The following is a 115,343-nucleotide window of genomic DNA, read 5'->3' as shown; positions in this document are numbered from 1 at the left end:
AAGTGGTTGGGGTTTAGGATTTAAAGTTAAGGAAATTAAATGTATTTTCTTGCCGTTCTGGTGTGGTTATTTTTGGGTATTGTTTACCCGAACAAGACCCGAAGGAGACTCGAACAAAACACCTCAAAAATGCGAAGAACCGGTCAAAACCGGTCAATATACATCAAACCCCCTCAAATCCAGTCAATACCTGTCAAGAATTGCCGGGGTGGGCAGATTTGTGTAGCGGTCTGTTATATTGGTGGGAACGGATTTCTATTTCGGTATGTTTTTTAAACTTGGATTTTCTTTTGTGTAATATTCGCCAACTACGAGATTGCTATTATTAAGTTCATCAGTGATATATGATGTCGTGTAAATCATTTGATAACTAGATGTATCATATTTACTAACTCTATCAATCAATAACTTTTGAAGATTTTGCGCTCGCTTAATTTCTATTCCCTTATCTTCCATATTATCGGCGAAAACAAATCTAGGGTATCTCATTTTATCCACTGCTAACGATGCTAAAAATATTGCAAAACGACCTGCTACTTTTAAATAGAAATTGGAACTTGCTGAAAATTTCTGATAAACTTTTTGTATGTCCGAATTTTTGCTTTTTAAATAAACTAAGTTGTTTGAAAAATCAATTATAAAATCATTTGCATTTTTAAATTCATCTTGTCGGTCAAGATCATTATTCAACAGATATAATCCTTCCTGCTTTATTGTTTCATTTATTTGTTCTTTCAATCTCGCCTGTTCTTTTTCAGTCTTATCAATGAACCAATACAGATATTTAATTTCTTTTTGTAGTAAATCTCTCTTTTGTATCAACTTTTCATGACGCTCAGCATTTTCCAGCATTGTTCTATACTGGAGAATTTCCCCTTCGATAAACCCTTTTTGGCTATTGAGTTGGTCAACTACTTCTTCATTAAAAGATTTTACATCAACTAATGCAGCATTTACTTGTTTCTGTAAATCATGAAGTTTGCCTAATTCACCAACATATTTTGACTCTAAATCTAATAAATCTCGCCTATTTAGTTCGAGTAGTTTTTGAGATTCATTAATTTGAAAACCAATTTCTAATTCCATTCTCCTAGCTTGAACAACGCCGAATGATTCATCGATTGGTTCTTTACATAATTTGCATGTTGAACTATTGTCATTTGCTTTCATTCGTGTAAGACATTCAGGGCAATAATCTAACGGCAAGTTTCCTAGAAATTCTCTCGTTTGAATAGAATTTTGCAAGGCTTTAATTTTTTTGTTTAAAGCTTCTACAAAATAAGATGAATCCTCAATTTCGTTATTTAGAAAATTAATTTTTTTGTCTAAGTCTAACACATTTTTTCTTTGAGATATTGTCTCGTCTGTGAGTTTCTGAAATGAGAGTTTGGAGGCTTCTCCATAGTTTATTTCTTTTTCTTTATTTCTTATAGAGACTATCTCCTCCTGTAATAGAGAAATTTCTTTTTCTTTATTTTCAATAAATGTCAGGATATGATTAGGACTCAAAGAGAGAGGGTCTGAAAAAAAATGATTGGTGGCTTTAATTTCACTTTTTACACCTTCGATTTCTTTTTCGGCTGACACTAGTCGCTTTTTATTCTCATACAACTCCTCATTGTAGACTCCTAATAACAAATCCGAAACAGTTTCTCTTGTTAGTTGGCTGTCGAAATGCTCGTAGTAAAACAAGGAGCTAGTTGGTGAATCTTGGTCGATGTATAGTAGTCTTAGAATTTGATGAAATGTGATATTATTGTCACCTTTTACGATTGGCAAACCAAGGTTGTCGAATAGTACATTGGAGAAGCTTTTTCTATTGTCTGTAGTATTATAGCCGAATTTTTGCCACCCTTTATCAATAGGAGGGTTAAAACTTTCTGCCATATTACCCCAAAAAAAATAAATCGGTGATTGCGTGCTTATATGATCATTCGTGTTTTTTTCGATTTCGCGTCTAATTGTAAAGGTTGCATTATTCATTTCTACTTCTGCAATAACTTGGGAGCACAATCTGGCTTCTGGTACAAAGTCATTGAATGATCCGCCTAAAACATAAAATATAAAATGAGTAATTGTCGATTTACCGCTACTATTATCACCTCGGATTATATTTACTCCCTTATGAAATTTCTCATCGTAAGCAATTTCGCCATTTTCTGTAACTATTCTTAGTCTATTAATAAATAGATTATTACGCATCATATTTGCTCTCTATTAGATTTGTTCTGTTTTTCAATCCTTCTGTTCCGAATAATGAAACTTGATTGAAATGTGAAGTCATTAGCGTTATAACATTCCTTTCCTTTGGCGACAATTCTTCAAAATTTCCCACAAACTCGGTAAGAATCTTTTTGTTAATGATTGAAATCCTTTGTTGATTTAACAATGACTTATCAATTATTCCATATGAGGCAATACAGTTCAATGCCGCAAGTTGATAAGGCTTGATTTTTTCAAAAACTTTTCGGCTATCTGTTATGCGTTCATACGGATTGTTCGAATCCTTAATAAATTCTTTTCTGATCTTTCTTACAACTGATTCGTTTTGTTTTAATCTTATCTCATGGATTTTGCTTGGAAAAAGTAGATAGAAATCCCAAATCCTTATCCTTTCTATTTCTAAAATAGTTTCATTTTCAAATTTATTAAGAAAATGAAGTAATCTAAAGATTGTATGATAAAGATCAAAGGCATGATTATAAACGATCATAATTTTTCCAATTTAAGTGACATTGTCCGGTCAAGTAATAAACCATACCAAAAATATCATCGGCATCATAGTTTAAAACTTCGTCGTTTTCCCCCTCAATATTTATTAAGTCAAGCACAGGTTGAATCACTTTCAATACAACCTCTTTTAAGATTTCATCTTTAGTAGCGGCACGGTTTACTAATGGCAGTACAAATGCTTCAAAATCCATTTTAATTTTTGCAAATAGTTGACAGTCTATCCATTGAGCTGACTCATAGAATCTATTTAATTCTAGCCTTTTTGCAAACTTGTCTTTTTTTCTCATGGCTTCAATGATTTCATGCACCTTAAAGCCCCCATCCTCTAGCTTGGTTGGAGCATCAATACCATCTCTACTAGTGATATAATATTTTAGCGATTCCATTATCCCCTCATATCTTTCGTCGCATGCGACTTCATTATTTAGCTTTTTCAAGCGTTTGGCAAATCTAGTCCGTTTTGTTAAATAGATAGGAGCTTGATTGGAAGCAATGTTAAATTGATTCTGAATTTCATTTTCGTTATTATCGATTGTTTGATCCATTTACATTTGAATATTACCATTATTGTTTTGGATATTAATCTGCTTTTCAATCTCTCCATTATTGTTTATGTTTTGCTGATAGTAAGCATTCAAATCATTTTGACCTTTCTTTACAGCGATTTCGAGATTTTTTTTAAATAGGTCGTCTTTATTTATTTCTTCTAACAATAATAGAGTTAGCTTTTCCTTTTCGTCAATATTTTTAATATCTAATTCTGATATTTCTTCTTTGGCAAAAGGCTTCTTTATTAAATTCCAAATTTCTTCTCCAATGCTCTCGGCAATACTTTCTCCTGTTTTGATTAAATAGGGTGTTGCTAATGTCAAGGCAGTTGTTATTAAAGTAATAGGTTCCATATTAATAGTTTTGTATCTGGTGAGATTGCAAAGTGATAGTTATTTAGCGCTTGAAAATGATATGAGTTTTGTCTGCCAATATAATAGTTTTCTGCAAATGAATAACGGCTAGTGACTAAAAACACAAAATTTTTCGCGGTAGTTTTATATTGTTACTTGCCATATTCGTCAAAATCTTTACCAGTTTACTTGTTCTAGAAAAAAATAAGCTTTCAAGTACACAAACAAAAAGCCCCCATTTGGAGGCCGTAATAATTTTGTAATTGATATTTACTTCTCTAACAATCGTTCCAAATAACCATTCTTCTCTTTTTCGACTTGTACGAGTCTTTCATATAATTCAATTACTTTCTCTAGCGGATTGAATGTACATGTATAATTTAATGAAGAGGATTGGTCATGATAAGTATTTCCAATAATTTGAAAAACTACATCTTCTGAAAAATTCCTGATAGCTTCTACTGATACACCCAACACCTTTGCAATTTCTATAAGTTTTTCATCATCAACATTTTCACTATTCTCAATATTCGAAATTGTTTGTTGGCTTACGCCAATAGCGGTGGCAAGTGCCTCTTGTTTCATGTCACGCATTTCTCTGATACGGCTTATATTCCTTCCAATGTGTTTTGGTTTTTGTGTTTCCATAATTGAAATTTTTATGTGCTTATAACGGGTTTGAACTTATTAAGGTTGATTTATTGGATAAAAATAGTGAAATTTTCAAATAGGAGGCTTACCAATTCGGGGATTTTTGAATTGGATGTAGTTGAGTAATCGGTTACAATTAAATCAAGGCTATTTACTGATAAAATTTTGCTCCAGGAAAACCTTATACAGATCAAATCCCAAATCCTTTAATTCCCTGTCGTTCGTCTTGATGGCTTCATTGAGCACCCCCTGTATGTACTTCCGGTCTTCATTGCGGTCGAGCAATTGGGCAACGATCTTGTCTCTTTCCTGTTGGAATTTAAGTAATATTTCGTTGCGCATGATTGCGATTTTTTCTGCCTCAAGCGCGAGTTGCTGTTTGTCGCTTTCGATTTTGGAATATTCGACTTGCATTTGGGTGATTTTTTCACACACATTGGCCAGCTTTTGCATTACGGCCACGGCGTTGTCTGTGGTCTCAAGGACCTTCTTTTCGTTCCAGTGATTGTGGTGGGTCATGTGGTTTGTTTTAGGCAATTGATATTTTTATAAGTGAATGTATCCGCTCGCAACTGTATTCGAGTTCCTTTTTGCGTTCCTTTAGCGCTGCAAGTTTCTTGTTCGGTAAATCGAAAAACAGGCAGATTTTCATGATAAGGCGATGAAAGATATTGGAACCGTTGAGTGTCTGTTTCGTCACTTCCGAAAACAACGCATATTCTTGCTTGATGCACGAGCTGAAGTAGGTCAGGTCACCCAATTTCTCTTCTGAACTGACCTGTATCTTTTTGCATTCAGTAATTTTTATCTCGGTTTCCCTGATAATGTTGTTGAGTTGGTTTTCATGGAAATTGATGCTTTCGATTTCTTCATTCGCCTTCCTGTGGCTAAAAAATGCCATGCTCAGAAAAACAAAGGGGAGCGCTATAGGCACTATCGCCCCAATGGCACCCTTACTGGCCAGCCCGATCCCACCAAGTTTGACAGAACCTGCCGCGCCGACTGCCGCCATTTTCGATGTCGTTAATGTTGACATCAATGCAGTCTTTGTCGTAGCAATTGCCGTGGTTTTGGCGGATAGGATGGTGGTGACCAACGATGCTGCTACGGCAATGTCTATCCCAATCATTGCCCCGTGGGTCAGCCCAAGTATGGTATTGTTGGCGATGTCCGTGGCGGTAAAACCGGTTTCCAGTTTGCGGTGTCCTTTTAGATAGCCGGAACCAAAAGAATTAAGTACGGGATAACGATCCTTGAGTGTGCTGTATTCTTCGTCAAGGCTGGTCAAAAGTTCCGCAGCGGTTATTCTTTGTTGTGCCAAACTGGACAGGTTCTCCAGTGCCGTGTTCCGTTCCTGATTAAATGTATCATTCTTGTTTTCGGCGAGGCGATAAGTGGCCTGGTATTGTTCGTAACGTTTCTCAATCCTGCCGGACGCACCAAACGTAATGATGTTGGTGAATACTTTTTTAAAATTCATAAAAAGTGATTTCAGGGTTTGTAATGTTTATTCGGGCTGCCAACAAAATGGCCATGAAGGGATTTGGGGTGCCCCAGCCAGGTTTGCTTACCGCAATATAAAACTTTCTTGGCGGAAAAGCGTGCCAATAGGTTAAAAATCAAGTGCCCATTTGTTTTTTCTTGAAAGAAAATACTTTTCCCTCTCCAATGGTCAGCAATCCCAGATTGACCACAATGCCGAGCCCGGCACCCATAAGGACTATCGAAGGGATATGATGCGGCTGCATGTGGTCGGTTAGGGCAAGATATAGTTTGCTTTGTTCCCCGTTGATAAATTCCCCGGGATTTTTCGCGGCAAAATTCCTGATTTCCTCATGTAATGCGTCATGGATTATCATCGAATCTACCAGCGATGACACGAACAGCGTCAGGAAGATCGAAAACACAATTACCAATACGATTCGAACATTGGCGTCAATCTTTTTCGCCGATCCTATATATCCCAATAAACCGAGTATAACCGAAAAAATCAGGATGATATAGGAGAGTCCTTCCGCAGCCTCCTGTTTATGGTACGAGATCAAGGTGCCTATATCCATATTGTTTACATCTTGTATATTGACAACGGCTAAGATAAAATTCTTTGCCAGAATGGCCAACTAAATAAGAATCAATTGCTTTGTCCCAGAAGCCTATTGCAGTTTCTTTACGTTTTGGTACTTTACATTCACTGGAAGTAGCTTACCACAATGTTTGGTTGGTTACACCGAAAACGAATTGCAACTTTGAGGCCTATAAGCCGAAGTTTAAATTAAAAGCCAAAAATCATGTCAACGCCACTACAACCCATCACCGATGAAAGACAAATCAAATTACTCCAGGAACTCCAACACTTCCCAAACATCTTTTCCCAACTGCAAGTCGAAGGCAAGAACAACGAACGGACAACGGTAAAAGTCCATGTAGCCGGATATTGCGGTCTGGTTTATCTCGTCATGGATATTTTAAAGGCTGCGTTGCTCGCCCTCGAATCAGACCAACTCCCGTCGTCGGTAGAAATCCGCGATCCAAATTCGAACATCGCAAGCCTAATCGACCTCGCTATTCAACTGATGCCGTTGGAGGAGATCGAACTGCTAGACATCCTATACCAACACCATTTGCAAAGAAAAAAGACACTAAAAAACGGTCTTGAAAATAGTTGAATTGAGAAGTACCCTCATCCGTAGATACTTCATAGATACTCCCTAGATAGTCCGAGTTAAAGCCGACCTTAATTATGTAAAATAGAAATTTCGTCCAGTGTATCATGTCTAATCTTGAAGTCGTAGGCGGAGTAAAGATTTTAAACTTCCAAACCCAAAACTTCGTTCCAAAAAACCGCATTCGCAAAATCCTAAACTTGTGTTCAGCAGTGATGTGATAGGTTTGTCCAAACAAAACTTAAAATCAACATCATGAGCACAACAACATCCAAATGGGCGATACTGGCCCTGGCCGTAAGCCTCTTTTTCCCATCCTGTAGCAGCGACGATAAAGACCCGATCTATTATCCCGTCGCGCAATTCGACGGCTCGCATGAAAGCGTCCAAAACTACCTCAATCCCGAACTGCTGGAAACGATGGAGGGCTTGGGGCTCCACGTCAATCTGGGCAACACGCCGCCCAATGTTACAGGTCAGTTTTTGGATTCGCCCAACGTCCTGGAGGCAAGCAATATCGAAAACAGTACGCCAGGGACCATATTTGCCGACACCTATTTTACGATTCGCAATTTCAACCCCTTGACCAATTCAATCGACATTTCCTATACCACGCCGGGCAATACAGAAACGTCCGCCGCTGTAGGTGCGGTCGTGAGCGGGCATGGCAATCAGTTTACAATTTTCGCCAAACACAAAGTCACCCATGAAGCAGGGACCGCCGATTCGGTCATGGTCGTCTCCGGACAACTCACCAGCGAAGGCATTGTCGATTTCCAGTTCGCGACCTTCATGCTCGACAACCATGGCCTGCCGACTTTTATTGCCAACAACAAAGGACGGTTGTTTCACGACGGCGACAATTTGGCCGAAAAACAATAGCCAAGGCCTTCCATCCGGAAGGTTTTTTTAATTCACGTCATACTTCATCTTGCGCAAGATCCGCATCGCCTCCTTGAAACTTGTATAGACTTTCGGGAATGGTTTGAGCAGCGGTTTGGCATCGATGAGTTTGTGCTTGGCCTCGTCAAAACCGTTGAGGTGGCAAATCATAAACGTAGACGGTAAATTGTGCAAATCGCGGTTTTCTCGTTCCGTGAGCGTAAAACCTTTCTGCAATTTGTCGATCAGTGCGAGGTTCGCATTGTAGATGTGGAACAGCATCTTGCGGTTGAACTCGGGCGGTTCGAACAACATCTCGCGGTCGATCTTGTAATAACCGTTGTCGTAAAACCGGATCGTCTGTTTTTCCAAAGGATAATAACTCGTTTTGTCGTTGAGCCCGAGCGGCACATATTCCAGGATCGTAAACGTATCGTCGTCGTATTCGATCGTCACATCATCCTGGGCCGAATAAAACAGCTTGATCTGTTCGTTGATCAGCGCAATATCGACACGCGAAAAGAACGTCTGTTCGCGCACCTTGCGCTTGTTGCCCGCCCAGCAAATCACAAACAATTCCTTGAACACCTTGTATTTGGGCGAAATGTCCTTGTGTTTGACGTTCATAAAATCGATTACACCATCCAAAGTATAGGCGATGCTGTTGCGCGAATTGTTCTCGATCCCAATCACCGTTTCGGTGTTCTGGTAATTCTTCTCGAACGGCCCCTCAAGCGGCATCGAATTGCTGCCACGGCGCACGAAAATCGTATTGGGTACAATATTGTAAATCCCTTTTTTGAAAAACGACACCTTGTTTTTGGGCCGAATCGTCACGAGTCCCACCACCTTGTCCTTGGGCAAATTCGGGAAAGGCACGTTTTCATATTGGATTTTGGGCGGATTCTCTAGAAACGCATTGACCAGGTTCTGGATGCGGCTGTCGTCAAAAAAGTCATCGCCCACAATCTCATTGTCCTGGTCCTCGACGCCCACGACGATGTACGAATTGTTCGTCGGGTTCGAGTTCGACAACGCGCAGATGTGTTTGAGAAACTTCGCCTTGCCCTCGCGCGTATGCAAATTGAGCTGCCGCTTCTTGTCATAAAAACTGCTCTCGTCGTTGTGCGCGAGCAGGTTTTTGATTAAGAGGCGTTTGTTGATCATCGGTTTATTTGTTGGGGCGTTACCTGCGGCCCGGGCTATCCGCTGCAATCTTTTTTGCTTCCGGTCTCTTGCTAAATAAAACGCCAAGTTAGCAAAAAAGGATTTCCGCTGCTATCCCTAACGCACACGAGCGAAGCGAACTGACGAAGTAAACTCTCGCATGTGCTGCGCACGGCACGATTACATTCCAGAAAGCACACGTTCCAACCGGTCGAAATTCTCCTCGTTCTTGGGCTGGGCGAATCGCCTGATTTTATCGCATTCTTCAACCGTTTCGAAAATCATCCGAAACGAAATCTCCGTTTGGGCATCACCCAACTTCTTGAAACCGATTTCCATAGCAAACAACGGCTGTGAAACCCTGGTCCAGGCAATCAATTGCAGCGGCTCGACGATTTTAAAAACAGAGTAATTCTCGTAATTGCCATTCTCCGGTCCATGCATGGTAAGGATCCATTTTCCGCCGGGCCGCAAATCAAATTCATGGATGGTATTGGTAAAACCTTCCGGTCCCCACCAATTTTTTAAATGCAGCGGATCGGCGAAGGCTCCATACACGGATTCCAAAGGATAATTTAAAATGCGTGAGCTAAAAATTTCACGATCGGGATTTGAAGTCATGGGTTCAATGTTAAGCAAGAATATTTGTCATGAAATTGGGCGCGATTTATTTCGCAAAATATTTTAGAAAATCTTCGGTGTTCAAACGATGGTCGAAATATTTGACCTGATCGAATGATGCATTTTTGAATTCACAATCTTTGAATGTGGCTCCGGTCAAATCCGCAGAAGAAAAATTGGCATCAGAGAAATCCACATGCTCGAATTGACAGTTTCTAAAAACACAGGATTTTAAACTGGCGCCAACAAAAGTGCTATGTGTAAAATCGGCCGCATTAAATGTCGAACCATCCAAGACACAGTAATCGAAAGTCATGAATTGCAAATTATCGTGGCAGTCAAAATGGCAATCGGCAAAATCTCGTTCCCCATCATGGTAGCGATCTAACAAATCTCCTATGGTTGTTGGTTTCATATTGTTGCGGGCGACTTCATTAAACTTCTCTTTTCACAATCGTCGCACTGGCCTGCGCCGTCGGCAAAATCATCAAATCGGCGATGTTCACATGGTATGGTCGCGTGACTACAAATACGATCACGTCGGCGATGTCTTCGGGTTTTAAAGGCTCCAATCCTTTGTACACATTGGCCGCGCGCTCGGTATCGCCCTTGAAGCGCACCTGCGAGAACTCGGTTTCCACCATCCCGGGATTGATCGCCCCAACGCGAATCCCGAAAGGGTTTAAATCCATGCGCATGCTCTGGTTGAGCGCATCCACGGCGAATTTAGAAGCACAGTACACATTTCCGTTCGGATACACTTCCTTGCCCGCAATCGACCCGATGTTGATGATGTGGCCGCTTTTGCGCTCGACCATTCCGGGAATGACGGCTTTGGAGACATACAACAATCCCTTGAGGTTGATGTCGATCATCGCCTCCCAATCGTCCACATCGCCACTTTGGATCGGACCGAGCCCGTGCGCATTTCCGGCGTTGTTCACAAGAATATCAATGTCCTTAAAATTTTGTGGCAACGATTCAATCGTGGCAAAAACGGCTGCTTTGTCGCGTACATCAAAAGCCAAAGTATGTACCTGGGTTTGTTGCGACAATTCGTTTTGCAACTCGGCCAAACGGTCCTCACGTCGTCCGCACAGGATCAGTTTAAATTGTTTTTGCGCCAATGCGCGCGCCGTTGCCCTTCCAATGCCGCTGGTCGCCCCGGTGATTAATGCTGTTTTCAAAATATTAAATGTATAATTATACTCCTCCTTTTCTAGGGCCTGGCACCCGCCATTCCCCTAGGCGTACTTCGCGTTTGAAATGAAGCACGGTTTGTTTCGATTCGAGCTCGATCAAGACCTTGTAGGTTCGGGAACCCAAATGGATCGTGTCTATCTTCATCGTGAAATCACCGTTTAATGACTTTTCTTTTGACGATAGCTGCACTGTGTAGTCGCCCTTGATGGCATCGGCGATCTTGTAATGGGCAATGATGTCTTGTCCGCCCGTCGGAATGGCCATCGAATTTCCCCAACCGCTGATCTCAATTTTTGGTCGCATGTCCAAACGCGATCCGATTTCTTCCGGATACAGGGACTTTCCGTCCAAAACAATTTGCTTGATGGTCCATTGGCCTTCCAGGTTAATCGGCTCCGAACGGTAAAAAGCAAAGAAAAGAATGAAACCGACGATAATCCCGATCGAAATCCTTTTGAACCATTTCATCGGTTATGGCACTTTTGTCCCCATGCTTTCGGTCCAGATGGCGAACCAATCGGTTAAATCGAGCTTCAAATCGGTGACGGTCTTCAAATACTGGATGCGCGCCACATTGACCGTTCCGGCCACGGGTACAATTCCCGCCGGATGCTGGAGGATCCACGCCAATAAAATCAAATCGGAACCGACATGGTATTTGGCCACGAGTTCGGCGAGCAATTTCTTGAGTCGGCGCGTCTGGTCGGTGTCCTCGCGGAAAATCGTACCAAGCGGATTCCAGGCCATCGGCTTGATGTCGTGCAATTGCATGTAATCGAGGCTGCCGTCGAGCATCGGTTCGAAATGCGTGGCCGAAAATTGGATCTGGTTGCAATCGACCTTGGTGAATTTCTGGATCAGCGCCGTTTGCGAAGCCGTAAAATTCGACAACCCGAAATCGACAATCTTGCCTTCGGTTTTCAGTTTGGTCACGGCGACAGCGATTTCCTCGGTCTGCATGAGCGGGCTCGGACGGTGCAGCAACAAAATGTCGAGGTAATCGGTTTGCAAATTCTTGAGCGATTGCTCGACCGAATTCACGATGTAGTCTTTCGAATAATCGTAATGCTTGACTTTGTTGTTGCGGCCCTCGGTGTGTTGGATGCCGCATTTAGAGATGAATTGCAGCTTGTCGCGGCTCACCCCGCTTTCGGCAAAACCTTTACCGAACTGGGCCTCGGTGGTGTAGCCGCCGTAAATGTCGGCATGATCGAAAGTAGTGATTTTGTTTTCGGCGCACATGTGGATAAGGTGCGCCATGTCTGAAGTGCTGAGGTTTTTGTCCCAGACGCCCCAGTTCATCGTTCCTGAAATGACAGGTGAAAGTTTGGTTTTCATGTTTGGAAGTGGCTAAAAATGAAACCGATATTTTCGGTTTTTGCTGTGAACTTCATCTGAAATTAATCTTTGTTTTTTAGGCAAATTTGGCCTTCCAGATGCGGTCTTAAAATTATAAAAACAAAATCACAAATCATCCTTAAAACCAAAGGTTTCAAAGATATTTTAACCATTTTTTAACATCTTCTTCCTGAAAAAAAATTCAATTTGCACCATCAAATTTAACCAGCAAACTTAAAGCTTTTAAATACCAATGGAAGAAAATACGGCGACTCTGGATATCAGGGCCATTAACGAAAAAATCGAAAGAGAGAGCGCGTTCATCGAACTGCTCAATATGGAAATGAACAAAGTCATCGTTGGGCAGAAACACATGGTCGAGCGATTGCTGATCGGGCTGCTGGGACAAGGGCACATTTTGCTTGAAGGGGTTCCGGGATTGGCCAAAACATTGGCAATCAACACGCTTTCGCAAGCCGTTCACGGTTCTTTCAGCAGAATTCAATTTACACCAGATTTATTACCGGCAGACGTGGTCGGAACGATGATCTACAACATCAAAGCCAACGAATTCTCAATCAAGAAAGGTCCTATTTTTGCCAACTTCGTCCTTGCCGACGAGATCAACCGTGCCCCGGCCAAAGTACAATCGGCTTTGCTTGAGGCGATGCAGGAAAAGCAGGTGACCATTGGCGACACTACCTTTAAATTGGAGAAACCGTTTCTGGTATTGGCCACGCAAAACCCGATCGAGCAGGAAGGAACCTATCCGTTGCCTGAAGCGCAGGTCGACCGTTTCATGCTCAAGACCGTCATCGATTATCCGAAATTGGATGAGGAAAGACTCGTCATCCGCCAAAACCTCAAAGGCGCATTCGATAAAGTAAACGCGGTGATTTCGGTCGAGCAGATCATCGCTGCCCAGGCCGCCGTCCGTGAAGTCTACATGGATGAGAAAATCGAAAAATACATCCTCGACATCATATTCGCCACGCGTTTCCCTGAAAAATACAAACTCGAACACCTCAAGCCGCTCATCGGATTTGGTGCCTCGCCACGTGGATCGATCAACCTGGCGACCGCCGCCAAATGTTATGCGTTCATCAAGCGCCGCGGTTATGTCATCCCAGAAGACGTTCGCGCCGTCGTGCATGATGTATTGCGCCACAGGATCGGGGTGACCTATGAAGCCGAAGCCGAGAACATCACTTCGGTGGACATCATCAATAAAATCGTCAACGAAGTCGAAGTACCGTAAAATTTTAGATTTGTGATTTTAGATTTCAGGATGGACTTCCAACCCGCTAAAATCTAAAATCTGAAATTTAAAATCTGAAATTCCAAGACATGGATACCAAAGAGCTTCTCAAAAAAGTACGGAAAATCGAAATCAAGACCCGAAGATTGAGCGATCACATCTTTTCGGGCGAATACCATACGTCTTTCAAAGGCCGAGGCATGACATTTTCGGAAGTGCGCCAATACCAATACGGCGACGACATCCGTGCCATCGACTGGAACGTGACCGCGCGCTACAACGAGCCGTACATCAAGGTTTTTGAAGAAGAACGCGAACTCACGATGTTGCTCATGGTCGACGTGTCGGGTTCGGAAAGTTTCGGGACCAAAAACCAATTCAAGAAAGACATCGTGACCGAGATTGCCGCGACGATGGCGTTTTCGGCGACCCAAAATAATGATAAAATCGGGCTCATCTTATTTTCGGATGAAATCGAATTGTACATCCCGCCCAAGAAAGGCCGCTCGCATGTGTTGCGCATCATCCGTGAACTGATCGAGTTTGAACCCAAAAGCCGCAAGACCAATATCGAACAGGCGCTCAAGTTTTTGTCGGGCACGCAAAAGAAAAAGGCGATCGTATTCGTGATTTCCGATTTCATGGCCGAAGGTTACGAGCAAACGCTCAAGATCGCGTCCAAAAAACATGACATCACGGGCATCCGTGTCTACGACATCCGAGAGGAGAAAATGCCCAATCTCGGCATGGTCCCGATGCTCGATGCCGAAACCGGACACACGCAATTGATCAACACCGGTTCGAAATCGGTGCGGATGAACTACGAAAAATACTACCAGGATAAAGTCAAATATTTCAAGGAAACGTTTAGCAAATCGGGCTCGGGCGTAGTGCATACGCGCGTTGACGAAAGCTATGTGACCAAATTGCTCGGTTATTTCAAATCCCGATAACCGCCAACCCAAAATGAAAAACAGAATTTTTCTTTTCGCATTGATGCTGTCCGCAGCCACCGTTTTTGCCCAGCAGAAAAAGGTGGCAACGAGCATTGATACGACCAAAAATAAAATCGGCGCCGAGTTCAAGCTCACGATCAAGACCACCGTTGATACGTTGTCGCGTGTGATTTTCCCGGGCCATAAAAACTTCGGCCCGCTCGAAGTGATCCAGTCCTATCCGGTCGATACGATCAAGAAAAATGACCGTTATGAACTCGTCAAGAAATACGGATTGACCCAATTCGACAGCGGCAAATACACGATTCCGCCGATGCCGGTGCTCATCAACAGCCAGTCGTTCATGACCGACAGTTTCCGCGTGGAAGTAGCCGATGTCAAGGTCGATACGCTCAAACAGAAAATGTACGACATCAAAGCCATTGTCCCAGTAAAAGATGAAATAGGAGATTGGTGGCAATATCTACTAGCGGTAGTTATAATAGTAGCTTCGGGCTATTTTGTCTACAAATACATCAAGAAAAAACAAGCCATCAAGGCAGATGAATTTGCGTACAAAACGCCGATTGAAAAAGCGACTTTGTTGTTGCAAACGCTCGAAAAGAAAGAACTTTGGCAAAAAGGCGAAGTCAAGAACTATTACAGCGAACTCACCGACATTGCCCGTAATTATATTGAGGAAGCAATCCACATCCCGGCGATGGAAAGCACTACTTCGGAGTTGATCGCTGCCTTGAGAAATGCCACGGTCAAAAAGAAAATGTCGCTCACGCCTGAAACGGTCGAAAACCTCGAACGCGTGTTGCGCCAGGCCGATTTGGTCAAATTCGCCAAATCCAAACCGATGGATTTCGAGATCACCGAGGACCGCAACAAAATCGAAAAAGTCATCGTCACACTCGACAAATCGATCCCGCAGGAAATCGAAATCGAAGATAACGTCGAACTGCAAAAGCAATTGCACGAAAAGATGTTGCGCAAACAAAAACGCAACCGCATCCTGATTACGGCTGGTGTTGTTTTGTTATTGATCCTGGCGACTGGCGGCTATTTCGTTGCCACCAAAGGGTTCACCTATGTAAAAGACACGGTTTTGCTCGACGAAAGCAAATCATTGCTTGAAGGCCAATGGGTGTTCAGCGAATACGGCGATCCGGGCGTACGCTTGGAAACACCAAAAGTGCTCGTACGCAAAAAAGCTTCCGACGTCGTGCCCAAAGACGCCATGGCATTCCTCAAGGACATGACAATTTTCTCCGAGGGCAGCCTTACGAGCCATTTCTATGTGGCGGTCTCCACGATGAAATTCAACAAAGACACCGAACTCGATCTCAACAAATCCTACGAAGGGGTATTGCAGACGCTCGAAATGCGTGGTGCCCGCAATATCTTCATGAAACCCGAGGAGTTCAGTACACAGCAAGGCATCAACGGCATCCGCGGCTATGGAACGATGGCATTTCTCGACCCAATCCAACAGAAAAGCATGAAAGTATATTGCGAAATCCTGTTGTTCAAGCAGGACGGCGGTTTACAGGAAGTCATGGTCGCCTATGAAGAAGGCGATCTCTACGGCCAAAAAATGTTGGCACGCATCATCCATTCGGTCGAACTTAAAAAAGCTAACCCATGATGAAAGGCGTCACCTTCATGAACCCCGAGTTTTTCTGGTTGTTTTTATTGCTACCGGTGGCCATGGTATGGCTGCTTTGGAAACGCAAGCAACAATCGGCGACGCTCAAAATGAGTTCGCTCAAAGGATTCCAAGGCCCAGGTTCGATTTTGCCCAAACTCAAGCCGTTTTTGTTCGTGTTCCGTTTGTTGGCCCTGGCCTCGCTGATCGTGGCGATGGCACGTCCGAGAACGGTCGACATCAGCAACGAAACCAAAACGACGAAAGGCATCGACATCGTCATGGCGGTCGACGTGTCGGGCAGTATGCTCGCCAAGGATTTGAAACCGAACCGCATGGAAGCGCTCAAAAAAGTGGCGGCCAAATTTGTCGAGGAACGACCGAATGACCGTATCGGCTTGGTGTTGTATGCTTCCGAAGCCTATACGAAAACGCCAGTCACGAGCGATAAACCGTTGGTGCTCGAAGCGATCAATAGCATTAAATACGACAACGTGTTGCAGGACGGAACCGGAATCGGGATGGGGTTGGCCACGGCCGTCAACCGTCTCAAGGACAGCAAGGCCAAGAGCAAGGTCATCATTTTGCTCACCGATGGGGTCAACAATGCCGGATTCATCGAGCCCGAAACGGCTTCAGATATTGCGCGCCAATACGGAATCAAGGTATACACGATCGGTATCGGAACCAATGGCATGGCCGAATTCCCGTATGCGATCGCACCCAACGGACAATTCCTGTTCCGCATGATGCAGGTGGAAATCGACCAGGAATTGATGAAAAGCATCGCGAGAAAAACCGGCGGGAAATATTTCCGTGCGACCAGCAACAGCAAACTCAGCGAGATCTACGAATCGATCAACAAGCTCGAGACGACCGAGATTGAAGAATTGAAATATTATGATTACGACGAGAAATTCCGCCCACTGGTTTGGCTGGCCGCGGGATTGGTGCTCGTGGAAATAGGATTGCGGCATACCGTGTTCAGAAGTTTTATCTAGGTTATGGATTTATACGAATTAGACGAAAAGAAATATTTGTACCTGTTGCTGGTGATTCCGGTACTGGTGCTGGTTTACCTGTATATCCAGTTCTGGAAAAGGAAAAAACAGCGCGAATTCGGGGACTTGGACTTGGTCAAGAAACTGAGTCCCGAAAAATCGAATTTCAAGCCGGCGCTTAAATTCACAATTATGTTATTGGCTTTGGCTTCGCTGATTCTTGGGTTGGTCAATCCGAAAATCGGAACCAAGACCGAAACCGTCAAGCGCGAAGGCATTGATATCGTATTCGCCGTCGACGTGTCCAAAAGTATGCTCGCCGAAGACGTGGCGCCGAGCCGTCTCGAGAAAAGCAAGCAGATCGTTTCGCAGATTGTCAACAACCTCGGCAGCGACCGTATCGGGATTGTGGCCTATGCGGGCAGCGCGTTCCCGGTCCTGCCGATCACGAGCGATTACGGCGTGGCCAAGATGTTCCTGCAGAGCATGAATACCGATATGGTGTCGTCGCTCGGAACCTCCTTGGATGAAGCCATCAAATTATCGGAAACCTATTTCGACAAAAAAGGCAAGACCAATAAATTGCTGATCATGATCTCGGACGGCGAAGACCATGGCGAAGGCGCCGAAGAAGCGGCCGAGGAAGCCAATAAATTCGGGCTCAAGATCATCACCATCGGTGTAGGAACCGAAAAGGGCGGCCCGATTCCGCTCAAGAAAAATGGCATCGTCGAAAGTTTCAAAAGGGACCAAGAGGGCGAAGTCGTGATCACGAAGCTGAACCAGCAAAGCCTCAAGGACATCGCCAAGGCGACCAAAGGCGGCTATGTGTACGGCAGCAGCACCAAGGAAGTGGTCGAATACGTCAAAAAAGCGCTCGACAATATCGAAAAAACCGAATTCGAATCGACACAGATGGCCGATTACCAATCGCAGTTCCAATGGTTCCTCGGATTTGGATTTGTGCTGCTTTTTATCGATATTTTCCTGCTTGAAAGGAAAACCAAATGGATCAGTAAGTTGAACCTTTTTAACGAAAAAGAATCATGAAGCGACTTTTGACATATGGCTTTTTGTGGATTGCTTTCGTTACTTTCGCACAGGAAAAAGACAAGGCGCTGCCACAAGGCAATGAGGCTTTCGCCGAAAAGAAATACACCGAAGCCGAAGCCGATTACCGTGTCTCGCAATCGAAACAGCCCAAGTATGCGGTTCCGGCGTACAATCTTGGCAATTCGATGTACAAGCAGGACAAAGCCGCGGAGGCCAAATATCCGTATTTGAAAGCGATCGAGAACGCCCAAACGCGTCCGCAGAAACACAAGGCATTCCACAATTTGGGGAATGTGTACATGAAGGAAAAAAATTACCAGGCCGCCGTGGAAGCCTACAAGAATGCGTTGCGCAACAATCCCGATGACGAGGAAACGCGATACAATTTTGCACTCGCCAAGAAAATGCTCAAGGACAATCCGCCGCCCAAAGAAAAAGACAAAAAACAAGACAAGAAAGAAGATAAAAAGGACGACAAGGACAAGAAGGACGACAAAAAAGACCAGGATAAAAAGGACGGCGACCAAGACAAGGACAAAAAAGACGACAAGAAGGACGGCGACAAGGACAAGAATGACGAAGGCAAACCCAAGGACGACAAAACCCAAGGGCAGCCGAAACCGCAACCCGGCGACATTCCAAAGGAGCGTCTCGAAAACCTGCTCGATGCCGTAAACAACGAAGAAAAGAAAGTACAGGATAAAGTCAATGCCAAAAAAGTGAAAGGACGTCCAGTCAAGGCCCAAAAAGACTGGTAACGCCAACGACAAATGAAATGAAGAAGTATTTATTGCTCATATTATTCGGTTTCCAAGGCTTGCTGGCCCAAGTGCAGTTCGAGGCCAAAGTCAGCAAGGCTACGCTCGGGCTCAACGAAAGGCTGCGCATTGATTTTGTGATGAACGGCGACGGCGACAATTTTACGCCGCCATCGTTTGAAGGGTTCCGCGTGGTGGGTGGTCCGAGCCAGCAAATCAGCCAATCTTGGATCAACGGGCGCAGTTCGTTCAACAAATCCTATTCTTATTTTCTGTTGCCGCAGCAAAAGGGAACGATCGTCATCAAGCAGGCTTCGGTCGAAATCAACGGCCAGGTCTACAAGACCAATCCGGTCAAGATTACCGTGACCAATGCGGTCGAATTGCCAAAGAATCCATACAATACGCCACAAATTTCCGCCGGCGAGGCATTGCATCTCGTAGCCGAAGTTTCCAAGGCGAATCCTTACCTGAACGAACCGATTACCGTGGTTTACAAATTGTATTTCAATTACAACGTGGGCATCACGGGTGCGCGCGAACTCAACAAGCCCAAGTACAACGATTTCTGGAGCCAGAACATCGAAATCAAGCAACTCAAGGCCGAGGAAAGTACCTATAACGGCGAACGTTGCGGCATGGTCGTGCTCAAAAAAGCGGTGTTGTATCCGCAAAAGGCGGGCAAACTCGAAATCGAGCCGCTCACCATGGATGTCGATGTACAATTGCCGACGAACCGGCGCGATTTCTTCGGACGCGTACAAATCGTGGAGGACAACAAACGGGTTTCCGCGGGCGCCAAAGTCATCAATGTCAAACCGCTGCCCGAAAGAGGCAAACCAGTTGATTTCACGGGAGCCGTTGGCCGATTCAATTTCAAGGTCACGCCATCAAGAACCACAGTCAAAAATGGCGAATCGCTCGATTTGAAAGTGGCCGTTTCCGGAACCGGAAATCTCAAGCTTTTTGACATCCCGAAACCGGTTGTCCCTAACTCGCTCGAGATGTACGATCCGGTGCACAAGGAAAATGTCAGTACACCATTGTCGGGCATGAATGGCGAGATTTCGGACAGTTATACTATTATTACACAGTTTAAAGGAAAATATCCGATCAAGCCGATGTCGTTTACCTATTTCGATTTGGGCAGCGGAACGTACAAAACCATTACCTCTCCCGAGATCATGATCAATGTGCTCGACGGACCGGGTGGCGCGCAGGCGGCTGCACCAACCGAAGAAACCGGCGTTTCCAAGGTAAAGGTTTCGAGCAACGAACAGTTCAGCTTCATTGCGTTGAAAACCAAACTGGTCCCGACCAAACGAAAGGATTTTCTCGGATCGGGGTTGTTTTACAGTTTGTTGTTCCTGCCGTTGCTGATTATTCCAATCATTGTGATGGCGCGCAAGAAAAAAGAAGCACTCGATGGCGATGTGGCCGGAAACCGGATCCGCCAATCGAACAAATTGGCGCGCAAATATTTATCGGAGGCCAAAAAGCAACTCGGCAACAAGGAATTGTTTTACATCGCGCTCGAGAAATCGTTGCACAATTTCCTCAAGGCCAAGCTGCACATCGAAACTTCCGAGATGAGCAAAGACCGCATCCGCGAGATTTTGCTGTCGAAAAACGCTCGTCCGGAAACCGTTGACGATTTTATTCGATTGGTTGAAAATTGCGAATTCGCAAGGTATGCTCCGTCTTCGGCCGTGGCCATCCAACAGGATTTCGACAAGGCGGTCGTTCTTATTTCCGAATTAGAAAAACAAATCAGCTAACGATGAAAAAAATCACCTTTATATTGCTTTTCATCACCCAGATTTTCTGGGCACAGAACGGTTTTGAAACGGGAAATAAACTGTACGAGAAGGAAAAATACGCCGAGGCCGTGATCAATTACGAAGCGGTTTTGCGCAGTGGCAACCAATCGGCTGAATTGTATTTCAATCTCGGGAACGCCTATTACAAACAGAACAAGGTGGCGCCGGCCATTTACAATTACGAAAAGGCGCTCGTGCTCAAGCCGGGCGACAAGGAAATCCTGGGCAACCTGCATTTCGCCCAGAAAATGACCATCGACGAGATCAAGGAAGTCCCAAAAGTAGGTTTTGAAAAACTGCTGCGCGATTTCACCGGGGCTTACCATTACGATTGCTGGGCTTGGATGGCCGTTTCCTTGTCGTTTGCGTTCCTGTTGTTTTTCGTGGGTTATTATTTCTCACAGACCACGCTGCTCAAACGCATTTTCTTCATCGGGATGTTTGTATTGGTATTCGCCATTTTGCTCAGCATCCTATCGGCTTTGTTCGAAAAATCGCATTACGAAAACGAACGTCCGGCCATCGTTTTTGCCGAAGTTGCCGAAGTCAAAAGCGAACCGCGCAGCAATGCCTCGAATGCTTTTGTGCTGCACGAAGGCACCAAGGTCATGGTACTCGAAAAAACGGCTGGCTGGAGCAAGGTCGAATTGCTCGACGATTCAACAGGATGGATTGAGAACAATGCGATTCGGGAAGTGAAATAAATGGTTACTTTTCCATCCGCTTGATTCCAAATATGTTATTTTTGCCCAAAAGCAAAAAAATGAGATTACAATTACGGACGGCATTTTTATTACTGATTGTGACAATTTTGGGCGCTTGCTCCAACGATAATGATTCGGATGCAAAGACTACAGTTCCGATAATTACGAATCCGCCCACGGATATGCCCACTGTCGTAAAAAGAATTACGACTGTTTTTTTTAACAGCGATGGATCAACCACCAACTATCTTGTAAGATTCCATTATGAGAATAACCGCTTGAAAGATTTTGAAAGTGCCAATTACCGTTGTGAATTTGCCTATCAAGGGGAAAAAATAACAAGTATGACCTATTTCGTGAACAATGTACAGGAAAATGTCTATACGTTGGCATACGAAGGCGATTTGCTAATATCGAAGACCTCGCAGGTCGACAGTTACAATGCGCGTGAAGAATTCGAATATGAAAACGGATACTTAAAGTTCAGAAAGAAGTTCTATTTTGACGAGGGGAACTATATACCATATATCACTACGCAATATACATTCGAAGGCGGAAATATATCAGAAGCATTAGAAAGCTTTACCTATGCCAACAAATCACCATACAGTCTGCATCAAGCGTATACGCATGACCAAAAGAATAACCCGTTCAAGAATATGAACAAATATTTCAACCTGATCTATTTTGACCAGGCAATTGACGGGCTGAACACCAATAACCTGATTGGGAACGAATACTACACTGTGGGAGAACTGGGAGCACCAATTAACATTGTCTGCGAAATCAATTACAATAGCGAAGATTTTCCAACCATGATCAAAAGGAGGTACGCCCATAGCGAAACCCCAATTACAATTACTACCATAGAATACCAATAATGTCAAGAGATATACAACTCAAGGAACGCTGGGAAACGCTCGTCGATAGGCTTTCCAACCAATTTTCACAAGGCGAGGACCTCGACCTCGATGCGATCATTTACCTGATCGGCGTACAGGAACTCGGTCAAATCCATAAAAAATACAAGAAAGACGAAAAGCTCAACCTCATGCACATTGCGATCTGCCGATTGCTCGAGCCCTACGGCTATTACGAATTCGACTATGTCGACAAGGAAGGCTGGCCGCATTACAATGTCAAGGAACAATTGCCCGCGCTCAAGGCAGGCGAACAATCGGTTTTGATGAAAGAGGCGATTGTCAATTATTTCCTCGAGAAGCAATACATCGACTAGAATCCGAAGCAAATGTGTCGCAATAATTCGCGCAAATTCGTGTAATTCGTGGCAAAAAAAACTAAATTTGCGCTCTTAATTTACCACAAATGATCGATCAGATTAAAGCATACATCGCCGAAGCCAAAGCGTTCGAGACATCCAACAAGGAAACGCTCGAAACATTCCGCATCAAATTCCTCGGAAGCAAAGGACTTTTGAAGGATTTGTTCGCCGAGTTCAAGAATGTACCGAACGACCAGAAAAAGGAATTCGGCCAAATCATCAACGAACTCAAGCAAACCGCCGAGGACAAAGTAAAGACCATTTCCGAAATGCTCGAAAGCAAAGAGGAAATCAAAGGGATTTATGGCGATTTGACGCGTCCGGCCGAGCCGTTCACGATCGGTTCGCGTCACCCGATCTCGATCGTCAAGAACCAGATCATCGACATTTTCGCCAACATCGGCTTCAACGTTTCCGAAGGACCCGAAATCGAGGACGACTGGCACAATTTTACCGCATTGAACCTGCCCGAATACCATCCGGCGCGCGACATGCAGGATACGTTTTTCATCCAGACCAATCCCGATGTACTTCTGCGCACGCACACATCGTCGGTACAGGTACGCTACATGGAAAACCACAAACCGCCGATCCGTACGATCTCGCCGGGACGCGTGTTCCGCAACGAGGCCGTTTCTTCGCGTTCGCACTGTATTTTCCATCAGGTCGAGGGTTTGTACATCGACAAGGAGGTTTCGTTTGCCGATTTGAAACAGACTTTGCTGTATTTCACCAAGGAAATGTTCGGCAAATCGAAAATCCGTTTGCGTCCGTCCTATTTCCCGTTCACCGAACCGAGTGCCGAAGTCGATATTTACTGGGGCCTCAAAACCGAAACCGATTACCGCATCACCAAAGGAACCGGCTGGTTAGAGATCATGGGTTGCGGTATGGTCGACCCGAACGTACTCAAGAACTGTGGCATCAACCCCGATGAATACAACGGATTCGCTTTCGGGATGGGCATCGAAAGGATAGCGATGTTGCTGTACCAAATCGGTGACATCCGCATGTTTTATGAAAACGATGTGCGTTTCTTGGAGCAATTTAAGGCGAGCATTTAGCGTTTTATTAGGAGCTTTTTCCGGCTTTCCGCTGTATCTTTTGCTTCGTAAACTCCGCAAAAGGATGCCGCTGCAATCCGGGCTAAGGCATTCCGTTATAAATCACGATTCAAAATGAGAAAAGATATTTCAATTCCCGAAGTCAAAAACGTTTTCATGGCCGCGGTCAAGGAATGGAACGACGATTTTGGCATCGACGTGTGGAACGTTTACCTCGTCAATGATTCCGACGAGGATTTGCACGACATTATGGTGGTTTCAAAGGCATTCGGAACGCTCAATGGTGAGATGCGCAAGACATCGCTGATGCGCCACGCTTTGGTTGAGATGCCTTCGGTGTCTGCTGTCAAAATCGAGATGATCGAAGACAGCGTTTTGGCACTCAACAACGAATTCATGCTCACGTTTTTTATCGGCAATACTTTATACGACCGCAAATACTTTTTTACAGCCAATTCCATCCATGACGGCAATACCGAAGAAGTCCCGCATTTGTGGAAACCGGGCGTGATTACAGGAAGGGATTGAGAAAATAAAAAAGGGATAAGTCAAAATGATTTATCCCTTTTCTTTTTTATACATCGTTTTAATCGAGTTTCTCGGTCAGTTTCTTGAATACTTTCTTCGCTTCTTTTCCTTCATATAAAATGGCGTGTACCGCATCGATGATCGGCGTCTTGGCCCCGTATTTCTGGTTGAGTTCCCAGGCGCTTTTGGCGGCATAATAGCCTTCGGCCACCATACTCATCTCGAGCATGGCCGATTTGACCGTATAGCCTTTCCCAATCATGTTCCCGAACATGCGGTTGCGTGAAAACACCGAATAACCGGTCACCAATAAATCGCCCAGATAAGCCGAATTGTTGATGTTGCGTTTCATCTTGTGCACCTTACGGATGAACTTTTTCATCTCTCGTATGCCGTTGCTCATCAAAACCGACTGGAAGTTGTCGCCATAGCCCAAACCGTGAGCGATTCCGGCGGCGATGGCATAAATGTTCTTGAGCATCGCGGCGTATTCGGTCCCGATGATGTCATCCGAAATCTTGGCCTTGATGAAATTGCCCGAGAGGTGTTGGGCCATGACCTTTGCTTTTTCCTGGTCGCCGCACGCAATGGTGAGGTAAGACAAACGTTCGAGCGCGACTTCCTCGGCGTGGCAAGGTCCGGTAATGACCCCGATGTTGTCATAATCGATGTCGTACGTATCGTGGAAATGTTCGCCCACAATGAGGCTCGTCTCGGGAACGATTCCTTTGATGGCCGAAAAAATAACCTTGTCCTTGAGGCTCACGGTCATTTTCTCGAGTTCCTTGCTCAGGAAGGCCGAAGGGATCGCGAAAATCACATAATCGGCATAGGCCACTGCTTCGTTGATGTCGCTCGTGAGTTTTAATTTCTGGATATTGAACTCAACCGAACTCAAGTAGTTCGGGTTGTGATGGTACGTTTTGAGGTGCTGGATCGCATCGTCGTTGCGCATGTACCACGCAATTTCGGGAAGGTTGACGCACAACATTTTGGCAATAGCCGTGGCCCAGCTTCCGCCGCCGATGACCGCAAATTTTGGATGTTCTTTCATGGGTTGGTGTTTAGCCCCGATAGCAGCGGTTATCCTTTTGCGGCTGCAGCGCAGCGGAAGCCGTAAAAGATAATAGCGTATAGCGGGAAAAGCTCCTAAAAAATCAACCCAAAAATACTCAAAATAGGCAAAGGAAAAAACGAAAAGACCGATTAATCCACGACCGTTAAAAGTAACTTTAACGCAATATTATGATTTGGCGGGCAATGACGCGGACATTCGTGCGTTATCCTACATATAATCGGGAGACCGGTTATGTTAGTTAAGTTTTGTTTTGGGGTTATTTGATAAAGGCGTTCAGAGTTTGCTCTTGAACGCCTTTTGATTTTTAGACGCAATATTTGGCCCGCAACGCCTTGGCTTCGTCGTCGGAATCGTAGCCGATGAGCAGCAATCCTGCGGTACAGTCGATTTTTCTTTCGGCGATGAGTTTGCCGATGTAATCCCGGTAAAATCCGTAGCCGCCGAACCCGTGCGGAATTTGGGAAAGGTGTTTTTTGTCGTACGGCAATTTGTCCTGATGTAATAGTTTGATCAGCGCTTCGAAAAATTCGTCGATGTGCGGATCCGAATAAAATTGGAAATGAAATTTATAAGGTGTTTCCGATTCGGTAAACGAAATCCAATTGCCCACGCCTTGGCTGTAAGGTCCGCCATAATCGCTACTCCTGCCTGATTCTCCGTAATAATCGACAATCTTGAATTTGAAATCGCTGATGTTTTCATAGGCATAGGCTTGCCCTTGGATTTCGAAATGGTCTTCGTTGATTTTGAAATCGCCATCCAATGTGCCGTTGAGCGGTTTGTATTCGAAGTAATTGGTAATCTGCGCGATGAAAAAAGTGAGTACGGCCACAACCATTAGCCAATAAAACCGATTTTCAAACAGACTGTCGAGCAGCAGCCCAACCCCAAGCGAAATGGCTGCGGCCAAGTACAATTTCGAGGATTTCGACCAAGCGTTTCCACGGCGTCGGTAGCGGAAAAACAATGGCGCGCAAAACGGCCGTCTCATTTGCGGTACAGATTGTTGTGGTCGATGTATTCCCACACTTTCTCGGGCAATAAGGGCCGAACGTTTTTCTTTTGCTTGATGCTGTCGCGGATGAAAGTCGATGAAATTTCTACGACCGGTGCATCGATCAGGTGGATTTTAGGATGGTTTTGAAATTCGATATTTTCCGCTTGGGAATCGAGTCTCGGGTACACATAAATGGCGTGGTTTTCCAGAATCACCTCATAATTTTTCCACTTGTGCAGCGATTTGAGGTTGTCTTCGCCCATGATCAATGCAAACTCGTGCTGCGGGAATTTGTCCTGCAGGTGTGCGAGCGTATGCACCGTATAATTGGGCTGTGGCAAACGGAATTCGATGTCGGAAGGCTTGATCTTTGGGAAATTTTCGGTGGCCAGGTACACCAATTCGAGGCGGATGTTGTCGCCGAGTAAAGTGTCTTTTTGCTTGTGCGGATTGTGCGGCGTGACGACCATCCAGATTTGTTCCAAACCGGAAAACTCGGCCATGTGGTTGGCGATGATCAGGTGGCCCACATGGATGGGGTTGAAGGTGCCGAAATAGAGTCCGATTTTCATTTTAAGTACCTGAGTGCCTGAGTGCCTGAGTAGCTGAGCTATTGGCGAGGCTTAATTTTTTAAAAAATCTTTGACCAGTTCGTAGGCTTCCTTTTTGGCCACATCGAGGTCATAATTCTTGATGATCTTGTCGAATTGCGGTGCCGTAGCGAGTTCGACAGAAGCCTTGGCGATACGCATGTTGATCTTATCGTCGCTTTCGGTCGAACGTTTCTTGAGACGGATCTTGAGTTCGTCGATGCTCGGCGGTTTGACAAAAACAGCCAATGTTTCATCGGGGAATTTGCGTTTGATGCGCAGTCCGCCCGCGACGTCGATGTCGAAAATGACATTTTTGCCCTGCGCCCAGATGCGTTCGATTTCACTTTTGAGCGTACCGTAGAAATTGTCGCGGTATACTTCCTCCCATTCGAGGAAATCCTCGGCCTTGATGTGTTTCTTGAATTCGTCGAGCGAGATGAAATAATAATCCTTTCCGTTGATTTCCTGGCCACGCGGCTCGCGTGAGGTGGCCGAAATTGAAAATTCGAGATCCAAATCATCGAGTCCGAGTAAATGCCTGACGATGGTCGTTTTTCCCGATCCCGAAGGCGCCGAAAAGACGATGAGTTTTCCTTTGTTCATGTTGTGTTGGGATGCGTGTTTTGCCACGAATTCACGAATTTAAAAACAAATAATTCGCGAATTCGTGGCCAATTTTATAATACGTTGAGCACTTGCTCTTTTATTTTTTCGAGTTCGTCCTTCATTTGCACGACGAGTTTCTGCATCTGCGAATGGTTCGATTTGGAACCCATCGTGTTGATCTCGCGACCCATTTCCTGCGTGATGAAACCCAGTTTTCGGCCGTTGGCTTCGGTGCCGGCGAGTGTTTCGATGAAATAGTTCAAATGGTTTTCGAGCCGCACTTTTTCTTCGGTGATGTCGTACTTTTCGAGGTAGAAAATGAGTTCCTGTTCGAAACGGTTCTCGTCCAAAGTCACCTTGAGTTCCTCGATCGCCGCCTGCAAACGCGTCTTGACGGTTTCGATGCGCTCGCCGTCCATCGCGACGGTCTGGTTCATCAGCGTCATGATGTTGGCGATGCGGTGCAGGAATTCCTTCTCGAGCGCCGTCCCTTCGGCAATGCGGAATTGCTGGATGTTTTTGATCGATTCTTCAATCACGCCCTGGATGTCGTTCCAATCCTCGTCGTCGATTTCGTCGCGTTCGGTTTTGAGTGCGTCGGGCATGCGGACGGCCATTTTCATGAGTTCGGTCTCGTCGGCATGGTCGCCCAATACTTCGCGCATCTGGGCAATGTAAGCCTTGACGATCGGTACGTTGATCTTGGTCGAGGTCTGTTCGCCCGTCATTTCCACAAAAATCGAAAAATCGATCTTGCCGCGTTCGAGTTTGAGCGCGAGTTCATTGCGCAGACCCAATTCCATTTCGCGGTAAGCCGATGGCATCCGAACGTTGAGGTCAAGCCCTTTGCTGTTGAGCGATTTGATTTCGACGGTAATTTTTTTGGTGGGCAATTGCACGCTGGCTTTGCCGAATCCAGTCATTGATTGTATCATAGGTATTCCAAAAAGAGAAACAAATATAGTTAAAGTTCGGCCACGAAGGCATGAATTTTATTCGAATTCAAGTCGTTTTTGCCTGCTTTTGTGTGACCAGGTAAACGCCGATGAATATGAGCGCTGCCGAAATGATTTTGACCCAAGACAATTCATCTTTACCCAATCCGATGGCGAAAATGGTGGCGAACAAAGGTTGCAGGTAAATGAAAACCGCAACGGTCGATGGACTCAGTTCTTTCATCGAAATCAAGTTGAGCAGATAGGTCAGGAAAGTAGAAATCACCACTACAAAAGCCGCTTTGAGGTAAATGTCGGTCGGCATCAAGGCCCAATCAATCGCGTGGAATTCGTTCCATCCGAAAGGCAGCACCATCAAAAAACCAAAGGTGTAAATCCACTTGACAAAAGTAAATGCATTGTATTTTTCCATCAATTTCTTGACCAGGATCAGGTAAAATCCGTACGAAACCGCATTGACGAACACGAGCAAATTCCCGAGACCGGCGTTGGTCGCGCTGCCCACCGATTTGCCGTACAAAATCAAAAAGGCCGTCCCGACCAATCCGAGTACGATGCCAAAAACCTTGCGTTTGCGCATTTTTTCCTTGATGATGATGGCCGACAGTACCAAAACGATGATCGGCGTGGTCACCATAATCACGGCCGCCGAAATGGGCGATGTCAAACTCAGGCCCTTGAAAAAGGTCAACATGTTGAGCGCCACGCCAAACAAGGCCGCGGCAATGATCCTCGGAAAATCTGCGCGGTCTATTTTCTCTTTGGGCACCACCAACCATGACAGCCAAAACAGTAAGGCCGAACCGCCCACGCGCATCAGGATGAACCCGAAGGCACCGACGTATTCGGGCATGACGTCCTTGGCCACCGTAAAGGTGACGCCGTAAATGATCGAGACGCAGGTCGCGGCCAGTAAGGCAAGATTGCGTTTGCCCATCAGCTCAAGGCGGCAATGACGTTGGCGACATTGGTTTTGCTGTTGCCGATGTAGATCTTGCCGTCAATCAGGAAAACCGGTCGGCTCAAAAAAGTATAATGTTCGAGAAGGTATTTCTTGTAATCGGCCTCGGTCAGGTTTTGGTCCTTCAAACCCAACGATTTGTACAGCATCGCTTTGCGGCTGAACAGCGCCTCGTAGCTTCCGGCGAGTTTTTTCATTTCGTCGAGTTGCTTTTCGGTGATCGGTTCGGTCTTGATGTCCTGTAGCACAAAGCCGTCGGTCGAAGGCAACGATTGGATGATTTTGCGGCAAGTGTCGCAAGTGCCGAGATGGTAAATTTTGTTCATAAAAACAGTATTTCTGGGTGCAAAGAAAATGCATCTGACAATCAAAATGCTTATTTTTATCGAAAAATTTAAAAAATGGGTGACACTTTTGCCATCACGAGGACCAGCCGAAAAATCCTCGCCAAATTCCTCGACGATTACACGCTCGAGCAACTCAACAAAGTCCCGCACGGATTCAACAACAACCTGATTTGGAATATCGCACACATTGTCGTTGTGCAGCAAATGCTCGTCTACAATTTGTCGGGTTTGCCGATGATGGTTTCCAAGGAAATGGTCGATGCCTACAAACGCGGCACCAAACCCGAACGCGACCTGAACCAACAGGAAGTCGATGAAATCAGGACATTGCTTACCACAACAATCGATCAGACCGAAAAGGATTTTGCCGCCGGAATCTTCAAGGATTACAACGAATTCACGACGATGACGGGTTTCAACCTCAAGACCGCCGAAGACGCGATGGCATTCAACTATTACCACGAAGGCGTGCACACGGGCATTATGATGGGCATTCGGAAGTTTGTTTGAATTTTTTTAGGAGCTTTTCCCGCTTTCCGCTGCAATCTTTTTTAGAAGTAAGATTTCCCTTCCGCGTTGCTTCAGGGCAATCCTTCTAAAAAAGGATTTCCGCTACAATCGGGGCTAAAAAATCGTTAAACCCGAATATTTCTCCAACCAATAAAATACCTTTGCATCACAAACCAAGTCATCGATTAAACGATTCAACAAATAAACGATTCAACAGTAATGAAATTTAACACCAAAACCATACACGGTGGGCAACACCACGATCCGAGCACCGGAGCCGTGATGCCGCCGGTTTACCAAACCTCGACTTTTGTACAACACAGCCCGGGACAACCGATCAACCCGGATTATGAATACAGCCGCGCCGCCAACCCAACGCGAACCGCTTTGGAAAATGCACTGGCGAGCATCGAAAACGGAACCCGCGGACTGGCTTTCTCATCGGGACTCGCCGCAACCGACTGCTTGTTGCGTTCGTTCAAGGCCGGAGACGAAGTCATCGCGATGGACGATCTCTATGGCGGAACCTACCGCATGTTTACCAGAATTTACAAAGATTCGGGCATCAAGTTCCATTTCGTGGACATGAACGACCTCGACAAATTCCAGTCGTTGATCAATGAAAACACCAAACTCGTTTGGGTCGAAACACCGACCAACCCACTCATGAAGCTCGCCGATATTGCGGCAATCGCCAAAATCACCAAGGAAAAGAACATCCTGTTCGCGGTCGACAATACGTTTGCGACCCCTTATTTGCAAAAACCTTTGGATCTGGGGGCAGACATCGTGATGCACTCGGCAACCAAATATTTGGGCGGGCATTCCGATGTGATTGCAGGCGCCTTGATCATCAAAGACGCGGCGCTCGGCGAGCAGTTGCATTTCCAGCAATTCGCCACCGGTGCCACGCTCGGCCCGATGGATTCGTTCCTGGTATTGCGTGGCATCAAAACCTTGCACTTGCGCGTACAACGCCATTGCGAGAACGGGGAGAAAGTGGTGGAGTTCTTGAGCAACCACCCAAAAATCAAGACGGTTTATTATCCGGGATTGCCAAGCCATCCGTACCATGAAATTGCTAAAAAACAAATGGGCGGTTTCGGCGGAATGGTGTCGTTTACTTTTGTTTCGGGTGCCAAGGCAGATGCGATCAGCTTCCTCGAAAAACTCAAAGTATTCACATTGGCGGAGTCACTCGGTGGCGTAGAATCATTGGCCAACCATCCGGCTTTGATGACACACGCCTCGATTCCGGAAGACAAACGCAAAGAAATCGGGATCACCGACGACCTGGTTCGTTTGAGCGTAGGCATCGAAGACGCCGAAGATTTGATTGAAGACTTGAAACAAGCGTTGGCTTAATAGATCATCAGATTTTCAGAAAGTCAGATTTTCAGAATTTACTATGGGACGATTGTCTGATAATCTGAAGATCTGATAATCCAAATAAGAAAAGCCCGATCAAACGATCGGGCTTTTCTTTTATATTTTATGAATCCTATTGCAAGTAATAAATGTAACCTACGTTGAACCAAACGAGCCAGTCGTTGGCTTTGTTTTCGGTGTAGATGTCCGGGTTCGGGTTGAGTCCGTCCACCCAGTTCGAGAAGTAGTATTGCCATCTCAAATCGACCATCAAATCAGACAAAGGCGCCAATTTGTAACGGGTTCCGATACTTCCGACCACAGACCATACCGTTCCGCCGTCGTTTTGTGTGGCGTTGTAATATTTGATCGGGGTAGTCGAAGGTTGGTTCAAACGGCCATCGCCAATGGTTGAGGTCGCCTCCGGATCGTAAAAACTGAATTGTCCGCCCAAGCTCACAAATGGAGCCCAAGCGCCGATGGTGGCCGTAAAGTCACGGATACTCAAAGGGAAATATTCGAGTTGCATTCCGATGTTGGTCACCGCAGTGCTGCCGCGCATCGCACGCAATTGTTTGTTGAAGAGTTTTTGTTTGCTGTCATCGACCCATTCCCCGAAGTGCTTGAGTTTGGTCTTGTTGTAAGACAACTCGCTTCTGAGTTTGAAGTGGTCGTTGAAATATGTTTCTGGCGTATAACAGTTACATTCTGCCTTGTACGAGAAGTTGAGGTAATGGATCAATCCGATTCCGTATCCTGTGTTACCAGCATTTGTAGAAAAGTCGTGTCTTTCACCATAATCTGACTGAAAAGCGACCGGACCTACAATGGCTCCTATTTCATGCGAAAATCCAAATTGGGCTTTCGCTTCATATGTATAACCAAACAGCAATAATAAGGTTATGATAAGGTACTTGGGCATTTGCATAAGATTAATCATTTCCCGACAAATATATAAAAACATCATTCACTTCTAAAATAAAATAAAAAAATACTTGGCTATCAACGAAAAAAAGCATAAAAAGGTTTAAAAGCCTATCAGAAAAACAGAATTGGTAATCCTTTATTAACGATAAGCAAAATCAATTCAGAAAAACCAAAAATAGATAACGTATATTTTTTATAAAATGTATATTTGCCGCGTACAAACGAAAACGTTTTCTTAAACGTATAATAATCTAATAATCATGTCACAAAGCATTAACAATTTTATTGATGCAGTAGCCAAAAGAAACCCGAACGAGCCAGAATTCATGCAGGCTGTAAAGGAAGTTGCCGAAACTGTCATCCCGTTTATCGAACAAAATAAAAAATACGAAGGCAAAATGTTGCTCGAAAGAATGGTCGAGCCGGAGCGCGTGATCATGTTCCGCGTCGTTTGGCTGGATGATGCCGGAAACACGCAAGTGAACCGCGGTTACAGAATCCAGATGAACTCTGCCATCGGTCCATATAAAGGAGGGATCCGTTTCCATCCATCGGTTAACTTGAGCATCTTGAAATTCTTGGCGTTCGAGCAAACCTTCAAAAACTCTTTGACCACTTTGCCAATGGGCGGTGGAAAAGGCGGTTCTGATTTCGACCCGAAAGGAAAATCAGACAACGAAATCATGAAATTCTGCCAGGCGTTTATGACCGAATTGTCGAAACACATCGGTGCCGATACAGACGTGCCTGCGGGTGACATCGGTGTGGGCGGACGTGAAGTAGGTTACATGTTCGGACAGTACAAGCGTCTCAGAAACGAATTCACCGGTGTTTTGACCGGAAAAGGAATTTCTTTCGGCGGATCGTTGATCCGTCCTGAAGCAACCGGTTACGGCGACGTTTATTTTGCACAGGCGATGTTAGAAACCAAAGGCGACAGCTTCCAAGGCAAGACCGTTGTCATTTCTGGTTCTGGAAACGTGGCACAATACGCGGCACAAAAAGCAACCCAGTTGGGTGGTAAAGTCGTGACTTTGTCGGATTCTGCCGGTTACATCTACGATGCAGACGGAATCGATGCCGAGAAATTGGCACACGTGATGCAAATCAAAAACGTAGACTACGCACGTATCAGCGAGTACACTAAAAAATACCCGAACGCGAAATACGTGGCCGGAAAACGTCCATGGGAAGTGAAATGCGATGTGGCTTTGCCATGTGCAACCCAAAACGAACTCAACGAAGAAGAAGCCAAAATGCTCGTGAACAACGGTTGTATCTGTGTGGCGGAAGGCGCAAACATGCCATCGACTCCGGAGGCGGTGGAAGTATTCACCAAGGCCAAAATCCTTTTCGCACCAGGAAAAGCGTCTAACGCAGGTGGTGTGGCAACTTCAGGTCTCGAAATGTCACAGAACTCTTTGCGCTTGAGCTGGACTTCAGAAGAAGTAGACGAAAGACTGCACAACATCATGCTCAACATCCACGCGGCTTGCGTGAAGTACGGAGCTGACGGAAACGGTTACGTAGATTACGTCAAAGGCGCGAACATCGCCGGATTCGTAAAAGTAGCCGATGCCATGCTCGGTCAAGGCGTCGTATAATATTTGCGGTTCCCCCGCAACCCGAAACCCCTTTTTTCATCCGAGAAAAGGGGTTTTTATTTTACATTTACTTCTAAATAGTGCAGCGGATGATCCTTTCCAAGAAAATAATTGTGGTGCTTCCGGCCTACAAAGCCGAAAAAACCTTGCGGCAAACCTACAGCGAAATTCCGTTCGACATCGTCGATGAAGTCATTTTGGTCGATGACCACAGTCCGGACCAAACGCTGAAGGTGGCACGCGAAATTGGCATCCGGCACATCATCACGCACGACCACAACCTCGGTTACGGCGGCAACCAGAAAACCTGCTACAACAAAGCGCTCGAACTCGGTGCGGACATCATTATCATGTTGCACCCCGATTACCAATACACCCCAAAATTGATCCATTCGATGAGTTATTTGATCGCCAATGAAGTCTATCCGGTGGTCATCGGTTCGCGCATTTTGGGCAAAGGCGCCATCACGGGCGGCATGCCGCTGTATAAATATGTCGCCAACCGTTTCCTGACCCTGTTCCAGAACATCCTGATGGACCAGAAATTGTCCGAATACCACACGGGTTACCGCGCCTACGACCGCAAAGTGCTCGAAAAGATTGCGTACAATGACAATTCGGATGATTTTGTGTTCGACAACCAATTTCTCGCCCAGGTTTTCTACCACGGATTCGAGATTGCCGAAATCACCTGCCCGACCAAATATTTCGAGGAAGCCTCGTCGATCAATTTCAGCCGCAGCGTCCGATATGGATTCGGCGTTCTGAAGACTTCCGTACAGTATTTCCTGAGCCGCCACAAAATTTACCGTTCTGCGCTTTTCAAATAACCGGTTTTGGCATAAAATAAAAATTTATGCATATGAAAACCCGTTTAATTTCGTTTCCTAATATATTTGTACTTCAATTGCTGTATGATGAAAAAATATGCGCTGATTTTACTGTCCCTTTTGGCCATGACAAGTGGCTTTTCCCAAAGCAGATTGTGGAAGGGCTATTTTTCTTACCGCTCGGTCAAGGACCTTTCGCAATCGACGACCAAGGTGGTGGCAGCAACAGAAAATGCCTTGTTTTCGAAGGAAGTTTTTACCGGACAGATCAAAACCACCAATACCATCGACGGACTTTCGGGGCAAACCATCTCGGCCGTCTACCACAGCCCGACCTTCAAGAAAACATTGGTGGGTTATGAAAACGGGCTCATGATCGTGATCAACGACCTCGACGGCAGCATGCTCAACGTGGTCGACATCATCAACAAGCAATTGCCGCCCAACATCAAGAAAGTCAACCATTTCATGGAACACGACGGGATTGTGTATGTTTCTTGCGATTTTGGAATCGTACAGTACAACCTGCGGACATTGGTCTTCGGCGATACTTATTTCATCGGCAACGTCGGCGCGCAGATCGTCATCAAGCAGACGACGGTGTTCAACAATAAGATTTACGCGGCGACCGCGGGATACGGAATCCGTGTGGCCGACATCAACAACCCGAACCTCAATGACTACAACCAATGGACGACGCTTGACGGCAACGGTTGGAATGGCGTGGAGGCTTTCGGTACCGAGCTCATGGCAGTCACCAATACGGGCGGTTTGCAAAGGTTCCAGGGCGCCAATTTTGCGCCTTTCCTTGCTTTGCCCGAAACCGCGGTCGACATCAGGAGCAGCGCGAATCATTTGATTGTTACCACGGCCAACCACATCTATGTATACGACAGCGGACTGGTCCAAGTCAGACACTTGACGAGCAGCGAACTCGCAATTCCGGGATTGACTTTCAGTTGCGCGACTTTGGTCAGCAATTCGATTTACATCGGAACTGTCAAAAACGGACTTTTCAGTACCGGATTGATGCCTTCTGCCTTCGAAGACCTGACGCCCAGCGGCCCGGTACGCAACAATATTTTTTCTATAGAAGCCACGCCAAACGCGCTCTGGGCGGTCTACGGCGGTTACGACGAAAACTACAACCCGTATACTTATGAAGGCGGGATGCCGCTCGAGCTACCGGTCAGCAAGTTCAGCAACAGCATTTGGCTTGATATTCCGTACGCTAGTTTGTTTGGCGCCAAGGCGCTGGTACGCGTGACGGCCAACCCCAACAATGAAAACCAGGTCTTTGTGAGTTCGTTCCATTCGGGATTGCTCAAGATCGAGAACAATACCCCAATGGTATTGTATACCGAAGCCAACAGTACGCTCGATGAAATCGGGCCGGCAACCTTGCGTATCGACGGCACGGCATTCGATAAAAATGGGAACCTTTGGGTCACCAACAGTATGGTCGACAAGGGGCTCAAGGTATTGCGCGCCGACGGCCAATGGGGCAACGGCTTCAGCATGTCGGGACTGTATGCCAATGTGGGGGAATTCAACCTGGGCCGATTGACCGTAGATAAAAACGGCACCAAATGGATGGTCACGCGCGATGAAGGCGTTATCGGTTACAACGAAGCCTACAATCCGCCCGCTAGAACAATCAAGGACGGTTCCGAAAGCGGGAACCTGCCGCATATCGAAGCCAAGGTGGCGGCCATCGACAACCGCAACCAATTGTGGATCGGCACGCGCAGCGGATTGCGCGTATTGTCCAGCGTCGATAATTTTATGTCGGGAGGGCAACTCAACACCGACGCCATCATCATCATCGAGGACAACCTTGCGCAGGAATTGCTGTACGAGCAAAGCATCCGTGATATCGTGGTGGATGGATCGAACAACAAATGGATCGGGACCGTCGATTCGGGCGTGTTCCTGGTTTCGCCGAACGGCCAGCGGACCATCTATCATTTCACCAAGGACAATTCGCCCTTGCCCAGCAACATCATCAACGACATCGCGATCAATGGCAAAACGGGCGAGGTGTTTTTCGCCACCGAAAAAGGGATGGTCTCATTCAAGGGAACCGCGACCGATGCCGCCGACAACCTGAGCAATGTATACGTTTACCCGAATCCGGTGCGTCCGGAATTCAACGGCACGGTGAAGGTGAGTGGACTCATCGACAAAGCCAATGTCAAAATTGCCGACATCGAAGGCAACCTTGTTTTTGAAACGATTTCCGAAGGCGGAACCATCGAATGGGACACGACCGCATTCGGCAAATACAAAGTCGCTTCGGGCGTCTATATGATTTTCATTTCGGCCGAAGACGGCGGGGAAACCAAGGTCAAGAAAGTAATGATCGTGAGATAGTCTAAGTCGTAAAGTTTAAGGTCTTAAAGGCTTTGACGTATGTTAGTAAAAACCAAAGCCATTGTCATTTCGGCACTCAAATTCCAGGACAAGAACCTGATTGTCAAATGTTTTACGCAATCCGACGGACTCAAATCTTATTTTGTGCGCGGGGCTTTTTCGGCTTCCAAATCGACGCAGAAAATCGCTTACTTCCAGCTGCTGACTATTCTTGAAATCGAGGCTGTCCATAAAAACAAAGGCACACTCGAAAACTTCAAGGAAATTAGGATTGCTACGCCTTTTCATTCGATTCATTCGGATGTAATCAAGAGCACAATTGTAATGTTCATTTCCGAAATCCTGCACCATTCCATCCACGAAGAAGAAAGAAACGAACAATTGTTCCTGTTTCTCGAAAACCGCGATGCATTGGCTCGACAACCACGAGGAAACGGCTAATTTTCATTTGGTTTTGCTTTTGGAAGCCACCAAATACCTCGGTTTTTATCCCGATGTATCCGAAATCGATTCGCCTTTTTTTGAAATGACCGAAGGCGTTTTCTCCGATTTTCATGCCATTAGTTCGCTTTCGGAAAACGAAACAATCTTACTCAAGAAGTTGCTCGCGCTCAAATTCGACCACAGCCAAAAGACGTTCCATGTCGGCGAAAGACAGCAACTGCTCAAAATCCTGATCGATTACTACAGTTTCCATCTCGACGGATTCAAGAAACCCAAGTCGCTCGAGGTGTTGAAGGAAGTTTTTTCTTGATCAGCGCAGCCATTCCAAAGCTTTTTTGACGGAGGCATCATCGGCGGGATGGTCGAACGATTCGTTGCCGTTTACTAAAACATCGGGCGTGAATTGCTCGGGTTGCGGTTTTCTTTTTTGGTCGCCCAGGGCAGAAGTCGTGAGCAGAAAATAACTTTGCTTTTCATTGAACAAAAAGCCTTCGGTAGAATTGGCAAGCCCAGCCGTAGGTTGCCCGAATGACTTGGTGTTTTTGCGCGATTTGAAGTTGTACGCGACGCCTTCGCCCGAACTCGCCGTTCCGGGGCCGACTAGGATCGCCACTTTTTGACGCTGAAAATTTTCGGGCAATCGCTTCAGATTGGCATGAACCGTATCGTTGTAAAATATCCCTTTTCGGATTTCACAGATTTCGGTGGCTTTGTTGCTTCGGTCGAGGTAACACGAAAGAAATCCGTCGTTGAAAAATCCCGCCAATGGTGCCATCATCGGTGTGATGTTGCCCCCGCTGTTGAGCCGCAGATCGATGATCCAGGATTTGGGTTTTTTTGAGGCCAGGCTGCCCAACGAATCGATCAGCCAATTCGCGCAATAATCGATCTGTTTTTGGTTGTAGACATTCATGCCCGGAATCCGTACGTAGGCTACATTGCCAATCATCGCGGTGGCCACTTTCGGGCCTTTGCTCCAAGCGGCATATAATTCGGGCGTATAGCGTTTGATGGCCGAGCTGTCGGTCAATTTGATCTTGTCCTCGTATTGTTGGAACCAACCATGGTGGTCGCCGAGTTGCCGGTAGACATTGGCGATCGGGCTGAAAAGTTGCGCCTTGTTTTTGGCATTTTGTGCCTCTTGGTAGGCTTGCTGCGTGGCTTTTTCCCAATTGATGCTGCGGGCATAAAGCGAATGGTTTTTCATGATGCCCAAAGCCTCGTCGAGATGCATTTGGAGTGAATCGGCAATCTGCGCGTTTGCAAATGGGGCAAGGGTCAAGCACAGCAACAACAGGATTTTTTTCATGTCAATTCTGATTTATCAAACGCATTGGTCAACAAAGGTAGGAAATTGTTACTCTTGGCGGATTGGGGCTGTTCTTCCGATGGCAATAAAAACAACGGAAACCGCCACAAACAACAACGTCATGCCTGCACAATTGAGCAGTACCGATGGATAACCCAATTGCGTCACGTCGGTAAATGGATACGGATAAAACCCGGAGAAATGGCCACGCACCAAGATGAATCCCAAATAAACCAACGGATACCGCAGCCAAGGCAAAAAGGCGGTCCATTGGAATCGACTGCGAACAAAAATCCACCAATACAACACATACAAAACCGGGATGGCCGAGTGCAACAATTCATCCACGAGACGCTGCCACCCGGTAGGCTCCCAGAGGAAACGCAAAATCGTGTTGTAGACCAGTGAAACGACGGTGATGTAAACCGCAATTGCAGTTTGGTTATGGGCGCTTGAAAAATACCGACCCCAACTCGAACCGGGAAACCAGCCAAGGCTTGTGCAACTAATGGCCACCAATGCGTTGGTCAAGATTGTAAAATAGCTCAAAAAACGAAGGGCCAATTCGATGACCGGTGCAGTTCCGGCTTGCAGCATCAGGTAAAATTGAACGGCAACAGCAAACCATCCGACAACCGCCAGCAACCGCAAAAATCCAGGTTTTGACTTCGATTGATCCATCAGGCGAAGATTAACTGTTGACCATCAAAAAGTTAAAGCTAAAGATAAAAAACACAACGTGCAAAAAAATACCAAAAGACGTGCTGGTGTGGCGCAAAAGAATTGATGCCGCCATCACCGAAAAGTATGGTGTTTTGTCGCACAAAAACGAAAATTCATTATCTTCGCCGATTGATTTTACAAAACGGCCAAATGAACACTAAGTTTACTGAATACAAAGGGCTTGACCTGCCTACGGTAGCTTCCGAAGTCCTTGAATTTTGGAAAAAAGAAAATATATTCGAGAAAAGCGTTGAAACCCGCGAAGGCGCTACGCCTTATGTGTTTTTCGAAGGCCCGCCGTCGGCCAACGGATTGCCCGGCATCCACCACGTGATGGCGCGCGCGATCAAGGATATTTTCTGCCGTTACAAAACCCAGAAAGGATTCCAGGTGAAACGAAAAGCGGGCTGGGACACGCACGGTTTGCCCGTAGAATTGGGAACCGAAAAAGAACTCGGCATCACCAAGGAAGACATCGGCAAGACCATTTCGATTGAAGAATACAACGAAGCCTGTAAAAAAACGGTTATGCGCTACACCGATGTGTGGAACGACCTGACCGAAAAAATGGGCTACTGGGTCGACATGGACGATCCGTACGTGACCTACAAATCCAAATACATGGAAACGGTCTGGTGGCTTTTGAAACAGATTTACGACAAAGGGCTGATGTACAAAGGCTACACGATCCAACCGTATTCGCCAAAAGCCGGAACCGGATTGAGTTCGCACGAAGTCAACCAACCGGGCAGTTACCGCGATGTGACCGATACGACGATTGTGGCGCAGTTCCAGGTATTGGAAGACAACTTGATTCCGCTCGCTAAAATCTTTAACGTCGGCAATTTATCTGAAAGCACCTATTTCCTGGCCTGGACGACCACGCCTTGGACGTTGCCCTCGAATACCGCACTCACCGTCGGGCCGAAAATCGATTACGTTTTGGTGTCGACGTTCAACCAATACACGTTCGAACCGATGAATGTCATTTTGGCCAAACCGTTGCTAGGCAAACAGTTCGGTGGAAAGTATGCGGAAGTTTCGGAGGTTTCCGAACTCGAAAACTATAAACCAGAAGACAAGAAAATACCGTTTTTCATCGTGGCCGAAGCCAAGGGACAAGATTTGGTCGGAATCAAATACCACCAATTGTTGCCTTATGCATTGCCGTACCAAAACCCGGAAAACGCATTCCGTGTCATTTCAGGCGATTTCGTGACAACCGAAGACGGAACCGGAATCGTACACACTGCGCCGACTTTCGGGGCGGACGATGCCAAGGTGGCCAAAGAAGCCACGCCAGAAGTGCCGCCAATGTTAGTGCTCGACGAAAATGGCGTTCCTGTTCCGCTTGTGGATCTGCAAGGAAAATTCACACCGCACATGGGCGATTTGGCTGGTAAATACGTCAAGAACGAGTATTACGATGCCGGCACCGCACCCGAAAAATCGGTCGATGTGGAAATTGCCATCCGACTCAAGGAAGAAAACAAAGCCTTCAAAGTAGAGAAATACGTCCACAGTTATCCGCATTCGTGGCGCACCGACGAGCCATTGTTGTACTATCCGCTCGATTCGTGGTTCATCAAGATTTCGGACGTCAAGGACCGAATGTTCGACCTCAATGAAGAAATCAACTGGAAACCCAAAGCCACGGGCGAAGGCCGTTTCGGGAACTGGCTCAAAAACGCCAACGACTGGAACCTGTCGCGCTCGCGTTATTGGGGCATTCCTTTGCCGATCTGGCGTACCGACGACAAAACCGAGGAAATCATCATCGGTTCGGTCGAGCAATTGTACAATGAAATCGAGAAATCGATCGCGGCCGGTTTCCAGAAAGAAAATCCTTTTAAAGGATTCGAGGCCGGAAATATGAGCGAAGCAAACTATGATTTGGTGGATCTGCACAAAAACGTAGTCGATGCGATCACGCTGGTTTCCGCTTCGGGCAAACCGATGAAACGCGAAACCGACCTGATCGACGTATGGTTTGATTCGGGCGCGATGCCGTATGCCCAATGGCATTATCCGTTCGAAAACCAAGATAAAATCGACGCGAACAAAGATTTTCCGGCCGATTTCATCGCAGAAGGCGTCGACCAGACGCGCGGTTGGTTTTATACGTTGCACGCCATCGGGACATTGGTCTTCGACAAGATCGCCTATAAAAATGTAGTCTCGAATGGTTTGGTGCTCGACAAAAACGGACAAAAAATGTCGAAACGCCTAGGCAATGCCGTCGATCCGTTCACGACCTTGGCCGAGTACGGACCCGATGCGACGCGCTGGTACATGATCGCCAATGCCAACCCTTGGGACAATTTGAAATTCGACATCGAAGGGGTGGCCGAAGTGCGTCGCAAATTCTTCGGTACTTTATATAATACGTACTCGTTCTTTGCGTTATACGCGAACATCGACGGATTCCAATATACCGAGGCCGAAATTCCGGTCAATGAGAGACCCGAAATCGACCAGTGGATCATTTCGGAATTGAACACTTTGGTTGCAGCGGTAGACAGTTATTATGCCGATTACGAACCGACCAAAGCCGCGCGCGCGATTTCCGATTTCGTACAGGAAAACCTCTCGAACTGGTACGTGCGTTTGTGCAGAAGACGTTTCTGGAAAGGCGATTACGCGCAGGACAAAATCGCAGCCTACCAAACGCTCTACACTTGCCTTTTGACGGTTGCCAAACTGGGTGCGCCGATTGCGCCGTTCTTTATGGACAGCCTGTACAGAGACCTTGTAAAGGCCACAAACACCGAGAAATTCAGCAGTGTACACCTGGCCGAATTCCCGCAATCTGTTGACAATTATGTTAATAAAACGTTAGAGAGCAAAATGGAGAAAGCGCAGACGATTTCATCGCTTGTTTTGTCACTGCGCAAGAAGGAAATGATCAAGGTACGTCAACCTTTGCAAAAGGTAATGATTCCGGTGCTTGACGCCAAACAAAAGGCTGAAATCGAGGCGGTTTCCGACCTTATAAAAGCCGAAGTAAATGTCAAGGAAGTCGAACTTTTGGATGATGCTTCGGGTATTTTGGTCAAGCAAATCAAGCCGAATTTCAAGACTTTGGGGCCGCGTTTTGGCAAAGATATGGGATTGATTTCCAAGCAAATACTGGAGTTTACGCCGCAGCAAATCGGAGAATTGGAGCGCTTGGGCGTCATTAATATTGATTTATCAGGAAAAAGTATAACTTTAGCACTTTCGGATGTGGAAATAAGCTCGCAGGATATCGAAGGTTGGCTCGTGGCCAATTCGGGAAATATCACGGTGGCCTTGGACATCACGCTGACCGAAGAACTCAAGAATGAAGGCATCGCACGCGAGCTCGTCAACCGGATCCAAAACATCCGAAAAGATTCGGGTTTTGAAGTGACCGACAAGATCAATGTGCAGATCGAGGCGGCAGATGGCCCGCTCAAGGAGGCCATTACAGCCAATGCAGATTACATCCAATCGGAAACGTTAACGGAATCGATCGCATTTGCCGAAAACCTGCCTTCGGGAACCGAAATAGAATTCGACGATCTTAAAACAAAAATATTAATTTCAAAATAAACAAACATGGTAGATGAAGTTGCACGATACTCAGACGCCGACCTGGCGGAGTTCAAAGAAATTATCCTCAAAAAGATTGAGAAAGCAAAAGCCGATTTGGATTTGATCAAGAGCGCTTATATGAATGACCTTAACAACGGAACCGACGATACTTCGCCCACCTTCAAAGCGTTCGAGGAAGGCAGCGAAACCATGTCGAAGGAAGCGAACTCACAGCTCGCGATCCGTCAGGAAAAATTCATCCGTGACTTGAAAAACGCGCTGTTCAGGGTAGAAAACAAAACCTACGGCATCTGCAAAGTCACCGGAAAACTGATCGGGAAAGAAAGGCTCAAAATCGTTCCACACGCAACGATGAGCATCGAGGCCAAAAACCTCCAACGATAAGTGAAATAACAATACTTTAAAACCCAACTTTTGTAAGTCTTTGAGATTTATAGAAGTTGGGTTTCTTTTTTGGAATATTTGGGAGTTTCTTTTTAGGAAATTCCTATTTTTGCGCCACAAATTATTACAGAATGTCATTACGTAAAGCCTATTTGCTCATTTTCATCATTTTGCTCGTCGACCAGTTGGTTAAGATTTACATCAAAACCAATTTCGAGCTCGAGCACGAAATCCGCGTGACACGTTGGTTCAGGATCTTGTTCATCGAAAATGAAGGCATGGCTTGGGGCACCAAAATCCCGGGCACTTATGGCAAATTGTTCCTGACCGTTTTCCGGTTGCTCGCCGTGACGGCCATCGGTTACTGGCTTTGGGATTCGGTACAGAAAAATTACTCGAAATATTTGATCGTTTCCATTTCGCTCATTTTGGCGGGCGCTTTCGGAAACATCATCGATTCAGTGTTCTATGGTGTGATTTTCGACCACAGCAACCACCAACTCGCGACTTTGTTCTCCGACCGACCTTACGGCACCTGGTTCCACGGAAAAGTAGTCGACATGCTCTATTTCCCTTTTATCGAAAACGCGACGCTGCCACAATGGATTCCATTCTGGGGCGGCAAGACCTTCACCTTCTTCAACGCGATTTTCAACATTGCCGACATGGCAATCTCGACCGGTGTCGGGATTTTGATCGTGTTCAACAAGAAAGCCTTCGCGAAACCGTATGACCGCGAAGACACCGTTTTTAAAAATACTTTGGATTAATTTTTTAGGAGCTGTTCCCGCTATTCGCTTTATCTTTTACAACCTCCGCTACGCTGCGGCCGCAAAAGGATACCGCTTCTATCGGGGCTAAAACATATAGATTTCCTTCGGCGTCACGCAATAATCAAGCTTGACATCGCTCTCAAAAACGTCCTGCACCGCATCGACCGCCTCAAAAAACGACAACCCAATTTTGACGGTTTCCGGTTTGCAATTCGCCAAAAATTTATCGTAAAAACCTTTGCCGTATCCCACGCGATTTCCCCAAACATCAAACGCCAATAACGGTACAAAAACCACATCGATGGTTTTTGCCGGAACTTCCAATCCATTGACCGGTTCGGGAATGCCGTAATTGTTTTTCTTGAGTTTGGTGTTTTCGGTCAGCAGGAAATGCGTCATGTCGCGTGTCTCGAAATCACTTTTCGAAACCACGATTTCCTTGTCTTTACCCGAAAGTAAGTGTAAAATAAATTCGGTGTTGACTTCCTTGTGGTGTTCGATCGGCAGAAAAATATGGAAATAGGTTCGGTCCCAAATCGGCAGCGACAACAGTTGGTTGGCAATGGCGAGGCTTTGCTTCTCGATTTGCTCCTCGGAAAGTTCCGCGCGTTTGGCTTTGTATTGTTGGCGTAAATCTTTTTTGTCCATGGCTTGTTGTTAAACTTCGACTTTTGGCCAGGCCAATACTTCCACACCATCCGAATAATGGATCAGGTCGGGTTGCTTTTTGGCAAATTCGAGCCCGGGCAAGCGGTAATCCAAATGCAATTTCTGAATGTCGACCGTTTTGATTTCCCATTCCTTGTGGTGGATATCGTACCGGAACAATTTGCCCTTAATGTCCACATAAGCCGCGTAGCGTTCGGTCAGGAATTTTTCGATTTCGGTTTTGTCATTGCATTTTTCCTTGATCGCAAATTCGATGTCGAGAAAAAAATGGCGAAACGCATTCGACGATACATATTTGCCCTGGCTGCGCTCGATTTTGGCTTTCTCGTACGGCATGCCCGAAAGCTGGCGCGAAATAAAAGCAGAAAGACTTTTCCCGGCTTCGAGGTTAAAGAAATAAACCCCCGGTTTACCGTCCTTGATCACATAAGTGCGGATGTTGACCTCGTGAAAATCAGAAACAGGCTGGAAAGCAGGCAGGAATTTTGGACGGATCTGCTGCATCGAAAACGGCACGAGCGACACATAGGCTTTGCCGTCGAACAGGTCCAAGTCGAGGTTTTTGGGGAGCATCGGTTGCAACAATTCGGGATCGACCGACCAATGGAAAAACAGCACATGGTTCCACTGCTGGTAAAAAGCCCAGCTTCGGTGGGGCAATTCGTAAGGCCGATGCGCATTTTGCTTTAAAATATCGTCGATTTTACCCATCAAAAACTTTGTCGCTTGGTGACTTTGCCTCTTTGCAACTCCACTAACCCAAAAGTAACCAAAATCTTTCGGTCTTAACACAGTTATAACTAAATTTCAAAAGGCAATTTATTTAAATTTGTTTCATGCAAAATCCGACCTTAGAACTCCAACTGCAAACGCTTCCCGACAGCCCGGGTGTGTACCAGTATTACGACAAGGACGACAAATTGCTGTATGTGGGCAAGGCCAAGAACCTCAAAAAACGCGTGTTGTCCTATTTCAACAAAGTGCACGAGGTAGGCCGGACGCGTGTGATGGTCAAGAAAATCGTAACGATCAAACACATCGTCGTCAAAAGCGAATCGGATGCGCTGCTGCTCGAGAACAACATGATCAAGCAGCACCAGCCGCGCTACAATGTGCTGCTGCGCGACGACAAGACCTATCCGTGGATTTGCATCAAGAACGAACCTTTTTCGCGCATATTTTCAACGCGAAGAATGATCAAGGACGGCTCGGAATATTTCGGACCCTATACCAATTTCAAGACGATCCATACGATTCTGGACCTGATCAAGGAATTGTATCCGCTGCGCACCTGCAATTACGATTTGACCGAGACCAACATCCGGAACGGCAAGTTCAAGGTGTGTCTCGAATACCACATCGGCAACTGCAAAGGACCCTGCGAAGGCCATGAATCTCTGGAGAATTACCAAAATCACGTCGACCAGATCCGCGAAATTTTAAAAGGAAATTTCAAGGACAGTTTGCGTGAATTCAAAAAACAGATGCAGCATTTTGCGGCCGAAATGGAGTTTGAAAAGGCCCAAATCGTCAAGACCAAAATCGAGGTTTTGGAAAATTACCAGTCGCGTTCGATGGTGGCCAATCCCAAAATCACCAATGTCGATGTCTTTTCGATTGTATCCGATGAAGCCGCGGCTTATGTCAATTTCCTGCAGATTTCGCACGGTTCGGTGATCCGTTCGCATACGCTCGAACTCAAAAAGAAACTCGAGGAAACCGACGAGGAATTGCTCCAGCTCGGTGCGGTGGAAATCATCGAACGATTCAAACTTAAACCCAAGGAAGTCATTTTGCCTTTTGAGATCGATCTCGGCGAAAACATCAGGGTAACGGTGCCGCAACTCGGCGACAAGAAACAAATTTTGGAATTGTCGGTGCGCAACGCCAAGTATTTCCGCATGGACCAAATGAAGCAGATGCAGATCGTCGACCCAGACCGGCACACGACGCGCATCATGGCGCAGATGAAAAAAGACTTGCGATTGCCACAGGAACCGCGCCACATTGAGTGTTTCGACAACTCGAACATCCAGGGCACCAATCCGGTCGCGGCCTGCGTCGTGTTCAAGGACGGCAAGCCGAGCAAGAAAGATTACCGCCATTTCAACATCAAGACCGTCGAAGGCCCGAATGATTTCGCCTCGATGGAAGAAATCGTTTTCCGACGTTACAAACGATTGCTCGACGAGAACGAACCGTTGCCGCAACTCGTCATCATCGACGGCGGTAAAGGCCAATTGTCGGCGGCGCTCAAAAGCTTCGACGCGCTCGGCATCCGGGGCAAGATTGCGATTGTCGGGATTGCCAAGCGATTGGAAGAATTGTTCTATCCGAACGATCCGGTGCCGTTGTACCTCGACAAGAAATCGGAAACCTTGAAAGTGATCCAGCATTTGCGCAACGAGGCGCACCGTTTTGGGATTACGTTCCACCGCGACAAGCGCAGTAAATCGGCGCTCAATTCTTCGATCGAATCGATTCCCGGAATCGGCGAAAAAACGATGCAAACCCTGATCAAGCATTTCAAATCGGTGAAACGTTTGAAAATGGCGACACAAAGCGAGATTTCTGAAGTCGTCGGGCTTTCAAAAGCCAAAAAAATTACCGACTTTTACCACCAGACAAAACCACAGCAATAGATGATACGCAGCCAGAAACAAACAGCTAGCGGTTTTTTTAAAAACCCGTTGACGGCTTTATGGCTGTTGGTGATTGGCCTGCTTCTTTTTCCGCAGTACGACTATGCGCAGGATTCAATCCTGCAGCCCAGGAAACCCAAAGTGGGCCTGGTGCTCAGCGGTGGCGGCGCCAAAGGTTTCGCACACATCGGCGTTTTGAAGGTGCTCGAGGAAGCCGGCGTCGAAATCAGTTACATCGGCGGGACGAGCATGGGCGCAATCGTGGGCGGATTGTATGCCTCGGGCTACAATGCCAAGCAGATCGACTCGATTTTCAACGATACCGATTTTGACGAATTGCTCAGCGATTTCATCCCGAGGTCTTCGAAGAATTTTTATGAAAAGCGCAACGACGAGATGTATGCGATCACTTTGCCGTTCAACAAATTGCGTATCGGCATCCCGACCGCTTTGTCGCGCGGGATGTACAACTACAATTTGCTCAACAAACTCACGTGCAAGGTACGCCATGTGCGCGATTTCAACCAACTGCCGATTCCGTTTTTGTGTGTGGCGACCGACATCGAAACCGGTGAGGAAGTGCTGCTCAACAAAGGATATTTGCCCCAGGCGTTGCTTGCCAGCGGCGCGTTCCCGACTTTGTTTTCCCCAGTCGAAATCGACGGCAAATGGCTCATCGATGGCGGGGTGACCAATAATTTTCCGGTCGAGGAAATCAAAAAACTCGGGGCCGATTTTATCATCGGTGTCGATGTGCAGGATGACATGAAGGACCGGAAATCGCTGCAGGACGCCACCAAGATTTTAGGGCAGATCTCGAATTTGCAGATGATCGAGAAAATGAAGGAAAAGGTCAAGATGACCGACATTTACCTCAAACCCGACATCAGCAATTACAGCGTGATTTCGTTCGATATGGGCCCTGAAATCGTCAAGAAAGGCGAGGAGGCGGCCTATGCGGTTTTTGAAAAAATCAAGGCGGTCTCGAGCAAACCCAGACCGTTTTACCACGGCATCCAAAAGGCGACCGATACACTCTCGATCAAGGATATTGTGATCAATCCGCTCGACAATTACACGCGTTCGTATGTGATCGGGAAACTGCGTTTCAAGCAGGAAAGCAAGATCAGCTACAACGATTTGAAGATTGGGATCGACAACATTACGGCAACGCAGAACTTTAGCACCATCGGGTATTCGATTGATAAAAATGCCGAAGGGACGGATGATCTGCACCTGGAATTGACCGAAAATCCAAACACCACTTTCCTCAAGTTTGCACTGCATTACGACGGACTGTACAAAAGCGGAATTTTGGTTAACGTCACCCAAAAGAAAACATTGTTCAAGAACGACATTCTTTCGGCGGATGTCATCCTGGGCGACAATTTCCGATACAACTTCGACTATTACATCGACAACGGTTTCTATTGGAGCTTTGGGATTAAATCGAAATACAACCGTTTCAACCGAAACGTCGAGACCGATTTCAACGAAGGGCGCGTACTCACGGCGCTAGGACTCAAGACAATCAACATCGATTTCTCCGATTTTTCGAATGCGGCTTATGTGCAGACGGTATTCGTGCAGAAATTCGTTTTGGGCGGCGGATTTGAATTGCGCCACCTCAAGGTCAAATCGAAAACACTGCAGGCTGCGACGCCTGTTTTTGAAAACAGCGATTACGCGAGTCTTTTTGGTTACCTCAAATACGATTCGTTCGACAACAAATATTTCCCGAAGAAAGGCTGGTATTTCAACGGCGACTTCCAAACGTACCTGTATTCTTCGGATTACACCAACACGTTCGAGCGGTTTTCGATTGCCAAGGGCGATGCGGGTTTTGCGCGCAAACTGTTCCGCAAGGCGACCGCTAAAATACAAGCCGAGGCCGGATTTGCCATCGGTGGGACGAGCAGCCAGTTCTTTGATTTCGTTTTGGGCGGTTACGGCTACAACATGACGCACAATTTCAGGCATTTCCTCGGGTATGATTTTCTGAGCATGTCGGGCGACAGTTACATCAAGTCGGCCTTGACGCTCGATTACGAGATTTTCAAGAAACACCATTTGAACTTTACGGCCAACATTGCCAATATTGAGGACAACCTGTTTGAAACCGCGCACTGGATTTCAAAAATCCAGAAGACGGGCTATGCTTTTGGCTATGGACTCGAAACGATTTTGGGGCCGGTCGAAGTCAAATATTCCTGGTCGCCCGAAGTCACCAAAGGCTATGTGATGATCAATGTCGGGTTTTGGTTTTAATGCCGCTTGACGAAAAAAGAATGAAGCGTTTCTAAAAAAACAATATATTTGGGACGCTAAAACCAATTTAAAATAGGAATTATGTCTATTTGGAGAAGAAAACCCCTGGATTTGTTGCTCGCAGAAGCTTCAGAATCCGAAAAAGGATTAAAGAAAACCCTTTCGGCAACTGGTCTCGTCGCACTTGGCGTGGGCGCTATTATCGGCGCAGGGCTGTTTTCCATTACAGGGCTTGCGGCTGCCACTAATGCGGGACCGGCCATCACTATTTCGTTTCTTGTAGCCGCCGTAGGCTGTATTTTTGCCGGATTATGCTATGCAGAATTTTCGTCTATGATTCCAGTTGCCGGAAGCGCCTATACCTATTCGTTTGCAACGATGGGTGAGTTTGTGGCTTGGATCATCGGATGGGATTTGGTTTTGGAATATGCTGTTGGTGCGGCTACGGTTTCGATCAGTTGGTCGCGCTACCTTGGGAAATTTCTTGGCAATTACGGCATCCATATCCCGGATGAATTCATGTTGTCTCCATTTGAAGGCGGAATTATTAATATTCCTGCAGTTTTTATTGTCATGCTGATGTCGCTCATTTTGATGCGCGGCACCAAGGAGTCGGCTTTTGTCAATGGTCTTATTGTATTGCTCAAAGTATCGGTAGTTTTGATTTTTATAGCCGTGGGATGGCAATACATCCGACCTGAAAATTATTCGCCATATATTCCTGAGAACACCGGAAACTTTGGTGAATTTGGATTCTCGGGCATCATCAGGGCAGCGGCCATTGTGTTCTTTGCTTATATCGGTTTCGATGCGGTTTCGACTGCGGCGCAGGAAGCCAAAAACCCCAAACGTGACATGCCGATTGGTATTTTGTTGTCACTTGGAATTTGTACTTTGTTGTATATTTTGTTTGCTCATGTGATGACCGGAGTTGTAAATTATCAGGCATTTGCCGGTAAAGATGGTATTGCTCCGGTGGCTGTAGCTGTTGAATCGATGGGTCATCCGAATGCTGCTGGTTTAATCGTCCCGGAATATCCTTGGCTCAATAACGCTATTTTACTCGCGATTTTGGGAGGATATGCTTCGGTTATTTTGGTCATGTTGATGGGACAAAGCCGTGTATTTTTCTCGATGAGTAAAGATGGATTGATGCCGAAAGTATTCTCGGAAGTTCATCCAAAATTCCGCACGCCGGCTAAGAATAATATGTTGTTTATGGTTTTGGTCAGCTTGTTTGCTGCGTTTATCCCGGCACGTGTCGTGGGTGAAATGACCAGTATAGGGACCTTGTTTGCGTTCATTTTGGTGTGTATCGGCGTAATGATTATGCGCTCCAAAATGCCTGATGCGCCACGTGCTTTCCGCACGCCATTGGTGCCGTTGGTGCCAATTTTAGGCATTGGCGTTTGCTTATTTATGATGGTATTCCTGCCACTCGACACTTGGATCCGTTTGATTGTCTGGATGATGATTGGGTTCGATTTATATCTGTTCTATGGCATGAAACACAGTGTGCAAAATAGCGGGACTTTTAGTTTGTCGAATTATAAAACCGTGGCAACATATGGTTTCGGGATGGTGGTTGCGCTGATTGTTGTAGCTGTAATCCATCACATGGATGAAACCATTGACGACCACTTCCTGTATTATTTCTCGTTGGCGTTCGCCGCAATCCACGCCATGATTTATGCTTACAGTTATAAAAAAATCAGATAATTAGAAAACAACAAAATTTTAAAATCCCAAATTCCAAAATAGGCGATGGAATTTGGGATTTTTTTATTGTGATTTCACATCAGAGGTTTTAATTTTTTCCGATATTTGTAAGTATGAAACCTTTCTGGACCGATTTATTATCACATCTTAAATTCCTCATCAAGAGAAACCCAGAGTGATGCTTTGTAATTACCAATTTATTCCGCGGCGCACCACGCAGTAAGGCTGTGCTTCGGGTTTCAATTGTTTAATTATCAATTATTAAGTCATGCCTATCTATCACAAACTTGGAAATTTCCCGCAAAAGCGCCACACCATCTTCGAAAAACCCGATGGCGGTTATTACTACGAGCAGCTTTTCGGGACCGAAGGATTTCACGGACATTCTTCACTTTCCTACCATGTACACCGACCGACGCAAGTCAAGGAGATTGTAAAATCCTATTCGGTCGAACCCAAAATTGCCATCGGCAAAAACATCAAGGCGCTGCTGTTGAAAGGCTTCGAACTCAAACCAGCCGCAGATTTCCTCGACAGCCGCAAACCCATGCTCGTCAACTCAGATTGCGTCATCGGGCTGGCCGCACCGCAGGAATCCTTGCGTTCCTATTTCTACAAAAACGCCGATTCCGATGAAATGCTGTTCATCCACAAAGGCAAAGGAAAATTGCGTACGATGCTCGGTAACATTCCTTTTGAATATGGCGATTACCTGATTATTCCGCGTGGAATGATTTACCAGATTGATTTCGAAACTTCGGACAACCGATTGTTTTACGTCGAGTCGCACGCGCCGTTCTATACGCCGAAACGCTACAAAAACGCCTCGGGCCAATTGCTCGAACATTCGCCGTTCTGCGAGCGCGATTTCAAATTGCCAAGCGAACTCGAAACGCACGACGAAAAAGGTGAATTCCTGATCAAGATCAAAAAGGAAAACATGATCCACGAGGTCGTTTACGCGACGCATCCGTTTGATGTGATTGGCTGGGACGGCTACAATTTCCCGTATGGATTTTCGATCCACAACTTCGAACCGATTACGGGCCGTGTGCACCAACCGCCTCCGGTACACCAAACTTTTGAGACCTCGACTTTTGTCGTGTGTTCGTTCTGCCCGCGTTTGTACGATTACCACCCGAAAGCGATTCCGGCGCCTTACAACCACAGTAACATCGACAGCGATGAGGTATTGTATTATGTAGACGGTGATTTCATGAGCCGCAACAACATCGAGGTCGGCCATATCACCTTGCACCCGAAAGGCATTCCGCACGGACCGGCTCCAGGCGCGATGGAACGCAGCATCGGCAAAACCGAAACCGAAGAACTCGCCGTCATGGTCGATACGTTCAGACCTTTGATGGTGACCGAAGAAGCGATGGGTCTTGACGATGGTCAGTATTACAAGTCTTGGGCGGAGTAATGAGCCAATTTGCAAAAATGAGTCAATTAGAAAATTAACATACCAGCCAAAATTAATTTATACGCCTTATTAAAATGACTCATAATGAAAAATACAAAGACAATGTATTGCTTCTAAAATCATTTGATTTCTCTTTGAAAATTATTGATTACACAGAAGTTTTGCAAGACAGGCATAAATATGTTCTGGCGAATCAACTGTTGAAATCGGGAACTTCGATAGGGGCAAATTCTAAGGAAGCACAGAATGCAGAGAGCAAAGCCGATTTTATTCATAAACTAAAGATTGCCATCAAAGAAGCGGACGAGACAGAGTATTGGTTGAATTTGTGTAATGCACATCAATCCTATCCTGATTGTAAACATTTATTGGCTGATGTCTCTGAATTATTAAGAATACTAAACAAAATTATAGCAACAACTAAATTGAAAAATTCGGGGAACATCTTCTAATTTTCTAATTTCCAAATTTTCTAATTATGTCAAACGAAATTAAATCCGTAGAATACGGACTCGAAAAAATATTCGAAGGCGCACAGGACTTCCTGCCGCTTCTCGGAACCGATTATGTAGAATTTTATGTCGGAAACGCCAAACAGGCGGCCCATTTCTACAAAACAGCCTTTGGCTTTCAATCTTACGCCTATTCTGGATTGGAAACCGGTAATAAAGAAAGCGCTTCTTATGTGTTGAAGCAAGATAAAATCCGTTTGGTTCTGACTACTGCGTTGAACAGCAATTCGGCAATCGGGGAACACGTGAAAAAACACGGCGATGGCGTTAAGGTCATTGCACTTTGGGTGGAAGACGCAAAATCTGCGTATCAAGAAACCACCAAACGCGGTGCAAAATCTTATTTTGAACCTGTTGTTGAAAAGGATGAAAATGGCGAAGTGGTTCGTGCCGGAATCTATGGTGCCTACGGGGAAACCGTATTTATTTTCGTTGAACGAAAAAATTACAACGGAATCTTTTTACCGGGTTACAGAGAATGGAAATCAGATTACAATCCGCAGCCGGTCGGACTCAAATACATTGACCACATGGTCGGGAATACGGGTTGGAATCGGATGAATGAAGCCGTCAAATGGTTTGAAGATGTGATGGGATTCGTCAATTTCCTTTCGTTTGACGACAAACAGATTACCACGGAATATTCGGCTTTGATGTCTAAAGTAATGTCCAACGGAAACGGGAGAATCAAGTTTCCGATTAATGAACCGGCAAATGGTAAAAAACGCTCACAGATTGAAGAGTATTTGGATTTTTATGAAGATGAGGGCGTGCAACATATCGCGGTTGCTACCGACGACATCATCAAAACCGTAGCCGATATGCGTTCGCGTGGCGTCGAATTTTTGTCTACGCCGCCACAAGCCTATTACGATGCGATTCCCGACCGTCTCAAGGACCACATGAGCAAATTCAAGGAAGACATCAACGAATTGCAAAAACTCGGCATCATGATCGATGCCGACGAGGAAGGTTATCTGTTACAGATCTTTACGAAACCGGTAGAGGATCGCCCGACGCTGTTTTTCGAAATTATTCAGCGAATGGGAGCCAAAGGTTTCGGTGCCGGAAACTTCAAGGCGTTGTTTGAATCAATTGAGCGCGAACAGGAATTGCGCGGTACATTATAAAATCACCGAAAAATTACATTATTAAAAATTTTCGACCTTGTTTTTATGATAAATTCACATAAGTAGTGTTAAAGTCGATTTTTCATTAAAAAATCGCAAATTCTCGACCTATCTTTGCAGTGCAAAAAGAGAAGGAGTGGTTTCCTTTAATTTTTATGTAAATTTTTCATAATTTATAGTTTTTTGGTTGGTTAATAGCATAAAAACCCGGTCATTAATTTGATTGGGTTTTTTTGTTTTGGTACCTTTGGAATAGAAATTGTTATGCGCGCCAAAAAAACTTTGAAAAAGGATGAAAAAAATCTTTGTATTTGCACTCATTATTACCACTTTCGGTTTTAGTACCACCCAAAAAGAAAGGGCATTTGATGTGGGCGAATGGTTTAAATTTCGCATTCACTACGGATTGGTCAACGCGGGATACGCCACCCTCGAAGTCCAGGAAGCCGTCCGAAACAATAAAAAAGTCTACCACGCAATCGGCAAAGGATACACCACGGGAATGTCGCGGTTTTTCTTTAAGGTCGATGACAATTACGAGAGTTATTTCGACAAGGAAACCGGCAAGCCCTACCAATTCGTCAGGAGAATCGACGAAGGCGGTTACACCAAAAACCAGGAAGGTTTTTTCAACCAGGATGCCAACAAAGTCCTCGTCAAGGATTACAAGCACAAAACCGAATCGACCTTCAACGTCACCGAAAATGTCCAGGACATTGTATCGACTTTCTACTATTTGAGAAATTATCCCGAAATCGACCGAATGAAAATAGGCGAGTCGGTCAACGTAGACATGTTTTTCGACAATGAAATCACCAAGTTTAAGTTAAAATTCATCGGGCTCGAAGATATTAAAACTAAATTTGGCACCGTCCCGTGCATGGTCTTCAGGCCGTTGGTGCAATCGGGAAGGGTTTTCAAGGAGGAGGAAAGTTTAACCGTCTGGATTTCAGACGATGACAACAAGGTGCCCGTCAGCATCAAGGCCAGTTTGGCAGTGGGCTCGCTCAAAGCCGATCTCGATGGGGTGAAAGGATTGAAATATCCGCTCAAAATAAAAGCAAAACCATAATGAACATTACCGACAACACAGCTAACATTTTAGACCAACTCAACGAAAAATTTGCCGCCATCGGACAAAAAACCGATACGCATCTCGAAGGGCTTATTTGGGCCAAACCCATCACGTATTGGGATTACATCCAGACCGACGCGCTGCTCAACCTCCAAATCCAACGAACGACCTTGCCCGACGAAATGGTTTTCATCATGTACCATCAGGTCAACGAATTGTTGTTCAAGATGATCCTGTGGGAAATCAACCAGATTTGCCATGCCGAGAAACCCGAGACGACTTTCTTTACCGAAAGACTCGCGCGCATCAGCCGTTATTTCAACATGCTCACGACTTCGTTCGACATCATGGGCGACGGCATGGAAGTCGCGCAATACATGAAATTCCGAAACACCTTAACGCCGGCAAGCGGTTTCCAAAGCGCACAATACCGCATCATCGAATTCGCCTCTACCGATTTGATTAATCTGATCGATTACCGTTTCCGTGCGACCATCGACCGCAATACGCCTTACGAACACGCACTGGAGCATTTGTATTGGCAAGCCGCCGGCAAAGATCATAAAACAGGCGAAAAATCATTCTTGCTAGCCGAATTCGAGCGTAAATACAAAGCACTTTTCCTACGTGAAATGGAAGCTTACAATACGATCAACCTTTGGCGAAAATTCAAGCAATTGCCCGAAACCGACCAGCAAAACCCAGATTTGGTAGCCGCGATGCGCCATTATGATTACACCGTAAACGTAACCTGGGTCATGGGCCATCTCAATGCCGCGCGCAAATACATTGACAGTGGACAGGGAATCGCCGAAGCCACCGGCGGCAGCGACTGGAAGAAATACATGCATCCCAAATACCAACGCCGCATCTTTTTCCCTGAATTGTGGAGCGAAGAGGAACTCAAAAACTGGGGGGAAGAAAAATAATGAATGCCAAACGCAGCGTCTTGAAGAAAATACTACCGATACTGATTGTCTTATTGAGCTTGTTTTCCTGTAAGGATCCCGAGGAAGAAGTTACCGCCGATGTGGTCCAGCCGCGACCGGTCGTCGAAAATTTCGGCTTCAACCTCAATGATTTCAGTGTGGTGCACGATACGATCCGAAGCGGCGACACTTTCGGCAGTATTCTCGAGGGCCAAAACCTCGATACGTTGCGCGTTTACGACATTGTCGAACAAATCAAGGACGATGGGTTTGATGTACGTAGCATCCGGACCGGAAAACCGTTTACGTTGTTGCGCGACAAAGGACGCTTTGCCAAACTCAAGGCATTTATCTACCAGCCAGACCGCCAAAGTTACTATGTGGTCGATTTGCGCGACACGATTTCGGCCTACAAAAAAATACGTCCGATGCTGATCAAGGAACGAACCATTGCCGGAAGCCTCGACGGTTCGCTTTCCGAAGCGTTGCAAAAAGAAAAAGTCGACATTGCGCTGGTGTCGCAAATCACCAAGGTTTATGCCTGGTCGATTGACTTCTTCAAACTCAAGAAGGGTGACAAATTTGCGATTACGTTTACCGAAAGATACATCGACGATACGATCTACGACGGAGTCGATAGCCTGAAAGCGGCCTTTTTTGAATACAAGGACAAAAAAATCTATGCCTTCCCGTTTGAGAAAAACAAAGGTTCGGGCAAACTGGCTTATTTCGACGAACAAGGAAAAGCGCTCAAGAGTTTCTTCCTCAAGGCGCCGCTCAAATACGTCAACATCACCTCGCGTTTTGCCGCGAGCCGCCTGCATCCGGTACAAGGAATCTGGAAGGCGCACAAAGGCACCGATTATGCCGCCCCGACAGGAACGCCAATCATGACGACGGCTTCGGGCGTGGTCGAACAAACGGGTTATACGGCCGGTAATGGAAATTTCGTCAAGGTCAAACACGACCGCACTTATTCGACCCAATATTTGCACATGTCCAAAATCCTTGTGCGCCGCGGCCAACGCGTCACGCAGGGCGACGTCATTGGGCGGGTCGGAAGCACCGGATTGGCGACGGGGCCGCACGTGTGTTACCGTTTTTGGAAGAATGGTGTCCAGGTCGATGCGCTTCGCCTCAAATTGCCGAATGCCGAACCGATGGACAAGCGCGAATTGCCGCGCTTCATGGCACAAATGCAGCCGCTCAAAAAACAACTCGACAGCATTGCGGGCTTGAAGTTTAAAGAATAAATTCGGATTTCAAACCGTCGTTTTTGCCACAATTACAACGATTTCGTTGAAAACTCTTTGTGCATTTGCAATTGTTGATGGCCAAACTTAACGGCTCGGTAACAACATTATTGTTAAATTTGCAGCGTAATTTTTCGGTCGAATGAACCGAATCAACGATTCTGTATGTTACAAAACACCAATCCGACAACGACTGCCGCCTGGCAAAAACTCCAGCAGCATTACGATACGATGAAAAGCGTCCATATGAAGACGCTTTTCGAACAAGACGCCGACCGCGCACAAAATTTCCACCTGCAATGGAATGATTTTCTGATCGATTATTCCAAAAATATCATCAATCGCGAAACGCTGCAATTGCTTTTGGAATTGGCCAACGAAACCCATCTCAAAGATGCAATCGCCAAATATTTTTCGGGAGATGCCATCAATGCGACTGAAAAGCGTGCGGTTTTGCATACCGCTTTGCGCGCACCGGAATCGGCCAATATCAGCGTGGACGGAAAAAATGTAATGCCCGAGATTTTTGCGGTCAAAAATAAAATCAAGGCGTTCACTTCCGAAGTCATCAATGGCGAGCGCAAAGGTTTTACCGCAAAACCATTCACCGATGTGGTCAATATCGGCATCGGCGGATCAGATTTGGGCCCGGCGATGGTGGTTGAGGCACTGCAATTCTACAAAAACCACCTGAAGGTCCATTTTGTTTCGAACGTCGACGGCGACCATGTCAACGAAATCATCAAGAAACTCGATCCCGAAACGACTTTGTTTGTGGTGGCTTCCAAAACCTTTACGACACAGGAAACCTTGAGCAATGCCCAAACCATCAGGAGCTGGTTTTTGCAATCGGCGACGCAGCAGGATGTCGCCAAACATTTTGTGGCGGTTTCGACCAATATCCAAAAAGTAACCGAATTTGGCATCGATGCGGATAACATTTTCCCGATGTGGGATTGGGTCGGCGGCCGTTTTTCGTTGTGGAGTGCCGTTGGTTTGTCAATCGCATTGGCTGTTGGATTTGATAACTTCGATCAATTGTTGCAGGGGGCCAATGAAATGGACGGGCATTTCCAAACCGCCGATTTTAATGAAAATATCCCTGTCGTCTTGGCTTTGCTGAGCATCTGGTACAACAACTTTTTCGGGGCCGAGAGCGAAGCGCTGATTCCGTATACACAATATTTGCAGAAGCTTGCGCCTTATTTGCAGCAAGGGATTATGGAAAGCAATGGGAAAAGTGTCGGGCGCGATGGAAATTTGGTGAATTACCAAACCGGAACCATCATTTGGGGTGAACCGGGGACGAACTCGCAACACGCGTTCTTCCAACTCATTCACCAGGGAACCAAATTGATCCCGACCGATTTTATCGGATTTGTCAAACCGCTCTATGGTGATTTCGACCACCACGACAAACTGATGTCGAATTTCTTTGCACAGACCGAGGCTTTGCTCAACGGTAAAACCGAAACCCAGGCAATGACGGAATTCTCCAAAATCAATTTTTCGACCGGTGACGCAGAATTCCTGCTTCCGTTTAAAGTATTTCCTGGAAACAAACCGACCAATACCGTATTGGTTCAAAAGCTGAGCCCGAAGACGCTGGGTGCCTTGGTTGCGATGTACGAACACAAAATCTTTGTGCAAGGGGTCATCTGGAATATTTTCAGCTATGACCAATGGGGTGTCGAACTCGGCAAACAATTGGCCAATTCCATTTTGGATGAAATCAATGCCAATACAGTCAAAAGCCACGACAGTTCTACGACTTTCTTGCTCAAGCACTACCTGAAAAACAAGTAATTTGAACCCATTCTATATAAAAACCTCAAATTATTTGAGGTTTTTTTCGTTATATTTGTTAGAAATAAACCCATAAACATGTACAATTTTATCCAACAATTCCATTCGGGCTGGGCGTATTTGGCGCTTTTGCTTTTAGTCGTCGCCATTGTCAATTCGCTTATCGGATCTTCCTCGCATAAAGAGTTTACGGCCAAGGATCGAAAAATAGGATTGTTTGGTTTAATCGGCGCGCACATCCAGTTGTTGGTGGGATTGATTTTGTACTTTGTTTCGCCATTGGGTTACAGCAACATCGGCGCTTTGGGGATGGGAGAAGTCATGAAAAATGCAGCTTTGCGACTCACGGTCATCGAACACCCAATCATCAACATCATCGCCATTGTGGTCATCACCATCGGATGGTCCAAACACAAAAAGGCAGAAACGTCAGCGGCCAAATTCAAATCCATTTCCATTTTCTATCTCATCGGTTTGGTGCTGTTACTGAGCAGGATACCATGGGGGAATTGGCTTTCTTAAGCTTAAAAACCGACTATCGATAAGGGTTTCCTGTTTTTGGGAACAGTATTTGTTTAACCGCGCCGAATTAAAATCCGGAATATGAAATGTAAAAAAATCTTACTCCTGCTATTGGTATTGGCTTTTGCAACGAAAGGTTTGGCACAGAAAACGGTCGCCGAAAAAAATCCAGTACCAAAACAAACCACGGATAAAAATCCTTCGCAAAAATCGGTCAACGAAAAAAATCTTGTCCCAACCCAACCCAAACAAGATACGCTAAAAAATCTGAGCATGAAGTCGGAACCCGCATTGATCGACACTTTGACCAATGTAACGCTCAAGTTCAAACCGTTCAAGAAATCTGCACACGCCTCGTATTACCACAATAAATTCAACGGGAAACGCACCTCGAGCGGACAAAAATTCAGCAACAACAATTACACTGCCGCACACCGGAAATTTCCATTTGGGACCAAACTTCGGATCACCAATGAGAAAAACGGAAAATTTGTCATCGTTGAAGTAACCGACAGGGGGCCATTCTCTAGGGGCCGCGAAATCGACCTCACGCGCAAAGCCTTCATGGAAATCGCCGACAACAAGAACTCGGGTTCGATGGAAGTGACGATCGAGGAAGAAGTCAAACGCTGATTATTCGGCTTTAGACAAACGGATTCCAATCCCAATCACATTTGGCAAATAATCATGGTTGAACGCATTGGTCAGCCTGACTTTGTATGCACCGGGTTGGAGTGTTTTGGATCGGAAAACTTCATGTGTCATGTCGCAGTAATCGCCCGCACAATCGCCTACGTCGCCCCCTTTGTCGTCCTTGGTCTGGAGGATGATGTCTTTGGTTTCGATTGCTCCTGCGGGGTTGATGAATTGGAAATAAATCGGAATTTCGGCGAATTGCATTCCGGCAACATAACTGAAATCAATTTCCAAATTGTAAACGCCTTCTTTTTCAATGACTACATCATAGGTTTTCACATCGGTACGTTGCCAACGGTTTTCGGCAAAACTGGAATCGAATGCTTTAAAAACAGTGCTTTTGTCACACGAAAAAAGGACGGCCAATAGTAGAATTGCAATAAATTTTGGTTTCATCTTACCAGGATTTAAAAGGTTTTTTGCTCAAATAAGCATTGTAATAACGTTCGTCATTGGTGACTTCTTGTCCGAGCCAATCGGGTTTTTCGAAAAATTCATTTTCGTCCTTGAGCTCGATTTCGGCGATAACCAAACCGTCATTTTCGCCAAAAAACTCGTCCACTTCGAAAACGTGTTTGCCCAATTTGACCTCATATCGCATTTTATCGATCGTTCCCGGTTCGCAAATCGCCAACAAAGGCTTGGCTTCCATGAGCGAGAGTTCGGTTTCCCATTCAAGCCGTGTCGTGCCGCTTTCGTTGCCTTTGCCCTTGACGGTCAAAAAACCACTTTCACCCTTGATCCGGATACGCACCGTGCGTTCGGGGTGCGAATTCAGGTAACCCTGCGCGATGTGGTTTTTGGCAAATGCCTGCTTTTTGAACGCATCGGAAACCACCAAAAATTTTCTTTCGATTTCGACCATGGGTGTTTTTATGACTAAGTTAAGGAATTTACAGTCGCCAATTTGTATTTTTACGATAAACCCCTTGCGGATGAAATCGAAACCCGTTTCCAAAAAACTGACCGCCGTACAATTCCTGGAAGCCCACTGCGGATCGCTATCGGTTGACCCAAAACGGGACGCTGATATCGATTGGTTGGTCGAATGGGTGCGCACCATCCGGCCGCGAAAACCCAAGAAAACGGCGGCAGTCGATCTTTCCGAATTGCTTCTGTTTCTGCAATCCAATCCCGATTGTGCACGAACAGTATCGATTGATCTTCGGGCGGTATTGCAGGGCAAACGCTTCAGCAAATTCTTGTCGGATGCTGCGATTTTGCAGGATGTCGATTTCCTGTTCGAACTGCGCAAACGGATTTCGGCCAAATTCCTGCCGTATCAACCCCAAAAAGACCGGCTCGATTTTGTGCTGAACCAGGTTTTTTACCTGGCCACGGACATCGATTGGATCCAGAAAATACCCGCCGGCCAACTGCTGGCCTTGTTTGAGGTACTGCAATTGGAAACCATCTACGAAACGGCCGAACCCGAATCGCCCTTGTCCGAAATGATGATCGCCATGGATTATGTCATCCAGCGCATCAGCGGCCGCGCGATGGAAAACGATGTCATCAAGATGGTGCCCGAATTTGAGGGTTTTGAGAGCCCGTTTTCGGCGTTCGAAGTCGAATTGCTGCAAATCGAGGAGCGCATCCGAAATTCGGAAAACCATGCGCTCGACCCAACGGATTTGTCCTACCGACAATTGCAGGTATTGCATACGCAGTGTGAGGAATTTGTCGAGAAGGCTTTTGCCAATAGCGCCAAATATGGCATTTCGTTGCGTGTCAACCAAAACCTGTTGCGCATCCGTCAGCAGTTGCAGCGGCTCAAGGTTTTGATGCCTTTGCTCACGGCCGAGACGCCAAACGACAAGAAACAGCACACAATCCGATTGGCTTTGCTGCTCATTCGCTACAATTGCTACAAGAACAATGTCAGGCGTTTCATTGCCGAGAGTACCCAATTGCTCTCGTACGAAATCACGCAGCACACGGCCAAAACGGGCGAGCATTACATCACCGAAAGCCGGTCGGAATATTTCAAGATGCTGCGCGCGGCCTTGGGCGGCGGTTTTATCGTGGGCATTTTGTGCATCATTAAAATACTACTGGCCAAGGCCGACACCAGTTTCTTTGGGCATGCGTTCCTCTACAGCATGAATTATGCAATCGGTTTCATCGCCATTTACCTGTGCGGTTTTACATTGGCGACCAAACAACCGGCGATGACGGCCTCGGCATTGGTGCGTGCGCTCGAAGACGGGGCCAAAAAGCAAGGAAAGGAAGGCGAAAAATACAATGCTTTTGCGATTTTATTTGCGCGGGTGTTTCGTTCGCAATTCATCGCCTTCGTGGGCAACGTATTGATGGCATTCCCGGTATCGCTATTGGGAATTTGGGTCATCCAGCAAACTTTCGGATACAACATCGCCGCGGTAAAATGGCCAACCCTGATTTCAGATTTGAGCCCGATTCATTCGCTGGCCATATTGCATGCCGCCATCGCCGGAATTTACCTGTTCCTTTCGGGGATTATTTCGGGAAGCATCGCCAACCGAGACAAGCACAACCAGGTTTATTACCGCATACAGGAACACCCGATCCTCAAACGGACTTTCGGTCGTACCAAAACCAAGCGCATCGCGAAATGGTATGAAAAACGCTGGGCGGGCATTACTTCGAATTTTTGGTTTGGTGTTTTTATGGGAAGTACGGTCCCGATTGGATTATTCCTCGGATTGAACCTCGATGTACGGCACATTACATTTGCCAGCGGCAACTTGGCATTGGGACTTTTCGGTTCGGGATGGCAGGTGTCGAATGCGCTGTTGTTGTGGGGGATTTTCGGTATCGGTGTGATTGGGTTTGTCAATTTTATCGTCAGTTTCAGTTTGTCGTTGGGGCTGGCATTCCGCTCGCGCGACATGGCCTTGTCGGAATTGGGACTCGTCATCGCCTCGATTTGGCAGCATTTCAAAACCAAGCCGATGAGTTTCTTTTTTCCGACCGAACGCCAACGCACAACCGCCACCGAACAAAATTACTTGCGCCACGATTGAGTCTTTTATAATTTTAAGCCATGGAAGAAGCACCGATCAAAAACCGCAAAATCATCCATGTCGACATGGATGCGTTTTATGCTTCGGTCGAACAGATGGACCATCCCGAACTGCGCGGCAAACCGATTGCCGTGGGTGGCGGTGGTACGCGTGGCGTGGTTTCGGCGGCGAGTTATGAGGCGAGGAAATTTGGCGTGCGCAGTGCGTTGAGCGGTGTGTTGGCCAAGAAGTATTGTCCCGATTTGATTTTCGTACGACCGAGATTTGATCGCTACAAAGAGATTTCCAATAAAATCCGCAAGATATTCCTCGATTATACCGATCTGGTCGAACCGTTGTCGCTTGATGAGGCGTATCTCGATGTGACCGAAAATAAAAAAGGAAACCCAAGCGCGACCTTGATTGCGCAGGAAATCCGCAAACGCATTTTTGAGGAAGTCGGGCTGACGGCCTCGGCTGGAATCTCAATCAATAAATTCATTGCCAAGGTTGCTTCCGATTACCATAAACCCAATGGACAGAAAACGGTCAATCCCGACGAAGTCATTGTTTTTTTGGAGCAATTGCCGATCAAGAAATTTTACGGTGTCGGTAAGGTTACGACCGAAAAAATGTACCAGCTCGGCATTTTTACGGGTTTGGACTTGAAAAGCAAATCGCTTGAATTTCTCGAAAAACACTTTGGCAAATCGGGGACGTATTATTATTACATCGTGCGCGGCATCCACAACAGCGAAGTCAAACCCGAACGCACGGCCAAATCGGTGGCGACCGAGCATACGTTTCGCGAAAACCTGACCTCGGAAATTTTCATGCTCGAAAAACTCGAAATGATTGCCGCCGAATTAGAAAACCGGCTCAAACGATACAACATCGCGGGCAAAACCGTAACGCTCAAAATCAAATACAGCGATTTTAGCCTGCAAACGCGTAGCAAGACGTTGCCTTACTTCATTTCGGACAAATCGTTGCTCTTTGATGCCGCAAAAGAGCTGCTGTACCAGGAGAAGATGAAAGAATCGGTGCGTTTGTTGGGGATTTCATTGAACAACTTGAACAATGAGGAGCGCAAGACACCGATTGCGGTGCAATTGAAATTCGACTTCTAAAAAAAATCCCGACTGTAAGCCGGGATTCTACAAAATCTATAATAAATTTTTACTCCATTTCAGAAACACGCAGCGTGTTCACCATTCCTTTGTCGGTCACGGGCATTGCGGCGAGGTTGATCAGGAAGTCGCCTTTTTCTACAAAACCTTTTTCGCGTGCGATATCGTTGATGTCGGTCACCGTGTCGTCGGTACTGACAAATTTGTCGTAGTAGAACGATTTGACGCCCCAGAGCAGGTTCAATTGCGTCAGGATGCGTTTGTTCGAGGTAAATACCAAGATGTGCGATTGCGGTCGCCAGGCCGAAATTTGGAAAGCGGTGTAACCCGAATTGGTCAGCGTACAAATTGCCTTGGCCTTGATGACGTTGGCCATCATCGCTGCGTGGTGGCAGATCGATTTGGTGATGAAACGCTTGGTTCTGACCTGTGGTGTATTTTGCGGCACCTGAATCAGCGGTGAATCTTCAACGGCTTCAATGATCTGGGTCATTTTTTCGATGACCTGAACCGGGTAATTTCCAACAGAGGTTTCGCCCGAAAGCATCACCGCATCGGCGCCGTCCATGACCGAGTTCGCCACGTCATTGACTTCGGCCCGGGTCGGTGTGAGCGAAGTAATCATCGTTTCCATCATTTGCGTGGCGATAATTACCGGAATTCTTGCAGTTTTGGCACGGTTGACAAGTTTCTTTTGGATCAATGGCACTTCATGCGCCGGAACTTCGACACCCAAATCGCCGCGGGCAACCATCAAACCGTCGCAAAAGGCAACAATCTTGTCAATATTTTCAATCGCTTCGGGTTTTTCGATTTTGGCCACGATCGGAATTTTATGGTCCGAATTTTTCGCGATCAAATCCTGCAATTCTTCCAAATCTTTGGGCGTACGAACAAAAGACAACGCAATCCAATCGACTTTTTCCTCGATGGCGAACAAGGCATCCTTGACATCCTTTGGTGTCAGGGCCGGAAGCGACACTTTGGTATTGGGCAAATTCACGCCTTTTTTCGATTTGAGCGGGCCGCCTTGTACGACGCGACAAACCACATTGGCTTTCCCGTCGGTTTCTACGGCTTCAAAGATGAGTTTTCCGTCGTCGAGCAAAATGCGTTCACCCGGATTGACATCTTTCGGGAATTCCTTGTAGTTCATGTAGACGCGGTCGGCGGTTCCCGGAACATCTTCGGCAGTTTGGAACGTAATCAGGTCGCCGTTGTGTACGACTACATCTTCTTTCATCACGCCCACGCGCAGTTTCGGGCCTTGCAAGTCGGCCAAGATTCCGGTAGTGTATCCAAATTCTTCGTTGAGGGCGCGGATCAGGTCGATTTTCTGTTTGACATCGGCATAATCGGCATGCGAGAAATTGACGCGGAACACGTTCACGCCCGCATCAATCATATCTTTGAGGACTTCCCGCGTGCTGCAGGCTGGTCCGAGTGTGGCTACAATTTTGGTCTTTTTGTTTGTTGGCATTGCTAAAAAATTAAATTGTTCTTTGATTTTATGTTTTCGGGAACCACGGCATAAACGGTCGAAATCCGGTTGATGGATTTGATGGCGCGCATGATTTCGTCAAGGTTTAAGGTATTGTTGTTGTTCTCGATTTTGAGGAAATAATCGACTTTTTTGAGTTCGGGCAACAGGTATACTTTGGTTGCGATTTCGACGGTCGTATCGAGAAACAGGTTTTGTCCGGTGCTTTTTTTGGTGATGATGACTTCGTTTTTATTCGGAATCAGGCTCCAGAGGATGTCGTTGTGCTGGTCATCGAAAGTGAATTTGGAAAACAGCGCTTCGCCTTCCTTGATTGTGACGCCCACTTCCTCCTTATTTTTGCCCAAAGTGATGGCGAGTTTTTGGTTGATGAAATAGGCCAATCGGTAATCCTCCAAAGAAGAATGAATCGCAATAAGGTCATAATCTACTTCATCGAATTCGTCAAGATGCAATTTGAGGACTGCCATGTTCAACATTAATAAGCCGTAAAGATAAGATTTATAACCGAAAACCAGCGCGAAAAGTATGCGGTGTGCTGATAATTTAATAACGAAAACGTTATAGTTTTAAGAAATTACAAAGATTTATTGTCAATTTTTTGCTGAAATGCAAAATAGGCACGTTGGGAAGCTTTTTCTTCGGCTTTCTTTTTGGACGAGGCGCGCGCCTTGGCCACGACTTTGCCATCGAGGCTGAGTTTGACGCCAAAAAGCCGTTCGCCCGTGATGGCGTTGTCCTCAAACACATCGTAATGGAAGGATTTCTTTTCCTTTTGGCACCATTCAATCAGCAAGCTTTTGTAACTGATGACCTTGCCTTCGAGCTTGGAAATATTGACATAAGGCGTAATGACGCGGCTTTGGATGAATTTTTCGCACGCATTGTAGCCCTGGTCGAGGTAAATCGCACCAATCAAAGCCTCGAATACATTGCCGTGGATGTTCTCGCCGAAATGCGAAGTCGGCACCTTGCTTTCGATGAACCGGATCAAATCGAGGTCGCGGCCGAGTTCATTCAAATGTTCGCGGCTCACGATTTTCGAACGCATTTTGGTCAGGTAGCCTTCGTTGCCCATCGGGGCTTCGTTGAACAGATAGGCGGCAATCACCGAACTCAGCATCGCATCGCCGAGGAATTCCAGGCGTTCATAATTGATCGGATTGCCCTGGTCGTCGACCTTGTTCGAGGAGCGGTGCGTAAATGCTTTTTCGTAAAAACCGATCGTCACCGGGCGAAAACCGAGGATTTTCTCCATATCGCTAAAAAAAATCCCGTCCTCTTGCGAACGGGATGATTTGGCAAATATTTTTTTGATGAAACGCATTGGTAATTATACATCTAGTTTTTTAAATAATACGCAGGCATTGTGTCCGCCGAAACCAAAAGTGTTGCTCATGGCCACTTTGATGTCGCGTTTTTGCGCCTTGTTCAAAGTCAGGTTCAAGGACGGATCGATGTTTTCATCCACCACTTCATGGTTGATGGTTGGTGGGACGATTCCGTGCTCCATCGCCAAAATAGAGGCAATCGCTTCAATCGCACCAGCGGCACCGAGCAAGTGTCCGGTCATCGATTTGGTCGAGTTGATGTTCAAGGTTTTGGCATGCTCGCCAAACACCGCTGAAATTGCCTTGAGTTCGGCTACGTCGCCCAAAGGCGTAGAGGTTCCGTGCGTGTTGATGTGATCTACCTGCTCCGGTTTCATCTTGGCATCGTTGAGCGTGTTGGTCATCACCGCAATCACCCCGATTCCGTCCGGATGCGGAGCGGTCAAGTGGTAGGCATCCGAAGACATTCCGCCGCCGCCGATTTCGCAGTAAATTTTCGCACCGCGTTTCTTGGCGTGCTCGTAATCTTCGAGTACCAAAGCACCTGCGCCTTCACCAAGTACAAATCCGTCGCGGGTCGCATCGAACGGACGCGAAGCCGTTTCAGGCGATTCGTTTCTGGTGGATAAAGCGTGCATCGAGTTGAATCCGCCCATACCGGCAATGGTGATCGCCGCTTCGGAACCACCAGAAATGATGACATCACACATCCCCAAACGGATGTAGTTGAACGCATCGATCAAGGCATTGGCCGAAGAAGCACAAGCAGAAACCGTGGTATAATTCGGGCCCATATAGCCGTTGCGCATCGAGATGTGCGCCGGGGCGATATCGGCAATCATTTTCGGGATAAAGAACGGATTGAATTTTGGGGTTCCGTCGCCTTTGCCATAATACAAAACTTCTTCCTGGAAGGTTTCTAGTCCACCGATTCCGGCGCCCCAGATAACGCCCACACGATATTTATCGACGTTGTCTGCGGTAAGCCCGGCATCCTTGATGGCTTCGTCACTGGCGGCGATGGCGTATTGCGCGAATTTGTCCAATCGGCGCGATTCCTTGCGGTCCATGTAATCTTCCACGTTGAAGTTCTTGACTTCACAGGCAAATTTTGTTTTGTGTTTTTCCGTATCGTAATAAGTAATGGGTGCGGCGCCGCTTCTGCCGTTAATCAGCGAATCCCAATACTCCTGGATGTTATTTCCAATTGGGGTAAGAGCGCCAAGACCTGTTACAACAACCCGTCTTAATTCCATACGCGTTTGTTTTTAGTTTTAGTGTAAACAAATAATACCCATGTTTTCTTCTATGTTAATCATAAAAAAGACACAGGTATTACATATTATTGATATCTTGTTGATTGTGAGCCAATCAGTTTTTCATTCCAAAAAATAATAACACCCGCTGACTATTGGCAAACGGGTGTGGTATTATTTATTATTTTTTTGCTTCCTCGATGTAAGAAATCGCTTGGCCTACAGTAGCAATGTTTTCAGCTTGGTCGTCCGGAATCTGGATGTCAAATTCTTTTTCAAACTCCATGATAAGCTCAACAGTGTCTAATGAATCAGCTCCTAAATCGTTGGTGAAGCTTGCTTCGGTTACAACTTCGTTTTCGTCAACGCCTAATTTGTCTACGATAATCGCTTTAACTCTTGATGCAATGTCTGACATAATCTCTAATTTTAAAATTTAAATTGTTGGCAAAAATAAAAAACTTTATTTGAATACCATGTTTTTCTGTTAAATAAATGTGACCACTAAATTATGAAAATAATTTCAGAAAGACTTTATAAACCTATTTATTATCATTTATTTTTGTGGGGTAAAATTCCCACTGATGAAAAAGATTGTGCTGTTTGCTTCGGGCTCGGGTTCGAATGTCGAGAACATCATCCAGTATTTCAGGCAAAACCAACAGGCCGAAGTAGTTGCGGTGTTTTGCAACAATCCCAAAGCCAAGGTCATTGCGCGTGCCGAAAGTCTCAAAGTTCCCGTCGTTCTTTTCTCCAAAGAAGAATTGCTGGGCGAAAGCGTATTGCTCAAACTGCATGCTTTCCATCCCGATTTGATTGTGTTGGCCGGCTTTCTGCTCCAGTTCCCGCTCAACATCATCCAGGCTTATCCTGACCGTATTGTCAACATCCATCCGGCCCTGCTTCCCAAATATGGCGGTAAAGGCATGTATGGCATGCATGTGCACCGTGCCGTGATTGAAAACAAAGAAACCGAAACCGGAATCTCGATCCATTACATTGACGAGCATTACGACGAAGGCGACATCATTTTCCAAAAGAGCACGGCATTGAACGGGAGCGAGACCGCCGAGGAAATTGCCGCCAAAGTACACGAACTCGAACACCGGTTCTTTCCCATGGTCATTGAACAACTCATCCTTCATTCCTAACGTTACAAAGTGTCGCACGAAGTCTACATCTTTACCGACGGTTCATCCAGGGGAAATCCCGGGAACGGCGGCTATGGCGTGGTGATGGAACTCGTCGGGACCGGTTACCGGAAAGAATTCTATGAAGGCTTTCGTCTGACGACCAACAACCGCATGGAATTGCTCGCGGTCATCGTCGGATTGGAAAAACTCAAGAAACCGCAGATGAAAGTCCTGGTCGTTTCCGATTCGAAATACGTCATCGACGCGGTCACCAAAGGCTGGGTTTTTGGTTGGGAAAAGAAAGGTTTTGCGGGAAAGAAAAATCCCGATTTGTGGATGCGTTTCCTCAAGATTTACCGCAAACACCAGGTCGATTTCAAATGGGTCAAAGGGCACAACAACCATCCGCAGAACGAACGCTGCGACGAGCTGGCCGTCATGGCGGCGCTGCAACCCAAACTTTCCATCGATGCATTTTACGAAAAGGAAGAAGGTACGCTGCTTTAACCCGTTCATTACAAACCATATAATTTGGCAAAACTTTGGAACTTTGGTGCTTTGCAACTCTGAAACTTATGTTTATCTTTGCGCCTTAATTTCAAACCCTGCAAATGAACAAACTACTCATTGTCGGAACCGTTGCTTTCGACGCCATTGAAACTCCTTTCGGGAAAACAGATAAAATTTTGGGCGGTGCCGGAACCTATATCGGACTTTCCGCTTCTTTTTTCAACCTGCAATCCGCAATCGTTTCGGTGGTGGGCGATGATTTCCCGCAAGAGTACCTCGATTTGCTGACGTCAAGAAACATTGATATTTCCGGTTTGGAAATCGTCAAAGGCGGCAAAACGTTCTTCTGGGCGGGCAAATACCACAACGATTTGAATTCGCGCGATACTTTGGTGACCGAACTCAACACCTTGGCCGATTTCCAGCCCAAAGTGCCGGAGCATTTCAAGGATGCCGATGTAGTGATGCTCGGTAACTTGCATCCATTGACACAGGCGAGTGTTTTGGATCAGATGACGGTCAAGCCGAAATTGGTCGTTTTGGACACAATGAATTTCTGGATGGATTGTGCCTTGCCAGAACTCAAAGCGGTCATGGAACGCATTGACGTGATCACGATCAACGATGAGGAAGCACGCCAATTGTCGGGCGAATATTCATTGGTCAAGGCAGCAGCCAAAATCCACACGATGGGGCCAAAATATGTAGTGATTAAAAAAGGCGAGCACGGCGCACTGTTGTTCCACAACAAAGAAGTCTTCTTCGCACCGGCCTTGCCACTCGAGGAAGTATTCGATCCAACCGGCGCCGGGGATACTTTTGCAGGAGGTTTCGCGGGTTACATCGCGCAAAGCGAAAACGTGTCTTTCGAGAACATGAAAAACGCGATCATTTACGGATCGAACCTTGCGTCATTCTGCGTGGAGAAATTCGGAACCGAAAGAATGGAAAATTTACAAAAAGACGAAGTCGTCGGCAGGCTCAAACAATTCCGAGCATTGACCCAGTTCGACATCGCATTACAATAAAAGTACGCCTCGTTTTACGGGGCGTTTTTAATTATAAATAACAACAACACAATAAAATGAGCGACAAACTCAACCACGAATGCGGCATCGCATTGATCAGATTAAAAAAACCGCTGGAATTCTACAAGGAAAAGTACGGTACCGCTTTCTACGGCATCCAGAAAATGTACCTGCTCATGGAAAAGCAGCACAACCGTGGCCAGGACGGCGCCGGATTCGCGTCGATTAAATTTGATGTAGAGCCGGGCGAACGTTACATCAGCCGCGTGCGTTCGAACGATCGTCAGCCGATCCAGGATATTTTTGCCCAGATCAACGACCGCATCAATGAAGAATTGGCCGCGCATCCGGAATATGCCGATGATGTGGCCGCACAAAAGAAAAATCTTCCTTATATAGGAGAATTGTATTTGGGGCATGTTCGTTACGGTACTTTCGGAAAAAACAGCATCGAAAGCGTGCACCCGTTTCTGCGCCAGAACAACTGGATGCACCGCAACCTGATCGTGGCCGGAAACTTCAACATGACCAACGTGACCGAATTGTTCAATAGCTTAGTCGAACTGGGGCAGCATCCCAAAGAAATGGCCGACACGGTCACGGTAATGGAAAAAATCGGGCACTTCCTCGACGACGAAGTCACCGACCTGTACCAGGAATGCAAGGAAAAAGGCTTGTCCAAGCGCGAAGCCTCACCGGTGATAGCGGATAAACTCGACATCACAAGGATCTTGAAACGCGCTTCCAAAGGCTGGGACGGCGGTTACGCGATGGCGGGATTGTTCGGTCACGGCGATGCATTTGTGTTCCGCGATCCGGCGGGCATTCGTCCGGCGTATTTTTACCAGGACGATGAGGTCGTGGTCGTGGCATCGGAAAGACCGGTCATCCAGACGGTTTTCAATGTCGGCTTTGACGCCGTACAGGAATTGCAGCCCGGAAATGCACTCATCATCAAAAAGAACGGCCAGGTTTCCGAAAACGAAATTATCCCGCCAACGGTCAAGAAAGCCTGTTCGTTTGAGCGCATTTATTTCTCACGCGGCAGTGACGCCGAAATCTACGAGGAAAGAAAAGAACTGGGCAAACTGGTTTTGCCGGCGGTGCTCGAAGCCATCGACAGCGATACCGACAATACCGTGTTCTCTTATATTCCGAATACGGCCGAGGTTTCCTTTTTCGGGATGGCCGAAGCCGCCAACGATTTCCTGAACCACAGAAAGAACCAATACATCCTCGACAACCGCAAGACATTGACAAAAGAAAAGCTGGAGGAAATTCTTTCGGTAAAGATCCGCACCGAAAAGATCGCCATTAAAGATGCCAAGCTCCGGACGTTCATCACCGAAGACAGCAGCCGCGATGATCTCGTTGCGCATGTTTACGACGTAACCTATGGCGTGATCAAACCGACCGACAACCTGGTCATCATCGATGACAGCATCGTACGTGGAACGACCTTAAAGATGAGCATCATCAAAATGCTCGACCGTTTGAAACCGAAACGCATTGTAATTGTTTCCTCGGCGCCGCAAATCCGTTACCCGGATTGTTACGGTATCGATATGGCCAAGCTCGAAGGATTGGTCGCTTTCCGCGCCGCGCTCGAATTGCTCAAGGAAAGAAACCTTTACCGCATTGTCGATGAGGTCTATAAAAAGTGCAAGGCACAGGAAAACCTCAAGGACATCGATGTCGTGAACCACGTCAATGCGATTTACGAACCGTTTACCGACCAGGAGATTTCCGACAAGATTGCCGAAATGCTGCGTCCGGACGACACCAACGCCGAAGTCAAGATCATTTTCCAGACCGTTGACAACCTGCACAGAGCCTGTCCGAAGAATTTGGGCGACTGGTATTTCACCGGTGACTATCCAACGCCGGGTGGAAACAGAGTTGTTAACAAAGCATTTATGAATTTTTACGAAGGAAAAGACGCCAGAGCATACTAAAAATCAGTGCATTTGCGCAGTTTATCGATTTTTAGTGTAGTTCATCTAATTTATTTGTTAACAAATAGATGTCAGTATACATTTGAATCACCATAGCATTAGTAGGTTAAGTTTATGGTAGATTTGGGGCAAAAAGGGTGAAAGAAATTTCACCTTTTTTATTTTGTAAAAGTTTGAAAATCATCGACGAACGACACGTCAGGTGTTTTTCATCGATATAAAAAAAGCGGATTCTAAAATGAATCCGCTTTTCTTTTTTCAGTTTGTACTGATTTTATTTTTCCATCGCATATCTTCTGGCCACTTCGGTCCAGTTGATGACATTAAAGAATGCTTCGATATAATCCGGACGACGGTTTTGGTAATTCAAATAATACGCATGCTCCCAAACATCCATGCCCAGGATTGGCGTTCCACCGCAGCCTACTTCTGGCATGAGTGGGTTGTCTTGGTTTGGCGTACCGCACACTTCGAGTTTTCCGCCCGGATGCACACACAGCCAAGCCCAGCCCGATCCGAATTGGGTCGCGCCGGCTTTCGAGAACCTCGCCTTGAATTCGTCAAAAGTGCCGAAATCACGTTCGATGGCCGCTGCCAAATCGCCGCTCGGTTGCCCGCCGCCATTTGGGGACATCACCGTCCAGAATAAATTGTGGTTGTAAAAACCGCCGCCATTGTTGCGTACGGCTGCATTTTTCATATCGAGGTTGATCAGGATATTTTCGATCGTTTTGCCTTCCATATCCGTTCCGGCAATGGCCGCATTGAGGTTGGTCGTGTAGGCGTTGTGGTGTTTGCTATGGTGGATTTCCATCGTGCGCGCGTCAATATGCGGTTCGAGCGCATCATATGCATAAGGTAATTTCGGTAATTCGAATGCCATAAGAATTGATTTAAAATTGGTTCGTAAATATTTTATTCAAATTTAAAAATTTAACTTTGGAATCGGAAATCCTTTTTCGTTATAATTTCATTAATGAAAATAATGATTGGGAGCTATTTCCGGCTGTACGTTGCAATCTTTTGCCTACATTGTCATTTTGAGCAACAGCGAAAAATCTCAAGGCAAAAGGATTTCCACTGCCATCCGGGCTAGAGATTCCGAGACAGCAAACATTTGTCCTTAAATTCGAGCATTCGTGGCCAAACTCCAAACACCTTCGTTTTCAATTTACGACGCCTCGGCCGGCTCGGGAAAAACGCGCGCGTTGGTCAAGGAATACCTCAAGATCATTCTCGTTTCCAAAAAAGACGACGCCTACCGCAACATTCTCGCGATCACGTTCACCAACAAAGCGGTGCACGAAATGAAATCGCGCATCGTCGGCAGTCTTTCCGAATTCGCCAAGGACGACCCAGACGGCAAGGCGCAGCAGCTCATGCAGGACATCCACGTAGAGACGGGTTTGTCGCTGCCCGAAATCAAGCAGAAGGCCAAAAACATCATCCGCCACATCATCCACAATTATGCGGCCTTTGACATTTCGACGATCGATAAATTCACGCACCGTGTCATCCGTGCCTTTGCGCACGACCTCAATCTGCCGATGACGTTCGAGGTGTCACTCGATACCGAAAACCTGCTCATCGAAGCCGTCGATGCCATCATCGCCCAAGCCGGTGAAGATCCCGAACTGACCCAATTGCTGATCGATTTCACGATGGAAAAAACCGACGACGACAAATCGTGGGACGTGTCACGCGAAATCCTCGACACGGGCCGTTTGGTGCTCAACGAGAACCACCGCAACGAGATTGTGCATTTCCAGCAGAAATCGATTGCCGAGTTCATAGCGATCAAGAATAAACTGACCGAGGCGGTCGCTGCGCTTGATCAGCAAAACAAGGAACTGGCTGAACTCGCCTTGCAAATGATCGACCAAAACGGCATCGATCCCAAGTCATTTTCGCGCGGTACTTTCCCGAATCATTTGGGTTATATTCTCAACAACGAACTCAAAAGTTCGCACAAGCGGTTTTATGAATTTGACGACATCGCCATCAATAAAACGGCAGCCGACCGCGCGCTCATCGAAAACCTGATTCCCGAATGGCTTTCGATTTTGCAATCGGTTTACCGCAATTATGAAAAACGCGATTTCTATCGGGCGTTTCTCAAAAATATTACGCCGCTTTCGCTGCTCAATACGGTCAGCAATGAATTGGTAAAAATCCAGCAGGAACAAAATATCCTTTCGATTTCCGAATTCAACGCCATCATCCACCGCGAAATCCAAAACCAACCCGCGCCATTTATCTATGAACGATTGGGCGAGCGTTACCGTCATTTTTTTATCGATGAGTTTCAGGATACTTCAGAGATGCAATGGCAAAATTTGATTCCACTCATCGACAATGCGCTGGCGGGCCAGGATGACTTTGGTCAAAAAGGAACACTGATGATCGTCGGCGACCCAAAGCAGTCGATTTACCGTTGGCGCGGTGGAAAGGCCGAACAGTTTATTGCGCTTTCCAAGGACCACAATCCGTTCCACAATCCCGAAAAGCAAAATTTCAGCCTCGGCAAAAACTGGCGCAGTTATTCAGAAGTGGTCAGTTTTAACAACCAATTCTTTGCACAACTGGCCTCGCGTTTCGAACAGGCCGATTACCGTAATTTGTATGAAAACCACAGTGCACAGGAAGTCAACGACAAAACGGGCGGTTATGTGAACATCACTTTTTTGGCCAAACAGCAAGCCGAAGCAACCGACGAAGATCCGCTCGACAAGACCCAGCAGTATGTGCGCGCCACGCTCGAGACCATCGAAAAAGCAAGACGCGACGGATTCGAATACAAAGACATCGTTGTATTGGTGCGGCACAACAAAAATGGCATTGCAGTGGCGAATTACCTGACCGAACAAAACATTCCCTTGCAGTCTTCCGAAACCTTGATGATCCAGAATGCGACCGAGGTGCGGGTGATGGTTGCCTTGTTGCGTTACCTCAAGAACAACGCCGATCTCGAAGCAAAGGCGTTGTTCCTGCAATACATCGGGGAATATGTGCAGGACCAAATGCCCGTGCACGATTTCATCGCCGCAGGAATGGAACACCGCGACGAAACCGAATTTGAGGTCTGGCTTGCAGCGGCGACTGGCAATTCGAGTTTCTTGACGTTCCAGGAAATGCGCAAGAAATCGCTTTATGAATCGGTGGAATTGTTGGTGTCGAGGTTCATCCAGTCCGAGAAAAGCAATGCCTATGTGCAATACTTCCTCGATATTGTATTGGAACGCGACATGCGCGGACAGGCCGGAATTCCAGACTTTCTGGAGTTTTGGGACAAGAAATCGGACAGCTTCAGTATCCCATCGCCCGAAGGCAATGATGCCGTGCGGATCATTTCGATCCACAAATCGAAAGGGCTGGAATTTCCGGTGGTGATTTTGCCGTTTGCGGACGAGAATTACAGCAGGCAGCGCAAGGATCGGCTTTGGCTCGATGCTGAGGAATCGGAATTCGGTATTTCGAAAGTGCTCATCGACAACAGCAAAGCCGTGGAAGATTTTGGCGAGCATGCCGCGGTGATTTACCGACAGAAAAAACAAGAGGAATTGCTCGACAACATCAACGTCTTGTATGTGGCCCTGACCCGGGCCGAAGAACAGTTGTATGTCATTTCCGAGGCTGTGGAACCCAATAAGAGTGGGGAGTATCCCGAAAGCACGGCGACTTTTTTTATCGAATTTTTGATGGCCAAGGGCCTGTACCAAGAAAATCAATTGACGTACACTTTCGGAAACCCGCAAAGGCTTTCGGTCAAACACGATTTGGCCATCGGGACCAAGACCATTCCGGTGGTTGCCCAAACGTTGGATCCGGCCAGCATCAAAATTGCCCGAAGCGAGGCGCTCATGTGGGGAACGCACCAACAGGAAGCCATAGCGTACGGAAATGTGGTGCACGAAATATTGTCTTTCATCCATACGCCCAACGACATCGAACAGGCCCTTGAACGGGCCGCTGAAAATGGGCTCATTACGGTATTGCAAAAGGATGCGGTGCGCGAAACCATCTCAGAAATTGTGGGCCACAGTGCGCTTGCACCTTATTTTGCGGCGGACAACACCGTATGGAACGAGCAGTCCATTATCCAAAAACAACGTGGGACGGTCAAACCCGACCGCATGGTGCTCACACCGGGCAACCAAGTGCTGCTGCTCGATTACAAGACCGGACAACACCAGCACAAATACCAGCACCAACTCGAAGGCTACCAACAAGCAATCGAAGAAATGGGCTACGAGGTCGCCAAAAAAGTATTGGTTTACATAGGCGAAACCGTAAAAATAATACCTTTGTAATCCGATAAAAATAACAACCAACAACTGACAATATGTACGGTAAAATCAAAGAACACCTTCAAGGCGAATTGCAATCCATCGAAAGCAATGGGCTTTTCAAAAAAGAAAGAATCATCACTTCTGCACAGGGAGCGGAAATCACGGTCAACGGCAAAACGGTCTTGAATTTCTGTGCCAACAATTACCTCGGACTGTCTTCGCATCCCGAAGTGATCCAGGCGGCAAAAGATGCTTTGGACACCCACGGTTTCGGGATGTCGTCGGTGCGTTTCATCTGTGGGACACAGGACATCCACAAAACGCTCGAGCAGGCCATAGCCGATTTCTACGGCACCGAGGATACCATTTTATATGCGGCTGCTTTTGATGCCAACGGCGGGGTTTTCGAACCGCTTTTCGGCGAAGAGGATGCGATCATTTCGGACAGCCTGAACCACGCCTCGATCATCGACGGTGTGCGTTTGTGCAAGGCCAAGCGTTACCGTTATGAAAACAGTGACATGGCCGATTTGGAAAAACAACTCGTCGCGGCCAATGCCGCCGGGGCGCGTTTCAAGATCATCGTCACCGACGGGGTGTTTTCGATGGACGGCGTGGTCGCGCCGCTGGACAAAATCTGCGACCTGGCCGACCAATACGATGCGATGGTCATGGTGGACGAATGCCACGCAGCGGGCTTCATCGGGGCCACCGGAAAAGGAACACTGGAGGCCAAAGGCGTCATGGGGCGCGTGGATATCATTACCGGAACGTTGGGAAAAGCACTCGGGGGTGCCATGGGCGGCTATACGACAGGCAAGAAAGAAATCATTGAGTTGTTGCGCCAGCGTTCACGTCCGTATTTGTTTTCAAATTCATTGGCTCCGGCCATCGTGGGCGCTTCGATCAAGGTTTTCGAATTGCTCAAGAAAGACACCGCATTGCGCGACAAATTGGAGTGGAATACCAACTATTTCAAGGAAGGAATGAAAAAAGCGGGATTCGACATCATCGATGGCGATTCGGCTATTGTACCGGTGATGTTGTACGATGCCAAATTGTCTCAAACAATGGCTAATGAATTGTTAAAGGAAGGCATTTATGTCATCGGTTTCTTCTTCCCGGTAGTCCCGAAAGAAAAAGCGCGAATTCGCGTGCAATTGTCGGCTGCGCATAGTAAAGAGCACCTTGACAAAGCCATACAATCTTTTACGCTTGTAGGTAAATCACTAAATGTTATATAATCTCCATTTTTGGCCGTTTTTTTTAACATTTAGTTTTGTAGTTAAAAAATTACTATTTACTTTTGTTCAATAAAATATTGTAATCTAACAAAATTAAGTATGAAACATCTTAACAAATTATTTGCTGCTGCGTGCCTATTTATGGGGTTAAGTACACAAGCACAAGATAGTAACAATCCATGGGCGATTTCCTTTGGAACGAATGCGGTCGACACAAGAGTGAGTGCTGCATCTAAATTCGAAGATCAACTTTCACAGTACTTTAATGTTGAAGACAACTGGAACATCCTTCCATCTATTTCATACATTAATGTATCAAGACACGTAGGTAGTGGTTTCTCAGTTGGTGTAACTGGATCCATCAACAAAATCAAAAAATTTGTTGGAGAGCGTGGATATGTAAACGGAGAGCGTGCAGGTGAATATCCTGTAAGCAATCCAGGTGATTTGGCTTACTATGCTGCTGATGGTACCATCAAGTACAGCATCGGTAGCGCATTGGGCTGGAAATACATCGACCCTTCAGTTCATGTAGGTGGGGGTTATGTATGGTTGGAAGATGCCAACACAGGAATCGTAGAAGGAGGTCTTGGATTGACTTTCTGGTTCTCTGAAATGGTAGGTCTTTCATTGCAGTCTACTTACAAGCAATCATTCGACGAAAGAGAAGAAAGAGGAATGGCGAACAACGTTCCTTCACATATGCAACACTTCGCAGGTCTTACTTTCAAATTCGGAGGTAAAGATACTGACGGAGACGGAATCTACGACAAAGACGATGCTTGTCCAGAAGTAAAAGGTTTGAAGCAATTCAACGGATGTCCTGATACTGACGGTGACGGAATCGTTGACGGAAGCGATGCTTGTCCAGAAGTTGCTGGTTTGGCTGAATTCCAAGGATGTCCTGATACAGACGGTGACGGAATCGCTGACAAAGACGATGCTTGTCCAGAAGTTGCTGGTCCAAAATCATTGAATGGTTGTCCAGATGCTGACGGTGACGGTGTTGCTGATAAAGATGACAAATGTCCACAAGTTAAAGGACCAAAAGAAAACGGTGGATGTCCATGGCCAGATACAGACGGTGACGGAGTATTGGACAAAGACGACAGATGTCCAGATGTTAAAGGTACTGTAGCCAACAATGGTTGTCCAGAAATCTCTGAGGAGCAAATCATGAAGTTGAACGCTTACGCTAAAACGATCTTGTTCAACTCTGGTAAAGCTACTTTCCAACAACAAACGTTCCCAGTATTGCAGTCTATCGTTGCGATCTTGAAAGAATACCCTTCTTCTAAATTCAGCATCGAAGGACACACTGACAGCGATGGTAAAGATGCCATGAACCAAAAATTGTCTGAGGACAGAGCAGCAGCCGTTAAGAACTACTTGATCGAAAACGGAATCGCTTCTGACAGATTGTCTTCTGCAGGTTTCGGTGAAACTAAACCAATCGATTCTAACAAAACCAAAAAAGGTAAAGCCAACAACCGTCGTGTTGAGGTTAAATTGGTAAAATAATTTGATACCTTAAAATAATAGAAGAACGCCTCGATTTATCGGGGCGTTTTTTTATTTTTATACAATGGCAAACCCTACATTTCTCGACAAGATTGCACAGGTTATTCTTGAGGATTATTCTTCGAAGATGACGCAAACCATAGTGGTTCTGCCCAACAAGCGGGCGAGGATATTTCTCATGGAGGCACTTCGCAAACAGGCTGCCCAAACCATTTTCGCCCCCAAGATCATCAGCATCGAGGAACTGATACAGGATATTGCGGGAATCCGATCGGTTGATGCCGTCGAATTGGTTTTCGAATTTTATGAAGTTTACCTGTCGATTACCGAAAAGAAGAACCAGCAAACGTTTGAACTCTTTGCCAACTGGGCCAAGACGCTGTTGCAGGATTTCAACGAAATCGATCGCTACCTGCTCGACCCGGACAAGGTGCTCAAATACCTTGAAAACATTAAGGAAATCGAGCATTGGTCTGTGGATGTCGAAAACCGAACCGAGCTCATCGAGAATTACCTCAGTTTCTGGAAATTGTTGCCGCACTATTACCAATCGCTGTACGGCCATTTGCTTGCCAAAGGAATCGGCTACCAAGGCTTGATTTACAGGGAAGCCGTTAACAACCTCGAATATTATTCCCATTCACTCGCGCAAAGGCAATTGCTGTTTGCCGGTTTCAATGCCTTGAATGCCGCTGAAGAACAGATCATCCAACAATTACTGGCTACCGGACAGGCCAAGGTCTATTGGGATGCCGACCAGGCATTTTTGAACGACGCTTTCCACGATGCCGGACTTTTCATCAGGAGATTCAGGCAAAGTTGGAAACACTACAAATTTCATCCCTTCGAATGGATGGTGGACGATTTCGCCCAGACCAAGAAAATTGAAATTATCGGCACGCCGAAATCAATTGGCCAGGCCAAAATTGCCGGTGGCATCATTGAGCGTTTTATCCTTGAGAATCCCGATTCGAAACTGGATCGGATAGCGATGGTGTTGGGCGAGGAGAATTTGCTGATTCCGGTCCTGCACGCCTTGCCCCAATCGGTGAACGCCTTGAATATTACAATGGGGTATACGGCCAAAAACAATCCGGCGCAGATCCTGATCGCCAAATTGTTTAAGATGCATACCAATGCCCTGTCCCGAAGTGGCGAAAGTTATGTGCTGTATTACAAAGACGTACTCGACATCCTGACGCATCCGTTGGTTGAACCGTATGCCCATACCAAAATGCTGGCCCAAACCATCAACCGAAACAACTATACGTTTATCACACACAAGCGGTTGTATGAGCTTCAGTCCCATCCCAACAAGTTGTTTGGCCTGCTGTTCCAGAAATGGGAAAATGATGCCACGGCGGTTTTGCAGTCGATTTCGAATTTGCTCGAAACCATCAAGACCAACCTGGGCAACGACAGCGACCAAGACAAAATCGCCAAGACTTTTGTCTATGCGGTGTTCAAGACCATCAACAAGCTCATCAATTATTACGCACGCCACCAGCACATCAACGACATGCAGACACTGCACGTGATTTACAAGCAGGTCATCGATTTAGCCGAAGTGTCCTTTGAAGGCGAACCGCTCGACGGGCTCCAGATCATGGGCGTGCTCGAAAGCCGCGTGCTCGATTTCGAGACGGTGATCGTCACCTCGATGAACGAAGGAAAATTTCCCGCCGGGAAGTCGCAGAATTCGTTCATCCCTTACGATGTCAAACGCGAATTGGGATTGCCGACATTCAAGGAAAAAGACGCAATCTATACCTATCACTTTTACCATTTGCTCCAACGGGCCAAGAACATCTACCTGTTGTACAATACCGAAAGCGAAGGGCTCGATGCGGGTGAGAAAAGCCGATTCATTACGCAACTCGAAGTCGAAAAGCAACCGAAACACGAATTGACGCACGAAATCTACAACCCGGTCTTGCCCGAAACGGTTTACCAGCCCATGGTCATTCCCAAATCGGAAAGCGTAATGCTGCGGTTGAAAGAAATTGCTGAAAAAGGGTTTTCACCGTCGGCGCTGACGTCCTATATCCGAAACCCGATCGATTTCTATTTCCAGAAAATCCTGCGCATCAATGAAGTCGAAGAAGTGGAGGAAAACATCGCGCTCAATACGCTCGGAACCATCATCCATGGCACGCTTGAAGTGCTCTATACGCCCTTGATCGGCAAATACCTTTCGGAATCGGACATTGACAATTGCTTTAAGCTGCTTGATCAGGAAGTGCTCAAGCAATTCAAGGAAGTGTACAAGGAAGGTGAAATCAGGAAGGGGCGGAACCTGCTCGCGTTTGAGGTTGCCAAGCGAAATATTTCCAATTTCCTCAAGCTCGAGCGCGAAGACATCCGAAATGGGGCGGCCATCAAAATCCTCGAACTCGAGAAGAAATGCGAGGGGCGTGACCTTTTGCACAGCGATTTGCCCTATCCCGTAAAAATTGCAGGAACGGTCGACCGTATTGAGGAGCACAACGGGAAAATCCGTATCATCGATTATAAGACCGGAAAAGTCGAATCGGGGAGTGTAACGCTCAAAAGCTGGAACGGGCTCACCCAGGACATCAAAAACGACAAAATCATACAGCTTTTGGCCTATGCCTTCATGTATGCGCCAGAGATTGGGACCCAAGAGGTGGAAGTGGGCATCGTGTCGTTCAAAAACCTCAGGGCTGGATTTTTGCCCTTCCAATACAAGGAAGAAAGAGAAGGCGTTTCGGTGGTTACCGAGACGATTTCCGAAAGTTATAAGGATGAACTGGCGGTATTGCTCAAGGAAATTCTCGATCCCGCAATTCCATTTACCGAAAAAATCAACTAGAGTTTTTTAAAGAAAGCCAAAAGCGTTTCGAGCAATGCATCGCGGTTTTCAATCAGGCTCATGTGCCCGTCGGGAAAAGCGACGAGTTGCACTTTGGTATTTTCGGCCTGCTCGATCGATTCGTCATAATTGAGCACCGGATCTTTTTGGCCCAAAACCAACAACACCGGATAGGGTCCGAAATGCAACAAAACTTCCCTGTCTTTCCTGATTTTCATGCCTTCAAGCGCAGCTACGATTCCCTGCAACGGTGTTTTCAAGGCTTCGACTTTGACTTTTTCGATTGCATCGGCAAGCCTTTCCCGATTTGGTTCGCTGAACAAATTGGCGATCGAGAGCCGCACAAACGAAGTGTGGTCTTTCTTGACGGCTTGTATCGCACGGTCGCGGTTGGCTTTGCGCTCGTCGCTGTCGGCCCTTGAAGTCGAATTGACCAATGCCAATCCTTTTACATTCTCGGGATACAATTCGGCGTAGGCCAAAGCCACATAGCCACCCATCGAATGTCCCGCGAAAATCGCCTTACGGATACGCAATTCGCTTAAAACCTCCTGTACCATATCGGCCTGGTCTTCCATTGTATGGATGTAACCGAGGCTTTCGCTTTGGCCGTGACCGAGCAAATCAATGGTAATGACGCGGTATTTTTTGGACAGTTCGGCGACGAAGAAATCCCACATGGATTGGTTTTCAAGAAAGCCGTGCAGCAAAACGACTGCCGTCCCTTTGCCGGTATCGGAATAGGAAATTTGGGTGTTTTTGTAGGTGGTGGTTTTCAAAATGTACAACTTGGGTTGGTTGTAACAAAAATAAGCATTACGATTGTAGAAAAGAATGCAGCGCCTTAAAATATTCCTTCTCCGCATCGAGCCAACCATAATGCCCGCAATGCTCTAAAAAGACCACTTCCGAATTCTGAAAAGCCCGGTGCGCAATCTCAGCCGTTTCAGCCTTAATAATGTCGTCCTTGCCTTGGATGATCAAAACGGGTTTCTTGTAATTTTTAAGTTTCGGCGCGCAGTCAAAATGAATGCGGTCCAGGTCGTCCCAAATCAACTGGTTCAAATCGGCATTGCCCTGGGTTAACCGTTCGGCGAGAATCGGGACATACTTTTTGTCGTACAAATAAGCGGGTGCCAAGTTTCGGCCGCGCCCCAAACGGGTCTGGTGTGTGGTGTCGCCTTTGGCGATTTTGGCATTCCAATAAGCCAATGAATCACGCTCTGTTTTGGTGAGTTTCGATTGGATTGCGGCACCCACATATTGGGTCAATCCCAAATCGATCCCGCCCGAAGCCGATAAAATCAATTTGTCAATCCGTTCAGGGTAAAGCGTCGCGTAATAGGAAGCGAGCATGCCGCCAAAAGAATGCCCCAGAACATGCCATTTTTCCAATTTAAGGTGTTTGCGCAGCGATTCGATGTCCGAGGCCATCAGTTGCATCGAGACCGTCTTGGAATCGAGTTTTTGCAGCACCGATTTCCCGGTGCCTCTTTGGTCGTAAATAATCACGAGATTGTGCTTGGAAAGTTTCTGTGCCAAGGCTTCAAAACCATTGCTGTTCATTCCGGGTCCGCCATTGATGATGAGCAAGGGCTGGCCAGAACCATAAGTGCGGTAATGGGTTTTCGAACCATCGGTGTTGGGAGAAAAACCGCCGGACTGTGCCTGCGCTACCAAACTGAGCAAGAATAGAAAGAGGATTTTTTTCATAAAAAAAAAACGGCTTACCGATTAGTAAGCCGCTTGTTGTTTTTGTTACGCATTCATGAGATTTTCGATTTCATCGACCTCAATCGGGATGTTGCGCATGAGGTTCAGCGGTTCGCCTTTTTCCTGGACGACCACATTGTCTTCGAGACGGATGCCGAAACCTTCGGCCGGAATATAGATGCCCGGCTCTACCGTAAAGACCATGTTGGCTTTCATCGGCTCGTGCAGCAAACCGTAATCGTGCGTGTCCAGCCCCAAATGGTGCGAGGTACCGTGCATGAAATATTTCTTGTAGGCCGGCCAATCCGGATTTTCGTTTTGTACGTCGGCTTTGTCGATGAGTCCGAGACCCAGCAATTCCGAAGTCATGATCTTGCCCACTTCCTTGTGGTATTCTTTCCATAAAGTGCCCGGGACGAGCAGTTTGGTCGCTTCATTTTTGACACGCAAAACCGCGTTGTAAACGGCTTTCTGGCGGTCGGTATAACGGCCCGAAACGGGAATCGTACGCGACAAATCGCTGGAGTAATTGGCGTATTCGGCGGCCACGTCGAGCAAAATCAAATCGCCAGCCTTGCACGGTTGGTTGTTTTCGATGTAATGCAATACGTTGGCATTGTTTCCCGAAGCGATGATCGGTGTGTAGGCAAACCCTTTCGAACGGTTGCGGATGAATTCGTGGATCAATTCGGCTTCGATTTCATATTCGGTTACATTCGGCTTGACAAACGAAAGCAAGCGACGGAAACCTTTCTCGGTAATGTTGCAGGCCGTTTGCATCAAATCGATTTCCTGTTGTTCCTTGATGGAACGGATGCGTTGCAAAATCGGGTTGCTCTTGGCGACACCGTGTGCGGGATATTTTTCCTTCCACCATTTCACGAAACGCGCCTCACGGGTTTCGGTTTCGACCGATTGGCGGTAATGCTCGTTGGTGTTGATGTACATCGTTTCGGCATAGGTCATGAGTTCGAACAGTACTTTTTCGAAATCGGTGAGCCAATACACGGTCTTGATGCCCGATACTTCGAACGCGCGCTCCTTGGTCAGTTTTTCGCCTTCCCAAATCGCGATGTGCTCGTTGGTTTCGCGCAGGAACAAAATTTCGCGTTGGTGTTCGTAAGGGGCATCGGGGAACAACACCAAAATGCTTTCTTCCTGGTCCACGCCGCTCAGGTAAAAAATGTCGCGGTGCTGCTGGAACGGCATCGTGCTGTCGGCACTGATCGGGTAAATATCGTTGGAATTGAAAACAGCAATGCTGTTGGGTTTCATTTGTGCGGTGAATTTTGAGCGGTTCTTGATGAAAAGATTCCGGTCAATTTGATGGTATTTCATACGAATTATTTTTGAATCCCAAAATTAAGCTAATAAGTTGGAATTTGGTTTTTGCGAATCGAAATTATAATAAACTATATTTGTCTGCGTTAATGAAATATTAAAACCGACAACATGAAAATCAAATTGTTATTTGCCGGATTAGTTTTGGCCCTGGGTCTGGGCTTTGTTTCTTGTGACGACAACGATGACAAGGAGGAGCTTTATCCGCCTACGCAAACGCCTGAATCATCGGAGCCGAGCCTTGTTGTCAAATTCAAATTCGACAAAAACCAGGAGCGTCTTAACAATATCGGGCAACCTTCGACAGTAGCGGCGGGCAATGCGGCCATCTCTCCCGATTTCAATTCGATTTCAGCACATTATTTTGAACTCGCGCCAAACGCCTATACGCAGATTGGACAAGGTGCGGTTTTGTATCATGCGCCCGAGACGACCATGGGCGGCCAAAATGCGATCGATTTCAGCCAGTCGAAAATCGTGTCGCAGGGCGAGACCTTCCTTAGGATTCCATTGAAAAATATAGCCGCCGGTGAGTACGAATGGGTTCGTGTTTCATTGGCTTACCAAAACTACAACATCCCCGTTCGCGCCAATGGGGTAGATTATGCCGGGACGTTGGCCAGTTTTGTCGGGTTCCGAACCTATATCGGGACACACGAGATTGGGAATTCTATTTTTCCGGTCAATGCCAATAAAAATCAGGGTTACTGGGCATTTGCTTTGGCCGATTATCCATTTTCCACCGAAGGCCAGGCAGGCGCAACAACGGTTCCGAACCCCATCGCATCGACTTCACCGATTCCTGCGGGATCTTGCGTGGTGACGGGCAAATTCGCCAACAAATTGACCATTACCGGTACGGAAACCAAAGATGTGATGGTAACACTTTCGCTTTCGGTCAACAAAAGTTTCGAATGGCATGAAGTGGTGCTCGATGGAAAATATGAACCGGCACAAGGTGAATATGTTGTCGATATGGGCTTGCGCGGATTGATTCCATCTTACCAGATTGCGCCGTAAATCATTGATACAATATCTTTTGAAGCCCCGTCTGGGGCTTTTTTATTTTTCATTTTAAAATCATTATAAATAACATCGAAAAGGTTGTAGTTAATCTCTGTTTGCCGTATTTTTGTGTGGATTTTTAAAACTCTCACAAACAAATATTATGGCAAAATCTGCATTATTAAAGTCGTCCCTTGCGAAAAAGTACTGGATGGCTCTGACAGGTTTATTTTTATGCTTGTTCCTCGTTGGCCACTTGGCCGGAAACCTTCAACTCCTTGTTCCCGACAACGCTTTGAACTTCAATAAATACGCGTTGTTTATGACCACCAATCCAGCGGTCAAAATCTTGTCCTACCTGACTTATGCGTCGATTATTTTTCACGCTTTTGATGGGGCTTGGCTCACTTACAAAAACGCCAAGGCCAGACCCATCAACTATGCTAAAAACAATGCGGCGGCAAACAGTGCCTGGGCTTCAAGAAACATGGGGGTTTTGGGAACGGTGATTCTCATTTTTATCGTGACGCACATGACCACTTTCTGGGCGCCGATGCATTTTGACAAGAACATGCCGCTCCAAACGATCAACATCGACATGATGGGCCAGAAATCGGAATATTATGTTACCACCGACGGAGGATATTTGCCAAAGGCGCAGGTCGACCAAAAGATGGTTTACATCAAAGACAGAACAGATTTTTATGACAGCCGTGCCAATGTCAAAATCAAGGAAGGTTACAAAGATTTGTACAAAATTACCATTGCGTTTTTCAAAGATGCCAAATACGGATTGATCTACACTTTGCTTTACGTGCTTTCCATGGGTGTGTTGGCTTTCCACTTGTACCACGGATTCGGAAGTGCTTTCCAATCCTTGGGCGCCAATAATCCAAAATACAATGGATTGATCAAAATCACGGGAATCGGATTCTCCATCATCGTTCCTTTGCTGTTTGCCATCATTCCACTTTACATTCATTTTATCCTTAAAGCATAATTTACCATGGCATTAGATTCAAAGATACCAGCTGGCCCTATTGCAGAAAAATGGACCAATTATAAAAACCACATCAATCTCGTTAACCCTGCCAACAAACGCAACATCGATATTATTGTCGTAGGTACCGGATTGGCCGGAGGTTCAGCGGCGGCGACGCTGGCCGAACTCGGGTACAACGTAAAAGCATTTTGTTTCCAGGATTCACCGCGTCGTGCGCACTCTATTGCGGCTCAGGGCGGAATCAACGCTGCCAAAAACTACATGGGCGATGGCGACTCGACGTTCCGTTTGTTCTATGATACCGTAAAAGGCGGTGACTACCGTGCACGTGAAGCGAACGTACACCGTTTGGCGGAAGTTTCGGCCAACATCATCGACCAGTGTGTCGCCCAAGGTGTACCGTTGGCCCGTGAATATGGCGGATTGCTCGACAACCGTTCGTTTGGTGGAACCTTGGTTTCCCGTACGTTCTATGCCAAAGGACAAACCGGCCAGCAATTGTTGCTCGGTGCCTATTCGGCAATGAACCGTCAAATCGGACGGGGCAAGATCAAGATGTACAACCGTCATGAAATGCTCGACCTGGTTATCGTCAACGGAAAAGCGCGCGGCATCATTGCCAGAAACCTCATTACCGGTGAAATCGAAAGACATTCGGCGCATGCGGTCGTGATCGGTTCGGGCGGTTATGGGAACGTTTTCTTCCTTTCGACCAATGCGATGGGAAGCAACGCGACGGCAGCTTGGAAAATCCACAAAAAAGGGGCGTTTTTTGCCAATCCTTGTTATACACAAATCCACCCGACCTGTATTCCGGTTTCGGGTGACCACCAATCGAAATTGACCCTGATGTCCGAATCGTTGCGTAACGATGGACGCATCTGGGTACCGAAAAGCCTCGAAAGATGCCAAAGCCATCCGAGAAGGCCGTAAAAAACCAACCGATTTGTCGGAAGAAGAAAGAGATTATTACCTCGAAAGAAGATATCCATCATTTGGTAACCTCGTTCCGCGTGACGTAGCGTCGCGTGCTGCCAAGGAAAGATGCGATGCCGGATTCGGTGTCAATAAAACAGGAGAAGCCGTTTACCTCGATTTTGCTGCGGCGATCCAACGTTACGGAAAGGAGCAGGCTTACATTAAGGGAGTCGATGCCAATGACGCCAAAGCAGTAACCGCTCTCGGAACTGCCGTAGTCGAAGAGAAATACGGAAACTTGTTCCAGATGTACGAGAAAATCGTCGATGAGAATCCGTACAAAACGCCAATGATGATCTACCCGGCGGTACACTACACCATGGGCGGAACTTGGGTAGATTACAATTTAATGACCACCATTCCGGGCTGTTTCTCCATCGGGGAATCGAATTTCTCGGATCACGGTGCGAACCGCCTCGGGGCTTCTGCCTTGATGCAAGGTTTGGCCGACGGTTATTTCGTATTGCCTTACACCATCGGCGATTATTTGGCGCCGGACATCAAAACGGGAAAAATCTCTACCGATTTGCCCGAGTTTATCGAGGCCGAGAAAAATGTACGCGACCAATTGGAAAAATTCATCAACAACAATGGTAAATATTCGGTAGACCATTTCCACAAGAAGCTCGGAAAAATCATGTGGGATAAAGTCGGAATGGCGCGTAATGCCCAAGGTTTGACCGAGGCCATCAGTGAAATTGCCGCCTTGCGCGAAGAATTCCACCGCGATGTCAAAGTGCCAGGAACGCTCAACAGCTTCAACCAGGAGCTCGAAAAAGCGATGCGTGTGGCCGATTTCCTGGAGCTCGGGGAATTGTTTGCCAAAGATGCTTTGCACAGAAACGAATCCTGTGGCGGTCACTTCCGTGAGGAATACCAATCAGAAGATGGGGAAGCCAAAAGGGATGACGACAATTTTGCTTATGTTGCCGCCTGGGAATACAAAGGAAAACCAAGCGAAGCGGTATTGCACAAAGAAAACCTCGTGTTTGATAATGTTAAATTGGTAACGCGCAGTTACAAATAATACAAAGGAAAGTATGAAACTGACTTTAAAAATATGGCGTCAGAAAAATGCCGCCGACAAAGGACAAATGGTAGACTATCCAATCGACGGAATCGAGCCGGATATGTCATTCCTTGAAATGCTCGACGTGTTGAACGAACAGTTGATCAACAAAGGCGATGAGCCGGTGGCTTTCGACCATGATTGCCGCGAAGGAATCTGTGGAATGTGCTCGCTTTACATCAACGGTGAAGCGCACGGCCCGGACAGAGGCGTTACGACTTGCCAACTGCACATGCGTATGTTCAAGGATGGCGATACGATTTACATCGAACCGTTCCGCGCCAAAGCGTTTCCTGTAATCAAGGATTTGGTGGTCGACAGAAGTTCATTCGACCGCATCCAGCATGCCGGCGGATTCATCTCGGTCAATACTTCGGGAAGAACCATCGATGCCAATACCATCCCGATCCCTAAACACGATGCCGACCGTGCGTTTGACGCTGCGACCTGTATCGGATGCGGGGCTTGCGTGGCCTCTTGTAAGAACTCATCGGCGATGTTGTTCGTTTCGGCCAAAGTATCGCAATTCGCGTTGTTGCCGCAAGGAAAGGTAGAAGCACACGACCGTGTACTCAACATGGTACACCAAATGGACGCCGAAGGTTTCGGAAACTGTACCAATACCGGTGCCTGCGAAGTCGAATGTCCGAAAGGCATTTCACTCGAGAATATTGCCCGAATGAACAGGGAATATTTATCGGCGAGCATCAAATAAGATTTCAACTCGGAAAATCCCAATCGAAAGGTTGGGATTTTTTATTTTAGCACTCATGAAAGTAGCACTCATTCAAGCGCCATTGGTTTGGGAAAATGCCGAAGCCAACCGCCAGTATTTTAGCCACAAAATCGAAGCAACCGAAGCCGATTTGATCGTATTGCCCGAAATGTTCAGTACGGGCTTTACGATGGAACCGCAGCGCGTAGCCGAAAAGATGTCGGGTGAAACGGTACTGTGGATGCAATCGACTGCGATGGCCCGACAAACCGCCCTGGTCGGCAGCTTGGTCATCGCGGAAAATGGCCACTTTTACAACCGCATGCTGTTTGTGCATCCGTCAGGCACGATTCAGCAATACGACAAAAGGCATTTGTTTACCTTGGCTGGAGAAAACAATGTTTATGCCCCGGGGAAAGAGAAATTAGTAGTTGATTACAGAGGTTGGAAAATTTGCCCCTTGGTTTGTTACGACCTTCGTTTTCCGGTTTTTTCGCGCAATGTGGAAAACTATGATTTGCTGATTTACAGTGCCAATTGGCCAAAACCCAGAACCAATGCCTGGGATGCGCTGCTCAAAGCGCGCGCCATTGAAAACATGAGTTACGTGATCGGGCTCAACAGGATTGGCGAAGATGCCAACGGTCACCAATACATCGGGCATTCGCAGCTTATCGACGGGCTCGGTAATTTTGTTATTACGCCTTCTGAGTCGGAAGTGGTGATGATGGCCGAATTGGATTTGGAGCACATCCGCGAGATCCGAAAAAAATTCCCGTTCCTCGAAGACCGCGACCAGTTTAAGGTGATGCCAGATTGATGGTTTGCTCGACATCCCAATTGGCCCTCACATCGATCGGTTTCGAATAGTATATGACTTGTTCGGTTTGTCTTTTTTCGAGGAAACTGCCCGTATCCCAGACTTTATTTTTGTTTTCATCATAGATGATGCGTAGCGTAAATAACTCCGGGCTGACGAGGTTAAAATCGATTTTCGCGGCGCCTTCGGAATATTCGGAATAGAGTACGGCACCTTTGTCATTGGTCAGTTCGATAATAATCGGGAATTGCCTCACATTTTCCAGTTTGAGGGTCAGGTTGCCATATTCCGATGTGTTCCGGGTCTCAAATGCATAAGTCAAGGTGTCGTTGGTCCGTTCCATGTAATCGGTTAAGGCGCCGGGAAACAACTTAAGCTTGTATTTCTGCAAAGGTTCTTTGGCAAAATCGAAACCAACCTCTTGCTTGGGCTCATCGTATACCGTTTTTAAGGCCACTGCGACCGAATCTTTGTCAAGCAACTGCATTTTGGTAACGTCAAACTTTGACAACGGAACGGAGGCTTGCAGCGTAAACTTTTCGCGCAAAGGCAGGACACTTTTTTGGACCGGGTTCAAGCTCAGCGTATCGGCTTTTTGGTTTTTGATGCGTACGGTAAACTGTTCCGTCTTGTCATTTTTGCTCACTTCTGCCACCAGCGAATCCAATTTTACCGAAGCGTCAAGTTTGATGGGTTTGTACCAAATCTGGAGTGAATCTTTATCGGGTAAAGGGGTCGTCACGATGTCGAGCGGCTGGTTGCCTTTGCGCAGCAAGATTTTGGCGTCTTTTGGATTGCCCTCGTAGCCCATGAACAATTTGTTTCCCGATGCCTGGGTAATTTTTTTCACCTTGAACGGGACGACTTCCTTGAACATTTCTATTTCATAGACCGTATCGTTCGGAATGGTGATGTATTGTTTGTGAAACCCGATTTTTTCCTCCTTTGGGTTGAATTTGTAATTCGAATTGGCGTCTTTGATGGCGACCAATTGGTATTTGCCGGCCTTGAGGTTTTCGAGCTTGAAAACCGTGGCGCTGTCCAAAGTATTGGTCACATAACGCGGATTTTGTTTGTAAACCAACGAATCGTTGTATTTTTCATCCACCTCATACAGCATGACCGTTACGAAATTGTCGGTCGTTTTCTCAAAAGCATCCTTGATTTTTCCATTCAACGACAGCGAATCGATATAAGGCCCGGTCGAAAAAACATATTTGAATTGACGATAGGCATTGCCTTCGTTATTGTCTTCAATGCTCTGCCCAAAATTGAAACTGTAAGTGGTGTTGGGCTGTAAGGTATCATTGATCTTAACCGTAATGTATTTACTGGCGTTGTTCGGCAGAATTTCGGGTGTATTCTTCATCGGCGGGGAAACAATGAGCTGCTTGTTGATGTTTTTGAGCTTGACGTATTCGTCAAAGTTCAGTCTGATCGTTGAGCCGGTGAAATTGGTCGAATAGTTTTTTGGGAAACTGTTTTTGAGCACAGGCGCAATGGTATCTTTCAATCCGCCTGAGATGGTTCCCCTTTTGGCACAACTGGCCAAGACGATCACAAAGAACAGGCACAAATAGCGAAAGTGTTTTTGTAGCATGAAGCGTATTTTTTCAAACCACAAAATAACGATTATATTTATTCTTAACGAAATGTTTTACAGATTTATTGGCATTGTATCCGAAGCCATTTCCTATTCCTAAATAACGAAGGAATGAATCGAGATTAGTATATTATTACACTAATTTTATATAGTTCAATGTCAAAGTATTGGGTCAGGAATGGGATAAGGCCATACACACAATACTGATGCGTGCTCCCGGTATTTTAAGCAGCGCCTTGCTACAGGATTCCAAGGTGGATCCGGTGGTCAGCACATCGTCGATGAGCAAGAAATGCAAATGGTGGTCCTGTTCAGAAAAGACGACGTCAAAAATTTCCTTGGTGCCCAATTCGGACCTGCCGAGCAGGTTTTTCTTCGTTTGTGTTTTCGAATATACTTTGCGGATCAGGATGTTTTGGTTCAATGGCTTTCCGAGATTTTCGGACAGCGCCAAACCGAAACGGCTGACCTGATTGTATCCGCGCTGCCTTAATTTCTTGGGATGCAAGGGAACGGGTATAATGGCATCAACCGATTGAAGCGCCCCGATCGTTTTCAAATCGGCGCCATACCAATGACCCAATGCGGCACCAATTTCTTCCATCCCCTTGTACTTGAGTTGATGGATCAATTCCTGTACGATCCCTTTTTTGTGGTAATAAAGGAAAGCTGCCGCGAATACTACATCGACTTTGCCATAAAATTTTTTGAAGGCTTCATTTTGAGGGATCAGGTGGTGGCCGGTCTGTGGAACTTCATGACGGCAACGGCTACAAATGGCATTTTCACTGACGAGCAGCAAGGAATCACAACCCGCACAAACGGGCGGGAAGAATAAATGGATCAGGCTGGTAAACATATTGAATGGCTTTGAAAACATAAAGTTATAAAAATCAGTCGTACGGTGTTAATTTCTGTGCACTTTTTATATTTTTGCACCACTATGGCAAAACAAGAAGATTTATTTAAAAATGTCGTGTCGCACGCCAAGGAATATGGGTTTATTTTCCCGTCCAGCGAAGTGTACGACGGACTCAGCGCAGTATACGATTATGCGCAGAACGGAGTAGAACTCAAGAAAAACATCCGCGAGTACTGGTGGAAAGCAATGGTGCAGATGCACGAGAACATCGTGGGCCTTGATGCCGCAATCCTGATGCACCCGACCACCTGGAAGGCTTCCGGCCATGTCGATGCCTTCAACGACCCGCTCATCGACAACAAGGATTCCAAAAAAAGATACCGTGCCGATGTGTTGATCGAAGACTATTGTGAAAAGATCAACCAAAAGGCGCAAAAGGAAATCGAGAAGGCGCGCGCGCGTTTCGGGGATGCGTTCAACGAGAACGAATTCGTCACGACCAATGCGCGTGTCATGGAATATAAGGCCCGCCAGAAGGAGATTTTGGAAAGAATGGCTCGTTCCCTCGGCAACGATGATTTGGCCGATGTAAAAGCCCTAATAGAGGAGTTGGAAATCGCCGATCCGGAGACCGGTTCACGCAACTGGACCGAAGTGAAGCAATTCAACCTCATGTTCGGGACCAAATTGGGCGCTTCCGCCGAAAATGCGATGGATTTGTACCTGCGTCCCGAAACGGCACAGGGAATTTTCGTCAATTTCCTCAACGTACAAAAATCTGGTCGCATGAAGATCCCGTTTGGGATTGCACAGACCGGAAAGGCATTCCGAAATGAAATCGTCGCCAGGCAGTTCATTTTCCGCATGCGCGAATTCGAACAGATGGAGATGCAATTCTTTGTCCGTCCGGGCGAGGAAATGAAATGGTACGAATACTGGAAACAGACGCGCCTGAACTGGCATTTGTCGCTCGGTCTCGGAAAGCAGAACTACCGTTTCCACGACCACGAGAAACTCGCGCATTATGCCAATGCCGCGGCCGATATCGAATTCAACTTCCCGTTCGGCTTCAAGGAGCTCGAAGGCATCCATTCGCGTACCGACTTCGATTTGAAGGCACACGAACAATATTCTGGACGGAAATTGCAATATTTCGACCCGGAACTCAATGAGAACTATACGCCTTATGTCGTGGAGACCTCTGTTGGTTTGGACCGCATGTTCCTGGCCGTATTTTCCACGTCGCTCAAGGAAGAAACGCTCGAGGACGGTTCTACACGTACCGTTTTGCAATTGCCATCGGTTTTGGCGCCGACCAAAGCGGCGGTTTTGCCTTTAATCAAGAGGGATGGTCTGCCTGAACTCGCACAAAGCATCATCGACGAGCTCAAATGGGATTTCAACATGGCCTATGATGAAAAAGATGCGGTAGGTCGCCGTTACAGGAGACAGGACGCCCTCGGGACACCGTTCTGCATCACCGTAGACCACCAGTCACTCGAAGACCAAACGGTTACGATCCGTCACCGCGATTCGATGAAACAAGACCGTGTTGCCATTGGTGCGCTGCGCGAGATCATTGAAAATGAAGTGAGCATGAAGAATTGGTTGCTCAAAACCAAAGTATAACATCAGATATATGTTGAGAAAAGGCTTCCAGAACGGAAGCCTTTTTTATTTGTGCTTTTTGTAAGTCTTATTGATTTCCAGTCCTTTTTTAATTAGGAGGTGCAACGGCTCCTCACTTATGGCTGGCACGGCGACAGGGTGTTCTAATTGCAATTCGGTATTGTTTTTCTTGGGATGGATCCTGTTCAATAGTTGCAGGAAAATGGTCCAGTTGTCCGCAGCCGCTTTTAATAAAGACAAGATTTCGGACAGGTATTCTTTGAGCGCCGGATGCTCGGTATCTGAAACTTTTCCGTTGCGGCGGTAACTTCTTTTGGGCTTATTAGACCGCAGTTCGTTGAGCAAATTGTCTGGGATGCGTGAAAAAATAGTTTCATATAATAATCTACTTATCTCTTGTGGTTTATCGCGTAAATCGACCCATTCCAATGATTGCTGTTGCAAAAGCGCGTCAAAAAAAGCATCGCGAAAAGTGTGTACCCAATGATAAGCCGGATCATTGGTCTGCCGAACCAAAAACTGCTCAAGATAGGTTTTGCCGCTTTCTTTTGCGAAGTTGAAGCCGCTGGCCTGCGCTACCGCCTCGTTTAGATTGTACTGCGATGCGAATTGGGCAATTGCCTGTGCGGCCCTGGCATGTTTGAGCTGGCCAACGCTAAGATAGCCGTCGGCTTTGGCATTGACGATGGTCTGGCAGGTCATGAGTAGGATGTACGTCGCCATGCCGTTGCAGACGATCTTGTTTCCATCCTTGGCGGTGACTTCAAATAGGATCGGATTCTCGAAAGCTTCGAACAATTCGCCTTGTATGGGATAAAATTTGTTGATGCTGCCCAAAAAGTCAAAAAGCCAATCTTCGGATTTCCCGTCATAGCCAAGCGCCTTCTGCAGGCCGTTTTTGGTAAAAACAGCTTGTCGGTTGTCAAGTATGAAGCAAGGCAGTTCGATATTCCCGATCTTGAGCGGCAGTTGCTCGGAGCCAAACGAAATTTGATGTACGATTTGTGGCATGTTTTATTTTTTTAACAATTGGAGCCATTCCAACATTTGTAGTTTGTCTTTTTCGACTTTCAATTCGATTTCTTGCTCTTTTTTCGGTTTTTCTAATTTTTCTCCCGGTCGGATGGTTTTTGCGGCATCATCTGTCTGCGGTACGTCCAACCCTAGGTGTTTTTTGATGCGCCTAAGCATGTACCAGGCCGATTTTTGTGTGACATCTAACCGCTGGCCCAATTCTATCGAAGTGATGCCGTTTTTGCTGTTCGAAATGATCCAAATGGCCATAAACCATTTCTGCAATTCGATTTTTGAATTGTAAAAGAGCGTTCCGGTCTTGGCATTGAAATATTTTCCGGTATTGCGGCAACGGTAACGGCCATTCTTGCAATTGTATACTTTGGAAATCGGATCGAACGGACTGATGACAAAACCATTCCATCGCAATTGCTCTAAGTGCCGCAGGCATGCCTCCTCTGTCGGGAATGCCTGTTTGATATCGTCCAGGTGTTTGTAGGATTCACTAATCACTTGTAGGTCTTTTATGGGTTTTATATAATTTACACAAAAATAGATAAATAAGTGTAATTATATATATAACTCAAAAAAAATTTCCCTATAAATCCGATGAAATGCAAGCCCTGTGTTATTCAACGTATTTTTTTGCACTTGAAAAAAAAATGTCAACAATCTTTGGGATTCTATTAACAGTCGGGTTTTTAAGTGGCTAAATGGAGTAAATTAGCAATCAGATTTGTCATAGAAATGTTTTCAGTTGATCTGGCAAATTTGGTTCCCCAAACCTATCTGATTTTCCTTCTAATGTCGTGCTGAACCAACAAGCAGACATTAATGAAGCATTCTTACCTCATTATCGATGACAACCCGCAAAGTATGCTGGAAACTAAGGCTGTGGCCTCTCGTTTCCCCAGCTTGCAGTTTGTTGCGTCTGCGCATAATTATGAAGACGGCCTCGATTTGGTATTGCAGCACAATCCTGCGATTATTTTTCTTGAGATTGCCCCCGAGGACGCTTCCAGTAACTTGTCATTGTTGTTTGTCAACGAATTGTACCGTTACTTGAAAGTGGTTCCCAAAATCATTGTGACGACCGGCACAACCGAAAAAGCGTTCGAAGCCATCAAGTACGATGTATTCGATTACTGTACCAAGCCATTGCTGCCATCAGACCTTAGAAAATCTTTGTTGAGGCTCGAAAAGGCAATGGTTGATGTGCCGCAGACTTTCGTGGCGGAGCCTGTAGAAGATCATCCGGCTGCTGCCGAAGTATTGGTTCCGGTTGTAGAAGCCCCGCAGCCAGTTGAGGTACAAGAACATGAGGGCGACTTTTCGGAGCCTGAACGGGCCGCCGAAGTAATTGAAGCGTTCATCAGTGTCAAGCCACACATAAACGAGGAGGTTCCGGTAATCACGATTGAGAAACCCGCCAAAGAGGAAAAGCCGCTGATCATTTGTGTCAAATCTTATGGGGACTACCGTTTTATAGAAGCAAAGGATATTTGCTACCTCCAGGCCGATAATAATTCCACCGACATCCATTTGTACAACGGGGAAATGATTACGGCTTTTAAAACACTCAAGCATTTCGAATCGGTACTTTCTTCTCCTTTTGTAAGGATCCATAACAGCTATATTGTCAATATTGATTATGTGTCGAGGATCCATACTGGAAATTCCGTTTGCTATATTAAGAACACCACCACCAAATTGCCTTTCTCCAAATCCTACAAGGAGAATGTGGATTCCATCATCAGCAACATCGCAAACGGCAATTATCTCGAAATTTAAAAAATCCATCCACCAAAATTTGATAGTCATCCACTATCAAACGGCACCATTCCACCATAAACCCCTTTAAACACTATAATTGATAGGGACTTGCTATGTAGTTTTACATCGTGAATCAGAAAAGACTCACACCATAAAACAGAAAAAATACCATAACATAACAAAGTCTCAAATTATGAAAAAAGCTATTTTAACATTCGGATTATTTTCGCTGATGATGGTGTTGACATCATTTACGAGTCCTTCGGAAATTGGCGGTCAAACTGTGCCTGTAGGAGGAAAACCTCTTCACTATCACGGCCAAAGTTTACCAATTGACAAAAATCCATTAGGAATTGGCGGACAAACAGTACCTACTGGAAACCCATTATCGCGTCCGTCTGACATCGGTGGCCAAACTGTTCCAAAAGGGAATCCTTTGGCAATCGGTGGTCAAACTGTTCCAAAAGACAGCAAGCCGTTGTCAAGACAACCAATTGGGGGGCAAACTGTTCCAAAAGGAAATCCATTAGCATAAGAAACTAGAAAAATAATATTTGAAAGCTATCGTAACTGATAGCTTTTTTTTTTGTCATCACTTTCATTACTTTTGAAAAAAACTTATTGATTGAGAAAGTTTTACATCATAATAGCGTTTGCCTCATTGTTTGGTTGCAAAAAGAACGATAATACCTCCGTTTCTACAAATGCATCAAGGGACAGTCTTTCCATTTATATGGGCTTGGCCGCTAGGGAATCAGAAAACATCGAAAAAAAAATAACGTACAATTCTAAGGCGTTTGAAATTCTTAAAAGGCAAACGAATGACTCATTGAATCGTGAGAAGATATTTCAAGTGGCGACAAATTATTTTGGGGCGAAAGACTGGAAGAAGTTCAAATTGGCATCCGACCTCGTCCTTGACAATGCAGTACAGGCAAAAGACACCTTCAACGTAGCAAAAGCCTATAGATATAAAGCCGAATATTATAAGAATCTTGGAATAAATGACAGCTCTTACTATTTTTATCTAAAGGCCGAAAAATTATATACAAAACTGAAAGACAAAGAAAATCTGGGAAGGATTTTTCTTAAAAAGGGGATTATACAATTTTATGCAAATGATTATTTAGGGGCTGACATTTCAACATCACAGGCATATAACTTACTGCGAAATTCTTCAGACAAAGAAATACTCTACCAGTCGATTAGTATGATGGGTATCATTTCAAACGAGATGAAGGACTACAGCAAAGCGATTGAAAAACATAAAGAGGCACTTAACCTAGTGCGTCAAAATAATTTAAATGATGAATTCAATCAAGAGGCAACTTGTCTAAGCAATATCGGTAACGTCTATCAAAACATAAATCAAGATAAAGAGGCGATAAGCTATTTTCAACTGGCATTGCAAGACGAAAGCCTAAAAAATCGGACTCCTGAATTATATTCGACATTAATTGATAATCTCGCTTACTCGAAATTAAAACTAAAGGACGATTCAAATCTTCCGGCACTTTTTTATAGATCTTTAAAAATAAGGGACAGCCTTCACAACCTGTCAGGTGTTGTTTTAAGCAAACTACACCTTTCAGAGTATTACGCCTATAAGGAAGATACTGTCAAATCTCAAGACTTGGCGGAAGAAGCTTTAGCGACGGCCAGGAAGTCAAAAACATATAGCGATATTTTGGCATCATTGAAACAGTTGTCAGTAGTAGACCATAAAAATGCATCACAGTTTTCGAAAGGACTACATTAGGATCAATGATAGTCTACAGCAGGCAGAACGAAAATCACAAAATAAGTTTGCCAGGATACAATTGGAAACGGATGAGATATTACAGGAAAAAGACAAACTCGCAGAGCAGAATAGAAACCTATTATATTTTTTCGTCGGGACATTCCTGATAGGACTGCTCTTATTTATTATTAGGAACCAGAGGGCGAAAAACAGAGAGTTGATGCTAGTTCAGGCACAACAAAAGGCAAACGAGGAGATTTATAGTCTTATGATATCGCAACAGGAAACTATAGAAGAAAGCAGGGTAAAAGAAAAGAAACGTATCGCCCAGGAATTACATGATGGGGTTTTAGGAAGATTATTTGGCGCAAGGCTTAACTTAGATAGCTTAAATAAGTTCACCGACGATGAATCGATTGAAAACAGATTCAATTACTTAAACGAGTTAAAAAACATTGAGCAGGATATTCGGGAAATTTCACATGACCTTAATCGTGAAAAATTTGTCTTGATCAATAATTTCGTTGCAATCGTAAGCAATTTGCTGGAAGAACAAAAGACTTCTCATGCACCCGAATTAACATCCCATATAGATGACAACATCAAATGGGATAAGGTGGGCAATTCCATTAAAATCAACCTATACAGAATACTACAGGAATCGCTTCAAAACATCAACAAATATGCACAAGCGCAAAAAATTGATGTTAGGATTGAAAAGGAACTCGAAACCATCATATTGAAGATTACCGACAATGGACAAGGTTTTGACATAAACACCAAGAAAAAAGGAATCGGCCTCCAAAATATGGAGTCTCGGACCAAAGAATGTAATGGTAGTCTGGATGTGAAGTCTAAAAAGGGCAAAGGAACCGTAATAACCATCACCGTGCCTATCGTAAACGAAAGTCAAGTATACTAGTAAACTAATCGCCATTTTATATAATTCCAAGATTTCGCGCTTCCCTGATGATATCTCCGTCGCTTCCGCCCTCCACATTCAAGATCATCTTGATGTAAGCCTTCCTCTTATCAATAGAATTTATACTTAGAGGGATATGGTCCGGTAAATTTTTGGTCCTGACCCCCTCAGCCAACAATGCTATTATTTTATAGTTGAACTCATCGAGATCAAACTGTCCATGGACCAATTTTACTTTTTGCTCGATGGTACGGCTAAGATACCTGCCGCCGTCCAACACCATTTCAAATGCGATAAGTAGCTCCGACCCAACATCGTGCAAGGCAATCAAGCTCCCTTGGCCAATCAAACGGCTAAAGCGATGGATTGAGTAAGCGTCGACCTTTCCGGTAAGCAGCACAATCCGGCTGCCTGCCGTATTCCTGATGTCCAGGATCAAGTGCTCCAGATATTTCAGCCGCTCACAATCCTGGATACAGAAGGTGGCATCGATGCATACTATGGAGAATCGCCTTTCCTGCATCAGGGTATCATGAATATCTTCCAGGTTCGAAACACATTCAACATTAAACCTTGTACCGACAAAAAGCACCGGATAGCCATAACGGGCAACAGGATGGCCATCCACGATTATAACATTCATATTTTGTAAATTTAAAAAAGGCCGCCAGTGGTATTGACGGCCTTCAGGCGTATAAAAATTTGTTTGGCGATTAACTCCGGCGAAATATTATCATTTGTTTTTCAGCAAGCTGACCACTACCGTAGAGACTACACCCTTGGCAACGCTGGTCTTGCTTCCGTCGATTGCAGCAATGAGGCAACTGATCGAAATGTCCCAATTGCGGTCCCGGGGCTTTTGCTTCTGCCTGTTGGCAAAGTAGTAGGCATAGCGTAAAATCGAACTGTAATTTAAGGCGATACGCTGGTCTGCCGCACTGATTTGCGGGTTACTCTGTATGTTTTTTTCGAAGTCGAGGATATACCGGTAAATAATCTCATACGGCTTTCTGTCGATTTCAAGCAACAGCAATTCCCCGGAGAATCGAATCACCTCGTTGCGGGCTACAAGACCCAGCCCCGACCGGTTTATCGCTTCCGCAAGCGTCCAGTCATCGCCAATAAGACAGGTATTGATGGCAGCCGTATCCGGCAATTCGTAATTCTCGTTCACGATTTCCATAAAATCAAGGTTCGCCGTAGCGACACGGTCAACGGTCGAAATCACATCCGACGTATTACCGACAGGATGGTTGCCCGCAACGAACGCTTCGGAGACATCATAAAACAATATCCCGGAAACGTCAAAAGGATTGTCGGGATTGGCCGGGTATTCTAAAGTATAGCGTGAAGCAACTTCGGCCCCTTTTCCCAAGGGATTTCCATTCCCATTATCGGTAGTGCAGTTAGTAAAAAACGGAGCAGTAAAGGCTAATAAAAAAATATTCTTCATGGTTTAGAAATTAAGATGAGTAATGATTTAGGTCCGTTCATTCCGCCCCGGGAGGACTGAACGACAAGAACCATTCTACAGGTTCTAGTGGTTGAATTCGAAGGCAAAGCTACAGGCAGTTATCACCTTCCGCAAATGGTAGGTATCGCCATTTGCAAATAGATACACTTTCCAAATACATCCATTTATAAATCCATAACAGTATACACCCATGCAAATCCATTGTAAATAAAAGGGTTGGGGATAAATGCAATTAGTACTAATCAAACTGTGGGAAAAAGCTCACTTTTTACCTCGGATTTTTAATATTTTTACATTCCAACAAACACAACTAACAAATGACTAACCCTCTCCCCAATTCCCGATGGGTACAAATGCCCTTTTGCATCAAACTTTCCATCCTTTATTTTTTATCGGTCTTTTTCGCCAACGCTCAAAAGATTGGAAATACAATACCAGACAGCCTTTCTCGCAAGAGTTATGACTACTTCATTGAAAAATTGGACTCCGACAACAATCCCAAAACAATAGATATCCTATACAATCGCTGCTATCTGAAAAAGGCACTTGCCGAAGAAAACTGGGCACAGGCGGCAAATGCATATAAGATGCTCATACACAAATCAGAAAAAGAATTCCAATTGATATACGCTGATAGCATGATTATAATCGCCCAAAGGAGTGCCGATAAACTCATTGCACTGCAGGCCCATATTACAAAAGGACTCGTCCTTTTCAACCAAAATAAGTGCGGTGCCGCCCTTGAGGAATACCTTATGGCCAATAGGTTGGCAGTCCAGACAGATGATACTTATTATACCTACCAGCTCAAATTTCTAATGGGGCAGACGAAATACTACCTCGGATATTATGATGAAGCCATATCCCTGCTTCGGGAATGCGTAGAGCAATATGATACCGAGGGAGGCAAACCCTACCTGATCTCACTCCATGCATTGGGTTTATGCTACCAGGGTGTCGGGAAACTGGATATTTGTTCCGCCCTGAACAAAATGGGTATCCAGGATGCCCGCGAGACAGAAGACTATGACATGATCCCATTTTTCGAGCAGAGCGAAGGAATCAACCAATATTTCAAGAAAAATTACAGGAATTCAATTATGAGCCTCGAGGGCCTAAATACAAGCCTTATCAAAAAGAACGACATCCGCAATGAGACAGTACGGAATTTCTATCTCGGCAAAAACTACATCGCGTTGCAGCAGTACGAAAAAGCCATCGGTTACCTCGCCAAGGTAGACACCACATTCAATAACAATGTTTTCATAAGGCCGGAATTGCGCGAAGCTTATGAAATCATGATAGGACATTACAAATCCAAAGGCGACTACCGGTCAGAATTATATCTTATGAAACAATTGATCAAGGTCGACCGTTACCTTTTCACGAACTTTCGCCATCTTTCCCGAAAAATCGACAAGGAATACAATACCGGAAAGCTGATGGCGGCAAGAAAAGAAGCCAATGAGGCCACAGAGACAAAACGGCTGCTCCAAATATTATTGTTCACGGTATCCGTCGGTGCCCTCATTTTACCCCTGACGCTTTTCTATCGCAACAGGAGAAACAAGATCAAGAAACGTAAGAAAATAGAGAAAATCATAAACAGCCAGTCTGCCGAGGAAAATGAGGAAGAAATGCACGTTTTGGGAATTAACCTCGAAATCGTGACTGCAATTCTCGACAACCTTGAGAAATTTGAGGCGTCAAAGGGATTTCTCGAAAAAGGACTGACACAGGCAAGGCTTGCGATGATATTGGGATACAATACGAGTTATGTTTCCAAAGTAATCAACCATTACAAGGAATGCAAGGTAATGGAGTACATCAATGACTTGCGGATTAATTATATTATTTCCCTGCTTCAAAATGAAAGGAAATACCGAAGCTATACGCATAAGGCATTGGCTGATGAGGTCGGTTTCGGGTCGGCACAGCAGTTCGTGAAGGTCTTTGAGAAGAAGACGGGTGTGGGTTTGGGGGAGTTTTTGGTACAGATATGATGTTGGATATAAATTATATGGCAAGTTCACTTCATATCAATAACTCCAAAAATAAATCTTCAGCACCGCTTTTAACACAACAATACTCCTTGAGAAGCATATGGTCCGGCGGTTTAATCTTTTCAGGTGCGTTCTCAATGACAGGTTATATCTTTCTATCATATTTGTACCGAAGCGTTTCACAATATGCAGTTCTTTGGGAATGAGAAACTTGTAATTTTTTAGGCCATCGGTATATATTTTGTCCGCGTCTGATAGAACAAGGCTTTTTAGGATCCAATTCAAGGTTTTATTCGTCCTTTTGCCAACATTGAATGAGACAATCCGTTTGGTTTCCCTTTCTAGCGCATAGGCAATCCAGATAAGGTTTTTTTTGTTTTTGACGAAAGTACACATCTCATCTACCTCGTAGGTCTTGTGCCTGTATAAGCATGGAGGGGGAATAGATCCAGCAATTGCAATAATCCTTTTCAGCAATGTCGTGGATGAAATATTTAGGAGTCTGGCGGTGCTTCTTATACCTACTCCTTCTTTGCAAAATGCAATAATCTGGTTATCGATATTAGGTTTGCAGGCATTGTATAAATATTCTATTTGTTGACGCCTGCCACAGGAACCACATTTATACCGTTGCTTACCGTTGCTTTGGAGTCCATTTTTGACACACTTTTTAAAGCAAACTTTGCAGCTTATTTCCATGACCTATTCTGGAACATGAGGATGAACAACCTTTCCATTCATTGCTTTTAAGACCGTTAAAATACGAAAGACAACCTGTGGGCTGTCTTTCTTTTGATGAATTCTTTGTTAAGTTTTCTTTGTTTTCGGGGGTCTATGGGATTAATTTTTGAAAACACCTAATCTGATACATTACCTAATATTTTCCCAAATAATCTTTCCAGTTATACGGATATTTTTCTTTTATTTCATTTAAAATATAATCTGGAATCGGTTCATCGTCATAATCCAGACCTTTAGCTTTTAAGAAAGCAATAACTTTTAATTTCTGTTTATATTCTTCGGAATTGAGATCAAACGTAGCTTTGCGCAAAGCTTTCAAGATGTAGACTTCCTCACCATCAACCATTGTATACATCAAACTCCTGTAATCTGCACCATGTTCCATCAAATATAATGCAACATCCATCTTTCCAGCCATGAAAGCATCATTAAGAGGTTTTGATGTTCGTCCTTTATTATCAGAATTTACATCAGCACCGGCAGCGACTAGTAGTTTTACTTTTTCAAGGCTGCTATTATCCATGTACCCAATTGCAGAACTTAGCACTGTATTTCTTGGAGTGTTGCCTTCTATAGGTGGGGCATCTTCAGCTGAATTTGGGTTTCCGTTATACGACAAAAGTAGTTTTAGATATTTCGGATCGTCTTTTTTAGCAGCATAAATAATGGGCGTCGTTCCCATATATTTATCCGCTGCGTTGGGGTTCGCACCAAGCGTTAATAAGGTTTTTGTTGATTCGTATTTGTCATTTCGAATAGCCATTGACAATAAAGTATGTCCAAATCGTTCATCTTTATAATCAATGCTTACCATATTAATTTCGACTTCGCGTTTAATTGCGGCAGTATCTTCATCATTAACAGCCTTCGCTAAGTTCCAAGCAGGTGTCTCTTGAAATAATCTTATATCATTTCCTAATAACTTACTTTTATCTACAATTTTCTCTTGATTAAAACATGATAGACAAGAGAAATAAAGCAGTATTACAAAAACATTTTTCATATTAGATAGTTAAAAACCGCCCCAAAACCCTAGTGCTTCAATCATTGAATCGATACTATGTCCATTATAGATTCCGGATAATGATGTAGGAGCGATATAGTGATGTCTTCCTCCTGCCGAAGGTAACAAAATATTTCGTTTTTGGACAAAATTTAATGGATCGGTATACAAAATATATGCGTCTGTTTTAGAGTTTTTGAGCATATTTTTGCCTTTAGTGAATATACTCAGTCCAGCGGCATTAAAAGTTGTAGCTGTCCTACCGGTGGCTAATGCATTGGCTTCAGCTAAGCCGCCACCTAAAGAGTGTCCTGTAAATCTAAGGTTTTTTAAATAGCCGCTAAGAATCGTTGCGTTATTTACAGATAAACTGTATTGCTCCGAAAGACCCAGTAATTGTGTGCCATTATTTATCCAATCTTGGAGACTTTTGAAATCTGTCCCGGCGGTCGCATAGACGAAATCATTTCCTCTTTGATATAAGCCCGACCTAAATCCTATATCGGGATTTCTGTACAAGACGTCAGCAGGACTAAATGAAGATCTGGTCCACCCAATTGCTCTTAATGACGAGGCATAGCCATTCTCATACACATCCGCACTGATAATTGCATCCTCTAGTGCTAATTTTGGATTTTTAATGGACAATGTTCCTTCTTCGAAGATCTGAACAAGGGTGGCTGCATTATCAACAAATAAAGAGGCGTCTATAGTAATAGTCCATCCTGGATTTTGCGCATCCGCTCCCGCAGGGTCGGCAAGTAAAACAGGATTATTATCCATCCCCACATACGGCGACACACCATGATGCGTCACGGGATCAATCCCCAACCACCTTCCAATCGCAGGGTCATAATCCCGCATGTCCATGTCAAACAGGTTCAATGCAAGATCGTCCTGCCATTCCACGCCGTTGAACTTGTACTTGTAACTGCTCGTCGCCACCGGGTTGCTCGGTGCGGCCTCCCTTAGCAATACCTCCTCGCTCGGCAGTTCCGTTCCCCATTCTTTGATGGTCGGGTTATAGTTGGTGTGCTTGAGCCCGAAGGGGTAGTAGTGGTTTTCTTCCAGTATCGTCAGCTCCTGTTCCTCGTTGAGGCCATAGCACATCCTGATATTACCCAGATGGTCTTTGTAATTGTACACGTAGCGGTAGTTGTTCCCGCCAGAGGTCGGGATGCAACTTACATAACCTTCAGATGTCGGGAAGAATTTTATTTCTTTCTTTACATACTGGTACCCATCCAGGTAATCCGTGTCGCGCATTGCGCTGCCGTCATGAACGTCCTTTCTTATCTTTTGTCCTGTCGCTGTGTAAATATAGTCAATATAGTCACCGTTCTGGAAATATATTTTGGTCGGCAGGTTCAAGTGGTTGTAATGGATTGAATCAATATTTTTGTTGGCGTCCGAGATCATGTTGCCGCTCAGGTCATAGGTGTAATCGACCGGTCCGGGCTCGTCCTTGAATCCCTTGGGGCTGTTGGTGTTGTCGCTGACGGCCGTGAGGCGGTTGGTGTCTGGGTCATAGTTGTAGGTCAGGTCGTCTATGGGATTGACCAAGCCCATCAGGTCGAAGTTTCCGGTTCTTTGTACGTCGGTGATGTTGCCGTTGGCGTCATAGTTCACAGTTTCGTTGTAGGAATTGGTGCTTACGTTGCCTTCGGGTTTGTTGTAGATACCACGGTTCATGCGGTTTAGGCCGTCATATTTGTAGCCGTATCTTCTCAGTACGTTATCCGATGCGCTCCGCCAGTAGGTTTCGCTGATGTTGCCGTTGAACAGGGGGTGTACGCCGTCGGCGTCCTCATCCTGGTTTACGTTGCTGCCGTAGCCCATGGTGTCATAGTTGATCATAAAGCCGAAAAGGTCTTTCTGGCCGTTTTCGGTCATGTCGCCTATGCCGTTGATGCCGGTGAGCCATCCTCGGATATTATAGGAGAAATCCACGGTTTGCAGCGGTTCGTTGTTGAGGTTGCTGCCTACTTCTTTTTTATAGATTCTGCCCAGTTTTGTGTAATAGTTCTTGGCAAGTGCTTGCTGTGAAAGTGTGCCTATTTGCTGGTAGTGTTCCTTGAGGCTTCCATTGCCATTGTACTCAAAACTGTCCTGGGTTGCAATTTCTGTAGAGCTGCTCAGGTTATCCCTTTTGTGTTTTATCCTGCTTTCGCTTACCTGTCCCGCTTCGTTGAGGGTAGAGGAGGTGTTCGTGTAACCGCCCAGATAGTTGTCCTTGCGTGTGGCGATCGGGCGTGCCCATTTGTCATAGAGAATAAATGAGCTTTCCCCCTTGATCGGCCCGTTTTCGAGCACACGTGTCCATGAGCCGGTCGGCAGCCCGCTTGGTTTATTTGTATTATTATAGTATGGGGATTCTTCCGATATGGCCACGGTCAGGTCATTCAGCGGGGCAAAACGGTAGTCATCATAATAATTAACCGTCAGCAGAATAAAATCATTACTGGTGTTTATATTGGAATAAAAAACCTCTTGTCCGTCAAAAGTGGTAGACCCGCTACTCGAAACAATATGGCTGTCATTGGAATAGGTGTCCTGCAGGTAGTTTCGCTTGTCGCTGTCAATTTCCCCTGGTTCCCATCCCGTCACGGCAACGCGACCCATGTTGTCATAATAAGTGCGCAGCCATCCCACCTGCGGGTTGGAGCCCGTATTGCCGCCAAATGGTGAGTAGGCGGGGCCAGTCGCCACAACACGGCCCAGGCCGTCATACACCATGTATTCGCGCTGTTTTCCCGGCAGTTGTTTTTCAATCACCCTGATCCAGTCATCATAAATATATTGATAGCATAGGTTCTTTACCATGTTCGCGTCGATAGTACCTTGTGCCAATGGCGGGATCACCATGGTAAGGCTGTACAGCTCATCGTAACAGTAATAGGTGTCATGTGGCGTACCCATTTCATCAAACGAACGTTTCAAGACGGTCAGTCCACGCACATCGGTAAATTGCTGCGTCACGTTCCCGTTCTCGTCTTTGGTCTCGGTCTTGTACAATGAATTTTCGGGATAGAGGCCGTCATCAATCAGCGCACCATACAAAACGCTAAACTTTCTAACATTGTCGCCATCGTTGAGCTTGTATTCAAACGTGATCTCATGGCCCGAGCCCATAGCCCAGTTCCCTGTATTGCCGGGAGCCGAAACCTTAAGCACACGGTTCAGCGGCGTGTCATCGAATACCTTCTCCGAAAAAGGATTGTTACCTGAATATTCACTATAGCTAATGGTCTCTGCTTCCGTGGCATCAAATCTTATATTCGTATCGCCCGTGGCATAAGGCAAATAAGTCTTAGGTTGCCTGCCCAAAATATCATAGGAACTATGGGTATTGATGTCAGAATAGGTTTCCGTGGCCGAATCGAACCCCTGTTGGTGAGCAGTCTGTTGGATTGGCCTGCCCAGTCCATCAAGGAAAGTTACATTTACCACCGCCTGTTCCGGGGTCGGATTGGCTATCGGTGTCGTAGTATCTTCCTTATAGACAATTTCTTTTACCCAATTCTGCTCAGAATCATTTGCGCGTGTGTGGTATTGCTTTTCCGAGACAATGTACATTGCATCAGAATCAAGGTCCAGTTTTTTGGTAAAAGTCGGTCTGCCCAAAGCATCATATTCATAAAAAACAGTCTGTTCAGACATATTCGTCATAGATGTAACCCCAAAATTTGGGTTATACGTGTAAGTAGTCGCCTGGGCATTTGGGCAAACTGTGTTAAGTGAAGAACGCAGCCATGTGCGCAAAGCCTTGTTTGCACTTTCCAGGGCAACATTATTGGCTGTCGTATATTCAGCATTGGCCGCATCTTCAACCAAATCCAAGATTGTAGTATCAATATCGGTATACTTCATTCCACTGATTTTGGCCACGGGAATACGTCCCCCATAACCATAAATTATCGCCTCATATGCCGTCGGGTCCATCGGGGAGCCCAATATGTTACTAATCGATGTTACCCTTTCCTTTCTGGCATTGAACTCGAATTTTGTATTGCTGGTCATCGTGTAGATGCGGTCGGTAAGCACACTGTTCCCAACCGTCACCTGGTTGCTGAGGTAACCGTCGCCGGACTGGTTTACTTTCCCCGACAAGAAGTATCCTCCATTTGGGGCTTGGGCATAGGAATAGTCGACATGCCCCGCCGAGGAGACTTCGCCGATTGGTAAAAACTTACGATCGGTTCCCTGGCTAAAAGAATAGTTGATTGTCCGATAGGTCTGTATCTGCTGTCCGCTAAAATATTCAGTGGTCTCCGATCCGCTGAAATAAGGAAAGGGCGTATGTTCGTTCTCATAAAAGTCGCTTTCCAGCGACCCTTCGAGTGGGTTGTACCATTGACTTGTGTATTCTCCAATAGCATAATTGAATTTTTGTTTCCGAAGCAATTTCCCGTCATTGTCGAATGCTTTGATTTCCCTGAGCTTGTGTTCGTTCATTGAGCCAATATGTAATTCAAGTCCGCTGTTGCCATAGTTCACGTCATAGGTATAACGCAGTCCGTTGTGGGGCATTCCGAGCCAAGCATAGGATTCATCATATTCATACTCATTGGTTTCCCTGAAGCGATTCCTTACATACCCGTTGATAACCTGGTTGGTAGAATCGGTTTCAATCACGGTCACTTGATTATAAAATACTACGTCCGGATAAAGATAACCCTGGCCTGATTTTTTTCTGCCCCACGTCCAAGAATTCTGGTTGTTGATGTAATGATAGTAATGTCCTTCCGAATATTTATAGACCTTTTTTCCGGCCAATCCCCCTGCTTTGGTATAATTGGATACCGATTTCACCCGAAATCCATCCGCTGGTGTACCGTTCGTATCCACCTGTAGCAGATAGGCATCATAAGGCTCCTCAATCGAGACGGTCTTCTGCAACAGCACGCTCGAATTGGTACTGCAAACGTTTACAGTCTCACTCGAATAATTCCATAAAGTCAACTGATAGATTCCCGGGTCGAGATCGACAACGTCATCGGCCTGACAGTTTATCGTTCCGTTATATGTCACACCACCCTTTATAAACTCAATAGGGAAGGGACCATTGTTTCCCTTATAAATTATGGATTCCGTCGGGATGAGATAAGGAGGCGCATAAGGACCCGAACCACAGGGCGAATTATCCACATCCTCCAAGGTAAGGGAATCCAGTTTTTGTATTACATATATTCCCGGGCCTGTACAGGTGAGGTCATATTCCCCTTCCTCGTCTATGTAAAACATAGTTGCCGTTACATCGGTAACATTATAAACGTGCCCATTGTTGGTAACAGTTCCGTCTCCATAATCGGCAAAGTTCACGTTTTGCATAGAAGGGTGTATATCGGTTGTGCTGGTGCACCACCCATAAACGAAATCATCCCCTCCCCAGGCATTGATGGCAGCATGGGTTGTCGTCTCATAACTGGTATGTATGCCGGCCGGTACAATTTCATGCCTAAAATCCCCATCCAACGTATTCCGCTCAAACTCAAATTCCGTATAGCCCCCCGTGGGATAAGTGATTTTGTTCAAAGTCCCAATGGTTGCCTTGTCAAAAATGAATTCCCTTTTTTGTGTAGTTGGGTTTGTAAAAGGAGGATAAAGGTTTACATAATCAAAAGAATCAACAAGGTCGGGATTGCTGTCCTTGCCATTGTATAAACCAAGGTAATCCTGTCCAAAAGATAGTTTGTTAGGGGTCTCGTCTTCACGGTCATACGCAAACTTGTAGGAATCCCCATTGGTCAAACTATTCAAGCCATCTACGCCAACAAAAGTCAACTCGTCAAGTTTAAGCTTTTTGGTAGCAGTCGAACCATTGCCGAAATAGCTGAAATCAAAAATGGCCTTTCTATAAACAACCGGGTCGTCCGTCGTCGTATTGTGGTCGTCGATGACATCGGTATAGTTATAAAAATCAATCGAATTGAGCGCATTGCCGCCGTCTACAAACGCAATGTCATCTCTTTCCCCATAATTGAATCCGATAACTTTATGGTTATTATGGTAGATGACCTTCAACATCTGTTGGTTAATCTTATACTGTGATGGGGTGATATAAGAAGCGGTGCCGGAATTACCGTATGATTGTATATATCCTTTACCATTATTTGGCATAGCATTGGCCCATACGAAATTTTGGTATTCAAAAGTGTACTCATCCAATCCGTTAGGGGAGATTATTTTGGTCAACAGCCAGGAGGTAGTCGTATTCGTTGTTTTTGTGCCGGTGATTGTCGAATGTATTTCGGTTTTTCCATCCTGCCCGAAGAAATATTTAGCGCCATCAGGCATAGTTATGATCCAGGGATCATCCGGCCCGGTACGTAATTCCGCCTTAATGGCGGGATTAATATTCGCAAATACAAAGTGGTACTCTATACGAAAATATTCAGTAATACCCGGAAGCGACAGGCTATACCGATCTTCCGAACCGGCATTTTCTTCAGGATAACGGCTGTCAGGGATAACATTCACCATTGAGTTTATACGTCCGCCCGCGCTGAGGTTCCATCCCAAACCTATACAACTGGCGACATCTTCGACTTTTGCCCCACTTGTGGTATAGCCCATGGAAATAGGCAGGTTTAGTTCCCTTCCCTTATACTCAAAAATAGGAATGCTAATGTTGGCTTTACCGTGATGGAGATCAACACTGGTGCTGTTTCCGCTCACATTTGAATCAGGAGAATTAAACCTGTTCTGTATAAAATCGGTTGCTTCCTGTGCCGACGCAACATTGGCAAGGAGTATCAAGAAGAAAGATAATGTAATGATGTTATTATATATTGCTTTCATGATGTTTGCTTGGTTCTAAATTTTTACTTTCTCCTAATCACCTTGACCCCTTCGCTGCGGTCATCAGTCATGATGTTGATGACATAAATTCCCTCCGGATATTTACCCAAATCCACCGGCACCGTCCGCCCCGTAATCGGGAAGGTGTCCAACACATGCCCCGAAACGTCCACCACCGTGGCCGTCCCGCTTTCATACTCATAATTCACGATCACATTGGTGTAGCCGTTGGTCGGGTTGGGCATCGCCTCAAGGCTCTTGCCTTTTTCATTCGGGGCCTTCATCTTGTCGCGCAGTTTCACGACCCAGAAATCGGTATAGCCGTAATTGTTGGTCTTGTCACCCGATGGCGGTAGTGTCGGCTGGCTGTTGCCCATGCTGTCCATGAGCCCACCGAGTGCGTCGCCCGCACTGCCGCCGGTTCCCAGTGAAGGGGCTTTTCCGAGCGGACTTTTCGGCTGGTTGATGCCGTACTGTAACGAGGAATCCTTGCCGGAACCTACCGCATTGTTGACCTTGTCGACGGTTCCGCCCACAGCCTTGTTGTAATCCTTGTTGAATGCCTCCGCCGTCTCATTGATTTGCTCATTGACGGCATCGGTATTTTCCTTGATCTGCTGGTTCGGCTTGCCGTTGCCCAGCTTCACGGGCGATTCCCCTTTGGAATTTGGATTTTTCTTATTGGAATTTTTCACCTGCATACTCCGGATGGGACTGGAAGTACCTGCGAGGATATACCCCCCGTCCCGCGTCTCAACGAGCTTGCGCAGCGCATCGTCCCCGTCGCTGCCCACCGTTTTCTGCCAAAGTACCACACCTTTCTCCGAAACCTTGAGCGCGATATAATCATTGATGCCCTTGTCATCCCTTTTCGTGTCCGGCTCCGATTTGGCATAACCGCCTATGAGCAACGTATGGTCCCGGTTCTCCACGATAGAGGTCAATATGTCCGAGGTCCCGAAATCATAGGTTTCCTGCCACAGCATCTCGCCGCTGGCATCCAGTTTTACAATCCAGAAATCGGTTCCTTTACCATTGCCGCGTGTCTTCGAATGGGTAGGCGAGGAGTTCGAGTTCCCGCCCAGGATATACCCTCCGTCAAAAGTCTGCCTGACTGCAAAAAGCTGGTCGTCCCTGTCACCGCCGATGACCTTTTCCCATTCCACGTTACCGCGCCTATCGAGCTTGAGGACCC

At 45.9% G+C, this 115,343-nt stretch carries 101 protein-coding genes and 2 pseudogenes; 56 read left to right on the top strand and 47 right to left on the bottom strand.

Annotation, left to right across the window (positions count from 1 at the left end; translation table 11 throughout):
- Positions 1-255: 255 nt before the first annotated feature.
- From QM717_RS06975 to QM717_RS06940, 8 genes are all read right to left on the bottom strand, one after another.
- Positions 256-2,205, bottom strand: a complete 1,950-nt coding sequence (locus tag QM717_RS06975) for a hypothetical protein (protein WP_415036234.1) — start codon at positions 2,203-2,205, stop codon at positions 256-258.
- Positions 2,195-2,713, bottom strand: a complete 519-nt coding sequence (locus QM717_RS06970) for an ABC-three component system middle component 5 (RefSeq protein ID WP_415036232.1) — start codon at positions 2,711-2,713, stop codon at positions 2,195-2,197. The genes QM717_RS06975 and QM717_RS06970 overlap by 11 nt, the downstream gene beginning before the upstream one ends.
- Positions 2,700-3,278 carry an ABC-three component system protein gene (locus QM717_RS06965; RefSeq protein WP_415036230.1) on the bottom strand — a complete coding sequence of 193 codons (579 nt, stop codon included), beginning with the start codon at positions 3,276-3,278 and terminating at the stop codon, positions 2,700-2,702. The genes QM717_RS06970 and QM717_RS06965 overlap by 14 nt, the downstream gene beginning before the upstream one ends.
- Positions 3,279-3,635, bottom strand: coding sequence for a hypothetical protein (locus QM717_RS06960; protein WP_415036228.1), 357 nt, complete (start codon positions 3,633-3,635; stop codon positions 3,279-3,281).
- A gap of 270 nt (positions 3,636-3,905) precedes the next feature.
- Complete coding sequence (locus QM717_RS06955) at positions 3,906-4,283, bottom strand: helix-turn-helix domain-containing protein (protein WP_415036226.1); 378 nt, start codon at positions 4,281-4,283, stop codon at positions 3,906-3,908.
- A 150-nt stretch (positions 4,284-4,433) separates the two neighbouring features.
- On the bottom strand, positions 4,434-4,805 hold the full coding sequence (locus QM717_RS06950) for a hypothetical protein (RefSeq protein ID WP_415036224.1): 372 nt from the start codon (positions 4,803-4,805) through the stop codon (positions 4,434-4,436).
- 10 nt (positions 4,806-4,815) lie between these two features.
- The gene (locus tag QM717_RS06945; protein ID WP_415036222.1) at positions 4,816-5,766 is read right to left on the bottom strand and encodes a hypothetical protein; all 951 of its coding nucleotides are present in this window, start codon (positions 5,764-5,766) and stop codon (positions 4,816-4,818) included.
- Positions 5,767-5,905: 139 nt separating this feature from the next.
- Positions 5,906-6,346, bottom strand: coding sequence for a hypothetical protein (locus QM717_RS06940; RefSeq protein WP_415036220.1), 441 nt, complete (start codon positions 6,344-6,346; stop codon positions 5,906-5,908).
- A gap of 228 nt (positions 6,347-6,574) precedes the next feature.
- Here QM717_RS06940 and QM717_RS06935 point away from each other — a divergent pair, with 228 nt between their 5' ends.
- Both QM717_RS06935 and QM717_RS06930 read left to right on the top strand, forming a co-directional pair.
- Entirely contained in the window at positions 6,575-6,952 is a 378-nt protein-coding gene (locus QM717_RS06935) for a hypothetical protein (RefSeq protein ID WP_415036219.1), read from the top strand.
- Positions 6,953-7,204: 252 nt separating this feature from the next.
- Complete coding sequence (locus QM717_RS06930; RefSeq protein ID WP_415036218.1) at positions 7,205-7,831, top strand: hypothetical protein; 627 nt, start codon at positions 7,205-7,207, stop codon at positions 7,829-7,831.
- Positions 7,832-7,858: 27 nt separating this feature from the next.
- Here the strand turns inward: QM717_RS06930 and QM717_RS06925 are convergent, their stop codons facing one another.
- From QM717_RS06925 to QM717_RS06900, 6 genes are all read right to left on the bottom strand, one after another.
- A complete protein-coding gene (locus QM717_RS06925; protein WP_415036216.1) occupies positions 7,859-8,998 on the bottom strand; it encodes an ATP-binding protein in 1,140 nt (379 codons plus the stop codon).
- 180 nt (positions 8,999-9,178) lie between these two features.
- Positions 9,179-9,619 (bottom strand): SRPBCC domain-containing protein, encoded by a 441-nt coding sequence (locus QM717_RS06920; RefSeq protein ID WP_415036214.1) that lies wholly within the window; start codon positions 9,617-9,619, stop codon positions 9,179-9,181.
- Positions 9,620-9,665: 46 nt separating this feature from the next.
- Complete coding sequence (locus QM717_RS06915; RefSeq protein WP_415036212.1) at positions 9,666-10,034, bottom strand: pentapeptide repeat-containing protein; 369 nt, start codon at positions 10,032-10,034, stop codon at positions 9,666-9,668.
- A 19-nt stretch (positions 10,035-10,053) separates the two neighbouring features.
- Positions 10,054-10,809 (bottom strand): SDR family NAD(P)-dependent oxidoreductase, encoded by a 756-nt coding sequence (locus QM717_RS06910; protein ID WP_415040086.1) that lies wholly within the window; start codon positions 10,807-10,809, stop codon positions 10,054-10,056.
- 13 nt (positions 10,810-10,822) lie between these two features.
- Positions 10,823-11,290, bottom strand: a complete 468-nt coding sequence (locus QM717_RS06905) for a hypothetical protein (protein WP_415036210.1) — start codon at positions 11,288-11,290, stop codon at positions 10,823-10,825.
- Between the two features lie 3 nt (positions 11,291-11,293).
- Entirely contained in the window at positions 11,294-12,160 is an 867-nt protein-coding gene (locus QM717_RS06900) for an aldo/keto reductase (RefSeq protein WP_415036208.1), read from the bottom strand.
- Positions 12,161-12,413: 253 nt separating this feature from the next.
- On the opposite strand from QM717_RS06900, the gene QM717_RS06895 reads away from it, so the two are divergent.
- From QM717_RS06895 to QM717_RS06840, 12 genes are all read left to right on the top strand, one after another.
- Positions 12,414-13,418 (top strand): AAA family ATPase, encoded by a 1,005-nt coding sequence (locus tag QM717_RS06895; protein ID WP_415036206.1) that lies wholly within the window; start codon positions 12,414-12,416, stop codon positions 13,416-13,418.
- Between the two features lie 89 nt (positions 13,419-13,507).
- Positions 13,508-14,371: a DUF58 domain-containing protein gene (locus tag QM717_RS06890; RefSeq protein ID WP_415036204.1), complete on the top strand. Its 864-nt coding sequence runs from the start codon at positions 13,508-13,510 to the stop codon at positions 14,369-14,371.
- A 13-nt stretch (positions 14,372-14,384) separates the two neighbouring features.
- Positions 14,385-16,007, top strand: a complete 1,623-nt coding sequence (locus tag QM717_RS06885) for a hypothetical protein (protein WP_415036202.1) — start codon at positions 14,385-14,387, stop codon at positions 16,005-16,007.
- Complete coding sequence (locus QM717_RS06880) at positions 16,007-17,008, top strand: vWA domain-containing protein (RefSeq protein WP_415040084.1); 1,002 nt, start codon at positions 16,007-16,009, stop codon at positions 17,006-17,008. Before QM717_RS06885 ends, QM717_RS06880 begins: the two co-directional genes overlap by 1 nt.
- A 3-nt stretch (positions 17,009-17,011) precedes the next feature.
- Positions 17,012-18,058, top strand: a complete 1,047-nt coding sequence (locus QM717_RS06875) for a VWA domain-containing protein (RefSeq protein WP_415036200.1) — start codon at positions 17,012-17,014, stop codon at positions 18,056-18,058.
- Entirely contained in the window at positions 18,055-18,819 is a 765-nt protein-coding gene (locus tag QM717_RS06870) for a tetratricopeptide repeat protein (protein ID WP_415036198.1), read from the top strand. Before QM717_RS06875 ends, QM717_RS06870 begins: the two co-directional genes overlap by 4 nt.
- A 17-nt stretch (positions 18,820-18,836) precedes the next feature.
- A complete protein-coding gene (locus QM717_RS06865; protein WP_415036196.1) occupies positions 18,837-20,597 on the top strand; it encodes a BatD family protein in 1,761 nt (586 codons plus the stop codon).
- A gap of 2 nt (positions 20,598-20,599) precedes the next feature.
- Complete coding sequence (locus QM717_RS06860; protein WP_415036194.1) at positions 20,600-21,343, top strand: tetratricopeptide repeat protein; 744 nt, start codon at positions 20,600-20,602, stop codon at positions 21,341-21,343.
- Positions 21,344-21,687: 344 nt separating this feature from the next.
- Positions 21,688-22,224, top strand: coding sequence for a hypothetical protein (locus QM717_RS06855; protein ID WP_415036192.1), 537 nt, complete (start codon positions 21,688-21,690; stop codon positions 22,222-22,224).
- Positions 22,224-22,580: a hypothetical protein gene (locus tag QM717_RS06850; RefSeq protein WP_415036190.1), complete on the top strand. Its 357-nt coding sequence runs from the start codon at positions 22,224-22,226 to the stop codon at positions 22,578-22,580. The genes QM717_RS06855 and QM717_RS06850 overlap by 1 nt, the downstream gene beginning before the upstream one ends.
- Positions 22,581-22,669: 89 nt before the next feature.
- Entirely contained in the window at positions 22,670-23,689 is a 1,020-nt protein-coding gene (gene pheS, locus QM717_RS06845; protein WP_415036188.1) for a phenylalanine--tRNA ligase subunit alpha, read from the top strand.
- A gap of 114 nt (positions 23,690-23,803) precedes the next feature.
- Positions 23,804-24,217 carry a hypothetical protein gene (locus tag QM717_RS06840; protein ID WP_415036186.1) on the top strand — a complete coding sequence of 138 codons (414 nt, stop codon included), beginning with the start codon at positions 23,804-23,806 and terminating at the stop codon, positions 24,215-24,217.
- Positions 24,218-24,275: 58 nt separating this feature from the next.
- Here QM717_RS06840 and QM717_RS06835 read toward each other — a convergent pair whose 3' ends face one another.
- From QM717_RS06835 to QM717_RS06805, 7 genes are all read right to left on the bottom strand, one after another.
- Positions 24,276-25,271, bottom strand: a complete 996-nt coding sequence (locus tag QM717_RS06835; RefSeq protein WP_415036184.1) for an NAD(P)H-dependent glycerol-3-phosphate dehydrogenase — start codon at positions 25,269-25,271, stop codon at positions 24,276-24,278.
- A gap of 328 nt (positions 25,272-25,599) precedes the next feature.
- Entirely contained in the window at positions 25,600-26,286 is a 687-nt protein-coding gene (locus QM717_RS06830) for a hypothetical protein (protein WP_415036182.1), read from the bottom strand.
- Positions 26,283-26,864 carry a nicotinate (nicotinamide) nucleotide adenylyltransferase gene (gene nadD / locus QM717_RS06825; protein ID WP_415036180.1) on the bottom strand — a complete coding sequence of 194 codons (582 nt, stop codon included), beginning with the start codon at positions 26,862-26,864 and terminating at the stop codon, positions 26,283-26,285. Before nadD ends, QM717_RS06830 begins: the two co-directional genes overlap by 4 nt.
- A gap of 51 nt (positions 26,865-26,915) precedes the next feature.
- Entirely contained in the window at positions 26,916-27,488 is a 573-nt protein-coding gene (gene gmk / locus QM717_RS06820; protein ID WP_415040082.1) for a guanylate kinase, read from the bottom strand.
- 74 nt (positions 27,489-27,562) lie between these two features.
- A complete protein-coding gene (locus QM717_RS06815; protein WP_415036178.1) occupies positions 27,563-28,414 on the bottom strand; it encodes a YicC/YloC family endoribonuclease in 852 nt (283 codons plus the stop codon).
- Positions 28,415-28,493: 79 nt separating this feature from the next.
- Positions 28,494-29,384, bottom strand: a complete 891-nt coding sequence (locus QM717_RS06810; RefSeq protein ID WP_415036176.1) for a DMT family transporter — start codon at positions 29,382-29,384, stop codon at positions 28,494-28,496.
- On the bottom strand, positions 29,384-29,734 hold the full coding sequence (locus QM717_RS06805) for an arsenate reductase family protein (RefSeq protein ID WP_415036174.1): 351 nt from the start codon (positions 29,732-29,734) through the stop codon (positions 29,384-29,386). The genes QM717_RS06810 and QM717_RS06805 overlap by 1 nt, the downstream gene beginning before the upstream one ends.
- A 75-nt stretch (positions 29,735-29,809) precedes the next feature.
- On the opposite strand from QM717_RS06805, the gene QM717_RS06800 reads away from it, so the two are divergent.
- Positions 29,810-30,265 carry a DinB family protein gene (locus QM717_RS06800; protein ID WP_415036172.1) on the top strand — a complete coding sequence of 152 codons (456 nt, stop codon included), beginning with the start codon at positions 29,810-29,812 and terminating at the stop codon, positions 30,263-30,265.
- Positions 30,266-30,466: 201 nt separating this feature from the next.
- Positions 30,467-31,630 (top strand): cystathionine gamma-synthase, encoded by a 1,164-nt coding sequence (locus QM717_RS06795; RefSeq protein WP_415040081.1) that lies wholly within the window; start codon positions 30,467-30,469, stop codon positions 31,628-31,630.
- Between the two features lie 136 nt (positions 31,631-31,766).
- On the opposite strand, the gene QM717_RS06790 is transcribed toward QM717_RS06795, so the two are convergent.
- Positions 31,767-32,555, bottom strand: a complete 789-nt coding sequence (locus tag QM717_RS06790) for a THC0290_0291 family protein (RefSeq protein WP_415036170.1) — start codon at positions 32,553-32,555, stop codon at positions 31,767-31,769.
- A gap of 265 nt (positions 32,556-32,820) precedes the next feature.
- Here QM717_RS06790 and gdhA point away from each other — a divergent pair, with 265 nt between their 5' ends.
- The 4 genes and pseudogenes from gdhA to recO all read left to right on the top strand — a co-directional run bounded on the left by gdhA (position 32,821) and on the right by recO (position 38,121).
- Positions 32,821-34,164 carry an NADP-specific glutamate dehydrogenase gene (gene gdhA / locus QM717_RS06785; RefSeq protein WP_415036168.1) on the top strand — a complete coding sequence of 448 codons (1,344 nt, stop codon included), beginning with the start codon at positions 32,821-32,823 and terminating at the stop codon, positions 34,162-34,164.
- A gap of 89 nt (positions 34,165-34,253) precedes the next feature.
- Positions 34,254-34,994: a glycosyltransferase family 2 protein gene (locus QM717_RS06780; protein WP_415036166.1), complete on the top strand. Its 741-nt coding sequence runs from the start codon at positions 34,254-34,256 to the stop codon at positions 34,992-34,994.
- A gap of 87 nt (positions 34,995-35,081) precedes the next feature.
- Positions 35,082-37,367, top strand: coding sequence for a T9SS type A sorting domain-containing protein (locus tag QM717_RS06775; protein ID WP_415036164.1), 2,286 nt, complete (start codon positions 35,082-35,084; stop codon positions 37,365-37,367).
- Between the two features lie 39 nt (positions 37,368-37,406).
- A pseudogene (gene recO / locus QM717_RS06770) lies at positions 37,407-38,121 on the top strand (DNA repair protein RecO).
- Here the strand turns inward: recO and QM717_RS06765 are convergent.
- Together QM717_RS06765 and QM717_RS06760 are read right to left on the bottom strand one after the other, a co-directional pair.
- Complete coding sequence (locus QM717_RS06765; protein ID WP_415036162.1) at positions 38,122-39,120, bottom strand: S41 family peptidase; 999 nt, start codon at positions 39,118-39,120, stop codon at positions 38,122-38,124.
- A 48-nt stretch (positions 39,121-39,168) separates the two neighbouring features.
- On the bottom strand, positions 39,169-39,801 hold the full coding sequence (locus QM717_RS06760; RefSeq protein ID WP_415036160.1) for a Pr6Pr family membrane protein: 633 nt from the start codon (positions 39,799-39,801) through the stop codon (positions 39,169-39,171).
- 192 nt (positions 39,802-39,993) lie between these two features.
- On the opposite strand from QM717_RS06760, the gene ileS reads away from it, so the two are divergent.
- The 3 genes from ileS (at position 39,994) to QM717_RS06745 (ending at position 44,573) form a co-directional block, all read left to right on the top strand.
- Positions 39,994-43,416, top strand: a complete 3,423-nt coding sequence (gene ileS / locus QM717_RS06755; protein ID WP_415036158.1) for an isoleucine--tRNA ligase — start codon at positions 39,994-39,996, stop codon at positions 43,414-43,416.
- Between the two features lie 6 nt (positions 43,417-43,422).
- Positions 43,423-43,803, top strand: a complete 381-nt coding sequence (locus QM717_RS06750) for a TraR/DksA family transcriptional regulator (RefSeq protein WP_415036156.1) — start codon at positions 43,423-43,425, stop codon at positions 43,801-43,803.
- Between the two features lie 131 nt (positions 43,804-43,934).
- The gene (locus tag QM717_RS06745; protein WP_415036154.1) at positions 43,935-44,573 is read left to right on the top strand and encodes a lipoprotein signal peptidase; all 639 of its coding nucleotides are present in this window, start codon (positions 43,935-43,937) and stop codon (positions 44,571-44,573) included.
- Positions 44,574-44,660: 87 nt separating this feature from the next.
- Here the strand turns inward: QM717_RS06745 and QM717_RS06740 are convergent, their stop codons facing one another.
- Together QM717_RS06740 and QM717_RS06735 are read right to left on the bottom strand one after the other, a co-directional pair.
- The gene (locus QM717_RS06740) at positions 44,661-45,224 is read right to left on the bottom strand and encodes a 5-formyltetrahydrofolate cyclo-ligase (RefSeq protein WP_415036152.1); all 564 of its coding nucleotides are present in this window, start codon (positions 45,222-45,224) and stop codon (positions 44,661-44,663) included.
- Between the two features lie 9 nt (positions 45,225-45,233).
- The gene (locus tag QM717_RS06735; RefSeq protein ID WP_415036150.1) at positions 45,234-45,956 is read right to left on the bottom strand and encodes a YqjF family protein; all 723 of its coding nucleotides are present in this window, start codon (positions 45,954-45,956) and stop codon (positions 45,234-45,236) included.
- 125 nt (positions 45,957-46,081) lie between these two features.
- Between QM717_RS06735 and uvrC the strand changes: the two genes are divergently transcribed.
- From uvrC to QM717_RS06675, 12 genes are all read left to right on the top strand, one after another.
- Complete coding sequence (gene uvrC, locus QM717_RS06730) at positions 46,082-47,887, top strand: excinuclease ABC subunit UvrC (RefSeq protein ID WP_415036148.1); 1,806 nt, start codon at positions 46,082-46,084, stop codon at positions 47,885-47,887.
- A complete protein-coding gene (locus QM717_RS06725) occupies positions 47,888-50,155 on the top strand; it encodes a patatin-like phospholipase family protein (RefSeq protein WP_415036146.1) in 2,268 nt (755 codons plus the stop codon). It abuts the gene before it with no gap.
- An 81-nt stretch (positions 50,156-50,236) separates the two neighbouring features.
- Positions 50,237-51,874, top strand: a complete 1,638-nt coding sequence (locus QM717_RS06720; RefSeq protein ID WP_415036144.1) for an amino acid permease — start codon at positions 50,237-50,239, stop codon at positions 51,872-51,874.
- A 268-nt stretch (positions 51,875-52,142) separates the two neighbouring features.
- Positions 52,143-53,300: a homogentisate 1,2-dioxygenase gene (locus QM717_RS06715; RefSeq protein WP_415036142.1), complete on the top strand. Its 1,158-nt coding sequence runs from the start codon at positions 52,143-52,145 to the stop codon at positions 53,298-53,300.
- Positions 53,301-53,374: 74 nt separating this feature from the next.
- Positions 53,375-53,752 (top strand): four helix bundle protein, encoded by a 378-nt coding sequence (locus QM717_RS06710; RefSeq protein WP_415036140.1) that lies wholly within the window; start codon positions 53,375-53,377, stop codon positions 53,750-53,752.
- A 26-nt stretch (positions 53,753-53,778) separates the two neighbouring features.
- Positions 53,779-54,942 carry a 4-hydroxyphenylpyruvate dioxygenase gene (gene hppD, locus QM717_RS06705; protein WP_415036138.1) on the top strand — a complete coding sequence of 388 codons (1,164 nt, stop codon included), beginning with the start codon at positions 53,779-53,781 and terminating at the stop codon, positions 54,940-54,942.
- Positions 54,943-55,234: 292 nt separating this feature from the next.
- Positions 55,235-56,014, top strand: coding sequence for a DUF3108 domain-containing protein (locus QM717_RS06700; RefSeq protein ID WP_415036136.1), 780 nt, complete (start codon positions 55,235-55,237; stop codon positions 56,012-56,014).
- Positions 56,014-56,946 carry a tryptophan 2,3-dioxygenase family protein gene (locus QM717_RS06695; protein ID WP_415036134.1) on the top strand — a complete coding sequence of 311 codons (933 nt, stop codon included), beginning with the start codon at positions 56,014-56,016 and terminating at the stop codon, positions 56,944-56,946. The genes QM717_RS06700 and QM717_RS06695 overlap by 1 nt, the downstream gene beginning before the upstream one ends.
- 20 nt (positions 56,947-56,966) lie before the next feature.
- Complete coding sequence (locus QM717_RS06690; protein WP_415036132.1) at positions 56,967-58,199, top strand: peptidoglycan DD-metalloendopeptidase family protein; 1,233 nt, start codon at positions 56,967-56,969, stop codon at positions 58,197-58,199.
- 165 nt (positions 58,200-58,364) lie between these two features.
- Complete coding sequence (pgi, locus tag QM717_RS06685) at positions 58,365-60,005, top strand: glucose-6-phosphate isomerase (protein ID WP_415036130.1); 1,641 nt, start codon at positions 58,365-58,367, stop codon at positions 60,003-60,005.
- A gap of 78 nt (positions 60,006-60,083) precedes the next feature.
- A complete protein-coding gene (locus tag QM717_RS06680) occupies positions 60,084-60,527 on the top strand; it encodes a hypothetical protein (RefSeq protein WP_415036128.1) in 444 nt (147 codons plus the stop codon).
- 81 nt (positions 60,528-60,608) lie between these two features.
- Entirely contained in the window at positions 60,609-61,160 is a 552-nt protein-coding gene (locus QM717_RS06675) for a septal ring lytic transglycosylase RlpA family protein (protein WP_415036126.1), read from the top strand.
- Here QM717_RS06675 and QM717_RS06670 read toward each other — a convergent pair whose 3' ends face one another.
- Both QM717_RS06670 and QM717_RS06665 read right to left on the bottom strand, forming a co-directional pair.
- Entirely contained in the window at positions 61,161-61,619 is a 459-nt protein-coding gene (locus QM717_RS06670) for a hypothetical protein (protein ID WP_415036124.1), read from the bottom strand.
- 1 nt (position 61,620) lies between these two features.
- A complete protein-coding gene (locus tag QM717_RS06665; RefSeq protein ID WP_415036122.1) occupies positions 61,621-62,088 on the bottom strand; it encodes a CYTH domain-containing protein in 468 nt (155 codons plus the stop codon).
- 70 nt (positions 62,089-62,158) lie between these two features.
- On the opposite strand from QM717_RS06665, the gene QM717_RS06660 reads away from it, so the two are divergent.
- Positions 62,159-64,228, top strand: a complete 2,070-nt coding sequence (locus QM717_RS06660) for a site-specific recombinase (RefSeq protein ID WP_415036120.1) — start codon at positions 62,159-62,161, stop codon at positions 64,226-64,228.
- Positions 64,229-64,248: 20 nt separating this feature from the next.
- Positions 64,249-65,337, top strand: coding sequence for a DNA polymerase IV (dinB, locus tag QM717_RS06655; protein WP_415036118.1), 1,089 nt, complete (start codon positions 64,249-64,251; stop codon positions 65,335-65,337).
- A 49-nt stretch (positions 65,338-65,386) separates the two neighbouring features.
- Here the strand turns inward: dinB and pyk are convergent, their stop codons facing one another.
- From pyk to QM717_RS06630, 5 genes are all read right to left on the bottom strand, one after another.
- Positions 65,387-66,817: a pyruvate kinase gene (gene pyk, locus QM717_RS06650; protein ID WP_415036116.1), complete on the bottom strand. Its 1,431-nt coding sequence runs from the start codon at positions 66,815-66,817 to the stop codon at positions 65,387-65,389.
- A gap of 2 nt (positions 66,818-66,819) precedes the next feature.
- Entirely contained in the window at positions 66,820-67,308 is a 489-nt protein-coding gene (locus QM717_RS06645) for an IPExxxVDY family protein (protein WP_415036114.1), read from the bottom strand.
- 107 nt (positions 67,309-67,415) lie between these two features.
- Positions 67,416-68,165: a ribonuclease III gene (rnc, locus tag QM717_RS06640; protein ID WP_415036112.1), complete on the bottom strand. Its 750-nt coding sequence runs from the start codon at positions 68,163-68,165 to the stop codon at positions 67,416-67,418.
- Positions 68,166-68,171: 6 nt separating this feature from the next.
- Positions 68,172-69,425, bottom strand: coding sequence for a beta-ketoacyl-ACP synthase II (gene fabF, locus QM717_RS06635; RefSeq protein ID WP_415036110.1), 1,254 nt, complete (start codon positions 69,423-69,425; stop codon positions 68,172-68,174).
- 181 nt (positions 69,426-69,606) lie between these two features.
- Positions 69,607-69,843, bottom strand: coding sequence for an acyl carrier protein (locus tag QM717_RS06630; RefSeq protein WP_007137004.1), 237 nt, complete (start codon positions 69,841-69,843; stop codon positions 69,607-69,609).
- A 166-nt stretch (positions 69,844-70,009) separates the two neighbouring features.
- On the opposite strand from QM717_RS06630, the gene QM717_RS06625 reads away from it, so the two are divergent.
- The 4 genes from QM717_RS06625 to QM717_RS06610 all read left to right on the top strand — a co-directional run bounded on the left by QM717_RS06625 (position 70,010) and on the right by QM717_RS06610 (position 74,051).
- The gene (locus QM717_RS06625) at positions 70,010-70,576 is read left to right on the top strand and encodes a phosphoribosylglycinamide formyltransferase (RefSeq protein WP_415036097.1); all 567 of its coding nucleotides are present in this window, start codon (positions 70,010-70,012) and stop codon (positions 70,574-70,576) included.
- Between the two features lie 9 nt (positions 70,577-70,585).
- Positions 70,586-71,065, top strand: coding sequence for a ribonuclease HI (gene rnhA / locus QM717_RS06620; protein WP_415036095.1), 480 nt, complete (start codon positions 70,586-70,588; stop codon positions 71,063-71,065).
- A gap of 104 nt (positions 71,066-71,169) precedes the next feature.
- Positions 71,170-72,096 carry a PfkB family carbohydrate kinase gene (locus QM717_RS06615; protein ID WP_415036093.1) on the top strand — a complete coding sequence of 309 codons (927 nt, stop codon included), beginning with the start codon at positions 71,170-71,172 and terminating at the stop codon, positions 72,094-72,096.
- Positions 72,097-72,152: 56 nt separating this feature from the next.
- Positions 72,153-74,051 carry an amidophosphoribosyltransferase gene (locus QM717_RS06610; protein ID WP_415036091.1) on the top strand — a complete coding sequence of 633 codons (1,899 nt, stop codon included), beginning with the start codon at positions 72,153-72,155 and terminating at the stop codon, positions 74,049-74,051.
- A 274-nt stretch (positions 74,052-74,325) separates the two neighbouring features.
- Here QM717_RS06610 and QM717_RS06605 read toward each other — a convergent pair whose 3' ends face one another.
- Positions 74,326-74,934: a superoxide dismutase gene (locus tag QM717_RS06605; protein WP_415036089.1), complete on the bottom strand. Its 609-nt coding sequence runs from the start codon at positions 74,932-74,934 to the stop codon at positions 74,326-74,328.
- A gap of 256 nt (positions 74,935-75,190) precedes the next feature.
- Here QM717_RS06605 and QM717_RS06600 point away from each other — a divergent pair, with 256 nt between their 5' ends.
- The 4 genes from QM717_RS06600 (at position 75,191) to QM717_RS06585 (ending at position 83,938) form a co-directional block, all read left to right on the top strand.
- Positions 75,191-78,361, top strand: a complete 3,171-nt coding sequence (locus QM717_RS06600) for a UvrD-helicase domain-containing protein (RefSeq protein WP_415036087.1) — start codon at positions 75,191-75,193, stop codon at positions 78,359-78,361.
- A 32-nt stretch (positions 78,362-78,393) separates the two neighbouring features.
- Entirely contained in the window at positions 78,394-79,584 is a 1,191-nt protein-coding gene (kbl, locus tag QM717_RS06595; protein ID WP_415036085.1) for a glycine C-acetyltransferase, read from the top strand.
- 99 nt (positions 79,585-79,683) lie between these two features.
- Positions 79,684-81,105: an OmpA family protein gene (locus QM717_RS06590; RefSeq protein ID WP_415036083.1), complete on the top strand. Its 1,422-nt coding sequence runs from the start codon at positions 79,684-79,686 to the stop codon at positions 81,103-81,105.
- Between the two features lie 64 nt (positions 81,106-81,169).
- On the top strand, positions 81,170-83,938 hold the full coding sequence (locus tag QM717_RS06585) for a PD-(D/E)XK nuclease family protein (protein ID WP_415036081.1): 2,769 nt from the start codon (positions 81,170-81,172) through the stop codon (positions 83,936-83,938).
- On the opposite strand, the gene QM717_RS06580 is transcribed toward QM717_RS06585, so the two are convergent.
- From QM717_RS06580 to QM717_RS06570, 3 genes are read right to left on the bottom strand one after another with little or no spacing between them, the layout of a single operon-like run.
- Positions 83,935-84,717: an alpha/beta fold hydrolase gene (locus QM717_RS06580; protein ID WP_415036079.1), complete on the bottom strand. Its 783-nt coding sequence runs from the start codon at positions 84,715-84,717 to the stop codon at positions 83,935-83,937. The two genes, QM717_RS06585 and QM717_RS06580, sit on opposite strands and share 4 nt — an antisense overlap.
- A 37-nt stretch (positions 84,718-84,754) precedes the next feature.
- The gene (locus tag QM717_RS06575; RefSeq protein WP_415036077.1) at positions 84,755-85,651 is read right to left on the bottom strand and encodes an alpha/beta fold hydrolase; all 897 of its coding nucleotides are present in this window, start codon (positions 85,649-85,651) and stop codon (positions 84,755-84,757) included.
- Between the two features lie 45 nt (positions 85,652-85,696).
- Positions 85,697-86,989: an aminopeptidase P family protein gene (locus tag QM717_RS06570; RefSeq protein ID WP_415036075.1), complete on the bottom strand. Its 1,293-nt coding sequence runs from the start codon at positions 86,987-86,989 to the stop codon at positions 85,697-85,699.
- Between the two features lie 114 nt (positions 86,990-87,103).
- Between QM717_RS06570 and QM717_RS06565 the strand changes: the two genes are divergently transcribed.
- The 5 genes and pseudogenes from QM717_RS06565 (at position 87,104) to QM717_RS06545 (ending at position 92,582) form a co-directional block, all read left to right on the top strand.
- Positions 87,104-88,012: a hypothetical protein gene (locus QM717_RS06565; RefSeq protein WP_415036073.1), complete on the top strand. Its 909-nt coding sequence runs from the start codon at positions 87,104-87,106 to the stop codon at positions 88,010-88,012.
- Positions 88,013-88,160: 148 nt separating this feature from the next.
- A complete protein-coding gene (locus QM717_RS06560; RefSeq protein WP_415036071.1) occupies positions 88,161-88,997 on the top strand; it encodes a succinate dehydrogenase cytochrome b subunit in 837 nt (278 codons plus the stop codon).
- Positions 88,998-89,003: 6 nt separating this feature from the next.
- Positions 89,004-91,005 (top strand): annotated as a pseudogene (locus tag QM717_RS06555) (fumarate reductase/succinate dehydrogenase flavoprotein subunit).
- A gap of 13 nt (positions 91,006-91,018) precedes the next feature.
- Positions 91,019-91,762, top strand: a complete 744-nt coding sequence (locus tag QM717_RS06550) for a succinate dehydrogenase/fumarate reductase iron-sulfur subunit (RefSeq protein ID WP_415036069.1) — start codon at positions 91,019-91,021, stop codon at positions 91,760-91,762.
- Positions 91,763-91,817: 55 nt separating this feature from the next.
- On the top strand, positions 91,818-92,582 hold the full coding sequence (locus tag QM717_RS06545) for an amidohydrolase (protein WP_415036067.1): 765 nt from the start codon (positions 91,818-91,820) through the stop codon (positions 92,580-92,582).
- Here QM717_RS06545 and QM717_RS06540 read toward each other — a convergent pair.
- Together QM717_RS06540 and QM717_RS06535 are read right to left on the bottom strand one after the other, a co-directional pair.
- Positions 92,563-94,182, bottom strand: coding sequence for an Ig-like domain-containing protein (locus QM717_RS06540; protein ID WP_415036065.1), 1,620 nt, complete (start codon positions 94,180-94,182; stop codon positions 92,563-92,565). The genes QM717_RS06545 and QM717_RS06540 overlap by 20 nt on opposite strands.
- Before the next feature lie 175 nt (positions 94,183-94,357).
- Positions 94,358-95,044: a ComF family protein gene (locus QM717_RS06535; RefSeq protein WP_415036063.1), complete on the bottom strand. Its 687-nt coding sequence runs from the start codon at positions 95,042-95,044 to the stop codon at positions 94,358-94,360.
- A gap of 84 nt (positions 95,045-95,128) precedes the next feature.
- Here QM717_RS06535 and QM717_RS06530 point away from each other — a divergent pair, with 84 nt between their 5' ends.
- Positions 95,129-96,676, top strand: coding sequence for a glycine--tRNA ligase (locus QM717_RS06530; RefSeq protein WP_415036061.1), 1,548 nt, complete (start codon positions 95,129-95,131; stop codon positions 96,674-96,676).
- A gap of 45 nt (positions 96,677-96,721) precedes the next feature.
- Here the strand turns inward: QM717_RS06530 and QM717_RS06525 are convergent, their stop codons facing one another.
- Together QM717_RS06525 and QM717_RS06520 are read right to left on the bottom strand one after the other, a co-directional pair.
- The gene (locus tag QM717_RS06525; protein WP_415036059.1) at positions 96,722-97,687 is read right to left on the bottom strand and encodes a P63C domain-containing protein; all 966 of its coding nucleotides are present in this window, start codon (positions 97,685-97,687) and stop codon (positions 96,722-96,724) included.
- 3 nt (positions 97,688-97,690) lie between these two features.
- On the bottom strand, positions 97,691-98,203 hold the full coding sequence (locus QM717_RS06520) for a transposase (protein WP_415036057.1): 513 nt from the start codon (positions 98,201-98,203) through the stop codon (positions 97,691-97,693).
- A gap of 321 nt (positions 98,204-98,524) precedes the next feature.
- Between QM717_RS06520 and QM717_RS06515 the strand changes: the two genes are divergently transcribed.
- The 4 genes from QM717_RS06515 (at position 98,525) to QM717_RS06500 (ending at position 102,126) form a co-directional block, all read left to right on the top strand.
- Positions 98,525-99,481 (top strand): LytR/AlgR family response regulator transcription factor, encoded by a 957-nt coding sequence (locus QM717_RS06515; RefSeq protein WP_415036055.1) that lies wholly within the window; start codon positions 98,525-98,527, stop codon positions 99,479-99,481.
- A 175-nt stretch (positions 99,482-99,656) separates the two neighbouring features.
- A complete protein-coding gene (locus QM717_RS06510) occupies positions 99,657-99,998 on the top strand; it encodes a hypothetical protein (RefSeq protein ID WP_415036053.1) in 342 nt (113 codons plus the stop codon).
- 90 nt (positions 99,999-100,088) lie between these two features.
- Complete coding sequence (locus QM717_RS06505) at positions 100,089-101,222, top strand: tetratricopeptide repeat protein (protein ID WP_415036051.1); 1,134 nt, start codon at positions 100,089-100,091, stop codon at positions 101,220-101,222.
- A 202-nt stretch (positions 101,223-101,424) separates the two neighbouring features.
- Positions 101,425-102,126, top strand: coding sequence for a sensor histidine kinase (locus QM717_RS06500; RefSeq protein WP_415036049.1), 702 nt, complete (start codon positions 101,425-101,427; stop codon positions 102,124-102,126).
- Positions 102,127-102,142: 16 nt separating this feature from the next.
- Here QM717_RS06500 and QM717_RS06495 read toward each other — a convergent pair whose 3' ends face one another.
- Together QM717_RS06495 and QM717_RS06490 are read right to left on the bottom strand one after the other, a co-directional pair.
- Complete coding sequence (locus QM717_RS06495; protein ID WP_415036047.1) at positions 102,143-102,769, bottom strand: hypothetical protein; 627 nt, start codon at positions 102,767-102,769, stop codon at positions 102,143-102,145.
- A gap of 90 nt (positions 102,770-102,859) precedes the next feature.
- Entirely contained in the window at positions 102,860-103,579 is a 720-nt protein-coding gene (locus QM717_RS06490) for a hypothetical protein (protein ID WP_415036045.1), read from the bottom strand.
- A gap of 608 nt (positions 103,580-104,187) precedes the next feature.
- Here QM717_RS06490 and QM717_RS06485 point away from each other — a divergent pair.
- Entirely contained in the window at positions 104,188-105,603 is a 1,416-nt protein-coding gene (locus tag QM717_RS06485; protein WP_415036043.1) for a helix-turn-helix domain-containing protein, read from the top strand.
- Positions 105,604-105,639: 36 nt separating this feature from the next.
- On the opposite strand, the gene QM717_RS06480 is transcribed toward QM717_RS06485, so the two are convergent.
- The 4 genes from QM717_RS06480 to QM717_RS06465 form a co-directional block, all read right to left on the bottom strand.
- Positions 105,640-106,302, bottom strand: a complete 663-nt coding sequence (locus tag QM717_RS06480; RefSeq protein ID WP_415036041.1) for an IS1 family transposase — start codon at positions 106,300-106,302, stop codon at positions 105,640-105,642.
- A 175-nt stretch (positions 106,303-106,477) separates the two neighbouring features.
- Entirely contained in the window at positions 106,478-107,347 is an 870-nt protein-coding gene (locus QM717_RS06475; RefSeq protein ID WP_415036039.1) for an ankyrin repeat domain-containing protein, read from the bottom strand.
- A 9-nt stretch (positions 107,348-107,356) separates the two neighbouring features.
- Positions 107,357-114,148, bottom strand: coding sequence for a DUF6443 domain-containing protein (locus tag QM717_RS06470; protein WP_415036037.1), 6,792 nt, complete (start codon positions 114,146-114,148; stop codon positions 107,357-107,359).
- 23 nt (positions 114,149-114,171) lie between these two features.
- Positions 114,172-115,343 (bottom strand): T9SS type A sorting domain-containing protein (locus tag QM717_RS06465; RefSeq protein WP_415036035.1); only part of this gene is annotated, 1,172 nt, incomplete at its 5' end.

The organism is Flavobacterium sp. (assembly GCF_047602195.1).
Lineage (GTDB): Bacteria > Bacteroidota > Bacteroidia > Flavobacteriales > Flavobacteriaceae > Flavobacterium.
Note: the sequence above shows the minus strand (reverse complement) of the source record. Positions and strands in the feature narration are given on the sequence as shown.

What these genes read in the sequence shown, in the direction of transcription:
- QM717_RS06560 (WP_415036071.1), top strand. Translation starts at nt 88,161, where the DNA reads ATGGCAAAATCTGCATTATTAAAGTCGTCCCTTGCGAAAAAGTACTGG.
- pheS (WP_415036188.1), top strand. Translation starts at nt 22,670, where the DNA reads ATGATCGATCAGATTAAAGCATACATCGCCGAAGCCAAAGCGTTCGAG.
- QM717_RS06570 (WP_415036075.1), bottom strand. Translation starts at nt 86,989, where the DNA reads ATGAAATACCATCAAATTGACCGGAATCTTTTCATCAAGAACCGCTCA.
- QM717_RS06725 (WP_415036146.1), top strand. Translation starts at nt 47,888, where the DNA reads ATGATACGCAGCCAGAAACAAACAGCTAGCGGTTTTTTTAAAAACCCG.
- QM717_RS06885 (WP_415036202.1), top strand. Translation starts at nt 14,385, where the DNA reads ATGAAAAACAGAATTTTTCTTTTCGCATTGATGCTGTCCGCAGCCACC.
- QM717_RS06590 (WP_415036083.1), top strand. Translation starts at nt 79,684, where the DNA reads ATGAAACATCTTAACAAATTATTTGCTGCTGCGTGCCTATTTATGGGG.
- QM717_RS06480 (WP_415036041.1), bottom strand. Translation starts at nt 106,302, where the DNA reads ATGGAAATAAGCTGCAAAGTTTGCTTTAAAAAGTGTGTCAAAAATGGA.
- QM717_RS06865 (WP_415036196.1), top strand. Translation starts at nt 18,837, where the DNA reads ATGAAGAAGTATTTATTGCTCATATTATTCGGTTTCCAAGGCTTGCTG.
- QM717_RS06800 (WP_415036172.1), top strand. Translation starts at nt 29,810, where the DNA reads ATGGGTGACACTTTTGCCATCACGAGGACCAGCCGAAAAATCCTCGCC.
- fabF (WP_415036110.1), bottom strand. Translation starts at nt 69,425, where the DNA reads ATGGAATTAAGACGGGTTGTTGTAACAGGTCTTGGCGCTCTTACCCCA.
- QM717_RS06510 (WP_415036053.1), top strand. Translation starts at nt 99,657, where the DNA reads ATGAAAAAAGCTATTTTAACATTCGGATTATTTTCGCTGATGATGGTG.
- QM717_RS06740 (WP_415036152.1), bottom strand. Translation starts at nt 45,224, where the DNA reads ATGGACAAAAAAGATTTACGCCAACAATACAAAGCCAAACGCGCGGAA.
- QM717_RS06920 (WP_415036214.1), bottom strand. Translation starts at nt 9,619, where the DNA reads ATGACTTCAAATCCCGATCGTGAAATTTTTAGCTCACGCATTTTAAAT.
- gmk (WP_415040082.1), bottom strand. Translation starts at nt 27,488, where the DNA reads ATGAACAAAGGAAAACTCATCGTCTTTTCGGCGCCTTCGGGATCGGGA.
- QM717_RS06610 (WP_415036091.1), top strand. Translation starts at nt 72,153, where the DNA reads ATGAGCGACAAACTCAACCACGAATGCGGCATCGCATTGATCAGATTA.
- QM717_RS06960 (WP_415036228.1), bottom strand. Translation starts at nt 3,635, where the DNA reads ATGGAACCTATTACTTTAATAACAACTGCCTTGACATTAGCAACACCC.
- QM717_RS06835 (WP_415036184.1), bottom strand. Translation starts at nt 25,271, where the DNA reads ATGAAAGAACATCCAAAATTTGCGGTCATCGGCGGCGGAAGCTGGGCC.
- QM717_RS06945 (WP_415036222.1), bottom strand. Translation starts at nt 5,766, where the DNA reads ATGAATTTTAAAAAAGTATTCACCAACATCATTACGTTTGGTGCGTCC.
- QM717_RS06965 (WP_415036230.1), bottom strand. Translation starts at nt 3,278, where the DNA reads ATGGATCAAACAATCGATAATAACGAAAATGAAATTCAGAATCAATTT.
- QM717_RS06545 (WP_415036067.1), top strand. Translation starts at nt 91,818, where the DNA reads ATGAAAGTAGCACTCATTCAAGCGCCATTGGTTTGGGAAAATGCCGAA.
- QM717_RS06565 (WP_415036073.1), top strand. Translation starts at nt 87,104, where the DNA reads ATGAAAATCAAATTGTTATTTGCCGGATTAGTTTTGGCCCTGGGTCTG.
- QM717_RS06550 (WP_415036069.1), top strand. Translation starts at nt 91,019, where the DNA reads ATGAAACTGACTTTAAAAATATGGCGTCAGAAAAATGCCGCCGACAAA.
- QM717_RS06955 (WP_415036226.1), bottom strand. Translation starts at nt 4,283, where the DNA reads ATGGAAACACAAAAACCAAAACACATTGGAAGGAATATAAGCCGTATC.
- QM717_RS06515 (WP_415036055.1), top strand. Translation starts at nt 98,525, where the DNA reads ATGAAGCATTCTTACCTCATTATCGATGACAACCCGCAAAGTATGCTG.
- QM717_RS06840 (WP_415036186.1), top strand. Translation starts at nt 23,804, where the DNA reads ATGAGAAAAGATATTTCAATTCCCGAAGTCAAAAACGTTTTCATGGCC.
- QM717_RS06645 (WP_415036114.1), bottom strand. Translation starts at nt 67,308, where the DNA reads ATGGCAGTCCTCAAATTGCATCTTGACGAATTCGATGAAGTAGATTAT.
- QM717_RS06895 (WP_415036206.1), top strand. Translation starts at nt 12,414, where the DNA reads ATGGAAGAAAATACGGCGACTCTGGATATCAGGGCCATTAACGAAAAA.
- QM717_RS06695 (WP_415036134.1), top strand. Translation starts at nt 56,014, where the DNA reads ATGAACATTACCGACAACACAGCTAACATTTTAGACCAACTCAACGAA.
- QM717_RS06615 (WP_415036093.1), top strand. Translation starts at nt 71,170, where the DNA reads ATGAACAAACTACTCATTGTCGGAACCGTTGCTTTCGACGCCATTGAA.
- QM717_RS06775 (WP_415036164.1), top strand. Translation starts at nt 35,082, where the DNA reads ATGAAAAAATATGCGCTGATTTTACTGTCCCTTTTGGCCATGACAAGT.
- ileS (WP_415036158.1), top strand. Translation starts at nt 39,994, where the DNA reads ATGAACACTAAGTTTACTGAATACAAAGGGCTTGACCTGCCTACGGTA.
- QM717_RS06915 (WP_415036212.1), bottom strand. Translation starts at nt 10,034, where the DNA reads ATGAAACCAACAACCATAGGAGATTTGTTAGATCGCTACCATGATGGG.
- QM717_RS06680 (WP_415036128.1), top strand. Translation starts at nt 60,084, where the DNA reads ATGTACAATTTTATCCAACAATTCCATTCGGGCTGGGCGTATTTGGCG.
- QM717_RS06625 (WP_415036097.1), top strand. Translation starts at nt 70,010, where the DNA reads ATGAAAAAGATTGTGCTGTTTGCTTCGGGCTCGGGTTCGAATGTCGAG.
- QM717_RS06830 (WP_415036182.1), bottom strand. Translation starts at nt 26,286, where the DNA reads ATGAGACGGCCGTTTTGCGCGCCATTGTTTTTCCGCTACCGACGCCGT.
- QM717_RS06900 (WP_415036208.1), bottom strand. Translation starts at nt 12,160, where the DNA reads ATGAAAACCAAACTTTCACCTGTCATTTCAGGAACGATGAACTGGGGC.
- QM717_RS06535 (WP_415036063.1), bottom strand. Translation starts at nt 95,044, where the DNA reads ATGTTTACCAGCCTGATCCATTTATTCTTCCCGCCCGTTTGTGCGGGT.
- kbl (WP_415036085.1), top strand. Translation starts at nt 78,394, where the DNA reads ATGTACGGTAAAATCAAAGAACACCTTCAAGGCGAATTGCAATCCATC.
- QM717_RS06485 (WP_415036043.1), top strand. Translation starts at nt 104,188, where the DNA reads ATGCTCATACACAAATCAGAAAAAGAATTCCAATTGATATACGCTGAT.
- QM717_RS06525 (WP_415036059.1), bottom strand. Translation starts at nt 97,687, where the DNA reads ATGCCACAAATCGTACATCAAATTTCGTTTGGCTCCGAGCAACTGCCG.
- QM717_RS06870 (WP_415036198.1), top strand. Translation starts at nt 18,055, where the DNA reads ATGAAGCGACTTTTGACATATGGCTTTTTGTGGATTGCTTTCGTTACT.
- QM717_RS06585 (WP_415036081.1), top strand. Translation starts at nt 81,170, where the DNA reads ATGGCAAACCCTACATTTCTCGACAAGATTGCACAGGTTATTCTTGAG.
- QM717_RS06805 (WP_415036174.1), bottom strand. Translation starts at nt 29,734, where the DNA reads ATGAACAAAATTTACCATCTCGGCACTTGCGACACTTGCCGCAAAATC.
- pyk (WP_415036116.1), bottom strand. Translation starts at nt 66,817, where the DNA reads ATGCCAACAAACAAAAAGACCAAAATTGTAGCCACACTCGGACCAGCC.
- QM717_RS06780 (WP_415036166.1), top strand. Translation starts at nt 34,254, where the DNA reads ATGATCCTTTCCAAGAAAATAATTGTGGTGCTTCCGGCCTACAAAGCC.
- QM717_RS06890 (WP_415036204.1), top strand. Translation starts at nt 13,508, where the DNA reads ATGGATACCAAAGAGCTTCTCAAAAAAGTACGGAAAATCGAAATCAAG.
- QM717_RS06470 (WP_415036037.1), bottom strand. Translation starts at nt 114,148, where the DNA reads ATGAAAGCAATATATAATAACATCATTACATTATCTTTCTTCTTGATA.
- QM717_RS06495 (WP_415036047.1), bottom strand. Translation starts at nt 102,769, where the DNA reads ATGAATGTTATAATCGTGGATGGCCATCCTGTTGCCCGTTATGGCTAT.
- QM717_RS06950 (WP_415036224.1), bottom strand. Translation starts at nt 4,805, where the DNA reads ATGACCCACCACAATCACTGGAACGAAAAGAAGGTCCTTGAGACCACA.
- QM717_RS06930 (WP_415036218.1), top strand. Translation starts at nt 7,205, where the DNA reads ATGAGCACAACAACATCCAAATGGGCGATACTGGCCCTGGCCGTAAGC.
- uvrC (WP_415036148.1), top strand. Translation starts at nt 46,082, where the DNA reads ATGCAAAATCCGACCTTAGAACTCCAACTGCAAACGCTTCCCGACAGC.
- QM717_RS06860 (WP_415036194.1), top strand. Translation starts at nt 20,600, where the DNA reads ATGAAAAAAATCACCTTTATATTGCTTTTCATCACCCAGATTTTCTGG.
- gdhA (WP_415036168.1), top strand. Translation starts at nt 32,821, where the DNA reads ATGTCACAAAGCATTAACAATTTTATTGATGCAGTAGCCAAAAGAAAC.
- QM717_RS06850 (WP_415036190.1), top strand. Translation starts at nt 22,224, where the DNA reads ATGTCAAGAGATATACAACTCAAGGAACGCTGGGAAACGCTCGTCGAT.
- QM717_RS06675 (WP_415036126.1), top strand. Translation starts at nt 60,609, where the DNA reads ATGAAATGTAAAAAAATCTTACTCCTGCTATTGGTATTGGCTTTTGCA.
- QM717_RS06905 (WP_415036210.1), bottom strand. Translation starts at nt 11,290, where the DNA reads ATGAAATGGTTCAAAAGGATTTCGATCGGGATTATCGTCGGTTTCATT.
- QM717_RS06970 (WP_415036232.1), bottom strand. Translation starts at nt 2,713, where the DNA reads ATGATCGTTTATAATCATGCCTTTGATCTTTATCATACAATCTTTAGA.
- hppD (WP_415036138.1), top strand. Translation starts at nt 53,779, where the DNA reads ATGTCAAACGAAATTAAATCCGTAGAATACGGACTCGAAAAAATATTC.
- dinB (WP_415036118.1), top strand. Translation starts at nt 64,249, where the DNA reads ATGGAAGAAGCACCGATCAAAAACCGCAAAATCATCCATGTCGACATG.
- QM717_RS06810 (WP_415036176.1), bottom strand. Translation starts at nt 29,384, where the DNA reads ATGGGCAAACGCAATCTTGCCTTACTGGCCGCGACCTGCGTCTCGATC.
- QM717_RS06500 (WP_415036049.1), top strand. Translation starts at nt 101,425, where the DNA reads ATGCTAGTTCAGGCACAACAAAAGGCAAACGAGGAGATTTATAGTCTT.
- QM717_RS06575 (WP_415036077.1), bottom strand. Translation starts at nt 85,651, where the DNA reads ATGAAAAAAATCCTCTTTCTATTCTTGCTCAGTTTGGTAGCGCAGGCA.
- QM717_RS06760 (WP_415036160.1), bottom strand. Translation starts at nt 39,801, where the DNA reads ATGGATCAATCGAAGTCAAAACCTGGATTTTTGCGGTTGCTGGCGGTT.
- QM717_RS06475 (WP_415036039.1), bottom strand. Translation starts at nt 107,347, where the DNA reads ATGAAAAATGTTTTTGTAATACTGCTTTATTTCTCTTGTCTATCATGT.
- QM717_RS06735 (WP_415036150.1), bottom strand. Translation starts at nt 45,956, where the DNA reads ATGGGTAAAATCGACGATATTTTAAAGCAAAATGCGCATCGGCCTTAC.
- QM717_RS06605 (WP_415036089.1), bottom strand. Translation starts at nt 74,934, where the DNA reads ATGGCATTCGAATTACCGAAATTACCTTATGCATATGATGCGCTCGAA.
- QM717_RS06750 (WP_415036156.1), top strand. Translation starts at nt 43,423, where the DNA reads ATGGTAGATGAAGTTGCACGATACTCAGACGCCGACCTGGCGGAGTTC.
- QM717_RS06745 (WP_415036154.1), top strand. Translation starts at nt 43,935, where the DNA reads ATGTCATTACGTAAAGCCTATTTGCTCATTTTCATCATTTTGCTCGTC.
- QM717_RS06880 (WP_415040084.1), top strand. Translation starts at nt 16,007, where the DNA reads ATGAAAGGCGTCACCTTCATGAACCCCGAGTTTTTCTGGTTGTTTTTA.
- rnc (WP_415036112.1), bottom strand. Translation starts at nt 68,165, where the DNA reads ATGCGTTTCATCAAAAAAATATTTGCCAAATCATCCCGTTCGCAAGAG.
- QM717_RS06975 (WP_415036234.1), bottom strand. Translation starts at nt 2,205, where the DNA reads ATGATGCGTAATAATCTATTTATTAATAGACTAAGAATAGTTACAGAA.
- QM717_RS06540 (WP_415036065.1), bottom strand. Translation starts at nt 94,182, where the DNA reads ATGCTACAAAAACACTTTCGCTATTTGTGCCTGTTCTTTGTGATCGTC.
- QM717_RS06720 (WP_415036144.1), top strand. Translation starts at nt 50,237, where the DNA reads ATGTCTATTTGGAGAAGAAAACCCCTGGATTTGTTGCTCGCAGAAGCT.
- QM717_RS06530 (WP_415036061.1), top strand. Translation starts at nt 95,129, where the DNA reads ATGGCAAAACAAGAAGATTTATTTAAAAATGTCGTGTCGCACGCCAAG.
- QM717_RS06700 (WP_415036136.1), top strand. Translation starts at nt 55,235, where the DNA reads ATGAAAAAAATCTTTGTATTTGCACTCATTATTACCACTTTCGGTTTT.
- QM717_RS06875 (WP_415036200.1), top strand. Translation starts at nt 17,012, where the DNA reads ATGGATTTATACGAATTAGACGAAAAGAAATATTTGTACCTGTTGCTG.
- QM717_RS06940 (WP_415036220.1), bottom strand. Translation starts at nt 6,346, where the DNA reads ATGGATATAGGCACCTTGATCTCGTACCATAAACAGGAGGCTGCGGAA.
- QM717_RS06765 (WP_415036162.1), bottom strand. Translation starts at nt 39,120, where the DNA reads ATGAAAAAAATCCTGTTGTTGCTGTGCTTGACCCTTGCCCCATTTGCA.
- QM717_RS06855 (WP_415036192.1), top strand. Translation starts at nt 21,688, where the DNA reads ATGACCTATTTCGTGAACAATGTACAGGAAAATGTCTATACGTTGGCA.
- QM717_RS06925 (WP_415036216.1), bottom strand. Translation starts at nt 8,998, where the DNA reads ATGATCAACAAACGCCTCTTAATCAAAAACCTGCTCGCGCACAACGAC.
- QM717_RS06490 (WP_415036045.1), bottom strand. Translation starts at nt 103,579, where the DNA reads ATGAAGAATATTTTTTTATTAGCCTTTACTGCTCCGTTTTTTACTAAC.
- QM717_RS06790 (WP_415036170.1), bottom strand. Translation starts at nt 32,555, where the DNA reads ATGCCCAAGTACCTTATCATAACCTTATTATTGCTGTTTGGTTATACA.
- pgi (WP_415036130.1), top strand. Translation starts at nt 58,365, where the DNA reads ATGTTACAAAACACCAATCCGACAACGACTGCCGCCTGGCAAAAACTC.
- QM717_RS06815 (WP_415036178.1), bottom strand. Translation starts at nt 28,414, where the DNA reads ATGACTGGATTCGGCAAAGCCAGCGTGCAATTGCCCACCAAAAAAATT.
- QM717_RS06935 (WP_415036219.1), top strand. Translation starts at nt 6,575, where the DNA reads ATGTCAACGCCACTACAACCCATCACCGATGAAAGACAAATCAAATTA.
- QM717_RS06710 (WP_415036140.1), top strand. Translation starts at nt 53,375, where the DNA reads ATGACTCATAATGAAAAATACAAAGACAATGTATTGCTTCTAAAATCA.
- QM717_RS06670 (WP_415036124.1), bottom strand. Translation starts at nt 61,619, where the DNA reads ATGAAACCAAAATTTATTGCAATTCTACTATTGGCCGTCCTTTTTTCG.
- QM717_RS06660 (WP_415036120.1), top strand. Translation starts at nt 62,159, where the DNA reads ATGAAATCGAAACCCGTTTCCAAAAAACTGACCGCCGTACAATTCCTG.
- QM717_RS06665 (WP_415036122.1), bottom strand. Translation starts at nt 62,088, where the DNA reads ATGGTCGAAATCGAAAGAAAATTTTTGGTGGTTTCCGATGCGTTCAAA.
- QM717_RS06630 (WP_007137004.1), bottom strand. Translation starts at nt 69,843, where the DNA reads ATGTCAGACATTGCATCAAGAGTTAAAGCGATTATCGTAGACAAATTA.
- QM717_RS06715 (WP_415036142.1), top strand. Translation starts at nt 52,143, where the DNA reads ATGCCTATCTATCACAAACTTGGAAATTTCCCGCAAAAGCGCCACACC.
- nadD (WP_415036180.1), bottom strand. Translation starts at nt 26,864, where the DNA reads ATGAAAATCGGACTCTATTTCGGCACCTTCAACCCCATCCATGTGGGC.